Origin of the sequence: Frigoribacterium sp. UYMn621, assembly GCF_040549525.1 — a bacterium.
Lineage (GTDB): Bacteria > Actinomycetota > Actinomycetes > Actinomycetales > Microbacteriaceae > Lacisediminihabitans.
Map to the genome: position 1 here is coordinate 113,834 of NZ_JBEPTM010000004.1, position 115,343 is coordinate 229,176.

The following is a 115,343-nucleotide window of genomic DNA, read 5'->3' on the forward strand; positions in this document are numbered from 1 at the left end:
CACTCCCTTCGAGCTCAATCGAGTCATGCTCGTGCGCATCATCACCACGGTCATCATCATCGTGGTGTTCTCGCTGTTGACGCGATCGCTCAAGGTGGTTCCGACTCGCTGGCAGAGCGTGCTCGAGTTCGGCACCGACTTCGTGCGCGTCGGCATCGCCGAAGACCTGCTCGGCAAGAAGGACGGTCGCAAGTTCCTTCCGCTGCTCATGACCTTCTTCTTCATGATTCTGGCGATGAACTTCACCGGGGTTGTGCCCTTCGTCAATATCGCCGGCACCTCGGTGATCGGCGTGCCGCTGCTGCTCGCTGCCATCGCCTACTTCACCTGGATCATCGCCGGACTCAGGAAGCACCCCGGCAAGTTCCTGCGCAACGCGCTGTTCCCGCCCGGTGTGCCGTGGCCGCTGTACATCATCGTGACTCCGATCGAACTGATCTCGACCTTCATCGTTCGACCGGTCACCCACACGCTGCGACTCCTGATGAACATGATCGTCGGCCATCTGCTGCTCGTTCTGTTCTTCCTCGCCACCTCGTTCTTCTTCTTCGAGGCCAACGGACTGTACAAGCTCTTCGGCATCGGAACGATCGCGTTCGGGCTGGCCTTCACGGTGCTCGAACTCCTGGTCATCGTGCTGCAGGCCTACGTTTTCACCATCCTGACGGCCGTCTATCTCCAGCTCGCGCTGGCCGATGAGCACTGACCCAACCTGACTGACCAGTAACGACCTAGCACGACGCGAGTCGGGCAACCGCCCCTCGCACCATCACGGAAGGAAACACACAACGTGGACACCACTACCGTCGCCGCACTCAGCGGAAACATCGCGACGATCGGCTATGGCCTCGCAGCAATCGGCCCGGCAATCGGAGTCGGAATCGTCGTCGGAAAGACGATCGAGTCCGTCGCGCGCCAGCCTGAGCTCCAGGGCCGCCTGACCGTGCTGATGTACATCGGTATCGCCTTCACCGAGGCACTCGCCTTCATCGGTATTGCAACGTACTTCATCTTCACCACCGGACAGTAGTCATGAAACCCCTTCTTCTCGCGGCGGCTGCGGAGGCGAATCCGAATCCGCTCATCCCGAGTCTTCCGGACATCATCTGGTCGGCACTGTGCTTCATCGTGCTGTTCATCTTCTTCTGGAAGAAGGTCCTGCCGAACGTGCAGAAGACGCTCGACGCGCGTGCGGAGCTCATCGAGGGCGGCATCAAGAAGGCCGAGAACGCCCAGGCGGAGGCCGCTGCAGCTCTCGAGAAGTACAACGAGCAGCTGGCAGAGGCACGCGCCGAGGCCGCGAAGATCCGTGACCAGGCCCGTCAGGACGGCACGAAGATCCTGAACGAGCTCAAGGAGCAGGCATCCGCGGATGCCGCCCGCATCACGGTCAACGCGCAGGCGACGATCGAAGCCGAGCGCCAGTCTGCGCTCGTCTCCCTCCGCTCCGAGGTCGGATCGCTCGCGATCGACCTCGCCTCCGGCGTCATCGGGCAGAGCCTGTCCGACGACAAGAACGCGGCGAACCTGGTCGACCAGTTCCTCGCAGACCTCGAGAAGTCAGAAGCGGCAGCCAAGCCGGAGTCGGTGAACTGAACATGGGATCAGCGACCAGGGAAGCTCTCGCCGCCTCTCGGGCGGAACTTTCGTCCATGGGCTCGGCCGACCTGGCCACTGCCGATGAACTGTTCTCGGCCGGCCGGATCATCGGCGGCTCGGCTCAGCTCATCTCGATGCTCACCGACACGGCGACGGGTGCTGCGGACAAGCAGTCCATCCTCGCCGCGGTCTTCGGCACCAACCTCAGCCCGGTGACCCTCCGGCTGCTCGGCACGGCGGTCTCGCACCGCTGGTCCGACTCGGAGGACCTGCTCGCGGGTATCGAAGAACTCGGGCTACGCGCGGCAGCGGACTCCGCACCGGCGACCGTCAACATCGATGCGGAACTGTTCGCCTTCGGCACGGCGGTGTCGTCGAACTCCGAGCTCGAACTCGCGGTGAGCAGCAAGCTCGGAACCCCGGAGTCGAAGGTGGCGCTCGTCGAAGCACTTCTCGCGAAGAAGGTCTCCGCCCAGACGCTCGCGATCGTCCGCCACCTGATGCAGCAGCCCCGTGGCCGTCGTATCGGCGAGTTGCTGCGCACCGCAGCATCCATCGTGGCTGACCAGTCCGGACTCGCGGTCGCCACCATCACCAGCGCCACCCCGATTCGGGCGGTGCAGCTCGAGCGGCTGCAGAAGGGTCTCGCCGTCAAGTTCGGTCGAGCGCTCAAGTTCAACCTGATCGTCGATCCGGCCCTCATCGGCGGGCTTCGCGTGCAGGTCGGCGACACGGTCATCGACGACAGCGTCGCATCGAAGATCAAGGATCTCCGGCTCCAGCTCGCCGGATAGCGAACCCTCTCCCCACACAGACCCCCCGAAGCCGTTGGGCTTCGCGAAGACAAGGAAACAACGGAAATGGCAGACCTCACGATCAGCCCGGATGAGATCCGCGACGCGCTCAAGGACTTCGTCAAGGCCTATGACCCCGCGTCCGCCTCGACGACCGAGGTCGGTTACGTCATCGACGCAGCCGATGGGATCGCCCACGTGCAGGGTCTTCCCGGCGTCATGGCGAACGAGCTCATCAAGTTCGCCGACGGCACCCTCGGCCTCGCCCAGAACCTGGACGAGAACGAGATCGGTGTCATCGTGCTCGGCGAGTTCGGCGGAATCGTCGAGGGCCTCGAGGTCACCCGCACCGGAGAGGTGCTCTCCGTGCCCGTCGGTGATGCCTACCTCGGTCGCGTCGTCGACCCGCTCGGCGCCCCGATCGACGGTCTCGGCGAGATCACGGGCGAGAGCCGCCGGGCCCTCGAACTCCAGGCTCCCGGCGTCATGCAGCGCAAGAGCGTCCACGAGCCGATGCAGACCGGCATCAAGGCCATCGACGCCATGATCCCGATCGGTCGAGGCCAGCGCCAGCTGATCATCGGCGACCGCCAGACCGGCAAGACGGCCATCGCGATCGACACGATCATCAACCAGAAGGCCAACTGGGAGTCGGGCGACACCACAAAGCAGGTGCGCTGCATCTACGTCGCCATCGGCCAGAAGGGCTCGACCATCGCTTCGGTGAAGGGTGCGCTCGAGGATGCCGGAGCCATGGAGTACACCACCATCGTGGCGTCCCCGGCCTCCGACCCCGCCGGCTTCAAGTACCTCGCTCCCTACACCGGGTCTGCCATCGGCCAGCACTGGATGTACGGCGGCAAGCACGTGCTGATCATTTTCGACGACCTGTCAAAGCAGGCCGAGGCCTACCGCGCCGTCTCGCTGCTGCTGCGTCGCCCCCCGGGGCGCGAGGCATACCCGGGCGACGTGTTCTACCTGCACTCCCGTCTGCTCGAGCGTTGCGCGAAGCTCTCCGACGAGCTCGGTGCCGGATCGATGACCGGTCTCCCGATCATCGAGACCAAGGCGAACGACGTGTCGGCCTACATCCCGACCAACGTGATCTCGATCACCGACGGCCAGATCTTCCTGCAGTCCGACCTCTTCAATGCCAACCAGCGTCCGGCGGTCGACGTGGGAATCTCCGTCTCGCGAGTCGGTGGTGACGCGCAGGTCAAGTCGATCAAGAAGGTCTCCGGCACGCTGAAGCTCGAGCTGGCCCAGTACCGCTCGCTCGAGGCCTTCGCGATGTTCGCGTCCGACCTCGACCCGACCAGCCGCCGCCAGCTCGCCCGCGGCGCCCGCCTCACCGAGCTCCTGCGCCAGCCGCAGTACTCGCCGTACCCCGTCGAGGAGCAGGTCGTCTCGATCTGGGCCGGAACGAACGGCAAGCTCGACGAGGTCGCCGTGGAAGACGTGCTGCGTTTCGAGCGCGAGCTGCTCGACTACCTCGGTCGCAACACCGAGGTGCTGGCGAAGCTGAAGGCCACGAACGTGCTGGATGACGACACGGTGAAGGCACTCGACGAGGGCGTGGACAAGTTCAAGCTCGAGTTCCAGACCGGCGAGGGCAAGCCGCTCGCCTCGGTCGGAACCGAGGAGTTCGAGCCCATCGAGCCCGAGGACATCGCCCAGGAGCAGATCGTCAAGCAGAGGCGCTAGCCGGGTTCGACACGGGCCGGGTTCGACACGGGCAGCTCTCGACACGGGCGCAGGCGGCCTACTCGACCAACATTTCATCGAACTGAAGTACACACGAACAGAAAGTTAGACAGACATGGGAGCGCAACTTCGGGTCTACCGGCAGAAGATCAAGTCTGCCCAGACGACCAAGAAGATCACTCGAGCCATGGAGCTGATCTCCGCCTCACGCATCCAGAAGGCGCAGGCGAGGGTCGCGGCATCCGGACCATACTCGCGTGCTGTCACTCGTGCCGTGTCGGCTGTGGCCACCTTCTCGAACGTCGATCACCTCCTCACCACCGAGCCGGAGAAGGTCGAGCGCGCCGCTGTCGTGCTCTTCACCTCCGATCGCGGGCTCGCCGGTGCGTTCAGCACGAACGTGGTGCGTGAGTCGAGCGAGCTCGTCACCCTGCTGCAGAGCCAGGGCAAGGAGGTCGTCTACTACCTCGTCGGTCGCAAGGCGGCGGCGTATTTCGCCTTCCGCAAACGCGCCGCTGAGCAGATCTGGACGGGCGGCACCGAGAAGCCCGAGTTCGAGACCGCGAAGTCGATCGGCGAGACTCTCGTCGCGAAGTTCATCCAGCCGGCGGGCGAGGGCGGGGTGGACGAGATCCACATCGTCTACAACCGCTTCGTGAGTGTTGTCACGCAGGTTCCCGAGGTCGTCAGGCTGCTGCCCCTCGAGGTCGTCGAGGGCGTGGAGGCCCCCGAGGACAACGACGTGCTGCCGCTCTACTCGTTCGAGCCCGAGGTCGATGATGTGCTGGATGCCCTGCTTCCGGTGTATATCGAGAGCCGCATCTTCAACGCGATGCTGCAGTCCGCGGCATCCGAGCACGCGGCCCGCCAGCGGGCGATGAAGTCGGCGAGCGACAACGCCGACAAGCTCATCACCACCTTCACCCGCCTGGCGAACAACGCGCGCCAGTCCGAGATCACCCAGCAGATTTCCGAGATCGTCGGCGGCGCCGATGCACTCTCGCCCAAGAAGTAAGCGCTGAAGCGCTCAGAAGAAGCCCAGGAGAATCGAGAAGCACATGACTATCACAGCCCCTGCTGACCAGACCACGGCTCAGCCCGCCGGAATCGGACGCATCGCCCGCGTCACCGGTCCCGTCGTCGACATCGAGTTTCCGCACGATGCCATCCCCGGCATCTACAACGCCCTGAAGACCACGGTCACCATCGGCGAGGACTCCACCGAGATCACCCTCGAGGTCGCACAGCACCTCGGCGACGACCTCGTGCGTGCCATCGCACTGAAGCCCACCGACGGCCTCGTCCGTGGCCAGGAGGTGCGCGACACCGGCGGACCGATCACGGTTCCCGTCGGAGACGCCACCAAAGGCAAGGTCTTCAACGTCATCGGCGAGGTGCTCAACGGTGAGCCCGGCGAGACCTACGAGTGGGCAGACCGCTGGTCGATCCACCGCGAGCCCCCGCCCTTCGACCAGCTCGAGTCGAAGACCGAACTCTTCGAGACCGGCATCAAGGTCATCGACCTGCTCACCCCCTATGTGCTCGGCGGAAAGATCGGTCTCTTCGGAGGCGCCGGTGTCGGCAAGACCGTGCTCATCCAGGAGATGATCCAGCGTGTCGCGCAGGACCACGGCGGAGTCTCGGTGTTCGCCGGTGTCGGCGAGCGCACCCGTGAGGGCAACGACCTCATCGCCGAGATGGAGGAGGCGGGTGTCTTCGACAAGACCGCCCTCGTCTTCGGCCAGATGGACGAGCCGCCGGGGACGCGTCTTCGCGTCGCCCTTTCGGCCCTCACCATGGCGGAGTACTTCCGCGATGTGCAGAACCAGGATGTGTTGCTCTTCATCGACAACATCTTCCGGTTCACCCAGGCCGGTTCCGAGGTCTCCACGCTGCTCGGTCGCATGCCGTCCGCGGTGGGATACCAGCCGAACCTCGCCGATGAGATGGGCATCCTGCAGGAGCGCATCACCTCGACGCGGGGACACTCGATCACCTCACTCCAGGCGATCTACGTGCCGGCGGATGACTACACCGACCCCGCTCCGGCGACCACCTTCGCGCACCTCGATGCGACGACCGAGCTCAGCCGCGAGATCGCGTCGCAGGGCCTCTACCCGGCCGTCGACCCGCTCACCTCGACCAGCCGCATCCTCGACCCCCGGTACCTGGGTGCAGACCACTACCGCGTGGCGACCAACGTCAAGGCGATCCTGCAGAAGAACAAGGAACTCCAGGAGATCATCGCGATCCTGGGTGTCGACGAGCTCTCCGAGGAAGACAAGATCACCGTCTCCCGTGCGCGCCGCATTCAGCAGTTCCTCTCGCAGAACACCTACATGGCGAAGAAGTTCACCGGTGTCGAGGGATCGACCGTGCCGCTCAAGGACACCATCGAGTCGTTCGACGCGATCGTGAAGGGTGACTTCGACCACGTGGCCACCCAAGCCTTCTTCAACGTCGGTGGCATCAACGACGTCGAAGAGCAGTGGGCGAAGATCCAGAAGGAGAACGGCTAAGAATGGCCGAGACTGGTGCTCGTCAGCTGCAGGTGAGTGTCGTGTCGGCCGACCACGAGGTCTGGTCCGGCACGGCAACGATGGTGGTCGCGCGAACCACCGAGGGAGAGATCGGAATCCTCCCCGGCCATGAGCCGCTGTTGGCGATTCTCAGCGCCGGAGAAGTCCGGATCACCACGGGCTCCGGATCCGCCGCGGTGCGGGCGAACGCCGAGGATGGTTTCCTCTCGGTGGAGCACGACACCGTCACCATCGTCGCACGCAACGCCGCGCTCGTTCAGGGCTGACTTCTTCCGATGCTGATCGCGATGGCTGGGCTGCCGGCGGCGGGCAAGAGCACTATCGCCGAGATTCTCGGCGGGAGGCTCTCCGCGTCGGTGGTCTCGGTCGATCCGATCGAGTCGGCGATTCTCGAGGCGGGGATCGATAGCGACCAGCCGACGGGACTCGCCGCCTACCTGGTTGCGGAGACCATCGCCGCGCTCGTTCTCGAGTCCGGCCATAGTGTGATCGTCGACGCCGTCAACGGAGTCGATCCTGCCCGGGAGCAGTGGGTGGAGCTGGCCAAGTCCCGCGGCGAGACGCTTCGCTTCATCGAAGTCGTCTGTTCCGATCCCGCACTGCACCGCGAACGCCTCCACGCTCGTGGGCGTCGTTTTCCGCACGTGAACGAGCCGAGCTGGCACGCCGTCGAGCAGAGCCTCGACGAGTATCTGCCCTGGGCCGGTGCCAGTGCCGCGGTGCCGCGGATCACGCTGGATTCGGCGCAACCTCTCGGCGTGAACGTGGATTCCGCGCTCGCGTTCATCACCGGCTAGTGCTGGTACTGCTGCCCCCTTCGGAGACGAAACGCGACGGGGGTGACGACGACGCGCGGCTGGACCTGTCGCGACTGAGTCATCCCTCCCTGACCGCACAGCGGCGCTCCGCCCTCTCCGCGACGCGGGCGCTGTCGAGCAATCGTGCCACCATGGCTGCCGCTCTGAAGCTCGGTGCCAGCCAGCAGTTCGAGGTGACCCGCAATCGGCAGTTGCGATCCTCGCCCACCACTCCCGCTCTCGAGCGCTATACCGGCGTGCTCTATGACGCCCTCGACGCCCGCACGCTTTCGACCGGCGGCCGGGCCTTCGCCCGGGATCACGTGCTCATCCATTCCGCGCTGTTCGGCCTCCTCGGTGCCGACGATCCGATTCCCGCCTACCGGCTGTCCCACGATTCGAGGCTGCCGGACCTTCCGCTTAAGAAGCTGTGGCGTGAGCGCATCTCCGCGGTGCTGGCCGCCACCGACGGAGTGATCCTCGACCTGCGATCGGAGAGCTACGTCGAACTCGGACCGGCTCCGCTGGGGCCCGAGAGCGCCGTCGTGCGTGTCGTCTCCGACTCCGGTTCCGGGCCGCGACGGGCCCTCAACCACTTCAACAAGAAGGGCAAGGGCGAGTTCGTGCGCATCCTCTGCGAGGCGGCCATCGACCACTCGAGTATCGATTCGCTGCTGGAGTGGTCAGTCGGCGCGGGCATCCGCCTCGAGCGGGGCGCGGTGGGCGAGTTGGACCTCGTCGTCTGACAGGGAGCGTCCGACCGGGAGCGGCTGACCGGGAGCGTCCGACCGGGAGCCTCAGATTGGGAGAGGCTGACTGGGAAGCTCCGGCGCGTCAGGCCGCGCGCCAGCATCCCTCGACGTGATCGTCGACCATGCCGGATGACTGCATCAGGGCGTACATGGTGGTTGGCCCTACGAATCGAAGCCCGATCGCCCTCAGCCCCGCGCTCATCGCGGTCGACTCCGCGGTCACCGCGGGGATGTCCCCGAAGCTCGCCGGGCGGGGCCGGGCGCCGCGGGGCGGAGCAAAGCCCCACAGCAGTCGGTCGAAGGCACCGGGGTCATCCTGCACGAGCTGGCGCACGATGACCGCGTTGGAGATCGTGGCCTCGATCTTCGCTCGGTTGCGGATGATGCCGGGGTCGAGCATGAGGTGCTCGACATCCTGCTCGGTGAACTCCGCCACTCGATCAATGTCGAAGTCACGGAACGCGGCTCGGAAGGTCTGCCTCCGGCGCAGGATCGTGATCCAGGACAGACCGGCCTGGAACCCCTCGAGGCTCACTTTCTCGAAGAGGGGCCGATCTCCCCGAAGCTCGACTCCCCATTCCTCGTCGTGATAGCGGCGATACTCCTCGTCGCCGGCACCCCACGCGCAACGGACCAGCCCGTCCTCCCCGAGCAGGACGGCGCTCCTCGGCTCGCTCATCCCCGGTGGCCGATGCCCTCGTGGTCGAGCAACCAGACCTTGGTCGGGATGCCGTTGCCGCCGCTGTAGCCGGTGATGCGGCTGTTGGCGGCGAGCACCCGATGACAGGGGACCAGAATGGGCACCGGATTGGCTCCGACCGCGCCCCCGACCGCCCGGCCGGCCGAGGCGCGCCCGGTGGATAGCCCGAGGTCTCCGTAGGAAATCACCTCGCCGAACCTCAGCTGAGCCAGTCGTGCCCACACCGAGCGCTGAAAATCCGTGCCGCCGAGGGCGATCGGCACGTCGAAGGAGGTGCGTGTACCGGCGAAGTATTCGGAGAGCTGGGTGGCGGCTCGGTCGAGTACCGCGTCGCTGTGCTCCTCCTGCTCGTCATGAGGCAGGACCCCGCCGCGTTCGATGGTCAACGAGATGACGGCGGCACCGTTGCCGACCAGTTCTATGCGGCCGATGGGACTGTCGAGCCGGCGCAGCCGGAGCGAGGGAGGAACAGTCTCAGCAACCGTGTCAGCCGCGGTGGCGATTGTGGGGGAGAGGGTGGTCATGATTCGACTGTAGTTGCGGCATCCGTCAGTTCTCTCGCGGGAATCGGACATCGGTTCGCAACCGCGAAGCGCCCTGGGCTGTGCAGGAGGGGACCGGCCTAGGCTGGTCACATGGCTGCAATCGACTATCGCGCACTCGGCGACTCCGGGCTCATCGTCTCCACCATCGGCCTCGGCTGCAACAACTTCGGTCGGGCGAATACGGCAAGTGAGTCCCAGGAGGGCACCGATGCTGTGATCAACGCGGCAATCGACGCCGGCGTCACCTTCTTCGACACCGCCGACATCTACGGATCGGAACGCGGACTCAGTGAGACCCGCATGGGCCATTCCCTCAAGGCTCGTCGGCACGACATCGTGCTCGCCACGAAGTTCGGGATGGACATGGCCGGCACCAACGGGCCGGACTGGGGAGCACGCGGCTCGCGTCGCTACGTGAGACTGGCGGTCGAAGCATCCCTGCGCCGGCTCCAGACCGACTGGATCGACCTCTACCAGCTGCACGTGCCCGACCCGCAGACTCCGATAGAGGAGACCCTTTCGGTGCTCGACGACCTCATCACGGAGGGAAAGGTGCGCTACATCGGGCACTCGAACCTCACCGGCTGGCAGATCGCGGATGCCGAGTACCGCGCGATCCTCGGCGGTCATCCGAAGTTCATCTCAGCTCAGAATGAGTATTCGCTGCTCGTGAGGGACGTCGAAGACGAGGTGCTGCCCGCTGTCAACCACTACGGGCTCGGCTTCCTGCCGTTCTTCCCGCTCTACAACGGGCTGTTCACCGGCAAGTTCAGCCGGTCCGGCGGGCCGGCGGACAGCCGCATCGTGAACCTGCGGCCGCACCTGCTCGAGACCGCCCCCTGGAACACGATGGAGCGATACGAGGCATTCTGCACGGAGCGGGGCATCACGATGCTGGCCGCCACCCTTGCCTGGCTGCTGGCCCAGCCCGGCCTCAGCAGCGTGATCGCCGGGGCGACGAAGCCAGAGCAGATCATCCAGAACGCGGAGGCCGCCACCGAGTGGACGCCGTCGAGCGACGAGATCGCGGAGATCTCGACCATGTTCACCGACCCGACCTAGAGCCGGGCGGTCGTTCAGGGCAGGGTGAGCACGATCTTGCCGCGGAGGTGGCGGGATTCGAGCTGCTCGTAGGCTCTGCGCACCTCCGCGAGCGGGTAGGTTGCCGCGAGCGGGAGCAGGATGGTGCCATCGGCGACGAGCCGAGCGAGTCGGCCGAGGTCTTCGGACTTCTTGCCGCCCCCACCGATGTTTGAGATTCCGTATTCGGCCGCTCCCTCGAAGTAGACGATCGAGTTGATGCGTTTCGGATCCACCCCGAGCTCGATGGCGACCTCCACGGTCTCTTGGCCCGCGTTGTCGAGCACCGCGTCGATGCCCTGGGGTGCGGCCGCGCGCAGGCGGTCGATCATCCCCGGTCCGTAGGCCACCGGGATGATGCCGAGGCCGCGCAGGTAGTCGTGATTGCCTTCGCCAGCCGTGCCGATGACGATCGCCCCCTCGGCAATCGCGAGCTGCGCGGCGAAGAGCCCCACGCCGCCGGCCGCGGCGCTCACCAGCACGGTCTCCCCGCGCTGTGGCGCGACCGCTCGGGTGGACCGCTCCGCCGTGTTACCCACGAGGCCGAGGCCGCCGGCGATCGCCCAGTCGAGACCGGGGGGTTTCGGCGCGACATGACCGACGGGCACCACCACGAAGTCTGCCTGCGCGGTGAAATTGCTCCAGCCGAGCACCTCGTCGCCCACGGCTGCGGTCGAGACCCCGTCGCCGAGTTCATCGATCACGCCAGCGAACTCGGAGCCCTGGCCGCTCGGCAGCACGCGGTGGGGGAGGAGGTCGGGGGACCGGCGCACCTTGGAGTCGAAGTTGTTGAGACCGGCCGCGCGCACGGCCACACGCACCTCGCCGGCGCCAGCGTGCGGCTCGGCGACCTCGACGACGTCGAGGACTTCCGGTCCGCCGTAGCGGCTGTACTGAACGATTCGCGACATGATCCGATTCTACGATCCGTGTTGTGAGTGAGCACTCACTCCGATAATCTGATCGGATGACGCTACTGAGAAGTCCCCGCGCGAGCCCCTTGTCGGTGGACGACCGCCGAGCGATGATCGTGGATGCCGTCGTCCCACTGCTGCTCGAATACGGACGGGATGTCACGACGAAGCAGATCGCCGAGAGCGCGGGCATCGCCGAGGGCACCCTCTTCCGGGCCTTCGGCGACAAGGAGTCGATCATCGCGGCAGCCGTCGAGAAGTTTCTCGACCCGGAGCCCCTGCGCATGATGCTGCGAGGAATCGATCCGGATGATCCGATCGAGCGCCAGGTGCACGACCTGATCTTCCACCTGCGCACTCGCTTCGAGGGCATCTTCGGCATCATGGCGGCGGTCGGAATGCACGGTCGGCCTCCCGGCTCCGACGGTCGCGCCGAACTCGCCGAGCTCGTGATCGCTGTGCTGTCCGAGCGTCCCGCTGTGCTGCGGGTCGAGGCGAGTCGGGCGGCCGCTCTCATCCGCCTTCTCGCCCTCGCCTCCTCGATCCCCCCGTTCACCGAATCCGCAGCCTTCACCACCGATGAGCTGACCGACCTCGTGCTCCACGGCATCCTCCAGCCCGACCTAGGAAAAGACTGACCATGCTCCTTCGCCTCCTGCGCCAATACCTGCGCCCCCACAGCCGACTGCTCGCCGGGGTCGTCTTCTTCCAGCTCCTCCAGTCGATCGCCTCGCTCTACCTCCCGACTCTCAACGCCGAGATCATCGACAGGGGCGTCGCGACGGGAGACACCGGCTACATCCTCCGCACGGGGGCTGTGATGCTCGGTATCACTGTTCTCCAGGTGGCGTGCGCCATCACGGCCGTCTACTTCGGAGCACGGGTGGCCATGGGGCTCGGGCGCGACCTGCGGGCCGCGGTGTTCCACCAGGTCGGCGGTTTCTCCGAACGCGAGGTGACGACCTTCGGAGCGGCATCCCTGATCACCCGGTCCACCAACGACGTGCAGCAGGTGCAGATGCTGGTGCTGATGACGTGCACGATGCTCGTCTCCGCGCCCATCCTCGCCATCGGCGGCATCGTGCTCGCTCTGCAGCAGGACCTCCAGCTCTCCTGGCTCATGGCCGTGAGCATCCCGGTTCTCGTCATCGCGATCGGTCTCGTGATCTCCCGCATGGTGCCGCAGTTCCGCCTGATGCAGAAGCGCATCGACACGATCAACCGGGTGCTTCGCGAGCAGCTTTCGGGCATCAGGGTCGTTCGCGCGTTCGTGCGGGAGGATGTCGAGACCGAGCGGTTCCGCCGTGCCAACGATGATGTGACCGCCACCGCGTACCGCGTCGGACGCCTCACCTCGTTGATGTTCCCCATCGTCATGCTCGTGCTCAACGTGTCGAGCGTCGCGGTGATCTGGTTCGGAGCGTTCCGCATCGACGACGGATCGATGCAGATCGGCACGCTCACCGCGTTTCTCCAGTACCTCATGCAGATCCTCATGGCGGTCATGATGGCCACCTTCATGGCCATCATGATTCCGCGTGCCTCGGTGAGCGCAGACCGCATCGGCGAGGTGCTCGGCACGGATTCGACGGTCGTGCCTCCATCCGATCCGGTCACGCAGTTGCGTGAACACGGCACCGTCGAGCTGCGGGATGTCGGTTTCGCCTACCCGGGCGCGGAGCAGCCGGTGCTCACCGACATCCGCTTCTCGGTGCCGGTCGGGTGCACGACCGCGATCATCGGCAGCACCGGGGCGGGCAAGACCACGCTCGTCAACCTGCTGCCGCGCCTGTTCGACGCGACCTCTGGCACCGTTCTGGTCGATGGCGTGGATGTCGCGCAGCTCGACCCCGACCTGCTCTGGAGCCGCATCGGGCTGGTGCCGCAGAAGCCATACCTCTTCTCCGGCACCGTGGCGAGCAACCTGCGCTACGGCAAGCCGGATGCCACGGACGAGGAGCTGTGGGCCGCGCTGGCGATCGCGCAGGCCAGTGATTTCGTGCGCGAGATGCCGGAGGGCCTCGACTCGGTGATCGCGCAGGGCGGCACGAATGTCTCCGGCGGACAACGCCAACGGATCGCCATAGCGCGGGCCCTGGTGAAGCGTCCGGAGATCTACATCTTCGACGACTCCTTCTCCGCTCTCGACCAGGCGACGGATGCCCGGCTGCGCCAGGCGCTCGAGCGCTCGCTTCCGGAGGCGACCATGGTGATCGTCGCCCAGCGCATCTCGACCATCATCGATGCCGACCAGATCGTCGTGCTCGACGACGGAAGGGTGGTGGGGCTCGGAACCCATGAGGAGCTGCTCGAGTCCTCGCCGACCTACCTCGAGATAGTGCAATCGCAGTTGACGGTGGAGGCGGCAGCATGAGCGACTCGAAAGACACCCGAACCCCCAACCGGCCCCCGATGGGACGCGGCCCCGGTGGCGGTGGACACTTCGGCGGAGTGGGTATGCCGGTCGAGAAATCGCTGAACTTCGGCCCCTCGGCCAAGCGGCTCGTTGGCAGACTTCGCCCGGAGCTCATGCGTATCGCCGTGGTCACCGTCCTTACCGTCGTCAGCGTGTTCCTCACCGTTCTTGGGCCACGACTGCTCGGAGAGGCGATCAACCTGGTCTTCGACGGCTTCATCTCTGCGAAGCTGCCGGCCGGAGCGACCAAAGCCGACATCATCGCCGGTCTGCGCGCCTCCGGGAACACCGCCCAGGCGGACCTTTTGAGCGGCATGGATCTCACCCCCGGCGTCGGAATCGACTTCAGCGCGATCAGCCGCATCCTCATGATGCTGCTCGCCTTCTACCTGCTGGCGGCGGTGTTCGGCTACCTGCAGGGCCTGGTGCTCAACGGAGTGGTGCAGCGCACGGTCTATCGCCTGCGCTCAGAGGTGGAGGAGAAGATCAACAGCCTGCCGCTCTCCTACTTCGACCGGATGCAGCGGGGTGAGCTTCTCAGTCGGGTGACCAACGACATCGACAACATCTCTCAGAGTCTCCAGCAGACCCTGAGCCAGCTGCTCACCTCGCTGCTCACCGTGGTGGGTGTGCTGGTGATGATGTTCCTGCTCTCGCCGGTGCTCGCCCTGATCGCCCTCGTCACGATCCCCCTCACCCTGCTCATCACCAAGATGATCGCTGGGCGGTCGCAGAAGCTCTTCGTCGCCCAGTGGAAGCACACCGGAGAGCTGAACGGGCAAATCGAGGAGACCTTCACCGGGCACTCCCTCGTGAAGGTGTTCGGCCGCCAGCGCGAGGTCGAGCAGCGCTTCGATACGAAGAACGAGGAGCTGTTCACGGCGAGTTTCGGCGCCCAGTTCGTCAGCGGCATCATCATGCCCGCCATGATGTTCGTCGGCAACCTGGTCTACGTGGCGATCGCCGTGGTCGGCGGACTATTCGTGGCCGCCGGCAGCATGGGGCTCGGTGACGTGACGGCCTTCATCCAATACTCCCGGCAGTTCACCCAGCCGCTCACACAGCTCGGCAGCATGGCGAACCTGTTGCAGTCCGGTGTCGCCTCCGCCGAGCGGGTGTTCGAGCTGCTGGATGCCGAGGAGCAGTCCGCCGATCCCGCCGTCGCTCGGACTCCCGGTCCGGCAACCCCCGGCCGGCTCGTTTTCGAAGACGTGTCCTTCCGGTACACGGCCGACAAACCGCTCATCGAGCACCTCTCGCTCACCGCCGAACCCGGTCAGACGGTCGCCATCGTCGGCCCAACCGGCGCGGGAAAGACCACCCTCGTCAACCTGATGATGCGTTTCTATGAGCTCGACGGCGGTTGCATCACCCTCGACGGGGTCGACACCGCGGCGATGACCCGAGACGACCTTCGGTCGCGCATGGGGATGGTGCTGCAGGACACCTGGCTGTTCGGCGGCACGATTCGCGACAACATCGCCTACGGAAAGCCGGGGGCGAGCGAAGAGGAGATCCTTGCGGCGGCCAGGTCCACCTATGTCGACCGTTTCGTGCACTCCCTTCCCGACGGCTACGACACGGTTCTGGATGATGAGGCCTCGAATGTGAGCGCGGGAGAGAAGCAGCTGCTTACCATCGCCCGTGCCTTCCTCGCCCGGCCGAGCGTGCTCATCCTCGACGAGGCCACGAGCTCGGTCGACACCCGAACGGAAGTGCTGGTGCAACAGGCGATGAGCGCCCTGCGTACCGATCGCACGAGCTTCGTCATCGCCCACCGGCTCTCCACGATCCGGGACGCCGACCTGATCCTGGTGATGGAGGCCGGAAGCATCGTGGAGCAGGGCACACATTCCGAGCTGCTCGCCAGCGAGGGCGCGTACTTCCGGCTCTACAACTCCCAGTTCGCCGAGCCCGCGGTCGAAGAGGTCTAGCCGCCGGAGCCGTTCGCGGGAACGGGCGTCGAGAGGGTGGTGCCCGGACCCTGGTTGAGCGCGCTATTCAGTCCCGCAGTCTGTTGGGAGAGTGCTTTCAGCTCGTCACGGTCGGCGTTGTATTCCGCCGTCTTCGCGAGAACATTCGCGTACTGCGCGTCGAGGGCGACCTGACGCGCACGAAGAGCGGCTTTGGCCAGGTCGATCTGGCGGCTGGAGGTGAAGTCGGTCCGCGCATTGAAACGACGGATATCGGCGTTCAGCTGGGCATAGCCGCTCGTGTACGCGGCGTACTCCGCATCGATCGTCGAGCGGAGGGAGTCGAGCGAGGACGACAGAGCGATGGACCGATTCTCGAGATCGGTGAACACGGCGTCGGTCTTGACCTGGAGGGCGACGATGGCTTGCCGGTTACCGAGCCACGTCGCGTAATGCGCCTCGAGCTCGGGGGAGATCGACGCGATCTCGGTGCCGATGATCGAGTGCAGCTCGTTGTCGCGTTCGCCCGGTTCGTTCTTCGCGTAGTAGTCGAGACGAGCCTGGAAGTCGGCGTTTCCCGCGAGCTTCGCCGCCTCGTGTTCGAGCAGGGGAACGAGCTGCTGCTTCTCGGCGGTGGAGAGGCGATCCCAGACCGCGTGGAGCATTTCGTGGGCGGCGACGACATCGGTGAGGCCGAGGAGACGGGGGTCGGTCACCGCGAAGAGGTGGATCGACCGGTCCCGGGGCAGGTAACAGCCCAGGATGCCGCTTCCCTCCTGGTTGCTCGCGCAACTCGAGGCGAAGGTCGTGGATGATTCGATCACCGGCTTGCTGGCGAGAAACTCAAATCGACCCTCCTCGGTGAAGTGCGATGACCCGATGAGTGCGGTGACTTCTGCCGAGGGGCGGAAGGTCCACACCGTGTATTGATCGAGCAGGCGCTGGAGACCGAGAAAGGCCGACACGCCGGCGGCGACGAGGATCAGGGCCAGCACGGTGGGAAGCACGCGCCTGAGACGCGACCTGCGACGCGGTGTCGAGGGCAGAGCGTAGGTGTCCTGGTCGAACAGCGTCATGATCCCCCGATCGCCTGCCCGGGGGCGGCTGAATTCTCCGGCCGGCTCCGAGAATATTACCAGCGCCGTCGCGCACCGGTCAGTGCCCTGATCGAGGGGTGGCCCTGCCGAGTGCCCGGGTTCAGTGCCCGGTGAGGGGAGCCATCAGACGGGCGGCCAGAGACGCGCGTCCGGTCATCCGCTCTTCGGCATCGGCGATGTTCATCGCGGTGGTTCCGAGGTTCGCGCCGATGAAGCGAAGGGGTTCCGGCTCCCACTGGGGAGAGTGGTGATTCACCCAGGGGAGTCGTGAGATCGGCGTGTCACGTTTCTGGATGAGGTCGGCGAGGGTGCGTCCGGCGAGGTTGGTGGTGCTGAGCCCGTCACCGACGTAGCCGCCCGCCGTGGCGATGCCGGTCGAGGGGTCGAAGCTCGCCCCGGCGTGCCAGTCGCGGGGCACACCGAGCGGCCCGCCCCAGCGGTGCGTGATCGCCGCCTGACGGGCGGCGGGGAAGATGTCGCCGAGCGTCCGCTCGAGGTGGTCGAACACTCCGGGTACCCGGTCGTACTCCGCACGGATGCTGCTGCCCCAGTGGTAGCGGGCACCCCGGCCCCCGAAGGCGAACCGGTTGTCCGCCGTGCGCTGGCCATAGACGAGAAGATGTCGGAAGTCCGCGAAGGTCTGGCCGTGCTCGATACCGATCTCCTCCCACAGCTCGTCGCTGAGCGGCTCGGTGGCGATCATGAGGGAATAGAGCGGCAACACCCGGCGATGGGTTTGCGGCAGGGATGCCGCGTAGCCCTCGAGCGCGATGACGATGGCCGCGGCATCCACGGTCCCCTGTTTCGTGATCACCTGCCCGGACCGCCAGGAGAGCACCTCGGTCTCTTCGTAGATCGTGACCCCGAGCCCCTCGACCGTCCTCGCGAGCCCGCGAACCAGTTTCGCCGGATGAAGTCGGGCACAGGCCGGATCGAAAGTCGAGCCGAGCGCGCCTGTCGCCCCGCGCGGCGAGTGGGCGACATCTCTCAACTCGAGTTCATCCACTCCCCACGCCGCCGCATCGGCGACCTCGTTTCGTGCCGCGACGAGCTGGGCGGGACCGCGCGCGAGGCTCACCGTTCCCCCCTCGACGAAGTCGCAGTCGATGCCTTCGGCCGAGGTCACCCGCCCGACTTCGTCGACCGTGTCTATCATCGCCCGGCGCATGGCCAGGGCCGCCGCGCGACCGTGACGGCGGGCTAGTGACGCGGTCGATGCGGGGAACAGGGCGGAGCACCATCCGCCATTTCGTCCGGATGCTCCGAATCCCGCGATGTGCTTCTCGAGGACCGCGATGCGCAGGCTCGGGTCCGCGGTAGCGAGATAGTAGGCGGTCCAGAGTCCGGTGAGCCCGCCTCCCACGATGGCTACGTCCACCCCGAGATCCCGGGGCAGCGCGGGGCGGGGCCGGAGATCATCCGCTCCAGCCTCGCCGCCAACGGTCGACAGGGAGTCGAACCAGAAACTCAGCGCGCGGAAGTCAGCCATCGCTCATCACCACGTCTTTCTCCGTGCCTCCACCGTTCCCCGTGGGCTGCGCGGAACGGGGCTACAGCCGGGTCCACGCCTCGGTGAGCACACTTCGCAGGATCTGCTCGATCTCGTCGAACTCCGGCTGGCCGATGGTGAGCGGTGGGGCCAGCTGGATCACGGGGTCTCCGCGGTCGTCCGCGCGGCAGTAGAGCCCGGCATCGAAGAGCGCCTTGGACAGGAAGCCGCGAAGCAGGCGCTCCGACTCGTCGTCGTTGAAGGTCTCCTTGGTGGCCTTGTCCTTCACCAGCTCGATGCCGAAGAAGTACCCGGCACCGCGCACGTCGCCGACGATCGGCAGGTCGTTCAGCTTCTCGAGAGTCGCCCGGAATGCGGGGGAGTTGAGCCGCACATTCTCGTTCAGCCTCTCCTCTTCGAAGATATCGAGGTTCGCCAGCGCAACGGCCGCGGACACCGGATGACCGCCGAAGGTGTAGCCGTGATAGAACGACGTGTTGCCGTGCTTGAACGGCTCGTAGATGCGGTCGCTGATGATGGTCGCGCCGATCGGCGAGTACCCGCTGGTCATTCCCTTCGCGCAGGTGATCATGTCGGGAACGTAGTCGTAGGCGTCGCAGGCGAAGAACTCGCCGATGCGGCCGAACGCGCAGATGACCTCATCAGAGACCAGGAGCACGTCGTACTGGTCGCAGATCTCCCGCACGCGCTTGAAGTAGCCGGGAGGCGGGGGGAAGCATCCGCCCGAGTTCTGTACCGGCTCGAGGAAGACGGCGGCCACGGTCTCGGGGCCTTCGAAGAGGATCATCTCCTCGATGCGGTTGGCGGCCCACAGGCCGAAGGTCTCGAGGTCTTCGGTGGGGGCACCCATCTCGGCGGCACGATAGAAGTTGGTGTTCGGCACGCGGAACCCACCGGGAGTCACCGGCTCGAACATCTCCTTCATTGCCGGGATGCCCGTGATCGCGAGAGCCCCCTGCGGAGTGCCGTGGTAGGCGACGTTGCGCGAGATCACCTTGTGCTTCGTGGGGCGACCCTGAAGCTTCCAGTAGTACTTGGCGAGTTTGAAGGCCGTCTCGACGGCCTCGCCGCCACCGGTGGAGAAGAACACTCGGTTGAGGTCGCCCGGAGCGTAGCTCGCGAGGCGGTCGGCGAGCTCGATGGCGCTCGGATGCGCGTAGGACCAGAGCGGGAAGAAGGCGAGTTCCTCTGCCTGCTTCGCTGCGACCTCTGCGAGGCGGCGGCGCCCGTGGCCGGCGTTGACCACGAACAGGCCGCTCAGCCCGTCGAAGTACTTCTTGCCGGTGGAGTCCCAGATGTGGTGACCCTCGCCCTTGACGATGATGGGAACCCCCGGGCCGTCTTCCATGACGGACTGGCGCGAGAAGTGCATCCAGAGATGATCCTTCGCCTTCTGCTGCAGTTCGGCCTCGCTGAATTTCGAGGAGCCGACAGTCGAAGGAATGCTGTGTGTGGTGGTGTCGATTGTCATTTTTCTTATCTCGTTCCCCAGTTGTAGAACTGCTTCTGCAGTCTCAAGTACACGAAAGTCTCGGTGGACTGCACGCCGGGGATCCCGCGGATCTCCTTGTTGAGCAGTTCGATCAGGTCTTCGTCGTTCTCGCAGACGACCTCGGCCAGGAGGTCGAAGCTGCCGGCCGTGAGCACGACGTAGTCGACGGCGGTGATGCGGCCGAGGGTCTCCGCGACCGTTGTGGTGTCTCCGGTCACGCGGATCCCGATCATCGCCTGGCGATAGAAGCCGAGCTGCATCGGGTCGGTGACGGCCACGACCTGCATGACGCCGGAATCGGTGAGCTTCTGCACGCGCTGGCGTACGGCGGCTTCACTGAGCCCGACCGCTTTGCCGATCTCGGCATAGCTGCGTCGGCCGTCGGCCTGCAACTGCTCGATGATCGCCTTCGACACCTCGTCGAGGTGCATGGGCTTGGGTTTGGGGCTCATGCCCTGATTCTGTCAGTGCGATGGTCTTGTTACAAGTGAATCCGCATCCCGAAGGGTGTTTTGCTACGGAATCGGTAGTAGAGGTGCATGGTGCCGGCCACGGTCGCTCGCTATGTTGGGAGTATGACGACCCCCCGGCTTCGAAACTTCATCGACGGCGACTACGTGGAAGCGACCGGTGAGTCGACCTTCGACCTGATCGATCCGGCGACGGAGGAGGTGTACGGCACATCCCCGATCTCCAGCGCAGCGGATGTCGACTCCGCCTACCGCGCCGCATCGGCGGCCTTCGCGGAGTGGGGGGACACGACGCCGAGCGAACGACAACTCGCCCTGTTCCGTATCGCCGACGCGATGGAAGCGAACGCGGAGAAGTTCGCCGACCTCGAGTCGAAAGACACCGGCAAGCCCCGCGCGACTCTCGTGACCGACGAGATCATGCTCTCGGTCGACCAGATCCGCTTCTTCGCCGGGGAGGCCAGACACCTCAGCGGCATGGCCTCCGGGGAGTACCTCAAGGACCATACCTCGCAGATCCGCCGGGAGCCGATCGGCGTGATCGGCCAGGTCACCCCGTGGAACTATCCGCTCAACATGGCGGTGTGGAAGATCGCTCCCGCGCTCGCGGCAGGTAACACCACGGTGCTGAAGCCCTCGGACACGACCCCCTCGGCCACCCTCTTCCTCGCCGAGATCGCAGCGGAGTTCCTGCCCAGAGGGGTGCTCAATGTCATCACCGGCGACCGGACCACCGGGGGAGCGATGATCGACCACAAGACACCGCAGATGGTGTCGATCACCGGATCGGTGCGGGCAGGCATGGAGGTGGCGAGGGCCGCCGCCCTGGATCTCAAGCGCGTGCACCTCGAGCTCGGGGGTAAAGCACCGGTCATCGTGTTCGACGACGCCGACATCGAATCCGCGGTGGAGGGAATCGTCGGCGCGGGGTATTTCAACGCCGGCCAGGACTGCACAGCGGCGACCCGCGTGCTGGTGCAGGCGGGCATCCATGACGAATTCGTCGCCGCTCTGGCCTCCTACGCCTGTCAGAACGCGAAGACGGGGCTGCCCGGCGACCCCGGGTCGTTCTTCGGCCCGGTGAACAACGCCAACCAACTCGCCCAGGTCGAGGGATTCATCGACCGCCTTCCCGACAACGCGACGATCGAGCTCGGCGGGCGTCGGCAGGGCGCCACGGGCTACTTCCATGAGGCCACCATCGTCTCCGGACTGAATCAGACTGACGAAGTGGTGCAGAACGAGATCTTCGGGCCGGTCATCACCGTGCAGAAGTTCACCGACGAGGCCCAGGCCCTCGAGTGGGCGAACGGCGTGCAATACGGCCTGGCCTCGAGTGTGTGGACGCAGAATCACGGTCGTGCGATGCGCTGCGCGAAGCGCCTCGACTTCGGCTGTGTGTGGATCAACACCCACATCCCGATCGTCGCGGAGATGCCCCACGGCGGGTTCAAGCACTCGGGCTACGGCAAGGACCTCTCGAGCTACGGATTCGAGGACTACACCCGGATCAAGCACGTCATGAGCTACATCGGTCGCTGATGCCCCGCGCCGAAACCGCGCACACTTTCCGCCCGCGGGACAGAATGGACAGCATGCAGCCGGAAGACGTCGAGCACACCGTCGTCCGGACGCGCCCGGAAATAGGATCCGAGCGGGGGAGCGGGGGCACCGGAGAGCCGGAGGATATCGAGGCGGACACGGTCGTTCGCGGGCCGGCCGCGGTGCCGAGCGGCCCGTCACCGGGGCGACCCGCGGCGCAAGAGCCGCCCGCGGCCGTTGAGCACGAGGCCGGCGTCGAGCCCCCCGTGCTTGTCGAACTGCCCGCGCTCGTCGAACCGCCCGCGCTCGTCGAACCGCCTGTGCTCGTCAAACCTCCCGCGCGGGCGGAACCTCACGAGCTCGTCGAGCCCCCGCGCGGGCATCCCGTCGTCGTCGAGCGCTCCGTGCGCCCCCGAGAGGGTCTCCCGACCGATCCAGGGGGCCTCACCGTGCCCTGGTACCGCATCCGGGTCAACCGCCACGAGCCGATCCCGCTCGATGCTCCCGCGCTGATCGGCAGGAAGCCGGTGGCCCCGCGTATCGCCATCGGAGGAGTGCCACGCCTGGTGCGTGTGCCGTCGCCGGGACGAGAGGTCTCGAGCACCCACCTGGAGCTGCGGCAGCAGGGGGCATCCGTCATCGTCACCGATCTCCGATCGACCAACGGAACCGTGGTGTCCATTCCCGGAGCCTCGTCACAAAAACTGCGCCAGGGCGAGTCGCTCGTTGTCTCGGCGGGGACAGTAGTGGATATTGGAGACGGCAACACCGTCGAGATCCTCCCCATCGAGCGCCTGGTCTGACGGATGGACCTCCCCCCGATGACCCGCGAAAGGCTCCAGTGACCGAGATCGGCACGAGCAGCGCGAGATTCACCGTGCAGATCCCGGACCATCCGGATGCCCGGCTCGTTCTCGCCTGGGGAGCGGCAACCGACACCGGCCGCCGCCGCGCCCACAACGAAGACAGCTTTCTCGCTCGCGTGCCGATCTTTGCGGTCGCCGATGGCATGGGCGGCCATTCCGCCGGAGACATCGCTAGCGCCGCCGTGGTCTCGAGGCTGTCCGAAGCGGTCATCGAACCATTCGCCGATGCCGACACAATCGAGCGTGGGCTGCGGGCCGCGACCATCGACATCGGACGGGCCGCCGATGAGAAAGAGTTGGGAGTCGGCACCACCGTTACCGGGGTCGCCCTCTCGGTGCAGGACGACGAGCCCTTCTGGACCGTCTTCAATGTGGGGGACTCGCGGGTCTACCTCTACGAACGCGACGCTCTCGTGCAGGTGACCGTCGATCACTCGGTGGTGCAGGAGCTCGTCGATGCTGGCATCATCCGGGCCGAAGACGCAGAGGCGCACCCCGACAGCAACGTGATCACCCGTGCCGTCGGATTCAACGTGGAAGCCGTGCCGGACTACTGGGTCGTACCCGTGCGTGAGGGAGACCGACTACTGCTGTGTTCGGACGGCCTCACGAAGGAACTGGATGCCGAAGCGATCCGCCGTCACCTGGCCGCAGGCGATTCCGCCGAAGCGACGGCGAACGCGCTCGTCGATGCCGCGTTGGAGGCCGGTGGTCGAGACAACATCACCACCATCGTGATCGACGTGCTCGAAAGCTCCGGTCTCGGGGAGTTCGAGAACACCATCCCGCGCACCTCGCCGACTCCGACCCAGTGACCACCCCCAAAGGGGGGACAAAAACAGGCTCTTGATCAGCAGATTTGTCCAACGGGCCCGAATGCGGGCGTGTCTACAATAGGACACCGGGACTCTCCCGGGCGCAGAGCACCGACCGGCCTTCAGCCAGCGTCGTCGAAGGAGGAGAGATGGCACGACGATTGCCCTCCCCGCCTCCCGTTCTGCCCGGATTCTCGACCATCCACGTGCTCGGTTCGGGTGGATTCGCCGATGTCTTCCTCTACGAACAGAACATGCCACGCCGCCAGGTCGCCGTCAAGGTGATGCTGAGTGAGGTCGTGAACGACCAGGTGCGACAGATGTTCCAGGCCGAGGCGAATCTCATGGCACAACTGAGTTCGCACCCCTCCATCCTCACGGTCTACCAGGCGAGCGTCTCCTCCGACGGGCGGCCATACCTCGTGATGGAGCTGTGTTCATCGGCTCTGAGCGAGCGGTACCGGCGCGAGCGGATCCCCGTGCCGGAGGTGCTGCGCATCGCGGTGAAGATCGGTAGCGCGATCGAGACCGCGCACCGGGCTGGCGTGCTTCATCGCGACATCAAGCCGTCCAACATCCTCCTCACCGCCTATGGGCATCCGGTGCTCTCGGACTTCGGAATCGCGTCGACCCTCAGCGAGGCAGACACTCACGAATCCGTCGGGCTCTCGATTCCGTGGTCGGCGCCGGAGGTGCTGATGGACGAGACACCCGGAAGCATCGCCTCAGAGGTCTGGTCCTTCGCCGCGACCGTCTATTCGCTGCTCGCCGGGCGATCGCCATTCGAGGTCCCGGGGGAATCGAACAAGTCCACCGACCTCATCTCCCGAATCAACCGGGCACGGCCCCAGCCGATCGGCCGGTCCGACGTGCCGCCGAGCCTGGAGAGGGTGCTCGCCCAGGCGATGGCCCGCAAGCCGGAGAACCGGCCGGCGAGCGTACTCGAGCTCGTGCGCGAACTGCAGGCGATCGAGACGGAACTGGGGGTTCCCCAGACGCCGATCGAGGTGGCCATGGACGACTGGGCTCTCGCGACGGTCTCCGACCTCGAGGATCGCACGCGCATCCGCGGTGTCGGGGGAGTCGTGCCCTCGGCGCGCGGACGGCGTCGTCGCCGCTCGGCCAGCACGACCTACGCGCCGGTCGGAACAATGATGCGCCAGACCGGTGGCGCCCAGAACAGTCGTCAGAAGGGCGTGGCCCAGAGCAGCGGTACGCGTCCGGTCGAGCGCGCCAGAGGCATGCGCGTGCTCGCGTGGGGACTCATCGTGAGTGCCGTACTCGTGATCGCTCTCGGGGCGACTGCGACATTCGTGCTCATCCGCGCCAACTCGGACAGCATTCCGCAGGTGACGAACATCGCCGCGAAAGCGGGCACGGACTCCATCAAGTTCAGCTGGACCGATCCGGGGCTCAAGACGGACGACTCCTACCAGGTGACCACGAGCGATGGTCGATCGTCGCTGCAGACCTCTTCAGACTATTTCGCGCAGGATGCCAAGGCCGGGGATCGGGTCTGCATCACGGTAGCGGTGAACCGCCAGGGGAAGACGGGGCCTCCGAGTGCGGAGAAGTGCGTCGACTTCGGAAGGTGACGACAGCACAATGACTCTCAGGGATTGGCTCGCGGGCCACCGTTCACTCGTCGCCACCGCGACGAGCGGCACGGTGATCGCCGCGCTGGTCGCGACCGTGGCGATCGTCTCCTCCGGGTACACGGCGCAGCGCCTTGACCTCAATGACGGCTCCGTGTGGGTGGCCAACGGGAGCTCGCAGGTGATCGGACGCGCGAACACCCAGGTGCTCGCGCTCAACACGGTTGTGGCCTCGAGCGGGGCCGACATCCAGACCATCCAGCGCGGGTCAACGGTGCTGCTCTTCGACCGCACCGACAGCAAGGTGGATATCGTCGATCCGGCCACATCGAAGGTGCAGGACAGCGTGCCGCTGCCGCCGCAGGACCCCCAGCTGTCGATTGCGGGAGACAACATCGTGATCGCCGCCGGCGGCACTGGCCAGGTCTGGATCGTGCCGCTCGCCCAGCTCCCCACTTTCGACGCCCAGTCGCCGGCCACTCTCAGCCTCGGCGCGAACGCCGTGACGAGTGTGACGCCCGAGGGGATGCTGTTCGGCTATTCAGCCGACACCCGGCAGGTCTACCAGCTGGACGCCGCACACGCCGACACGGTTGCCGAGTCGACGCGTGCTCGCTTCGGGGGCGCGAGACGGGACGTCTCGGTCACCTCGGTCGGCGGACGGTGGGTGCTGTTCGACTCTGTGAGCCGCACCATCCTCACGGCAGACCGCACCATCGATCTCTCGAGGCTGATCTCTTCCGGAGCGAATGCCGTGCTGCAGGAGGCCTCCACCGGGGGTGACTCTGTGCTGATCGCCTCGTCGACGGGACTTCTGAAGGTGCCGCTCGGCGGGGGGAACACGGTGACCCTCACGACGAGCAATGGGGGGATCCCCGCCGCTCCCCGCGTGATGGGGGGCTGCACCTTCGCCGCGTGGTCGATCGGTTCGGCGTGGCGGCAGTGTGGCAGTTCATCCGCCGTCACCCTGACTCTGGACTCGATGCCGGCATCCGCCTCCCAGCTGGCCTTCGTCTCCAATGCGGACCGGCTGGTGCTGAGCGATCCGCGCGGTGGCGGCGTGTGGGCGGTGCAGCAGGCCGGAGAGCTCATCGACAACTGGGCCGACCTCATCACCGTGCGGAAGGACCAGCAGAAGGTCGAGCAGACCAACGAGGACACCCCGCCCGATTACGAGAAGACCCAGGTGCCGCCGGTCGCCGTGGACGACTCCTTCGGCGCGCGGCCCGGGCGAACGAGCGTGCTGCCCGTGCTTCTCAACGACTACGACGCCAACGGTGATGTGCTGGTGATCTCGGATGTGACGGCGCTCGACGAATCGATCGGTCACCTCGACCTCATCAACGACAGCCAGCAGGTGCAGATCACCCTCGCACCGTCGGCCAGCGGAACAGTGAGCTTCGGCTACTCGATCAGCGACGGCCGGGGTGGCACCGCGAGCGCCACGGTGACGGTGGCCGTGAGGCTTCCCTCGGAGAACTCCCCGCCGTTCCAGGTGAAGCAGTCCAGGGCCCTCGTCGCGGCCGGTGGTCGAGTGACGCAGGACGTGCTCGGAGACTGGGTGGACCCGGACGGTGACGCCTTTTACCTCACATCGGCCGCGACGGCGCCACCGGACACGGTGACCTACAAGCCGGAGGGCACGGTCGTCTTCACCGACGGGGGTTCGGGCCCGGGCTTGAGGTCGGTTCCGCTCGTCGTCTCCGATGGCAAGCTGAGTGGCACCGGTTCGCTCTCGGTCACGGTGAAGGCCATCGGTTCTGTGCCGATCATCGCCGATTCCTACGTGAAGCTGGCCTATGCCGGCCAGGAGATCACCCTCTCTCCACTCGATCATGTGCGAGGGGGCTCCGGAACACTGCGGCTCGCCAGCGTGCCGGCGAAGAGCGGGGTGACCATCACCCCGAGTCTCGAGGCCGGCACCTTCCGGTTCCTGAGCGACCAGGTCGGCACGCACTACATCGACTATGTGGTCAACGACGGTGACCAGACCGCCAACGGCATCGTGCGTGTCGACGTCGCGGCACCGCCGGACGCGAACACCAAACCCATCACGATTCCGAAGAACATCTTCGTGCAGTCGCTGAGCACCCAGACCATCGATGTCGCATCCAGTGACAAGGATCCGGCTGGAGGGGTGCTCCTGGTGACGGGCGTGTACAACCTCGCCCCGAACTCCGGAGTGACGGCGGAAGTGCTCGAGCAGCGCTCCATCCGTGTCACGCTCACCGCGCCGCTGGAGTCCGGGACGGTGACTTTCAACTACCGCATCACGAACGGACTCGCCGAGGCCGAAGGCGTGGTGAACGTCGTGGAAATTCTCCGCCCCACCCGCTCCCAGCCGCCGATCGCCAACGACGACAGCGTGACGGTGCGGGTCGGCGATGCCATCGACATCCCGGTGCTCGACAACGACGTCCAACCGGATGGCGAACAACTCACGCTCAACCCGCTGCTGTCGACGACGCTCGGGGGCAACTCCGGGCTGCTGTTCGCCTCCGGCAACGTGCTCCGGTACCTCGCTCCGCAGAAGACCGGAGATTTCACCGCGGTGTATGCGGTCTCCGATCCGAATGGGCAGAGCGCACAGGCGCAGGTGAAGATCTCGGTGCGTGAGGCGGTCCAGGCGACCAATAATCCCCCGGTTCCGCAGACCGTGACCGCCCGGGTGATCGCGGGCGAGACCGTGCGAATCCCCATCCCGCTCACCGGCATCGACCCGGACGGGGACTCTGTTCAGCTGCTCGGCCAGGCCACGAACCCCACCAAAGGATCGGTCACCGCGGTGGGAACCGACTACGTCGACTTTCTCGCCGGTGACTACTCGGCCGGCACCGACACCTTCACCTACAGTGTCATCGACGCCCTCGGCGCCCGGGCGATCGGCCTCGTGCGGGTGGGAATCAGCCCGAAGTTCCCGGGTGCCCGCAACCCGGTCGCCGTGTCCGACGAGGTGCGCATCCGGCCCGGGGGCACGGTTTCCATTCAGCCGCTCCTGAACGACTCGGACCCGGATGGGGGCACCCTCTCCATCACGAAGGTCGAGCCGAACTCGAAGGACATCGTCGCGCGCATCGAGGGCGACATCGTGAAGGTGACGCCGCCGACCAAGCCGGGCACCTACGGTCTCGTTTACACGATCGAGAACCGCTTCGGTGGCACCAGTGCCGCGTTCATCACGGTGATCGTGAGCACGGATGCGCCCCGCTCCTTCCCCGTGGTGAATGACACCGTGCTCACCCTGTCCGATGTGCTCGGGCGAGACTCACTCGACGTCAACGTGCTGAAGAATGTCTTCTTCGCCGACGGCAACGTCTCGACACTCGGGGTCTCGGTGCTGCCCGGCTACTCGAGCGATGCGACAGTGACGCCGACGAAGCGCATCCAGGTGACCGTGAAGAACAAGAGCCAGATCATCCCCTTCTCCGTCGCGAACCCCGACGACGCGAGCGTGGTGTCCTACGCCTTCGTGTGGGTGCCCGGACTGAATGACGCCCTGCCCCAGCTGAACCGCAAGGCGCCTCCGCTCACGATCGCGAGCGAGTCGACGCTCTCGATCGACCTCAACGACTATGTGCTCGCGATCGGTGGCAAGCAGGTGCGCCTCACCGACTCGACCACCGTGCAGGCCACCCACTCCAACGGGTCGAACCTGGTGGTCAACGATCACACCCTCCAATTCACCTCCGCCGATAAGTACTTCGGGCCGGCATCGATTTCCTTCGAGGTGACCGACGGGAGCTCTGCGACGGATCCGACCGGTCGGAAGGCCACCCTGGTGCTGCCGATCAAGGTCACCCCGCGGCAGAACCAGCCGCCCGTCTTCGTCGGCGGGGTCATCGACTTCGAGCCGGGCACGTCGAAAGAACTCGACCTGCTCAAGCTCACCAACTACCCGTATCCGAAAGCACTGCCGGAGCTCACCTATTCCGTGCTCAACCCGCTGCCGGACAGCTCGTTCACCTACACGCTCACCGGACAGAAGATCGTCATTCGCGCAAGTGAGAGTGCGGTCAAGGGCACTTCGACGGCGATTCTGCTGGGGGTGAAAGACAACACCTCGACCGGGCTGCAGGGCCAGATCGAGCTGAATGTCGTGGCATCCAGTCGCCCGCTCGCGCGACCGGCGCCGGACTCGGTGCTCGCGCCGCGGGGACAGACGACCACGGTGGACGTGCTGGCCAACGACGAGGCCACCAACCCATTCCCGGGCAAACCACTGAAGGTGCTCGCCATTCGTGGGCTCGACGGCGGATCGGTGCCGTCCGGGCTCACCATCTCCCCGAGCGCCGACAATCGAAAGCTGACCATCACTGCGTCGTCCTCCGCGCAGCCGGTCGACACCAACCTGCAGTACGAAGTGGCCGATGCGACCGGGGACCCGGACCGCTACGTCTGGGGCTCCATCACGGTCTCGGTGCAGGACAAGCCCGATCCGGTGACCGCGCTCAAGGTCACCTCATTCGGGGACCGCGTACTCACCGTGCGCTGGAGCCCCGGGGTGTCGAACAACTCTCCCATCACCGGCTATGACATCCTCGTGACCTCGGCGTCGGGGGCAGTGTCCACGACCTCCTGTGCCGTCGCGGTGTGCGACATCACCACGCCGGGCAACGGTCCGGCCAACGGGGTGCGGGTGGCGGTCAGGGCCATCAATGCGATCGGGGCCTCGGATGCGACGGACCTCGGTGCGACCGTCTGGTCGGACATCATCCCTCCCGCTCCGACCGGCCTCGCCGCGAATCCCCTCGATGGCGGTCTGCGGATCATCTGGAATGCTGTGACGACTCCCTCCGCGGGAAGCGCGGTGAACAACTACCGCCTGGTGGTCGGCGGCGCCACGACCGATGTCGATCCCTCCGCCTGCAGTGGAGGATCGTGTTCCGCCGACGTGTCCGGGCTGACCAACGGCCAGAACGTCTCCGTGTCCCTCAGCGCGCGCAACTCGGCTCTCGCTGCCCTGGCGACCTGGAACTCCGCAAGCACGACCGGCACCCCCGCCGGTAAGCCCCTCTCCGTGTCCTCGCCGACGGCCACTGCGACCGACAGCTCGATCGCGCTCGCCTGGGGCGGCGCGTTCAGCAACAACGGGCGGGAGATCACCGGCTATCGGGCCGTCGCCTATACCGGCGCGAGCCCCACCTGCGCGGCGCCCACCCCCTCGGGATCGACCACCCAGTCGGTGGGCACCTCGACGGCCGCCACCTTCTCCGGGCTCTCGCGCGAGTCGAGCTACTCACTCGTGGTGCTCGCAGACAACAGCATCGGCTGCACCGCGAGCCCGGCCGTCTCCGCGCACACCACCCCGGGAGTCGTCACCGCGATCTCCACAAGCGGCCCGAACAAGAGCGGTGCGACCTACGATTACGCTCTCACCGGAGCCTCCATCGGTACGCCGCTCTCGAGCGACTACAGCTTCTATTACCGGCTGCAAGGCGACTCGGTGCCCGCAACCGAGTATGGGCCCGTCTCCTTCGGAGCCCTCCTCACGGCGGAGGGCCAGCAGTACGGCCACGCGATCTCGGTGCAGGTGCGTGCGTGCCGCAACTTCCCGGATGCCGGCGCGGTCTGCCAGCAGAACTGGTCGGCGTCCTTCGCTGTCGGAACTCCCGTCGATCCGCGGATCGGTCCGGTCACCTTCACGCCCGTCGTGAATCCGGCCAACCCGAACGATCCGAGCGGCACTTTCACCTGGCCGAGCTGGACCTCCGCACGCTACGAGGGCATCCAGTATTCCTGTGGCAACGGGGTCGGGGACACGCTCTTGCCAGGAGACACGAGCCAGGGCGGCCAGTGCGTCGCGCTCGTGCAACCCGGACAGGAGCCCGTGCTCACGATCGTGGTGATCGCCAATGGCGGAAGTACCTACACGATCCAGTACGACAGGAACGGTAATGTCCGATAACGTGCGGAGACCCCCGCTGAACCGAGAGGCACCCGCATGACGATGACACCCGAGCAGGCGAACTGGTTCTCCGACATCTTCAATCGGCTCGTCGCCAATGTCGACCAGGTGCTTCTCGGCAAGACCTTCGTCGTCAGGCTGTCATTCACCGCACTTCTGAGCGAGGGACACCTGCTGCTCGAGGACTTTCCCGGAACGGGCAAGACCTCCCTCGCGCGTGCCATGGCGCAGAGCGTGAAGGGCTCGACCAGCCGCATCCAGTTCACCCCTGACCTGCTCCCCGGTGACATCACCGGGGTGAGTATCTACGACCAGGGAGCCGGCGAGTTCGAGTTCCACCGCGGGCCGATCTTTGCGAACATCGTGCTTGCGGATGAGATCAACCGGGCGAGCCCGAAGACCCAGGCCGCACTGCTCGAAGTGATGGAGGAAGGCCGCGTCACGGTAGACGGCATCTCTCACGATGTCGGGGCTCCCTTCATGGTGATCGCCACCCAGAATCCCATCGAGCAGGCCGGCACCTATCGGCTTCCCGAGGCCCAGCTCGACCGGTTCATCATGAAGGCGTCGATCGGCTATCCCGACCATGCCTCGACTGTGCGCATCCTCGAGGGCGCAGGGGTCAAGGCTCACGAGACGATCCTGCCTCCCATCGCGACCGACGAGGTCATCGTGGAGATGGGCGCCCTCGCGCGAACGGTCCATGTGGACGCGACGATCAACGACTATGTCTCGCGGCTCGTCGAAGCGACCCGATCGGCGACCGAGGTGCGGCTCGGAGCGAGCGTTCGCGGAGCACTCGCGCTCATCCGCACCTCCAAGACCCTCGCGGCGGCGAACGGGCGCCACTATGTGATCCCGGATGACGTGAAGGCCCTCGCCGAGCCGGTGCTCGCTCACCGGCTCGTGCTCGACCCCGAAGCGGAATTCGACGGGGTGACCGCATCGAGCATCGTCAGCCAGCTGCTGATCGAGACCCCGCCGCCGAGCGACAGGCAAGCGGTGTGAGCGATCGGGGGCAGGTACGCCAGGCATCGAACAGCCGGACGGTGCGGGGGCAGTCCGGCCACGTTTCGCGATCCTCCCTGTCGTCTTCCCACTTCGACTCTGCCAACGGCACCGCCACGGTCGGGCTCACCAACGCCCGCACTCGCATCGTGGGCAATCGCACCGGGTTCCTCGCCGATGCGATCATCACCCTCGTGCGCTTGTTCCGCGCCATCGGCGAGGTGCTCTCCGCCTGGTTCCGGCGCGTCTCTTCGGTCGTCACACCGCTCGGTTGGTCGATGCTCTTGCTGGTGCCCGCCGCTTTCGTCTTCGGCTACGGGCTGGGCTGGGTTGAACTGGTGGCCGTGGCCTTCGCCGGAACCGTGCTCATCCTCATCGCCGCCGCCTACCTCGTCGGTCGCAATGCCTTCGCCATAGATCTGACGGTCGCCCACAGCCGGGTCGTGGTGGGGGATCGGGCCACCGGCCTGATCACGGTGACGAATCCGACCCGTCGCCGCCTCATCGGGGTGAAGGTCGAGGTGCCCGTCGGGCGCGGCCTCGCGGAGATCGCCATGCCCGGGTTGTCCCGCGGCGCCGCATTCCGCCACGAGTTCCTCGTGCCGACGAGCCATCGCGGTGTCCTCGCCATCGGTCCCGTGCGCACGGTGCGCGCGGATCCCGTTGGCCTGGTTCGCCGGGAACTCGTCTGGACGACGGCCAGAGAGCTCTTCATCCACCCGCGCACCATCGGCATCCCCTCCACCAGCACCGGGTTCGTGCGAGACCTCGAGGGGAATCCCACGAGGGACCTGTCCAACAGCGACGTCTCCTTCCATGCGCTGCGCGAATACGTGCCGGGGGACGAGCGACGCTACATCCACTGGAAGAGCACCGCGAAGACGGGCACCTACATGGTGCGGCAGTTCGAGGAGACCCGCCGAAGTCACCTCGTGATCGCCCTCAGTCTCGCGAGCGCGAACTACGCGACCGATGAGGAGTTCGAGATGGCGGTGAGCGTTGCGGGATCCCTGGGCGCGCGCGCGATCCGGGACGCCCGGAACGTCGCCGTCGTCGTCAGTGAGAAGACCCCGGAGTTCGCCAAGCGCAAAGTGCTCGCGGTGCGGCATCTCAACACGCTCACCCGAACCCGACTGCTCGACGACCTGTCTGTCGTCGATCACGCGGAATCCGCGCTCGGCATCATGGATGTCGCCAGGGTCGCCGCCGATGAGATCACCGGGATCTCCGTCGCCTTCCTGGTCTGCGGATCGCTCGCCACCGCCACAGAGCTTCGTGCGGCGTCCACCAAGTTCCCTCCGGGAGTGGAGGTGGTCGCTGTCGTGTGCGACCCAGAGACGATCCCTGGGCTCCGTCGGGTCGCCGGACTGAGTGTGCTGACCATCGGCTACCTCGAAGACCTGCAGAAGTCCCTCGCCCGGGCGGCGGCCGCGTGAGTACCGGATCCGACAGCATCCGCCGCATCGACAGCAAGCGCCGGTCCCGGGTGGAGAAGCGACGCCCGGGGCGCCGCCGGTCGTCCGGTCGCGCGCGCCTGCCCTTCGCGTTCACGGCGATCACGATCCTGATGCTGTGGTCCACAACGCTCGTGGCCTCCGCGGCCCTCTGGCCGATCTACCAGTCCCGTCAACTGCTCGTCGTCGTCGGAGCGACCATTCTCCTCGGATCGGCCATTGCCGTCTCCGGCGCCCTCTACCGCTGGTCGACGCTGACCGTCACTCTCGTCACGATCGGCGTCTACCTGCTGGTGGGAGTACCTCTCGCCATCCCCGATCGCGCACTCTACGGCGTCCTGCCCACCGCCCAGGGCGAGATCGAATTGCTGCAGGCCACCGCACTGAGTTGGAAGCAACTTCTCACGATCACGCTCCCGGTCGGATCGTACGAGTCGCTTCTGGTGCCGGCGTTCATCCTCGTGCTCGTCACGACCGTCGTCGGGCTCACGGTCGGCCTCCGCGCGCGCTGGGGAGAACTCGGGGTGCTTGCGCCCGTTGCGCTCTTCATCACGGCGATCGTGTTCGGCGCGGCCACCGCCACCTGGCCCCTCGAACTCTCGCTCGGGCTGCTCGCGACATCGCTGGCGTGGCTCGTCTGGCGGCGGTGGTACCGACGCAGGGCCTCGATCCGCCTCCTCGCAGCCCAGGCTCTCGACAGCGATGGCCGACCGCTCGAGACCGCAAGCGACACCACCTTCGCCGGCTTCCGAACCATCATGAGTGCGGGGCTCATCGTGCTGCTCGCGGCCGGGGCCTCGGTCGCTGCCACGCTCTCCCTGCCTCCCACGGTTCAGCGGCACGTGTTGCGCACGGCTATCGTGAAGCCCTTCGATCCTCGGGTCTATGCGAGCCCCCTGAGCGGCTTCCGGCGCTACGAAGAGACCGTCGAGGCCAACACGACGATGCTCACCGTCACCGGCCTGCCGATCGGCAGTCGCATCCGCATCGCCACTCTCGACACCTATGACGGGATCGTCTACTCGGTAGGCAGTTCCCAGGTCTCCAGCGAATCGGGTTCCTTCACGCGGGTGCCCTCCACTTTCGACCAGTCCCGCACCGTCGGCGATCCGGTATCCCTGCGCGTGGTGGTCGGCGGCTACTCCGGCATCTGGCTTCCCACCGTCGGCAAGTTCACGAGTGTGAACTTCGAGGGAGCGGATGCCCCGGAGCTGCGGAATTCCTTCTACTACAACAACAACAGCGGCACCGCCGCGGTCGTCAGGCCCCTCGCGACCGGTGACAGCTATTCGCTGACAGCGGTGCAGCCCCGCCAGCCCTCGGCCGAGCAACTCGCGGCCCTTCGCCCGGGAGCCGCCGCCGTGCCACCGACCGCGCAGATCCCGGACCAGCTCTCGTCGACACTGGATGCCTGGACGCGCACCGAGACCGCTCCGGGAGCGCGCCTCGCGGCGATGATCACCGCAATGAAGCGGACCGGCTACATCAGCCACGGCGTCGACCCCGAGCAACCGGCCAGCCGCTCCGGCCACGCCTCTGACCGGATCACTCAGTTGCTCACCGACCAGCGCATGATCGGCGACCAGGAGCAGTACGCCGTCACCGCAGCGCTGATGGCCCGCCAGCTGGGCTTTCCGGCACGGGTGGTCTTCGGTTTTGTGCCCGAGGTCAACACCCAGGGCCCGACGCAGGTCCTCGGAAAGAACATCTCCGCCTGGATCGAGGTGGACACCGCCCAGTATGGGTGGGTGACGGTGGATCCGACGCCGCCGGTACGTGACATTCCCGCGGAGCTGCCGAAGGATCCGACGACCATCGCCCGCCCCCAGTCGCCCGTGCAGCCTCCCATCGAGGACCCGACCCGCCCCACCGCCCAGCAGCCCCCTGAGAGCACCCAGGACTCCTCGACGAAGGACAATCCGCTGCTCGCCGTGCTTCTCGTCGTGCTCCAGGTGCTCGGCTGGGTTGGGCTCGGCGCGGCGATCATCCTCGCCCCGTTCCTCGCGATCGTGGTCGCGAAGCTGAGGCGGCGCATGCTGCGGCGGCGCGCCCCGACCGCCATCCAGCGCATCAGTGGAGGGTGGCAGGAGTTCGAGGATGCGGTGATCGATCGCGGTCTCGAACCGCCGATTTCCCCCACTCGCACCGAGGTCGCATCGACGGTCGGGGGAGTGCAGTCGCTGGTGCTCGCGGCCGTCGCCGACCGTGCGGTGTTCTCCCCGGACCAGCCGCGGGACGAGGAGGCAGACCAGGTCTGGCGCGCGGTAGAGGACTTGCGGGCATCCATGAATGACGGTCGCACACGTCGGCAGCGCATCCGGGCCGCGATCTCGCTGCGATCGCTCGGTGGATATAGTGTCAAGAGACTGTTCGGACGATAGTCGGATGGTCGCGGCGGGATGGCAACAATGGGGAAGGGTACGGGAACCATGACGTGTACCTTCTGCGGAACCCCGTTGCCTCCGGGGGCCCTCTTCTGTGGCGAATGCGGCCGCGCGGTCGTCGGGGTCCCGCTCGTCTCGGCAACGCTCGCGGCGGCGCCTCCGCCGTCCGTCGAGCATCGACAGACCGTCGACTACCCACAGGCTCCGGCGATGCCGACCGTGCAGAATCCGGTTCCACCGCTGGTCGTGCCGAGGTCGGATGGCGCTGCAACGGTGGTCTGCGAGCAGTGTGGTTCGCCGATGTCGGAAGACGACATCTTCTGCGGTGAGTGCGGCTTCGTCTCGCGGGCCGCGAGCGAGGACTTCGGGCGCTCTCGCGACACCGCCATCATCAATCTCAGCCCACCGATCACCCCGGTCTCGCGCCCACGTCCGGTGCCCGTCGTGGACCACCTGCCCGATTTCGAAAAGGCTCCGGACTCAGCGCTACCGGCGATCTCCGTCGATCCCGCCGTTGCCGAACCCGCGGCGATGCCGAGCCAGGACGCCTTCGTGATGCCGCCGCAGCCGCCTCGAGTCACGCTGCCGACCACGGCGAAGAGCACAGAACGAACAGACGCGCCGTTCGACGAATCGGGCGATCTCGAGGCGACCCGCATCTCGCGTGCCGGCCGGGCGGGCGAGCGTTTCGTGCTGCAGTTCAGCACGGGCGAGAGCTTCACGGTCTACGGCAGCGGGCTCATCGGCCGCAACCCCCGCTCGGAGCCGGGCGAGTATTTCGACCAGCTCGTGCGCGTGCTCGACCCGAGCAGATCCGTGTCGAAGGTCCACCTTGAATTCGGCCAGGATGCCGGACGATTCTGGATCATGGACCGCTACTCCGGAAACGGCACGATCGTGCGCGAACCCGAGTCCGAGGCGGTGCGCTGCCAGCCGGAGAAGCGCTTCCGCATCGCCCGCGGCACTCGTGTGGACATCGGCGAGCAGTTCTTCATCGTGAGCTGACCCTTCCTCTCCTCGGCCGGCCGGTCGAAGTGAGCACCGTCCCGAGATCGTCCGGTCCCGGGTGGAGGAACACCGCGGTGATGCTGGGCTTGCGGGATGACCGTTTCCCCGACTCCGACCCCGCCTCCGACCCCGGCCCCGACCCCGCCTCCGCCTCCACCCTCGGCTCGACCGAGCGAGGTCGCGCGACCGCTGCCCGCTCCCCGAGCGCCTGAAGAGCCGAGGGCGCAGGGTTTCCCCCTCGTCGCCGTTCTCGCGCCGGTCGTCGGCTCTGTGATCATCTGGGCGCTCACCCGGTCTCCGTTCGCCCTGGTCTTCGCCCTCCTCGGCCCGCTCGTGGCGGTGGCCAGCGTCGCGGACGCCCGGCTGCAGTCCCGACGCCTGGCGCGGCGGGAATCGGCGCGGTTCGCCGGGGAGGTCGCGGCCACGCGCACCGCTATCGACAGGCGGCATGCGCGGGAGCGGGAACTATTGCTTCGCGGGGCTCCCGGTGCGGTCGGGATCACCTCTCGGGCATCCCACGACCCCGAACGGTGGCGCGTCTCCGCGAGCGCCGGAGTGCCCGTGCGTCTCGGCCTCGGCAGCGCGCCCAGTTCGGTGCACCTCGACGGGATTGCCGTGGCTGCCGTGCGGGACGACGATCCGGTGCAGACCGCGATCGGCCATCTGCACGATCTCGCCTCGATGGTGGAGGGCGTGCCGATCGTGGTCGACGCACGGCTCGGAATCGGTGTGTGCGGGCCGGTCACGCTGGCGCAGGCCGTCGCTCGCGGCATCCTCGTTCAGCTCGGTGACCGTCTCGCGCCGGACCTCGGTCTGTTCTCGGCCGGACCGGGGGCTCTCGACTGGATGGAGTCGTTGCCGCATCGGGCGGCGATGACACCGGGTCTGTCTGGCGGCGTCATCCGCTGGAGCTGTGAGGGCGAGTCCGGCGTGCTCGCCGTCGCGCCGCGGGTGGAGGAGCTTCCCCGGGAGTGCAGGGTGGTCGTGCGGGTCGTGGCCGGTCGTCGTGCGCGGGTGGTGCGGTCTCCGGATGATGCGAGGCTGGACCCGCCCGTCGATCTGGTCGTCGAGCTCGTCTCGGCGGAGCAGGCCATCCACCTTGGCGCTTTTCTCGCCGACGCGGCCCATCACCTCTCCCGGCGAGCTCCGCAATCGGATCGGAGCATCGAGCAGGACTTCGACTCCCTTCCGCCTCCCGAGGGGTCTTTCCGCTCTCGCGGCACCCTCGCCTGCGTGTTCGCCCGGCGCGCCGACGGGGGAGGGATGACGGTGGACCTCGTGGCTCAGGGTCCCCACGCGATCGTCGGAGGCACGACGGGAAGTGGAAAGAGCGAACTGCTCATCAGCTGGGTGCTGGCGATGGCGCGTAGTCATTCACCCTCGGTCGTCACCTTCCTACTGGTCGACTTCAAGGGTGGCGCGACCTTCGCCGCCCTGGGCGGGCTCCCGCATGTGGTCGGCATCGTTACCGACCTCGACGAGAGGACCGCCCACCGTGCGATGCTGAGCCTGCGGGCGGAGATCAGGTTCCGCGAGCGATTCATCGCAGATGCGGGCGCCCGGTCGGTGGATGACTCCGGCGTCGACCTGCCCCGACTCGTGATCGTGGTCGATGAATTCGCCGCGATGGCCACCGACTACCCCGAGTTGCACGACCTGTTCGCCGACCTGGCAGCGCGGGGGAGGTCCCTCGGACTGCATCTCGTCCTGTGCACCCAGCGACCTGCCGTCGCCATCCGGGATGCGGTGCTCGCCAACGCGACCCTTCGCCTCTCGCTCAGGGTGAATAACCGGGCCGACAGCCTGGCCGTGCTCGGCACGGGGCAGGCCGCGGAGCTCTCGGGCGAGAATCCCGGCTGTGCCTTCGTCTCGAGCGACAACGGATCCGCGCAGGAGGTGCGAGTCGCCCGCGCCACGGACGCCGACATCGCCCGCGTGATCGCCCAGAACCCCCCTGGTGCGACGGAGATCCGGCGACCCTGGTGTGACGACCTCGCCTCGTCCATCCCTCTCGCTGCACTCGAACGCCACGGCGCGGGGATTCCCTTCGCCATGGTCGACCTGCCAGAGCAGCAGCGCCAGGAGACGGCACGGTACGACCCCTCCCGCCACGGCAGCCTTCTCGTGATCGGAGGTCAGGGCTCGGGAAAGAGCGAGTTGTTTGCGACCCTTGCCGCCGCATCCGGCGTAGAGCGGCTGCCATCGAACCCTGACGCGGCCTGGGATGCCGTCGAGGCGGTGAGCGAGCGCGTTCGAACCGCAGCGAAGGGGGCGCGACTGCTGCTCGCCGACGACCTCGACGCGCTCATCGGCAGATTCGGGGAGGAGTATCAGCCCGCCTTCGTCGAGCGCCTGGTCGGGCTCGCGCGCGACGGATCCGCGGTGGGCCTGCAACTCGGCCTTGCGATGCGCCGCATTCCTCCGGCCCTTCAGACTCTCGCGTCACTCTGCGATGAACGGATCGTCCTCCGGCTCGCGTCGCGGCAGGACCACCTGATGGCCGGGGGCACCTCACCCGGGTATGTCGCACATGCCCCGCCCGGAGCGGGCGAGTGGCGTGGGTCCCGCATCCAGGTCGCCCGTACCGAGCCGGCGGCAGGCGACGGCGCGGTCCCGGGGCCGGGGGAGTGCTCGCTCGTCGATTTCGATCTCGCGGGCCTCTCCTCGGTGGCGATCGTGACGACTCGGGTCACCGAATTCGCGCGACGTCTTCGCGGGATCCGGCCGCCGCTCGGCGAGGTGGTGCTTCTCTCCTCCCCGACACGGGCCGGCGCGCTCGATGTGGTCGATCCGCGGGCGCCGTCGATCCTCATCGGTGATCCAGACACCTGGCAGAGCAACTGGGCGCTCCTCGGCGCCGCCCGTTCTCAGGGACTCGTGGTGGTGGACCGCTGCAGCGTCGCCGAATTTCGCGCGATCAGCGGTCGTCGGGCACTGCCGCCGCCGATCGGCCCGGGCAGAGAGCTGTGCTGGGCTCTGCAGCCCGATGGATCGGTGCGGCGGATGCGCGCGCCAGCAGCCTGAGCCTCGGGCGTGCACGCCGATCCGGCGCCAGTTGTCCGGCTAGGCCAGCACGCTCGCGAGGGTGCGGAAGCCGAGTCCGTGGGCCGCAGCGACGGGCTCGCTGATGATCTCGCCGGCGTGGGTGTTGAGCCCGAGGGCGAGGGAGGGATCGGCTCGCAGCGCCTCGATCCAGCCGTTGTTCGCGATGGCGCGAACATAGGGCAGCGTCGCGTTGGTGAGCGCATAGGTCGAGGTGTTCGGCACGGCGCCCGGCATGTTGGCGACGCAGTAGAACAGCGAACCGTGCACCGTGAAGGTGGGATCGGCGTGGGTGGTCGCGTGGGAATCGGCGAAGCATCCGCCCTGGTCGACGGCGATGTCAACGAGCACGCTGCCCGGCTTCATCCGCGACACGAGTTCGTTGCTCACGAGCTTCGGGGCCTTTGCGCCGGGCACGAGCACGGATCCGATCACCATGTCGGCATCAACGCAGGCCCGGTCGATCTCGAACGAATTGGAGGCGATGGTCTTGACGCGTCCGGCGTAGAGGGCATCGAGTTCGCGCAGTCGCTGGAGGTTCGTGTCGAGTACCGTGACCTCCGCACCGAGCCCCACCGCCACGGACAGGGCGTTGGTTCCGGCGACGCCGCCGCCGAGCACGACGATCCGGGCGGGATGGGTGCCGGGAACCCCGGGCACCAGCAGGCCGGGGCCGCCGTTGGGCTTGAGCATCGCGTTGGCGCCGACGATCGGGGCGAGTCGACCGGCGACCTCGCTCATCGGGGCGAGCAGCGGCAGTGCTCGGGAGGGCAGCTGCACGGTCTCGTAGGCGATGCCGGTCACACCGCGCGACACCAGTTCGTCGGTGAGGCGGCGTTCGGCTGCCAGGTGGAGGTAGGTGAACAGCAGCAGGTCATCCCGGAAGTAGCCATATTCGCTCTCGACGGGCTCCTTCACCTTGAGCAGCAGGTCTGCAGCGGCCCAGGTCGATGCCGCATCCGGGCTGATGGAGGCGCCGGCATCGCTGTAGGCCTCGTCCGGAATGGATGACCCGAGGCCCGCTCCGCTCTGCACGAGCACCTCGTGGCCGTGCGCGACGAGATCATGCACTCCCGCGGGGGTGATCGCTACCCGGAACTCGTTGTTCTTGACCTCGGACGGAACGGCGACTCTCATGACACTCCTGGGTGATTGTCGGTGCGATGGTGCCACGACGGTGTGGCGGCGGACGACCGGATCATCGGTCCCGCACCCCTCAGCGTAGCGGCGAGAGACGCGTGATTCCGCAATGAAATTATGCGTCGAGGTACTGATTTCGTGAAGATTGTGTTTCGAGATGGTGGTTTTGCTCCTTTTAGAGTGCGCTCGGGCGGTCAGCTGTGCGAGTATCTAGCAACGCGGCTCGACCACTGTGGTTCGCCTGGTGGTCCGCCGGTGTCCCGTTTGCATATGTCGTGAAGGAGTCGCATCTCAATGACCAGGTCACTACCAACGGATCCGATGGTCCAACGTCTGATCCGCGAGGCACGCACCGCCTCACTCTCCCGTCGCAACGTCCTCACCGGCGCCGGCATCGGCGCTGCAGCGCTCTCACTCGCTGCCTGTTCGACCGGGGGACCGGCCGCGAAGCCCACCGCAGCGGTGGACAAGTCGAGTAGTGACAAGAAGATCAAGTGGGACAACTGGGCGGCGTACCTCGACGAGGATGCGGACGGCAAGACGCACCCGACGCTCGATGCCTTCGAGAAGCAGTCCGGCATTTCCGTGAAATACGACGTCGCGGTCGATGACAACAACACGTACTACGGCAAGGTGAAGGACCAGCTCGCCCTGGGCCAGGACATCGGTGCCGACCTCGTCTGTCTCACCGACTGGATGGTCAGCCGCCTCATCAACTTCGGTTACGTCCAGAACTTCGACCTCTCGAAGATCCCGAACGCCAAGAACCTGACCCCGTCCCTCAAGAACGTGGACTTCGACCCCGGACGCAAGAAATCGCTGCCCTGGCAGGGCGGCTTCGCCGGTATCTGCTGGAACAAGGACAAGGTGCCCGGCGGTCTCAAGTCGGTCGACGACCTCTGGGACCCGTCGCTCAAGGGCCGAATCGGAGTGCTCTCGGAGATGCGCGACACGATCGGCCTCATCATGATGCAGGCAGGGGTGGACATCTCCTCCAAGTGGGCCGACTCGAAGTTCGACGACGCCATCGACGTGTTCCGCAAGCAGGTCAACGATGGCCAGATCCGCAACATCAAGGGCAACGCCTACCTCGAAGACCTCAAGAGTGAGGACACGCTCGCCGCGATCTGCTGGTCCGGTGACATCACGGTGATCAACGCCGAGGCCGGTGACAAGTGGGAGTTCGCCATCCCCGAGGCCGGCGGCACGCTCTGGAACGACAACTTCGTGATCCCGATCGGGTCGCAGAAGAAGTCCGCCTCGGAGGAACTCATCAACTACTACTACCAGCCGGAGGTCGCCGCGGAGGTCGCCGCCTGGGTCAACTACATCACCCCGGTCGTCGGCGCGAAGGAGGCGATGGTTGCCATCGACCCCACCCTCGCCGACAACCAGTTGATCTTCCCCGACGAGAAGACGCTCTCGAACACCAAGGTCTTCCGCACTCTCACCGGGGCAGAGGAAAGCAAATTCGGCGCCGCGTTCCAGGCCGTCCTTCTGGGCTCCTGATGGCGACGGGTGCATTTGCGGAGTCCGGCGCCGACCTCGAGCTCGTCGGCATCCAGAAGCGATTCCCCGGCTTCACCGCCATCGAGGAGATGAATCTGGTCATTCCGGCCGGATCGTTCTTCGCGCTGCTCGGACCGTCCGGCTGTGGCAAGACCACCACTCTCCGTCTCGTCGCGGGGCTCGAGGAGGCCACCTCCGGTCGCATCCTCATCGGCGGCAAGGATGTCACCGAAACCAAACCGTTCCAGCGTCCGGTGAACACGGTCTTCCAGAGCTATGCGCTGTTTCCGCACATGTCGATCATCGACAATGTGGCCTTCGGACTGCGCCGACGCAAGATCGCGGATGCCTCCACTAAGGCGCACGAGGCGCTCAAGCTGGTCGAGCTCGACCATCTCGCGGCACGTCGCCCCGCGCAACTCTCCGGAGGTCAGCAGCAGCGCGTCGCCCTCGCCCGGGCAATCGTCAACCGTCCGGCGCTCCTGTTGCTCGATGAGCCGCTCGGGGCCCTCGACCTCAAGCTCCGTCGCCAGATGCAACTCGAACTCAAGTCCATCCAGGAAGAGGTCGGCCTCACCTTCCTCCACGTCACCCACGACCAGGAGGAGGCCATGACCATGGCCGACACCGTCGCGGTGATGAACAAGGGACGCATCGAGCAACTCGGCTCGCCCGAGGTGCTCTACGAGCTTCCGCGCACGGCCTTCGTCGCCAACTTCCTCGGCCAGTCGAACCTCTTCAGCGGCCCGGTCGCCGGCACGACTGCTGACAGCATCTCTGTCGACATCGAAGGCTGCAAGATCGTCGTGCCGAAGTCACGCGCACAGCGTCACTCCGGAATCGTGACCGTCGGGGTTCGCCCGGAGAAGCTCGGCCTCCATCTCAGCGAGCCGGCAGAGTCGGCCGGCACCAACGTCCTCGGTCCCGGTCGCGTGATCGACGTCTCGTTCAGCGGCGTGAGCACGCAGTACATCATCGCCATTCCCGGTCTCGGATCGGTCGTGGTGTTCGTGCAGAACACCGGAGACGGACCTGTCGTCACCGAGGGTGCGGAGTCCTGGGTCTCGTGGAAGGTCGAGCACGGCTTCGGACTCGAAGACGAAGCCCCGGCGACACCGCGGTTCGCGGCCGACACTGATACCGCATCGATCGCCGTGCAGAAGAAGCGGGCGCTCATGTCGGAGCTCGAGGAAGCCTGAGGTCATGGCATTCTCCGCATTCGCCACCGGCACCGCGCAGGAACAGGCTCCGCGCCGCAAGAGCCGCATCGCCCTGTTCCTGCTGCTCCCGGGCATCCTCTACCTGGTGCTGTTCTTCCTGGTTCCGCTGGTGTCGCTCGTCATCACGTCGTTGCAGGCTCCCTCCGCGCTCGGCGATATCGGGGCCTACCGGACCGCCTTCGAGTGGCAGAACTACGTCACCTCCATCTCGCAGTACGGCGGCCAGATCGTGCGGTCGTTCTTCTACGCGGTGCTCGCCACGGTGTTCGCGCTGCTGTTCAGCTATCCGCTCGCCTACTTCATCGGGGTGAAGGCACGCCGCTGGCCGCTCCTTCAGAACCTGATGCTCGTGCTGGTGATCGCCCCGTTCTTCATCAGCTTCCTCTTGCGCACCCTGGCCTGGAAGTCGCTCCTCTCGGATGAGTCGGCGTTCGTCACCGGGCTCAAGGCTCTCTCTCTCCTTGCCCCGGATGCTCACGTGACCGGCACCCCGGTGGCTGTCGTCTTCGGGCTCACCTACAACTTCATCCCCTTCATGACGCTCCCGCTGTATGCGGCGCTCGAGCGGCTCGACACCCGCTATCTCGAGGCGGGAAGCGATCTCTACGCGCATCCGTTCACCGTCTTCCGCACCGTGACGATTCCGCTGTCGATGCCGGGCATCGTCTCCGGGGTGCTGCTCACCTTCATCCCCGCGGCAGGCGACTATGTGAACGCCAGTCGGGAGTTCCTCGGCGGCACCGGCACTTCGATGATCGGAAACGTGATCGAAAGCAACTTCCTCGTGCTGCTCAATTACCCCGCCGCGGCATCGCTGTCGATCATCCTCATGGTCGTGATCCTGGCGATCGTCACCGTCTATGTGCGCCGGAGTGGAACGGAGGACCTGCTGTGACCCTTCAGGAATCGCGGGCGATCGCGGCGGCAGTGGATGCCCCTCCCGCCCCGCGCGGACCTCGCGTTCGCTTCAGCCTCGGCAGTTGGCTGCTTCCTGTCTACACGACGCTCGCGCTCGTGTTCCTCCTCATCCCCATCGCCTACACCTTCATCTTCTCGTTCAACGACTCCATCAAGTCCAACATCTCCTGGCGAGGGTTCACGCTCAACAACTGGACCCATGTCTGCGATGCGCAGGATGTCTGCGCGGCGTTCAGCAACAGCATCCTGATCGGCGTGACAGCGACGGTGATCGCCACGATCCTCGGCACCATGATCGCGATCGCCCTCGTGCGCTACCGGTTCCGCTTCCGTTCGGCGATCAGCCTGCTGCTGTTCCTGCCGATGGCCACCCCTGAGGTCGTTCTCGGAGCGGGCCTCGCGGCAGAGTTCCTCGGTGCCGGAGTGGAAAAGGGGCTGGTCACGATCATCATCGCCCACACGATGTTCTGCATCAGCTTCGTGGTGGTCACGGTGAAAGCACGTGTGTCCAGTCTCGATCCCGCGCTCGAGGAGGCGGGTCGCGATCTGTACGGATCTCCGGCCCAGGTGTTCTGGCGCATCACGTTCCCGTTGCTGCTTCCCGGGATCGTCGCGGCGGCGCTGCTGTCGTTCGCGCTGAGTTTCGACGACTTCATCATCACCAACTTCAACTCCGGATCGGCGACGACCTTCCCCAAGTTCGTCTACATCGCGGCTGCTCGCGGCATCCCGGCGGAAGCGAACGTGATCGCTTCGGCGGTATTCCTCATCGCGATCGTTCTCGTGGTGGCGCAACAGGTGAGTGCTGCGGCCCGCCGAAAGCGACTGGCCAAGGTCGGTTGATGCCCTACGAGGATCGCGCTCGACTCGCGGGGCTCTGGCAGGCCGAGATCGACCTGTTCCGCGCCCAGCGTCCGCGTTCGGCACAACTCTTCGCCGAGGCCACGCCCCACCTGCCGGACGGCGTGCCGATGCTCTGGATGGCCAAGTGGCCGGGGCCCTGGCCCGTGTACGTGCAGAGCGCTTCCGGTTCGCACTTTCTCGACGTGGACGGCATCGACCACGTCGACCTGTGTCTCGGCGATACGGGCGCGATGTGCGGTCATGCGCCCCCGCCCGCCGTGGCCGCGATCTCCGCGCAGCTCGCCAAGGGCTCGACCTTCATGCTTCCCACTGCGGATGCCGCGGCTGCGGCCGCACTCCTCGCCGAGCGTTTCGGGGTGCCCGCCTGGCAGTTCAGCCTCTCCGCGACCGACGCCAACCGCAGCCTCATCCGCTATGCGCGCCAGGTGACCGGCCGTCCGAAGATCGTGGTGCACGACTACTGCTATCACGGCACCGTCGACGAGGCCTATGCCACCCTCGACGACTCCGGCGCGGTCGTCGAACGCCGGGGCACGATCGGGGCACCGGTGCCCCCGAGCCTCACGACCGCGGTCGTTCCCTTCAACGACATCGAGGCCCTCGAGGTCGTGCTCGCAACCGGTGAGATCGCCGCAATGCTGATGGAGCCCGCTCTCACCAACATCGGGATCGTGCTGCCCGACCCGGGATATCACGCCGCCGTGCGTGAGCTCTGCACCCGCTTCGGCGTGATCCTGATCATCGACGAGACCCACACCCTGTCCGCCGGGCCAGGGGGGATGATCGCCAGGGATGGCCTCGACCCGGACGCCGTGGTCGTGGGCAAGAGCATAGGTGGAGGCATTCCCGCCGGGGCATATGGAATGACCGCATCCTTCTCCGCTCTCGTGCGCGAGTCGTTGGAACTGGAAGACATCGACGTCGGGGGAGTCGGAGGCACCCTCGCGGGCAATGCGCTTTCTCTCGCCGGCATCCGTGCCACCCTGTCGCAGGTGTTGACCGCCGATGCCTTCCCGACAATGATCGATCGCGCCACCGAATGGACGGTCGGCGTGCAGTCGGCGCTCGACGAATTCCACGTTCCGTGGCAGGTCACCCAACTCGGAGCCCGGGCGGAATACAGCTTCCGGCAGACAGCGCCCCACGATGGTGCGGAGGCCGCGCATGCCGACGACTTCGAGCTGCAGCAGTACCTCCACCTGCACGCCCTCAACCGCGGCATCCTCATCACGCCATTCCACAACATGGCGCTGATGGCCCCGAGCACCACTGCGGCCGATGTCGAGCGGCATACCGTGGCTTTTCGCGAGGCGGTAGTGAGCCTGTTCGCCTGAGCGCATCGAGCGCTGGGCGTGCGCTGGGCCACGCGTCGGGCCGAAGTGTGTGCGCTGGGCCACGCGTCGGGCCGAAGCGTGTGCGCTGGGATCGCCGCCGGGCGGTGCCCCTGCCGCCCCTGCCGCCCCTGCCTTCCCCTGCCGTGCCCTCGAGTTGCACTCTTTTGCGGCCTTGCCGGCGCTCTCACCCGCAAAAGAGTGCAACTCGGCTCCGCTGGGTTCAGCGGTGTGCGAGCAGCCGACGGATGCGCACCACGAGCTCGGCCGGGTCCTTCAGGTCGTCGGCATTCAATTCCATCACCCTCCAGCCGTGGGCCTCCAGCTTCGATCGACGGGTCATGTCCGCCCGCCACTGACCCTTCGTCGTGCGGTGGTAGTCCCCCTGGTACTCGAGCACCAGACGAAGCCCTTCGAAGATGAAATCGGTGCGGGCGATGAACTCTCCGAACTGCCCTGTCACTTCACGATTGATCTGCGGTGTAGGGAATCCGGCATCCTCGAGAATCAGTCGCAGCCGTGATTCCGGCGGCGACTCGGCGCGTTCGTTGAGACGCCGAACCGCTCGGTCGAGCGCCCGGGAGCCCCGCCTGCCGCCTCGCAAGCGGATCGCTTCCTCGAGGGCGAGCCTGGTGGTGAACGGCCTTCGCCAGTGGATGAGGAAGTCGCCGGCGGCGACGAGATCCTCGAACTCGAGCTGGTCAGCAAGGTCCGTCCACGTGCGCACGGCGGATGTGACCCGAAGGTCCGACAACACGCTGACATCGGGCGGCGTCACCGCCAGCCGATGCCCAACCACCCCGCGCGCGGAGAGTGCGCGCGACGGTGACGGGACCCCCACGTGAAGCCGATCGTCGTGCTCGAGGGCCCACGGGAGCGGGATGCCGTGAATCAGCGCGGCGGTCGAATGGCTGAAGAATGCGCGTTCGGGCATCCTCAACTGCAGCAGCGCGCACCTCTCGCGGAGGACCGTCGGTGAGCTGGTAGCGCGCACGCCCCAGACGCTGCGATCGAGGTCCCCGGCACGCAGTCGACTCGGCGTGATTCCCAAGTCCCGTGCGGCGCCGACAGTGAATCCGTGCGGAGGAAGCCCAGGCGGAAGGGCAGCGGCTCGGGTCATCCGTCGAGGGTGCCAGTTCGCGATCCTCCGCGCGCGAATCGTCCACAGGGCCCGACCGCGCGGGATTCCGCGCGCGAGTTGCACCCTTTTGCGACCTTTTACCGAAGTGCACCCACAAAAGAGTGCAACTCGCGGGAGAAGGGTCGCGCGAGAAAACTCGCGGGAGGAAGCTCGCGCGCGACGTCAGGTGCCGCGCACGACCTCGGACACGCGGATGGCTCCGACCGGCAGTCCTCCGCCTAGCACCTTCTCGGTGGTCAGCGCGCCAACCCGGTCGGCGTCCTCACGCGAAATGGCGCCGACAGAGGCGAGCATCCCGAGAGCGACGAGAGAGGTCGCGCGAGCGCTGCCGTCCAGCATCTTGAGCGCCACGGCCGTGCCGTCGGGGGCGCCCATCACGATGACGCCCTCTGCGCCGCCCTTGGTGAGCAGGCCGAGCTGTTCGATCACGACGGTGTTGGCGCGACCCGGCCCATCGATGGCCCAGGGCTCGGCCATTACCGCGGCCGTGAGGAGCGCAGCGGAGGGATCGCGCGATGACGAGACTCGCCCGACAGCGGTCGCGAGTCCGCGCAGCGTTGTCGCGAACACCGGTGCGCCGCAGCCGTCGACACCGACGTGCCCGACCGGTTCACCGGTGAATTCCTCCACGGTGGCGCGGATCCGCTGCTGCAACGGATGCTCCGGATCGAGGTAGCTCGTGGTGTCCCAGCCGTTCTGCACACAGGCCAGCAGGAAAGCGGCGTGCTTTCCGGAACAGTTCATCGTGATGCGCGCCGGGGCGGATGCCGCCGACCTCGATGCGCTGTCGAGCGGCCAATCGACCGGACACTGGAGTGCCCCCTCGTCGAGATCGGCACGCTCGAGAATCGACCGCACCACGTCCACGTGTGCCGCGGTGCCGGCATGGCTGGCCGTGGAGAGCACGAGTTGCGCGCCGGCGAGGGAGACCCCCGAGCGCAGCACAGCGATGGCTTGGAAGAACTTGAGCGAGGAGCGGCCGAAGACGAGGGCATCCACGTCTCCGAGGGCGCGCAGCACAGACCCATCCGGCGAGACGACCAGCGCAGCACCGAGGTGGCGCGATTCGTCGAGCCCCGATCGCGAGAGGATCGCCAGTTCGACGACACCGGTGGGGTCGAGAGGGTGGCTCACAGTGCCGAGAGGGCGTCGTCGAGCACCCGGAGGGCCTCGTTCAGCAGCTCAGTCGAGATCGCGAGCGAGGGAAGGAAGCGGATGATGTTGCCGTAGGTTCCGGCACTCAGCAGCAGAACGCCGTTCTGGGCCGCGAACGCGGTGATCGCGGAGACCGCGGCCGCGTTGGGGGTATGGGTGCCCGGCTCGACCAGTTCGATCGCGATCATCGCTCCGATGCCTCGCACGTCTCCGATCACCGGATGGCGCTTCTGCATCTCGAGCAGGGCTGGCATGAGCACGCCCTCGATGCGCGCCCCCTCGGCGAGGAGGTTCTTCGACTCGATCTCGTCGAAGACGGCGATGGCGGCTGCCGCGGCGACCGGGTTGCCAGCGAAGGTGCCGCCGAGTCCACCGGGATGGGAGGCATCCATGATGTCTGCTCTGCCGGTCACCCCGGCGATCGGAAGTCCACCAGCTATGCCTTTAGCGCTCAGGACCATGTCGGGAATCACCCCGAAGTGTTCGATGGCGAAGTACTTGCCCGTGCGCGCCATGCCGCTCTGAATCTCGTCGGCGACGAACACGATGCCGTTGGCAGTGCACCACTCACGAAGGGCACCGAAGTACCCCTCCGCGGCGACGACGAAACCGCCCTCGCCCTGGATCGGCTCGACGACCAGGCAGGCGAGATCGCTCGCACCGACGGACTTCTCGAGGTACGAGATGGTGCGGGCCGCGGCATCCGCTCCGCTCAGTCCGTCGTGGAAGGGGTAGGAGTTCGGGGCGTGGTGCACGTCGCTCGCGAAGGGTCCGAAGCCGAGCTTGTACGGCATGGCCTTGAAGGTCATGGCCATGGTGAGGTTGGTGCGGCCGTGATAGGCGTGGTCGAGCACGGCGACGCCGGTGCGGCCGGTGAACTTGCGGGCGATCTTCACGGCGTTCTCCACGGCCTCCGCGCCCGAGTTAAGCAGCACCGTCTTCTTGGCGAAATCGCCGGGGGTGTGCTCGGCCAGCAGTTCCGCAACGCGCACATAGCCCTCATACGGAGTCACGGTGAACATCACGTGGGTGAAAGCCGCGAGCTGGGCGGATGCCGCTGCAACGACGGCCGCGTCGGTGTGGCCGATCGTCATCACGCCGATGCCGGCCCCGAGGTCGATGAACTGGTTGCCGTCGACATCCACCACTATCGCACCGTGCGCGCGCTCGATGAAGACGGGGATGGCGGATGCGACGCCCACCGGGATCACCGCGAGGCGTCGCGCCTGCAGCGCCTGCGAACGCGGCCCGGGGATCGCCGTGACGATGCGGCGCTCCGGAACGATTTCGGCGGAATCGAGGGTGGGGGAGAGGGTGTCGGTCATCCAAAAATTCTACCGCCGGAGGGCGTAGCGTTCAGAGGGTGAACCACGAACATCACTTCGCCGTTTCCCTCGAATGGACCGGCAATCGCGGCACCGGAACGAGCGGCTACAAGGCGTACGGGCGCGATCACGTCGTACGGGCCGAGGGCAAGCACGAGATCAGCGGGTCATCCGATCGGGTCTTCCACGGTGACGCCGATCGCTGGAATCCCGAGGAGATGCTCATCGCCGCCCTCAGCCAGTGTCACCTGCTCAGCTACCTCCACGTCGCGGCGAGCAACGGCGTGATCGTGACGGACTACACGGATGCCGCCACAGGCATCATGGAGCAGACGGCGGACGGGGGCGGACACTTCACCTCTGTGACACTTCGCCCGGTCGTGACGATCGCGACGGGTGATCGCGAGCTCGCGCTCTCCCTGCACCGCGAGGCGAGACTCAAGTGTTTCATCGCCAGTTCGATGAACTTTCCGGTGGGGCACGAGCCGCGGGTGCTGTTCCGGTCCGAATAGGACGGCGAATCCGCGACATTCAGTGTTTGGTCAGCTTGATCATGGGCTGTGCCCCCACACTTGACCGGTGAAGAAAACACTCTCGGTGAAGAAATCCCTGTCGGTCTTGGCCATCGCCGCGCTCGCCTTCTCTCTGGCGGCCTGCAGTTCGTCCACCTCGGCAGACGGTTGCACCCCGACGGCCTCCGGCTCCAACTCGAGCAAGGTGAAGGTCACCGGCAAGTTCGGCTCCGCGCCGACCGTGAAGTTCACCAAGGGCCTCAGCACCACGAAGACGGAACGCTCGGTCGTGATCGACGGCAAGGGCGCCGTCGCCAAGGCGAACGGCACCGTCGAGGTGGATTACACCGCCTACGACGCCGCGTCCGGCAAGAAGATCGACGCCACGACCTACAAAAAGGGATCGACCACGTCGTTCCAGCTCAAGGACACCAGCATCCTGCCCGGAATGATCAAGGGCCTGCAGTGTTCGCCCGCGGGCAGCCGCGTCGTCGCGGTCATCCCCCCGGCGGATGCCTTCAAGGCGGCCGGCTCGGCTGGGCTCGGCGTCAAGGGCACCGACTCGCTCGTCTTCGTCTTCGACGTCGTCACGGTGGCAGCACCGGTGAAGGTGCTCCCGAAGGCCAACGGTGCCGTCCAGAAGCCGGTGGCCGGACTCCCGACGGTGAAGCTCGCCTCCAACGGTGAGCCGACCATCACCGTGCCGAAGGCCGATGCGCCGACCGACCTGAAGATCGCGGATCTCAAGAAGGGCACCGGCACAACGGTCAAGTCCGGAGACACCGTCACCGTGCACTACACGGGCGTCATCTGGGCGACGGGCAAGGTGTTCGATTCCAGCTGGACCCGCGGCACGCCCGCGAGCTTCGCTACCACGGGCGTCATCCCCGGCTTCGGTAAGGCTCTCGTCGGCCAGAAGGTCGGATCCCAGGTCATCGCGGTCATCCCGCCGGCCGACGGATACGGCACCGGCGGGCAGTCCGCCGCCGGCATCAGCGGCACGGATACCCTCGTGTTCGTCGTGGACATCCTCGCCACCTCCTAACCTCGGGGCACGATTTCGGAACGGCTAGCGTAGCCATATGCGTCGCGTCATCATCCTCGGTTCCACTGGCTCAATCGGAGTGCAGGCGCTCGAGGTGATCGCCGCCAATCGCGACCGCTTCGAGATAGTCGGCCTCGCCGCGGGGTCCCGGCGCGACGCGGTGGAGGCACAGGCGGCGGCATTCGGAGTCGAGCACGTCGCCCTCGGTGAGATCGAGGCCGAACAGCTGGTGCGATCCGTCGAGGCGGATGTCGTGCTGAACGGCATCACCGGATCGGTGGGGCTCGGCGCCACCCTCGCCGCGCTGGAGGTGGGGGCGACCCTCGCGCTCGCCAACAAAGAGAGCCTGATCGTCGGTGGCGAGCTGGTGATGGATGCCGCGGCCCCCGGACAGCTGGTGCCTGTCGACTCCGAGCACTCGGCGATCGCGCAGGCTCTGATGAGCGGAACCGCGGCCGAAGTGCGTCGTCTCGTGCTCACGGCATCCGGTGGGCCGTTCCGTGGTCGCACCCGCGAGTCGTTGCGCGATGTCTCGCCGAGGGAGGCGCTCGCGCACCCGACCTGGGACATGGGGCTCGTGGTCACCACCAACTCGTCGACCCTGGTGAACAAGGGGCTCGAGATCATCGAGGCGCACTACCTCTTCGACGTGCCCTACGACCGCATCGACGTGACCGTGCATCCGCAGTCCATCGTGCACTCGATGGTGGAGTTCGTCGACGGATCGACCATCGCCCAATGCTCGCCGCCGGATATGCGGCTGCCGATCTCCCTCGGCCTCGATTGGCCGAACCGGGTCGCCGGAGTGGGTGCGCCGCTCGACTGGACGACCTCGAGCACGTGGACCTTCGAGCCCCTCGACGCCGAAGCCTTCCCGGCCGTCGAGTTGGCCAAGCGGGTGGGGCGAGAGGGAGGCACCTACCCCGCCGTATTCAACGCGGCCAACGAACAGGCGGTTCTCGCCTTCCACGCGGGACGGATCGGCTACCTCGACATCGTCGACACGGTCGCCGCGGTCGTGGACGCGCACTCGTCATCCGGTTCCCTCACCCGCGAGTCCCTCGCCGAAGCCGAACTCTCGGCCCGTGCGGATGCCGATAGGCTCATCGCTCTTCGCTAATGGTTCTTGCCGCTGTTGCCCTTGCCCGGCTTCTCGGTCTTGCCGGGTTTCTGGTCGGTCTGGGCGGCCACTGCGGCCTCGAGGTCGGCGCGCACGAGCGCAAGGGATTCCGTGATGCTCTCGAAGCGGGCAGCGGTCACCTCGCCCCGGGCGCGAGCATCCGCCAGGATCGCGGCCAGTTCGTCCAGTCGCGCGATCGCGGCGCTCGGGTCGCCGGCGGCGGATGCCGAACTCACCGCCAGTACAGCGGACTGCAGACGCGACGCGACGGCAGCGGGGTAGGCGGAGGCCGTTGGAGTCCGAACCGGTGCGCCGGTGCCGACACACCCGGTGAGCGCGATCACGAGCACAAGAGCGCCGGTCGCCAGCGCCATCGCGCGCCTCACGGTGCCACACTCTGCTGCAGTTGGCGCAGGTGCTCGCCCAGCGTTCCGGGCACGACCGGATACGCGACGCTCGATGCACTCGGCTTCGGAGACGGCGAGGTGCCGGATGCCGCGGGGCCGGTCGAACCGGGGCGAAAGAGCCCAACGGCGAGCACGATCACCACGAGCACGACCGCGGCAGTGCCGCCGATGAGTGCGAAACGCCGCCCGGCGCCGGAGCCGGCCCCACCACGACTCTCGGCCGGCTCACCGAGCACGACCGTGGGGGCGGCCTCTTCCGCCGCGCCGAGGAGCAGTGTCGGAGTGGGTTCCTCCGGGGCGGGCATTCGTTTCGTCGGCTCCCACAGCTCGGTCGAGATCTCGCTCTTCAGGGGCATGGTCACCTCGGGGCCGATCTCGCGATCGGGCGTGGAGTGGCGCAGCAGGGCGGCAGCGACGCTCGCGGCATCCGGTCGGTTCCCGGGCTCGCGCTGAGTCATCGCGGTGAGGAGATCGCGCCAGGAGTCATCGAGTGCCAGCGGGATCTCGGGATCGCGCGAGAGCCGCGCGACGACGGACTCGATCGCGGTGCCGGGGAACGCCCGTTGCCCGGTCAGGCACTCGAGCAGCACCAAGCCGAGGGAATACACGTCGCTGGCGGTTCCGACCGTCGCGCCCTCCGCCTGCTCCGGACTCAGGTAGGTGGCAGTTCCGATCACGGTGCCCGTCGCCGTCATCCGTGAGTCATCGAGCAGTCGGGCGATGCCGAAGTCGGCGAGTTTCGCGAGCGGCGCACCCGGCGCGGCGTGGTCTCGGGGGAGAAGGATGTTGCCGGGCTTCACATCTCGGTGAACGACGCCCCGACCGTGGATGTAGGCGAGGGCACCGGCGACATCGCAGCCGATGCGCGCGATCAATGCCGGATCGGGGGTGCCGTCGAGGAGCCGTGTGCGCAGGTCCACCCCGTCCACGAATTCGAGCACAAGGAAGGCACGCCCGTGGTCACCGACGCCACCCTCCGCGACGGCGTCGAAGAGGGTCACGAGACCCGGGGCATTCAGTGAGGCGAGCAGCTGTACCTCATCGCGTTGGCGGCGCACGTCATCGGCATCCGCCAGTTCGGAGCGGAAGACCTTGAGCGCCACAGTGCGCCCGAGGGACTCGTCCCGGGCGCAATACACGGTGGCCATCCCCCCGACGCCGATCGTCGATTCGATGCGGAACCGGTCTCCGACCAGGTCGCCCGGAGCGAGCCCGGAGGGGGGACTGTTCGAATCGGTGCTCATCACCCCATTGTGCGTCATAGGAAATCCCCGGCAGCCCCACCGACGACCTCCAGCCTGGGGCGGATACGCTGTGCAGCGTGGAAACCGTCCTGCTCTATATCCTCGGCATCGTCGTGGTCGTGATCGGCATCGCCCTGTCGATCGGGCTCCACGAGATCGGCCACCTCGTGCCGGCAAAGCTCTTCGGGGTGAAGGTCGCCCAGTACATGATCGGGTTCGGGCCGACCATCTTCTCCCGCAAGAAGGGGGAGACAGAGTACGGGGTTAAGGCCATCCCGCTCGGCGGTTACATCTCCATGGCGGGAATGTATCCGCCGGCGAAGAAGGGCGGTCGCCCCCGCACCTCCGGAACCGACGCGTCTTTCCTCGAGGAGGAGTACGAGGCCTCCGGCCGCACGTCGAGCACCGGTTTCTTCCAGACTCTCGTGCAGGATGCCCGCACCGCGAGCGCCGACACCATCACCGCGGGCGACGAGGACCGCGTCTTCTACAAGCTCCCGATCTACAAGCGGGTGATCATCATGCTCGGCGGACCGTTCATGAACCTCGTCATCGCCGTCGTGCTGTTCGCCGTGGTGTTGAGCGGCTTCGGCACCCAGCAGCTGGCCGTCGGCAGCGTCTCCGCCTGTGTGCTTCCGGTATCCAGCACCGCGGACACCTGCTCCCCGAGCGATCCGGAGGCACCGGGGTCTGCGGCCGGCCTCAAGCCCGGTGACCAGATCATCAAGATCGCCTCCATCGACTACCCGACCTGGGAGCAGGTGACCGGAGTCATCCGCACCTCAGCGGGCAAGAACGTCGACATCACGGTGAATCGTGCCGGACAGACCCGGGTTCTCACTGCCGTGCCCCTCCTCACCGTGCGAAACGTGCTGACCACACAGGGCGCGGTCGTGAAGGACGCGAACGGCAAGGCCGTCACAGAGAAGGTCGGGTTCCTCGGCATCGGACCGGATGTCGTGCTCGCCCGCCAGCCGCTCAGTCGCGTCCTGCCCACCCTCGGCACCAACATCGGCGCCGACGTGCATCTGATCCTCAACCTCCCGCAGCGCCTGGTCGATGTGGCGAAGGCGGCCTTCGGTACCGAGGCCCGCGACCCGAACGGCCCGGTGAGCGTCGTCGGTGTCGGTCGGATCGCCGGCGAGGTGACCGCAACGCAGACCTCCCCACTCGCCGAGCGCTTCTCATTCCTGCTCGGCCTCATCGCCTCGCTCAATGTGGCGCTGCTGGTCTTCAACCTGGTTCCCCTGCTTCCGCTCGACGGCGGACACGTGGCAGGAGCCCTGTGGGAAGGCATCCGCCGCGCCTTCGCCAAGCTCTTCAAGCGCTCCGACCCGGGGCCTGTCGACATCGCCAAGATGGTTCCGGTGACCTTCGCCGTCGTCCTGGTGCTCGGCGCGATGAGCGTGCTGTTGATCTACGCCGACATCGTCAAACCGATCGCGCTGCAGTAGGAGCATCCAGAAGTCGTTCACGCGGCTCGCGTACAATTCTCGGCGTGCCAGCAATCAACTTGGGTATGCCCCTCGCCCCTCCCGTATTGGCCCCGCGTCGCAAGACCCGCCAGATCTCCGTCGGCAAGGTGAAAGTCGGCGGTGACGCGCAGGTGAGCGTGCAGTCGATGACCACGACGCAGACCACCAACATCAACGCCACCCTGCAGCAGATCGCAGAGCTCACCGCGACCGGCTGCGACATCGTGCGTGTGGCCGTGCCGCACCAGGACGACGCGGATGTGCTGCACATCATCGCCGGCAAGAGCCAGATCCCGGTGATCGCCGACATCCACTTCCAGCCGCGCTACGTCTTCACCGCCATCGACGCCGGTGTCGGCGCCGTCCGGGTCAACCCCGGCAACATCCGCAAGTTCGACGACCAGGTCGGCAAGATCGCTGCGGCCGCACAGGCGGCCGGTGTGAGCATCCGTATCGGAGTGAACGCGGGTTCCCTCGAGCCGAGCATCCTGCAGAAGTACGGCAAGGCTACCGCGGAGGCGCTCGTGGAGAGCGCGGTCTGGGAGGCTTCGCTGTTCGAAGAGCACGACTTCCACGACTTCAAGATCTCCGTCAAGCACAACGACCCCGTCGTCATGGTGAAGGCCTACCGGCTGCTCGCCGAGCGAGGCGACTGGCCACTCCACCTCGGTGTGACCGAGGCTGGCCCGGAATTCCAGGGCACGATCAAGTCGGCGACCGCCTTCGGAATTCTTCTCGGGGAGGGCATCGGCGACACCATCCGCGTCTCGCTCTCGGCTCCTCCGGTCACGGAGATCAAGGTGGGGCTGCAGATCCTGCAGTCACTCAACCTGCGCGAGCGCAAGCTCGAGATCGTCTCCTGCCCGAGCTGTGGACGCGCCCAGGTGGATGTCTACCAGCTCGCCAACGACGTCACAGCCGGCCTCGAGAAGATGACGGTGCCCCTTCGCGTCGCCGTGATGGGCTGTGTCGTGAATGGACCGGGGGAGGCCCGCGAGGCCGACCTCGGTGTCGCGAGCGGCAACGGACGCGGCCAGATCTTCGTCAAGGGCGAGGTCATCAAGACGGTGCCGGAGTCGGAGATCGTGCAGACGCTCATCGAGGAGGCCAATCGCCTCGCGGCCGAGATGCCTCCGGGGGCCGTCGGTTCGCCCGAGGTCGTCACCGTCTAGCTTTCCGGCCTCTCTGGGTCGGCCCCGCAGGGCACGCTCTGGTGGACGTGGACCCCGTTCGGGTCGGGGTCCACCTCCAGAAGAGTCATCCGGAATGGACGCCCATTCGGATTGGTCTTCCCTCGAAGATTTTCGTTGCGGGCGCGGCGGCTAAAGTGTCCACGTGCCCACACGACTCTCCCAACTCTTTGTCCGAACCCTCCGCGAGGACCCCTCCGACGCCGAGGTGACGAGCCACCGCCTGCTCGTGCGCGCCGGCTACATCCGCCGCCAGGGCCCCGGTATCTTCGCCTGGCTTCCGCTCGGACTCCGGGTCAAGCGCCGCATCGAAGCGATCATCCGCGAGGAGATGGACGGGATCGGTGCCCAGGAGGTGCACTTCCCCGGCTTGCTTCCCCGCGAGGCCTATGAGGTCACCGGCCGCTGGACGGAATACGGCGACGGCATCTTCCGGCTGAAGGACCGCAAGGGTTCCGACTACCTGCTTGCGCCGACCCATGAAGAGGTCTTCACCCTTCTCGTGAAGGACCTGTACTCCTCGTACAAGGACCTTCCGCTGTCGATCTACCAGATCCAGGACAAGTACCGCGACGAGGCACGGCCGCGTGCCGGGCTGCTGCGTGGCCGCGAGTTCACCATGAAAGACGCCTACTCCTTCGACTACACCGACGAAGGGCTCGACAAGTCCTACCAGGACCAGCGCGACGCCTATGAGCGCATCTTCGCGCGCCTCGGCCTCGAGTACGTGATCGTGCAGGCGGATGCCGGAGCCATGGGAGGATCCCGCAGCGAGGAGTTCCTCCACCCCACGCCGGTGGGCGAAGACACCTTCGTTCGCTCCGACGGGGGCTATGCCGCCAATGTCGAGGCGTTCCACACCGACGCACCGGCGGCGCGGTCCTTCGACAAGCTGACCCCGGCCGAAGTGCTCGACACCCCGGACACCCCCACGATCCAGACCCTGGTGGATGTCGCGAACGCCAAGCATCCGCGCCCGGATGGTCGCGCCTGGACCGCCGCCGACACCCTCAAGAACATCGTGCTCGCTCTGACCGCGCTCGACGGCACCCGGGAACTCGTGGTCGTCGGCCTTCCCGGCGACCGGGAGGTCGACCTCAAGCGCGCCGAGGTGGCCTTCGCTCCCTCAGCGGTCGAGGCCGCCAACGAGGGCGACTTTGCGCGCCTCGACAAGCAGGAGGGTCGCGCCGGACTGGTGAAGGGCTACATCGGCCCCTGGAGCGCCGCGGGAGCGGTGCTCGGCGAGGAGTCGACCACGGGCATCCGCTTCGTCACGGATCCTCGCGTCTCCAGCGGGTCGGGCTGGATCACCGGGGCCAACGAACACGGAAAGCACGTCTTCGGCCTGGTGGCCGGGCGGGACTTCGTCTCCGACGGCACTGTCGAGGTCGCGGAAGTCGTCGCGGGCGATCCGGCTCCGGATGGTTCGGGGCCGGTCGAACTGGCGCGCGGTATGGAGATCGGTCACGTGTTCCAGCTCGGACGCAAGTACGCGGAAGCCCTCGGCCTCAAGGTGCTCGACCCCAACGGCAAGCTGGTGACGGTGACCATGGGCTCGTACGGCATCGGCGTCACCCGCATCCTCGCGGTCATCGCCGAGGCCAACAACGACGGCCGTGGACTCATCTGGCCGCGGAATGTCGCGCCGTTCGACCTGCACGTGGTCGCCGCGACCAAGGAGGTGGAGGTGCTCGACGCCGCCGTCTCCCTCGCGGAGGACCTCGAGAAGCGCGGCTACGACGTGCTCGTCGACGAGCGCCCGAAGGTCTCGCCCGGGGTCAAGTTCGGCGATGCCGAGCTCATCGGGGTTCCACTCATCGTCATCGTCGGCAAGGGTTTCGCCGAGGGGATGGTCGAGCTGTGGGACCGCCGCACCGGCGTGAAGACCCCGGTTGCGCTGGCCGACGTCGTCGAGGCGGTCGCCGCGCTCGACTGAGGACTGCGGACGGCGGGTGCCCGGGGGCCGGACCGCCACCGGGCTCACCCTGCTAACTTAGAGAAAGACTTCGTGTGCGCGATCGCGGCGCACGAACTGACAATCGAAAATAGTGGAGGCCCTCAGTGGACATCGACCTGAGCGTGCTGCGTCTCATGGAGCGCGAGCGCGAAATTCCCTTCGACGAACTCGTCGTGATCATCGAGCAGGCCATTCTCACGGCGTACCTCAAGCACATCGAGACGCCGGAGACCAAGGACGGCAACGCGCACGCGCGAGTGTCGCTCGACCGCAAGTCCGGGCACGTGAGCATCTTCGTGCCAGAGCTGAACGACGAGGGCGAAGTGATCGGCGAGGCCGAGGATGTGCCGGAGGACTTCGGTCGCATCGGCGCCTTCGCCGCCAAGCAGGTCATCAACCAGCGCCTGCGCGACATCGGTGACGACAAGGTGCTCGGCGAGTTCAAGGGCCGCGAGGGCGACATCATCGCCGGAGTCATCCAGCAGGGTCCCAACCCGCGCATGATCCACGTGGACCTCGGCACGATCGAAGCCATCCTCCCGCCGGAGGAGCAGGTGCCGGGTGAGGTCTACGCGCACGGTTCGCGCATCCGCGTCTATGTCACGAGCGTGAGCCGCGGGCTCAAGGGTCCGCAGATCACGGTCTCGCGCACGCATCCCTCGCTCGTTCGCAAGTTGTTCGCGCTCGAAGTGCCGGAGATCGCCAGCGGGGTCGTGGAGATCGTCTCGCTCGCCCGCGAGGCCGGCCACCGCACCAAGATCGCGGTGAAGGCCAACGAGCCGGGGGTCAACGCCAAGGGCGCGTGCATCGGCGAACTCGGGCAGCGTGTGCGCGCGGTCACGGCGGAGCTCAACAACGAGAAGATCGACATCGTGGACTACAACGAGGACCTGGCGACCTTCGTCGGCAACGCGCTTTCCCCGGCGAAGGTCACCTCCTCGTACGTGATCGACGCGTCCACGAAGGCCGTGCGGGCCCTCGTGCCGGACTACCAGCTCTCCCTCGCCATCGGCAAGGAGGGCCAGAACGCCCGTCTCGCCGCAAAGCTCACCGGTGCCCGCATCGACATCCAGCCCGACTCGATCCTCGACCAGGACTGATCTCGCGACGGTACGGTGGGGCGGATGCCTCGGCACGCCGGTGCAGAAGGGGATAAGATGAATCCCGTTAGAACCTGTCTCGGCTGCCGCGAACGTGCTGACAGATCCCTCCTCGTGAGGGTAGTTGCACGCGATGGCGAAGCCGTTGTGGATGTTTCCGCAACACTTCCCGGTCGAGGCGCCTGGGTGCATCCGACAACCCGCTGTGCTGAAACCGCGGTCGCTCGCAAGGCGATTTCGCGGGGACTGCGAGCGGATGGTGCACTCGGCACAACGGGATTCCTGGCAGAGATTGCCGGTCTCGACATGAATGACACAGTCGGCGTTCCATCCGGAACGCCCTAACGAACAGGCTGATTGACCAATGGACAACTAATGAGCGGCTCGAAATGAGACCCGTCCACAATTAAGGCCTTCTCCTCATCGGGAGTCGGCCCGATAAGGAGAACACTGTGGCTAAACCACGCGTGCACGAGATCGCAGCAGAACTCGGCATTGACAGCAAGAAGGCCCTTGAGAAGCTCAAGGAAATGGGCGAGTTCGTCAAGGGACCGTCCTCCAGCATCGAACCTCCGGTAGCCCGCAAGCTGCGCGCCGCCCTCGAGGCCGATGGCATCAAGGCACCAGAGAAGGCGGCGGCCCCGGCTGCGCCCGCAGCTCCTGCGCGCCCCACCCCCGCACCCGTCGCCGAAGCCCCCGCGGCTCCGGCACCGAGCCCTGCGCCGGCGGCTCCCGCCGCACCGACAGCCGAGACCCCGGCTGCCGCACCGGCCGCCCCCGCCGCTCCCACCGCTCCCGCGGCCGAGGGATCCAGCATCCCGCGCCCCGGAACGGCCCGGCCGGGCAACAACCCCTTCGCGAGCACCCAGGGAATGCAGCGTCCCGGCGCGCCCCGCCCGGGTAACAACCCCTATGCGTCGACGCAGGGCATGAACACCCGTCCGGCGGCCTCGCCGACCGGCATCCCTCGCCCGTCCGCTCCCCGCCCCGGCGCCCCGCGTCCCGGTGGACCGGGCCAGGCGGCTCAGCGTCCCGGCGGGTTTGGACAGCGTCCGGCCGGTGCCGGTGGTTTCCGTCCCGGTGGAGCCGGTGGGGCACGTCCGGCCGGTGCCGGTGGTTTCCGTCCCGGTGGTGCTCCCGCGGGAGCCCCGGGCTCGAACTTCGGCCCGAACCGCCCCGCGGGCGGCGGCGGTCGTGGTCGCGGACCCGGCGGTGGTACCGCTGGTGCCTTCGGTCGCGGTGGCGGCAAGAGCAAGGCGCGCAAGTCGAAGCGCACGAAGAGGGCGGAATTCGAACTTCGCGAAGCCCCGTCGCTCGGTGGCGTCAGCGTTCCCCGTGGCGACGGCAAGACCTCCATCCGCCTTCGTCGTGGCGCCTCGATCACCGACTTCGCCGACAAGATCGACACGAGCCCCGGCAACCTGGTGACCGTGCTGTTCCACCTGGGACAGATGGCCACCGCGACCGAGTCCCTCGACGAGGCGACCTTCGACATCCTCGGTGAGGAGCTCGGTTTCAAGATCGAGATGGTCTCCCCGGAGGACGAGGATCGCGAGCTGCTCAGCGGCTTCGACATCGACCTCGACCAGGAGCTGGATGACGAGACCGACGACGACCTCGAGGCACGTCCTCCCGTGGTCACCGTCATGGGTCACGTCGACCACGGTAAGACGCGCCTTCTCGACGCGATCCGCAATGCCAACGTCGTCGCCGGTGAGGCGGGTGGGATCACCCAGCACATCGGCGCCTATCAGGTCATGACGGAGCACGAGGGCATCGAACGCGCCATCACCTTCATCGACACCCCGGGTCACGAGGCGTTCACCGCCATGCGCGCCCGCGGTGCGCAGGTCACCGACATCGCGATCCTCGTGGTCGCGGCGGACGACGGCATCATGCCGCAGACCATCGAGGCCCTCAACCACGCTCAGGCCGCCAACGTGCCGATCGTGGTCGCGGTCAACAAGATCGACAAGGACGGCGCCAACCCCGCCAAGGTGCGCCAGCAGCTCACCGAGTTCGGCCTGGTCGCCGAGGAGTACGGCGGGGACACGATGTTCATCGACGTCTCTGCCCTCAACAAGATCGGCATCCCCGAGCTTCTCGAGGCAGTGCTGCTCACCGCGGATGCCGGACTCGACATGCGCGCGAACCCCAACAAGGACGCGCGCGGTGTCGCCATCGAGGCCAAGCTCGACAAGGGACGTGGTGCGGTCGCGACCGTGCTCATCCAGTCGGGAACCCTCGAGGTCGGAGACGCGATCGTCGCAGGGACCGCCTACGGTCGCGTTCGCGCGATGTTCGACGAGAACGGTACGGCAGTCGAGTTCGCCACGCCCGCTCGCCCGGTCTCGGTGCTCGGACTCACCTCCGTTCCCCGCGCCGGTGACACCTTCCTCGTCACGGACGATGACCGCACTGCCCGCCAGATCGCCGAGAAGCGCGAGGCGGCAGAGCGCAACGCCCTGCTTGCCCGTAGCCGCAAGCGCATCAGCCTCGAGGACTTCACCAAGGCTCTCGAAGACGGCAAGGTCGAATCGCTCAACCTCATCATCAAGGGTGACGTCTCCGGTGCCGTCGAGGCGCTGGAGGAATCGCTGCTCAAGATCGAGGTGGACGACAGCGTGCAGCTGCGCATCATCCACCGCGGAGTCGGTGCGATCACCGAGAGCGACGTGAACCTGGCGACGATCGACAACGCGATCATCATCGGATTCAACGTGCGACCCGATACCAAGGCGCGCGAGCGCTCTGCTCGTGAGGGTGTCGACGTGCGGTTCTACTCGGTCATCTACGCGGCCCTCGAGGACGTGGAGAACGCCCTCAAGGGAATGCTCAAGCCCGAGTTCGAAGAGGTGCAGTCCGGTGTCGCCGAGATCCGCGAGATCTTCCGTTCCTCCAAGTTCGGAAACGTCGCGGGTGTCATCGTGCGCAGCGGAACCATCACTCGAAACGCGAAGGCTCGCGTCATCCGCGACGGCGTCGTGGTCGGGGACAACCTCGCCATCGAGTCGCTGCGTCGATTCAAGGACGACGTCACCGAGGTGCGCACGGACTTCGAGGCCGGTATCGGTCTCGGCAAGTTCAACGACATCCAGATCGGCGACGAGATCGAGACGATCGAGCTCAAAGAGAAGATCCGCCTCTAGCTCGTTATCAGCCTCCGGAGGAGGCAACCAGGACAGAGGCGGAGCTCCGCAAGCTCCGCAAGCCTCTTTACCTGGTCGCCTCCTCCGGCGGCCTCCAGCTATGACGCTCTAAGAAAAGGGAAGAAGAATGGCTGACCCGGCTCGCGCCGCCAAGATGGCGGACCGCATCAAGGTGATCATCGCGAAGACTCTCGAGCGGGGGCTCAAGGATCCGCGCCTCGGCTTCGTCACGATCACCGACGTCAAGGTGACCGGCGACCTGCAGCACGCCTCGATCTTCTACACGGTCTACGGCACCGACGAGGAGCGTGCGGATTCCGCGATCGCCCTCAAGTCGGCGACGGGGATGCTGCGCAGCGAGGTCGGCAAGAACATCACCGCGAGGCTCACGCCGTCGCTCGAGTTCATCGCCGACGCCGTGCCGGAGAACGCCAAGCACATCGAGGCCCTGCTCGCCGAGGCCGCGAGCCGCGACAGCGAGATCGGCGGCCTTCGCAGCACCGCAAAGTACGCCGGGGACGAGGACCCCTACGTCAAGCCGCGGGTCATCGCCGACGACGAGGACTAGCCTGCGCACTCCCGCGCAATCGCTGTCGCGGGATCACTTCAGCAGGCGCGACAGCACCCGGTCTGCCAGCGGCTTGCCGCCGGTCTGGCACGTCGGGCAGTACTGGAACGTCGAGTCGGCGAAGATCACCTGGCGCACGGTGTCGCCGCAGACCGGGCAGGGCAGCCCGGTGCGCCCGTGCACCTGCAGCCCCGACTTCTTCTCCTTCTTCAGCTCGGATGTCGCGAGCCCATCGGCGCGCACGATCGCCCCGCGCAGGGTGGACTTCAGGGCATCGAACAGCCGCTGCACGTCCTCCGGCGGCATCGAGGCTGGCTTGAATGGCGACATCCGTGCGGTGTGAAGGATCTCGTCGGAGTAGGCGTTGCCGATGCCCGCGATCAGGGACTGGCTGCGCAGCACGCCCTTGATCTGCGCCCGGCCGGCACCGGCGAGGATCCGCGCGAAGCTCTCGAGCGTGAAGGCGGGATCGAGCGGATCGGGTCCCAGTCGCGCGATGCCGGGCACCTCCGCCGGGTCGCGCACGATCCAGATGGCCAGGCTCTTCTTCGTGCCGAACTCAGTGATGTCGAGACCAGAACCGTCATCGAGCACGAGCCTCGCGGCGACGGGCCCCTTGCCGAGTCGGGACGGGGGTGGCGGCGGATCCTCGCGCCAGCGGATCCAGCCGAGCAGAGCGAGATGGATGACGAGGTGGAGGTCACCCACCTTGAGGTCGAGGTACTTGCCGTGCCTGCTGACACCGCGCACGACCCCGCCAGAGAGGGCCGTCGCGGGCGGGTCGAAGGTCTTCATCGCCGAGAACGACAGGGCCTGGAAGCGGTCGACGGTGCGGCCATCCAGGCGGGCGGCCAGGTCCGCGACCATCGCATGGATCTCGGGGAGCTCGGGCACAGCCCAAGTCAACTCCCCAAAAACGACGGCGTCTACTGGGGCAGTTCGTAGCCGTCGAGGGGTGACCCCACCACCAGCCCGTCGGCGAGCAGGCCGGCGAGCGCCCGGGCACGCTGTGCATCGTCCGCCCAGACCGTGTCGATTTCCGCCGCCTGCACCGGCACATCCGAGTCCCGCAGCTCGGCGAGGATGAGACCCCTCACCTGCCGATCGGAACCGTCGAACTTCTTCTGCACCTGCTTTCGCGGACCGCGGTATTCCGGATAGCCGGCCGCACGCCAGGCACAGACCGCGACAAGGGGGCACTCCTCGCACCGCGGCGCGCGAGCGGTGCAGACGATCGCGCCGAGTTCCATCGCCCCGGCATTGAAGGTTCGTGCGCCCTCGTCGTCGGCCGGCAGCAGCGCGTCCATGGCGGCGAGGTCCCGTTTCGCCGAGGGGGGACCGGCATCGGCATTGCCGTCGATCGCCCGGGCGATCACCCGGCGCACGTTGGTGTCGACCACGGGATGCCGGTCTCCGAAGGCGAAGACCGCGACCGCTCGCGCCGTGTAGTCGCCGATTCCGGGCAACGCGAGGAGCTCCGCGACATCCCGAGGCACGATGCCGCCGTGACGTTCGGTGATGGCCACCGCCGCGGCGTGCAGATACAGGGCTCGGCGAGGATAGCCGAGCCGGTTCCAGGCCCGCACAGCCTCGCCGGAAGGCACAGCCGAGAGCGATGCGGGGTCGGGCCAGCGTCGCAACCACTCCTCCAATCGGGGGATCACCCGCGCCACCGGGGTCTGCTGCAGCATGATCTCGCTCACCAGGGTGCCCCAGGCGCTGAACCCCGCGCGGCGCCAGGGAAGATCCCGCTGGTTGGCGACGAACCACTCGTTGACGGCCGGCGCGATGCTCACCCCTCCACTCTACGAAGCAAAGCTCGTGATGAGCGCCGCAGCGTAGGCTAGCGGCCATGGCCAGATGGCAGCCCGAAAAAAAGGATGTTCTCGACGCACTCGCCGCCGAGATCGTCTCCCTCTACGCGGGTGGACGCGTCGTCGTCGCTGTCGATGGGATGGATGGCGCGGGCACAGCCCCCTTCGCCGACGACCTCGGCGTCGCACTCACCGCCACGGGACGCTCGGTATTCCGGGCATCCATCGACGACTTCCACCGCTCGCAGGCCGAACGCCATGCACGCGGCGCCGACTCGCCCGAGGGCTATTACCGGGACTCGTTCGACTATTCGACCTTCCGGCGCGTGCTGCTCGAGCCGTTCCGCATGGGGGGCAGCACGGCCTTCGTGACGGCGGCCTTCGATCGGGTGCGGGACCTCGCCGTGCAGTCGAAGTGGCGCACCGGCCCGAAGGACGCCATCCTCGTGGTCGACGGCGTCTTCCTCAACCGACCGGAGCTCGCCGGGCTCTGGAACTACTCGATCTGGCTCGACGTCCCCCGCGAGCTCGCGGAGGAGCGCATGCTCGGCCGTGACGGTCCCACCGAGAACGTCGAACGGTATCGCGGGGGCCAGGAGCTCTATCTCTCCGAGACCAGCCCGCGGACGGCGGCGTCGAGCATCATCGACAACCGCGACTTCGAGCATCCGAGACGGGTCTTCGCCGACTCCTGTTAGAGCCGCCCGGACGATTCCGGGAACCCCCGCTACCGTGCGAGCGGCCCCTTCATCCTTTCGATGACGCTCGCCACCGGGAGGAACTCCTCGGCACGCTCCACTTCGTGCACCATGGACACGAGCTCCGCGCTCACCGGGGCCGGCACTCCCAGGGCTTCGCCGCGACGCACAACGGCTCCGTTCAGATAGTCGATCTCCGTTGGCTGTCCGCGACGGATGCTCTGCAGCGTCGATCCCGGGTTCGGTCGCGATCCCATCCGCCGCTTCATCAGCAGGGGAAGCAGTTGCGCGATGACCGTCGGAACCCGAGCGAATGCCGTGAGCCGTGACTGGGAGAGTCCCTGAAGGGGAGCGAATTCGATGTCTGCCGCCCGCGCGACCCGCACGGCTTCGCGCATCGTCTCGGTCATGATCGCGCGCAGCTGACGGTCACCGATGACCTCCTGCACGCTCAGACCGGTGGCGGCTGACAACCCGTTGACATGGTTGACGACGAGCTTCGTCCACTGCGCGCCCTCGAAATTGTCGGTGAGCTCGACCGGCATCACAGCGCCGAGGATCTTCGACGCGTAGAGCGCGGGCAGCACGGGGCCGCCGAGGAACGTCGGACCGGTCGTGGTGATGGTGATCGTGCCCGGAGAGAGGTAGGACGCGGCGTAGAGCGCCAGCCCGCCGACGATGTCCGATCGGGGAGCCGCTCGCTTCGCGGTCGTGATCGCCTCGAGGCCGTTCTGCACGACGACAACGGGGATGCCGGTGAGCAGTTCGGAATTCGCACGCAGGGCGACCGCGGCATCCTGCGCCTTGGTGGTGAGGAATGCGATGTCCGGGGAGATCGTGAGGGCCTCTACGGCGTCCACGCGCACCGTGAAGTCGCCCCAGCCGCCGGTGAGCCGAAGTCCTGTGTCCGAGAGCGCGGCGAGTTGTTCGCCGCGTGCGACGACCTGGACCTCGTGCCCTGCCCGCGCGAGAAGACCGGCGATGGTGCCTCCGATTGCGCCGGCCCCGATCACCCCTACCCTCATGCCCCGATCCTAGCGAGCGACGCGGCTGCACCGACGACGACGGCGGGAATCGCGGCATCCACCGGGCCGGCGGGGGTGAGCTGCCCACCCGCGCCGGTGTCGTGAGCCCTTCGGATCGAGGCATGGACCGATCACTCAAGACGACCTAGTTATCGGCTGATAACATGTCGAGAGTGAGCGTGCCAGAGACCGACACGGATGTGCCCGTGACCAGAATGCGCGCGGGGGAGCGTCGCGAACTGATCCTCGACGCGGCGATGCGGGTGTTCGGTGACCATGGGTATGTCGGCACGACTACGGCCGAGATCGCGCGAGCGGGCGCCGTCAGCCAGCCCTACGTGGTGAGGATGTTCGGAACCAAGGAGAAGCTGTTCGTCGAGGTGGTGCATCGCGCGCTCGACACACTGCTTGCCGCCTTTCGGGCGGCGCTCGCCGAGGACTCCGAGGTGCCGGTGTCGCGCCGAATCGGCCTCGCCTATGTGGGACTCGCGGCACATCGTGGGCTCCTGCTCTCGCTCATGCATGCTTTCGTGCTCGGCGGGGATTCCGGGGTCGGCCCGGTGGCCCGCGAGGGCTTTCTCCGGGTCTACCGGTTTCTGCGCGACGAAGCGGGCTTCACGGTCGACGAATCGCAGAACTTCCTCTCGGGTGGCATGCTGATCAATACGATGATCGGATTGCGGATGACTGACGAATTCGATCGCGACCCGAGCGCGCGAGAGCTCCTTACGGCAGCCTTCCCCGAGAAGCTCGACCTGATGCGGAGCCTCACGATGCCCACTGCCGATTTCGCTGCCGCTTCCGGTTCCGGCGGGGAGTCTCTCGCGTGACCGAGGCACTCGGTCGCAGCGGCATCCTGCTCATCGACAAGCCCGCGGGAATCACCAGTCATGACGTCGTGGCGCGCACCCGTAAGCGGGCGGGTACCCGCAAGGTGGGTCATGCCGGCACCCTCGACCCGATGGCCACCGGTCTGCTCATTCTCGGCATCAACAACTCGACCCGACTGCTCACCTACCTGGTCGGCCTTGACAAGGAGTACTTCGCCACCATCCGTCTCGGGGCGGCAACCACCACCGACGACGCGGAGGGGGAGCAGACCGAGGTGGCAGAGCCCGGGACGATCGCCAGCCTCACCGAGGAGGCGATCTCCGCCGCGCTCATGCCGCTCACGGGTGCGATCAGCCAGGTGCCGAGCAGTGTGAGCGCCATCCGGGTGGACGGCAAACGGGCATACACCCTCGTGCGTGAGGGGGAGACTGTGGAGCTGGCGCCGCGCTCCGTGACGGTCTCCGCCCTCGAGGTGCTCGACTCGCGCCGGCACGAGGGCTTCTACGACCTCGACGTGAGGGTGCGCTGCAGTTCGGGCACCTACATCCGCGCGATAGCCCGAGACCTCGGTGTCGCGCTCGGGGTCGGTGGTCACCTGACGGCGCTGCGGCGAAGCATGATCGGCCCATTCGCCGTCACGGATGCCGCGGAGCTCGAGTCGCTCGATGTGGCCGCCGCGCTGCTCTCGCCGGCCACCATCGCGACCGCACTGTTCCCGGTTCTCGCGCTCGACTCCGACCAGGCTGTGGACCTCGCCCACGGCAAGCGACTCGTCGCCGATCGTCCGGAGGGTCCGCACGGGCCCATCGCGGCGATCGCCCCTGACGGACGGCTGGTGGGTCTCCTGGAGTTCGCCAACGGCGTGGGCAAGCCGATCGTGAACTTCCCGCCCGATATCCTCACCGCGCCGGTCGTGACGCCATGATCGAGTGGTTCACCTGGGTGCAGGTCTGGGTCGCCATAGCCGCCGGGCTGTTCTGCCTCGTGCTCGGACTGCTCGGCCGACAGCCCAACGACTACTCGCTCGGCGCGACAGCGCTCGTGGAGCTGCTTCTCATCGCCCAGCTTGTCGTGGCGATCGTGGCCCCGTTCGTCGGGAATCCGCCGCGCGGCAGCCTTCCGGAGTTCTACATCTACCTCGTGTCGGCCCTGCTGCTGCCGCCCCTCGCCGCATTCTGGGCGCTGTTGGAGCGCAATCGCTGGGCGACGGTCGTGCTCGGCGTGGTCTGCCTCGCCGTCGCGGTGATGGTCTATCGCATGTATCAAATCTGGGTCTTCCAGGTGGCCTAATCTTGAGGTGATGTCTGCCAACTCCTCTCCCCGCCCGGCGCGAACCAGAACACTCGGAATCGGACGGGTGCTCGTGGCCGTCTACGGCATCCTCGCCCTCGCCGCGACGGGTCGCTCGGTGTTCCAGATCATCGACCGCTTCGCCGAGGCACCGCTCGCCTTCTCGCTCTCGGCGCTCTCGGCGCTCGTGTACATCGTCGCGACGATCGCGCTCGTCGCCCCGGGAGCCGCGTGGTACCGCGTCGCGCGCTTCACCATCGGGTTCGAGCTCATCGGGGTGCTCGTGGTCGGCACCATCAGCCTCGTCGCTCCCGGCCTGCTCGGACTTCACAGCATCAATCCCTTCGGGCGAGAGGCGACGGTCTGGTCTGCCTACGGGCTCGGCTACCTGCTCATCCCGCTCGTGCTCCCGGTGCTCGGCCTGCTCTATCTGCGCGGCCGGCGCCCCACGGCCGTCGAGGCGGATGTGCGGGCATGAAGTTCTTCCCCTCCCTCGCTGAGGTTCCCCCCGACTTCGGGCCCTCCGCCGTCACCATCGGAAAGTTCGACGGGGTCCACTCCGGGCACCGAAGTGTGATCGCACGGCTGCGCCTGGAAGCCGCAAGGGAGGGACTCGTGTCGACGGTGCTCACCTTCGACCGGCATCCGCTCGCCCTGCTGAGCCCGGATGCCCGCCCCGAGTCTCTCACGAGCAACGACCAGAAGCGTGAGGTCCTGGAGACCACGGGCATCGACGCCCTCGTCGTGATCGAATTCACCCACGACTTCAGCCTCAAGGAGCCCCAGGACTTCGTGACGGATGTGCTCGTCGACACCCTTCACGCGAAGCTGGTGTTCATCGGCCCGGACTTCAAGTTCGGACATCGCGGACTCGGCAGCATCGAGTTGCTCGAACGGCTCGGTCTCGAGCACGGGTTCGAGGTGCGGATGATCGACGCGGTACGTCCTCTCGGTGACCGGGTGATCTCCTCCACCTGGATTCGCGACCTGCTTGCCGAAGGCCGGGTTGCCGAGGCGGCGTCACTGCTCGAGCGGCTGCCGACGGTGCGCGGGATCGTGGTGCCGGGGGAGCGTCGGGGTCGCGAGCTGGGGTATCCGACCGCCAATCTCGCCCGATCCGTCGAGGGCTACGTGCCGGCGGACGGGGTCTATGCCGCCTACGCGACCGTCGATGGCCGAACCATGCCGGCAGCCGTATCCATCGGCAACAATCCCACCTTCGTCGGGGTGCCCGATAAACAGATCGAGGCGCACCTGCTCGACGAGGACCTCGATCTCTACGGCAAGACCGTGGAGATCGCCTTCGTCGAATACATCCGTGGCATGGAGAAGTTCGCGAGCGTGGGGGAGCTTGTCACCCAGATGACCCACGACGAGGCGCGCGTGCGCCAGTTGCTCGGGATGCCGGAGCGCACCACTCCGATCGGCCCGAGAACGTAGCCGTCCGTCCCGCTCTCGCGGGAGTCGGTCAGCCCACGACCTCTGAGCGGTGCACGAGCGCTGCGGCCCCGATGAGCGGACCGTCGCTCGAGAGCCCGGAGGGCACGACCTTCACCTTGGTCACGAAGCCGAACTGCCAGCGTGTCGCTATGGCGGTGCGCATGTGATCGAACAGCACCGGCGTCACCTGCGAGAAGCCTCCGCCGATCGCCACGATCTCGAGGTCGACGAGGGAGGTCGCGGAGGCGATGACCTGCCCGATGGCGCGGCCCGAGCGTTCGATGGCGGCCGCGGCGATCGGATCGCCCGCCCGGAAGCTCGCGCCGAGTTCCTCGCCTGTCGTGCCCGTCCAGCCCTGGCGGCGCGCCCACGCGACCGTCTTCGGGCCAGAGGCGATGGCTTCGACGCATCCGATCCCGCCGCAGAGGCAGGGGTCGTCGAAGCCGGCGACCTCGACGTGGCCGATGTGACCGGCGTTGCCGGTGGGGCCGGAGACGGTGTTGCCGTGCAGGATGAGGCCGCCGCCGATGCCGGTCGAGACGATCATCCCCATCACGTTGTCGTAGCCGCGGCCGGCGCCGACCCAGTGTTCCGCGAGCGCGATGCAGATGCCGTCCATGCGCAGCAGCACGGGGATGTCGGGGAGGGCGGCAGCGACCTGGTCGCGCAAAGGGTAATCGCGCCACACTCCGAGGTTGAGGGGGGAGACCCGCCCCTCGAGTTCATTCACCGGCCCCGCGGATCCGATTCCCGCGCCAACGAGAGTGGCACCGACGGGCAGGGCCGCGGCCGCGAGACCGACGACCTCATCGACGGAGAGAGCGAGCCCCGCGGAATCCCGCTCCGGACCGGTCGGCGCGCGAAAGCGGCTTCCGGGCAGCACGACGCCGTCGGGATCGACGAGGGCGGCTTCGACCTTGGTGCCCCCGACATCCACGGCGAGGGCGAAGATCGCGCTCACGCGGCGACCCGTGACGCGATGAAGAGCACGAGGTAGTAGAACGCGAACATCGCGACTATGCCGACCAGCGGCCAGTAGAACGCCCAGCGCCCGCGCACCTCGAAGAAGATGAACAGGGCGGTGCCGGCGAACCAGGACCCCACGGCGAGGATCTTCGTGAAGATGCCGAACACCGGGAGCAGAAACTGGTCCGCATAGTAACTCGCCAGCGCCAGCATGAAGATGAGGCCGACAAGGCTGAAGACGATGGCGATCGCGATGTCGAGGATCACGATGGCTCGCGGCCGGGATCTGCCCGTCGCGGGCGCAGGGATATTCGGCGTCTTCGTCGTCATGGCACCAGCTTATGGGACGGCTCCCGGCGTACAGCTGTCGGCGTGCCCGCCGCCGAACTGATCTTTCAGCGCATGATCGACCTGCCGCCGGTCGTCGTCTGGGATGCCCTGGTCGACCCGGATCTGCTTGCCGGTTGGCTCGGTGACGTGCGGATGCTCCCCTCGGCTCGCTCCGAAGGGACGGACGGGGGAGCCATCGCCTTCGAGCTCCTCTGGCCGGGCTCCGGTGCGGGCAAGTCGACCACGGCCACAGTGTCAGCTCTCGAGGCACCCCGGAGGCTGCGGGTCGATACCGATAACCGCGGACGGATCGAATTCCTCCTCGACAGCATTCCCGGCGGCTTGCGGGGCTCGAGCACCCGACTCGAACTCCGGGTCGACTCCGGCATCGAACCCGCGTTCGCCACCGCGGTGCGCGCCGAATGGCAGACCAGCCTCGACCGCCTCGAGAAACTGCTGCACGGGCATCCGGTCGACTGGGCGAAGGTCGCATCGCACTCCGATGGCACAACAGGGGTCGGCGGCACGACGGCCCGTTCGGTGAATTCCCCGGGCTGACGCGCTGCTCGGGTGAGCACTCATCTCGGGAGGCGTGCTCACATGAGCAATTCCTGCGCAGATGTTGAAGGAGGTCACTCCAGGGCATAGCGTTGGGGGAGCGAGACTGACGGGAGCGCGGCATGACGACATCGACAGAGATGCTCTCCGTTCGCGCCGCCGAGCTCTACTACGAGGAGAGCAAGACCCAGGACGAGATCGGCTCCCTTCTCGGACTCACCCGCTGGAAGGTGGGCAGGCTGCTCACCCAGGCCAGGGAACTGGGAATCGTGCGAATCGAGATCGTTCATCCCCGGGCGCGAAAACTGTCGATGGAGCGCGAGCTGCGCGAACACTTCTCCCTGGCGGATGCGGTGGTCGTGCCGTCGCCCTCCGACGGGTCGAGCGTGGCCGATCGCGTCGCGGAAGCGGCGGCGGACTACCTGCGGGCCCTCCGGCCGGTGCCGGGAACGCTCGGAGTGAGCTGGGGGCGCACGGTCGACTCGATTGCCGATCATCTCCCGCAGGGATGGGCCCGCGGCGTCGATGTCGTGCAGATCAACGGGGGCGTCAGTCTCAATCGCCGTTCCGGCACCGCCGCCTCGACCGCCGTCTCGATCGCGCGTTCCGGGGGCGGGCAGGCCACCCTGTTGCCGAGCCCGGCGATCCTCGAGCATCGCGACACCCGAGTCGCTATCGAAGCCGACCGCACTGTCGCGGGAGTGCTCGAGCGCGCCGCCGGGGCATCCGCCTATCTCTACAGCGCCGGTGTCGCCGACGCGAGCTCTGTGCTCGTCGACAGCGGGTACCTCAGCCGCGAAGACATCGCGATGCTGGTGGCCAGGGGCGCGGTCGGCGACGTCGTCGGACGATACATCGACGGGGATGGCAACATCGTCGACCACGAACTCGACGGGCGCACTGTGGGCGTCTCGCTCGAACAGTTGCGGGCCGCGGCCGTCGCGATCGCGGTGATCTCGGGTGAATCGAAGCACGCTATCGCCCGCGCCGTCGTCTCGAGCTCGCTGTGCTCCGTTCTCATCACCGACGAGGCGACGGCGAGAGCCGTGCTCGATCAGGCAGATTTCGGCACCACGATCCAGGAAAGAAGCTGAACCATGACGATCCACCAGGCGGCACCCCTCGTCGCCGTGCCTCTCGCGCCGGCCGAACGAGCGATCCAGCTCATCGGTGGTGATCTCACCGAGAAGAGCCTCCGACTTCATCTCGAAGGACTCACCGGGGTGGATGCCGTCGGCCTCGAAGCCCGCGCAGCCTCGCTCGGTACCCGCTCGATCAAGACCACCTCGAAGGCCTGGGCGCTCGACCGCATCATCGAGCTCATCGACCTCACGACGCTCGAAGGATCGGACACCCCGGGCAAGGTGCAGTCGCTCGTCGCCAAGGCGATGATCCCGGACCCCTCCGATGCGACGACGCCGCGGGTGGCCGCGGTCTGCGTCTACGGCGACATGGTGCCCTACGCGGTCGAGGCGCTCGGGTCCGCCGGGGGAGAGGCTGGCATCCACGTCGCCGCCGTTGCCACGGCCTTCCCGAGCGGGCGCGCCTCGCTTGCGGTGAAGATCGCCGACACGAGGGATGCCGTGCGCTCCGGTGCCGACGAGATCGACATGGTGATCGACCGTGGGGCGTTCCTCTCCGGCCGCTACGGACTGGTCTTCGACCAGATCGTGGCGGTGAAGGAAGCCTGCCGCCGCGAGGACGGTTCCTCCGCGCACCTCAAGGTGATCCTCGAGACCGGCGAACTCACCACCTACGACAATGTGCGCCGGGCATCCTGGCTCGCGATCCTGGCCGGAGGGGACTTCATCAAGACCTCCACCGGCAAGGTGAGTCCCGCCGCGACTCTTCCCGTCACCCTTCTCATGCTGCAGGTGGTGAACGACTGGTACCGGCTCACCGGCGAGAGGATCGGCGTCAAACCGGCCGGAGGCATCCGCACCTCGAAGGACGCGATCAAGTATCTGGTGACCGTTGCCGAGACCGTCGGTGAGGAGTGGCTGCAACCGCACCTCTTCCGGTTTGGGGCGTCGAGCCTGCTCAACGACGTGCTGCTCCAGCGCCAGAAACTCCATTCCGGCCACTACAGCGGCCCCGACTACGTAACGGTGGACTAGACCATGACCTTTCTCGACTATGCCCCGGCGCCCGAATCGACGGCGATCCTCAACCTCCGCGAGAGCTACGGCCTCTTCATCGACGGCGAATTCTCCGACGGGCACGGGGAGTCCTTCCACACGATCTCCCCGGCGACCGAGCAGGAGATCGCCCGGATCGCCAGCGCGGATGTCTCGGACGTCGACCGCGCCGTCGCGGCCGCCCGTCGCGCCTACAGCCGCACCTGGTCGAAGCTCTCGGGCGCCGACCGCGGCAAGTACCTGTTCCGGATCGCCCGTCTCGTGCAGGAGCGGGCGCGCGAACTCGCCGTCGCGGAGAGCCTCGACAACGGCAAGCCGATCCGGGAGTCTCGCGATGTGGACGTGCCTCTCGTCGCCGCGTGGTTCTTCTACTACGCCGGCTGGGCCGACAAGCTCGACTACGCCGGCCTCGGCCCGAATCCCCGCTCGCTCGGCGTTGCCGCACAGGTGATCCCCTGGAACTTTCCGCTGCTGATGCTGGCGTGGAAGATCGCCCCGGCGCTCGCTGCGGGCAACACCGTCGTGATCAAGCCAGCCGAAACCACGCCGCTCACCGCGCTCATCTTCGCGGAGATCCTGCAGCAGGCCGATCTGCCGGCCGGCGTCGTGAACATCATCACGGGCGCGGGAGACACCGGGTCCCTCCTGGTGAACCATCCGGATGTCAACAAGGTCGCCTTCACCGGATCCACCGCGGTCGGTCGCGCCATCGCCCGCTCCACCGCCGGCTCCGGCAAGAAGCTGACCCTGGAGCTCGGCGGCAAGGCGGCGAACATCGTGTTCGACGACGCGCCGATGGATCAGGCGATCGAGGGCATCGTCAACGGGATCTTCTTCAACCAGGGCCACGTCTGCTGCGCCGGATCGCGCCTCCTGGTGCAGGAGAACGTGAAGGACGAGGTGGTCGATCGTCTCAAGGCTCGGCTCTCCACCCTGCGGCTCGGCGATCCGCTCGACAAGAACACCGACATCGGCGCGATCAATTCGCGCGCGCAGCTCGACCGCATCCGCGAACTCTCCGACATCGGGGAGCAGGAGGGCGCCGAGCGGTGGAGCGCGGACTGCGAGATTCCGAAGAACGGATTCTGGTTCGCGCCGACCATCTTCACCAACGTGTCCACCAGCCACCGCATCGCCAGGGAAGAGGTCTTCGGACCGGTGCTCAGCGTTCTGAGCTTCCGCACCCCGGCAGAGGCGATCTCGAAGGCGAACAACACGCCCTATGGCCTCTCGGCCGGCATCTGGAGCTCGAACGGCAGCCGGGTGCTCGGTGTCGCCGACAGGCTGCGGGCCGGAGTGGTCTGGGCGAACACCTTCAACCAGTTCGATCCGGCCAGCCCCTTCGGCGGCTACAAGGAGTCGGGCTACGGCCGGGAGGGCGGTCGCCACGGTCTCGCCGCGTACCTGGAGTCGACCGGTTGGGATTCCCCCGGTGGTCGAGCAGCGAGCGCCATCGAGCGTATCGAGACCTCCTCGAGCAAGAAAGCAGCACGCAAATGACCCGCCTCGCCGTACCCAAGACCTACAAGCTGTACATCGGCGGCACGTTCCCGCGCAGCGAGTCCGGGCGGGTCTACGAGATCGACACCGCCACGGGCGAGTTCCTCGCCAATGCGGCCCGGGCATCCAGGAAGGATGCCAGGGATGCCGTGGTCGCGGCCCGCGCCGCGCATTCCGGCTGGGCCGGCGCAACCGGCTACAACCGCGGTCAGGTGCTCTACCGCATCGCCGAATTGCTCGAGGGTCGTCGAGCCCAGTTCGTGGACGAGCTGCGCCAGAGCGAAGGCCTCTCCGAAGCGGCAGCCCAGAAGCAGGTGGACACCGCCATCGATGTGTGGGTCTGGTACGCCGGCTGGGCGGACAAGTACGTTCAGGTGGCCGGCAACGGCAACCCGGTGAGCGGACCGTATTTCAACATATCCACCCCGGAGCCGACGGGGGTGGTGGCGATCATCGCCCCGCAGGCCTCGAGCCTGCTCGGGCTGGTCAGTGTCATCGCGCCTGCCCTCGTCAGTGGCAACACGGTGGTGGTGGTGGCGAGCGAGCGAGCTCCTCTCTCCGCGATCAGCCTGAGTGAGGTGCTCGCGACGAGCGATGTTCCCGGGGGAGTGGTCAATGTGCTGACCGGGTCGGCCGCCGAGATCGCTCCCTGGCTCGCGAGTCACGCCGACGTCAATGCGATCGACCTCGCCGGTGCCGGCGACCTCGCCGGAGAGCTCAGTTGGATCGACCTCCAGATCGCCGGTGCCGAAACGCTGAAGCGGGTGCTCCCGCCCGAGAGCGGGGTGCCAGCGCCATCCGTCGAGCGGATCACCTTCTTCACGGAGACGAAGACGGTGTGGCACACGAAGGGGATCATCTAGCGGCGATCCTCCAGAGGTGACGGGGGCTGTCTGCCCCCGGGTTGGGGGCGCTTCCGGCAGGGGGCCGCGTCTAGGCTGGGCTGATGGTGCATCGGGGGATAGCGGTTGTTCGGCGCGTAGGGGCGACCCTCGCCGTCGCCATTCTCGCGGGATTCTCTCTCACCTCGATGGGTGTGGGCAGCGCCTCGGCCTCCGAAGCCGACACGATCGCCTCCCTGGTCAACCAGGCCAGAGCGAGCGCGGGACTTCCCGGCCTCATCCATAATCCGGCGATGGATGCCGTGGCGCAGCAGTGGGCGAACCAGATGGGTGCCGCCAATTCGATGACCCACAACCCCGACTACAGCACCCAGATTCCGTCCGGCTGGAGTCGCGCCGGCGAGAATGTGGCGACGGGCCAACCCACTCCCTCTGCCATGCACACGGCCTGGATGAACTCACCGGGTCACCGGGCCAACATCCTGGGTGACTTCACCGACATCGGAATCGCCTTCGTGACCGTGAATGGCACCACCTGGGGTGTGGAGGACTTCGGCAAGTACGCCGGGCACGCGGGTGCGCCTGCCCCCGCGCCGGCTCCGGCCCCGGCGGCCCCGGCCCCGCCGGCCCCGCCGGCTCCGAAGGCTCCGGCGCCCGTGGCACGCGCGGCAGCAGCGCCGGCTCCCGCGCCGGTGGCGACACCCGGGGGGACAGCTCCGGTTGCCGGCGCAGCCGCCACCCCGACCACTGCGTCGACACCCGTTCCGGCGACGACTCCCTCGGTCGCCTCCACTCCGCAGCCCGCCGCGAGTTCGAAAGCGACCGAGCGACGCGTGCAGCCTTCGCCGTCGGGCAGCTCCGAGTCGTTCCTGCTCAGCGCGTCCGACTCCGCGATCCAGAAGCCGTTCCCGATCGGTTATGTCATCGGGGGCATCCTCGTGGTCCTCGGGATCGGCGGCGGCATCTACGGGCAGCGGATGCGAATCCGCGGCCGCAAACCGCCGGACACCTAGCGCGCGCCGACGGGCCAGTCAACCCGCCAGTGTTTTCTGCGGTTTTCCAGCCAGTCTCCCTAGGGTTGTCCCATGGCTGAAGCAGCGCAGACCGGCAAGAGAGTACTCGTCACCGGTGCGACCGGATACATCGGGGGTCGCCTCGTGCCGCGACTTCTCGAGGCGGGATATCGCGTGCGGGTGTTTGTGCGCAGTCCCCTGAAACTCACCGACGTGCCGTGGATCGACGATGTCGAGATCGCGACCGGTGACCTCTCCGATCCGCGCAGTGTCGCCAAGGGCCTCGAGGGTATCGACGTGCTCTACTACCTCGTCCATTCGATGGGGGCGAAGGGGGAGTTCGAGCAGATCGAGCGCTCCGCAGCGACCACCGTCGCAACGGCGGCTAAGGCGGCTGGCGTCTCGCGCATCGTCTACCTCGGCGGCTTGCATCCCGATGGCGAACTCTCCCCTCACCTGCGCTCGCGCGCGGAGGTCGGCCGCATCCTGCTCGACTCGGGAGTGCCGACGGCGGCGCTCCAGGCCGGCGTGGTGATCGGCTCCGGCTCGACCTCCTTCGAGATGGTTCGCCATCTCACCGACGTTCTTCCGTACATGCCGGCGCCCAAATGGGTGCGCAACTTCATCCAGCCGATCGCGATCCGCGACGTGCTCTACTACCTCGTCGAGTGCGCCGAACTGCCGGACGACGTCAACCGCAGCTTCGACATCGGCGGGCCGAATGTGCTGCGGTACGGCCAGATGATGAACGGCTATGCGCTCGAGGCCGGACTGAAGCAGCGCCCGATCGCCTCCCTGCCGGTGCTCACCCCGTGGTTGGCTTCGCAGTGGGTCAACCTTGTCACCCCGATCCCGCGGGCTCTCGCGGTGCCGATCATCGCCTCGCTGCAGTACGACTGCGTGGTGCACGAACACGACATCGAGAACTTCATCCCCGATCCCGAGGGAGGCCTCACGCCCTATCGGCGATCGGTGCGGCTCGCGCTCGGCAAGATGAGGGATGGCGCGGTCGAGACGAGTTGGCAGGATTCCGCCGTGCGGGGCGCGCCGAGCGACCGCCTTCCGAGCGACCCGGAGTGGACCGGTCACACGGTCTACACCGACCTGCGCGAACTCCACTCGACCGCGCCGTCCGACCAGGTCTGGCGGGTGATCGAGGGCATCGGTGGCGACAACGGCTGGTACTCCTTCCCCCTGGCGTGGGCCGTTCGCGGCTGGATGGACAAGGTGGTCGGGGGAGTGGGTCTGCGACGGGGGCGACGCAACGCGGCGCATCTCAACGCGGGCGACGCCCTCGACTTCTGGCGGGTCGAAGAGTTGGACCGCGGCCGATTCCTGAGGTTGCGTGCCGAGATGAAGGTGCCCGGCGGCGCCTGGCTGGAACTGAGCGTTAAACCCAACGCCGAGAGCGGCGGATCCAACTATCGCCAGCGTGCGGTGTTCTTTCCGCAGGGCCTCGGTGGGCGGCTCTACTGGTTCAGCATCCTGCCCTTCCACGGCGTGATCTTCGCCGGAATGGCGAGCAAGATCACCCAGACCGCCGAAGCGCAAGTGCTCGCCGATTCGCGTGTCGTTCGGTGACGGGACACGCCGAACAGGCCGCTTCCCTAGCGTTTCTCAGCACTGGCAGGGATGATGGAAGCGCACCCGCCGGTGATCCGGCGCGACCTTGGGAGGTCACACAATGACTGCAGACACGGTAGTTTTCCTCGGCGACAGCCTCACGCAGGGCGGTGATTGGGCCGAATGGTTTCCCGATCTGACCGCGATAAACCTCGGGATCGGTGGCAACACGACCGATGATGTGCTCGGTCGGCTGGACTCCGTGGTGGAGCTCGACCCCGACGAAATAGTGCTGCTGATCGGCACAAACGACCTGGGGATGCGACGCAACGTCGAGAGCCTCGTTCGTAACATCCAGACCATTCTCGTGCAGCTGCGCCGCGACCTTCCCGGGTCGAGGATGCTCGTGCAGTCGATCATGCCGCGCGGGCGCGAGTTCTCCGATCGCATCCGCGACGCGAACATCCATCTGCGCCAGTTCTCGGCCACCGTGCACGCGCAGTTCCTCGACCTCTGGCCGGCGATGGCCCTCGACGACGGCGAACTCAATCCTGCGTTCTCGGACGACCGGCTTCACCTCAACGACGCGGGATACGAGGCCTGGCTGTCCGAGCTGCGCCCCGCGCTCGTGCGGCTGCGCGACCTTCCGCCCATGACCAGCCCGATTCGAGCCATCATGCTCGACGACTACGCGCGTCCCACACCGCAGTCCTGAGTACGAGCCGCCCGGGCGGCCGGCGCGGGGGACCGGCGCCGGAGAGTCAGAGTCGGCCGATGAGTCGAGTGTAGAAGTCGACGCCGCGCAGCAGCGTCGACACGTGCATCCGCTCGTCGATCGCATGCAGCGTGCCGCGTTCCTCCGTCGACATCTCGAAGGGGCTGAAGCGATAGACGAATTCGCTGATGCGGGCGAAGTAGCGACTGTCGCTCGCGGCCATCATGACGTACGGGGTGACGATCGTGCCCGGATAGGCCTGTTCGATGGTCGATCGCACGAGCTCCCAGGCGGGACCGCTGGTCGGTGACACCGGGGAGGGCTCGTTGGGGTGCAGCACGTCGAGGCGCACCAGCGGGTCGTCGATCGACCGCCGCACGTGCTCGACGGCATCCGCCACCGAAGAGTCGATGGCCACCCGGATGTTCACGGTGGCCACCGCGCGTTCGGCGAGCGCATTGGCTGCCTGGCTCGCCTGCAACATCGTCACGGCCTGCGTGGTGCGGATCATCGCGCTCGTCTCCGGCCCGAGACGTCCGAACAGCACGAGCAGCAGCGGTTTGGTCAGCCAGAGATTGGTGAAGATCCAGCGGAGGGGCGAGGAGGCGTGGGCGCCGAGCGTGCGGATCATCTCGATGGTGGTCGGCGTGAATCCGGCCCGGAATGGCCGGTTGTTGAGGCGGACGATGGCCGCGGCGAGACGCGCGGTCGCGGAGATCCGCGGCGGGGTCGAGGCATGGCCGCCGTGCTGCTCAACGGTGAGGGTGAGGCTGAGGATGCCCTTCTCGCTCACGCCGACCACCGCGATCGGTCCGGACACACCGGGGAAGATGTCCTCGACGACGGCACCGCCTTCGTCGATCACGAGGGAGGGATGGATGCCGCGGGACTCGAGAAGCTCCACGATCGCGCGAGCTCCGCTGCCCTCGGTCTCCTCGTCGTGGCCGAAACTCAGGTAGATGTCGGCTTCCGGCCGGTGTCCGGCAGTGAGCTGAGCCTCGACAGCCTCCAGGATGCAGGCAAGCGAGCCCTTGTCGTCGAGGGTGCCCCGCCCCCAGATCAGCTGATCGGTGCCCGATCCGACCAGTTCCGCGGCGAAGGGCGGATGGGTCCAGCCTTCGTCCGTCGCCGAGACGACGTCGTAGTGCGCCATGAGCACCGTCGGTGGAGCGTCGGTGCGCCCCTCCCAGCGGTACAGCATCGAGTGTCCGTTGACCAGTTCCCGGCTGAGCGCGGAATGGGTTGCCGGGTAGAGCTCGGGGAGAAGGGCGATGAGGGCGTCGAACGGTGCCCAGTCGGTGTCAGCCGGGTCGAGCCTCGAGATCGTCGGGAGTCGCACGAGGGCCTGGAGGTTGGCGACGGGATCTGACATGGGTCCATCCTGCAACACGGGGCACGTTCGCGCGGGCCGCCTGCGAGAGAATGGACCAATGACCTCGTACCCGACACCCGAATTCCGGCGTCCGGCCCTGGCCCCTGGCATCCTCGGCGCGATCGTGCTGATCGCGGGGCTCGCGCTCCTCGACAACCCCGGCGGGTATCTCTTCATCAAGTTCGGGGTCGCGATTCTCGCGCTCATCATGTGTGTCTTCGCCTGGCAGTCCGGGCAGTGGTGGTGGATCATCGGGCTCGCCGCCATTGCTGTGGCCTGGAATCCGATCTGGCCATTCGCCCTCAGCGGGCAGATCTGGGTGGCGTCGCAGTTCGTGGCGGCGCTGCTCTTCGTCGCCACCGGTCTCCAGGTGAAGGTGGTCAATCCAGAGAATCGCAACCGGTCGAAGACCGGAGCGCGACGCTGAGTCGTTCGCCTCGGGCAACGGGGGCTCTCAGACGACCCATAGCTCCCTGGTGGCTTCCTGGAGGGTGACATCGTGGAGACGCATAGTCGTGGCGTCCACAGTGAAGCTCCGGGTGAAAAGTATCCTTCACCCCAGAACCCGTCAGGAGAACGTCATGGTCGACATGAGCCCGCAGAACCAGAACCCCGAGCGCGAGACTCCGAAGGATGGCGCGCCGGAGACCGAGAGCACCACCCCTCCGATTGATCACCCCGGGGCCGAGACGGTCCCGCCGTCCGCCGCTCCCGCGCCGGCTGAGGCTGCCGCGCCCGCGGCGCCAGTGCCTCCGGCCGCACCCCGGTCGAAACGAGGACTCATTCTCGCCGGCACCATCGTCGCGGCGGTCATCGTGGTCGGCGGACTCTTCGGTGGCGGCGTGCTCGTCGGAACCTCCGTCGGCGCGAACCACGGGATCACCGACGCCCGGCAGGGTCCCGGGGGCTTCGACCGCCCGGGAGACCGGGGTGCTGGCCCGGCAACCGGGGTCCCGCCCCGCACCGGCCCGAATGCGACACCGCCCTCGGGCACCCGCCCTGACGGCGGGCAGCCTGGAGGACCCGACGGGACTCGGGGCCCATTGAACGGCTAGGGGCCGCACGCGCTAAAATGGGCGAGGCTGGAGATCCGCGCCTCACGACGGCAGCGGATCGGGCTCGAACGATTGGGCTCACAGTGACCGAAAAGACGACGAACCAAGGTCTTCCGCACGTTCCGGCGCACCTCGCGGCGCAGGCAAGGGCAGAGACATCCGGGCTTCCGATGGGCGAATCGGTGCTGCCCCCGCTCACTCTCCGTTCCGACCTGGTGCTCGCCAAGGGGCGACTCGCGCTGCTCAACACGGGCGCGACGCCGCACGAGGCGATGGTCGAAGACCTGCTCTTCGTGCGCTCCGTGTTGGATGTCGCCGGTATCGACTTCTTGCTGGTGCGCGGCAACGACAGCCGCCCGGTGCTCGCGGTCGACTGGCGGGACCGAAAGGTGCTGTGCACCGCGCTCGCCCGAGCCTGTGTCGACGAACCCTTCTACTCCAAGCCGGCCGACGGTTCACGCGGCCCGACCGTGTTGCTCGCCGATGGCCGGCTCGCCAAGGACCCGAAGACGCGGGCCGTCGTCCTGTTCCGTCCGCGTATCACCGCCGAGGGGGCCCTGCGCTACGGAGCGGGCACCGGGGTGCGTCTCGAGCTGTGGAAGTCCACGGCGGATGCCTACCTCGCGCCGGACGAGAACGCCCTGATGCGCGTGACACTGCCGCGCGAGGAAGCCGTGCGCGGCACGGTCGCCCTCTACGGACAGGACTGGCCGACCCTCGAGGGGATGTTCTCCCCCCAGGCGCAGGACATCGACTTCGACATCGACCTGGTCTTCTCCTGGGTGGACGGCGCCGCGATCGAGTGGCAGCGAGCCCGTGCCCGCCGGATGAAGGCCTATGTGGTCGGCGAGGGGGACGACTCTCACGCGCGTTTCCGCCAGCTCGACGAACTGAAGTACGCCCTGCGCTCCGTCTACCTCTTCGCGCCGTGGGTGCGAAACATCTACATCGTCACGGATTCGTCGCGACCGGAATGGCTCGCCGAGCATCCCCGGGTCACGATCGTGCCGAGTGAGGAATTCTTCGCCGACCCCTCGGTGCTTCCCACCCACAACTCCCAGGCTGTCGAGAGCCAGTTGCACAACATCCCGGGCCTCAGCGAGCATTTCCTCTATTCCAACGACGACATGTTCTTCGGCCGCGCGGTCTCGCCCGACATGTTCTTCTCACCGGGTGGAGTGACCAAGTTCATCGAGGCGACCACTCGCATCGGCATGGGCGAGTCCAATCTGGCTCGCAGCGGCTTCGAGAACGCCGCGAGGGTCAATCGGCGTCTCATCCAGGAGCGTTTCGGGCGCACGATCACCCGTCATCTCGAACACACCCCGACTCCTCTGCGCAAATCCGTCATGCAGCAGCTGGAGGCCGAATTCCCCGAAGACTTCCGGCGTACCGCGGCGAGCACCTTCCGCTCGGCGACGGACATCTCTGTCACCAACTCGCTCTACCACTACTACGCCTGGGTCACCGGTCGGGCCGTCGCCCAGACGGATGCAACGGTGAGGTACGTCGACACGACGATGCGTGCGGGGCTCGCCGAGATGACGACACTGCTCAAGAAGCGCAACATCGACATGTTCTGTCTCAATGACGGCAGTTTTCCCGAGCTGACGGCCGAGGAGCGTGCGGCGGCCGTTCGCTCGTTCCTCGACTCGTATTACCCGATCGCGGCGCCGTGGGAGCGGCCGGTCGTCGACGCGGACGGACCGGCGGTCGAGCCGCAGTCCTAGCTCGGCCCTCCGCACGTTCGGGTCAGACGATGGCCAACTCGCGCGTCGGTGGGTGAAGCTCTTCGTCGGTGATCGGCGCCTCAACCGGTGCCGGACGGGTGCCGCTGGCGGGAAACTCCACACAGTGGCGGGCGAGGATCAGGGCGGTCTCCGCCGCATCGACATAGGACACCGCGGCGTCCTGGCCGAGGGGAACCACAGAGTGGAGCACGGTGTTCTCGTAGACGTGCACGAGGTTGAAGGCCTGCGCGCCGTCGCGGCCGCGGGTGCCTCCCACCGGCACATTGAGGTCCTGGGTGTAGCAGGTCGCAGAGGCGACCGAGACGGGTATGCCCGCGAAAGTCGAGTTGGTGGAGTAGTGGAGGTGACCGGCGATGATGCTGCGCACGTCCGATCCCTGAAGCACCTCGGCCAAACCGGCCTGGTCGCGCAACTCGACCAGCACGGCGAGATCCAGCACGCTCGGGATGGGCGGGTGGTGCATCGCAAGGATGGTGCCGTGAGGCGCGGGGGAGGCGAGCTCCTCGGCGAGCCAGTCGAGCTGGGAGTCCGTCACCTCACCATGGTGGTGGCCGGGAACGGTCGAGTCGAGGGCGATGATGCGCAGTCCGCCGACCCAGTGCACGCGGTCCACCGGAGCCGAGGACGGATGCTGGCCGAGAAGGGTCTCACGGAAGGCGCCGCGGTCGTCGTGATTGCCCATCACCCACACCACCTGTGCGCCATAGCGGAGGGCGGCCGGCTCGACGATCGCCTTCAGCTCCTCGTAGGCCACCGGATCGCCGACATCCGCGAGGTCCCCGGTGATGATGATCGCCTCGGGGGTGGCTCCGGAGGCATCGAGTTCGCAGAAGAGCTGGCGCAGGTAGGTCTCGCTGTCGACCGAGCCTCCGTAGAGCCCCGCACCGCCGGCCACGAAATGGGTATCGCTCAGGTGGACGATGAAGTGGTCGGGCCGTGGATATTGGGCCGTGTAACCGGACATGTGCCAATCCCATCACTCCAAGCTGGCCGGGGGGTGAACAAACTGCGGCGATCCCTACCCCAAATCGGGGGAGAGTCGTGCACGGAAGGGACTGGGGACGGCCTAAACTGAGTGCAGCACCCGTTCATCCCGCGTGTGGCCTCGGCCACGGGTACCTGAGACTTCTCGGCACCCGGTGGTCCGATTCACCACTGTCTGACTCTTCACCGGTCCGACTGAGTTGCCCGCTTCGGGCGGCTCCACTCGGGATTGCTCGGTCACCATTGGCACGTTCGCGTGCGGCCAGCCGGTCCCTGAATTCGAGGGACACCTCCCCAGGGGGAGATCGGTCGACGCGCAGACGGCGCTCAGAGACGCAGGAGAAGCATGGCTCGGTCCGGCCAGGGAAAGTCCGCCCAGAACCAGAGCGCCCAGAATACGGGTGGTTCCGGCAAGTCGACTCGCCGATCCTCGGCGAAGAAGCCGGCGCAGCAGAAGTCGCAGCAGCGCCGCTCGCGGGGGACCGACGACGCCGGCGTCATCCCGGTGCTGGCCCGCGCGGTGCGAGAGGTCGAGGGGGCCGCCGAGCGCGGCAAGGTCGGGCCATCCAACCGCACCAAGTTCCAGGTGATCGCCCTGCTGATGCGCGAAGAGCGTGCGCGGGCCAAGGCCGACCGCGAGGTGACCGATGCCGAGCGTACCGAGGTGCTCAAGCGTCTCGACGGTGTCGCCACGATTCTCGCCAAGACCGCCGCACGGGATACCTCCCTCATCCAGCTGCTCGCCGAAGAGACCGCCGTCACGGATGCCGCGCGCACGCTGCGTCGGGACATGCTGATCGCGGCGGGAACCGAACTCTCGCCCGACGAACTGATCATCGTGAAAGAGCCGGACCCCGTGGTGCCGGCGGCCGAACGGCAGGTTGTGCCGCAATCGGTGATCGCACGACAGCTCTCCAACCCCTTCCTCGCCCCCGACTTCAGCCAGAGCGTGAAGGTCGCGCCGGTCACGCACCGACTGGCCAACTGGGAGCTGCTCGAGCCCCTTTTCCGGGCCTTCGAATACGGCTCCGGTGGACAGGTCGCGAGCATGGACCTCCCCGACCCGACTGCCGCCGACCTCAGGGTGCCAGTGGGTCTCGAGCTCTTCCACCACCAGGCAGAGTTCATCGCGAGCGCCCGCGAGGGTCACCGCAGCTACCTTCTCGCCGACGAGCCCGGACTCGGCAAGACCGCCCAGGCGCTGCTCGCCGCGCAGGTCTCGGGTTCCTATCCGCTGCTCGTGGTCGTGCCCAACGTCGTCAAGATGAACTGGGCGCGCGAGGTCGAACTCTGGACGCCGCAACGCTCCGCGACGGTCATCCACGGTTCGGGGGAGAATCTCGACGCCTTCGCCGACGTGGTGATCGTGAACTACGACGTGCTCGACCGGCACATGGGCTGGCTCGGCACCCTCGGATTCAAGGGCATGGTGGTGGACGAGGCCCACTTCATCAAGAATCGCGAATCGCAGCGCTCGAAGAACGTGCTCGCTCTCGCCAAGAGCGTCCGCGCCCGCTCGCCGCGCGCGCTGATGATCGCCCTCACCGGGACCCCGCTCATCAACACGATCGAGGACTTCCGGGCGATCTGGCAGTTCCTCGGCTGGATCGACGGAGAGAAACCGACGGCACGGCTGATGCAGGAGCTCGAGGAGAACGGCCTCACCCCGGCTGACTTCGGCTTCTTCGCCGAGGCCCGCCAGACGGTGATCGACATGGGGATCGTGCGCCGCAAGAAGATCGATGTGGCCGCGGACCTGCCTTCCAAGCGCATCGCCGACCTCCCGGTGGAACTCGACGACGACCTCGGCCGGTCGATCCGCCAGGCCGAGCGCGAACTCGGGCTCCGGCTCCTGTCGCGCTACCGTGCCCTGCTCAAGGCACGCACCGAGACTGCCGACATCCCCTATCCGGAGCTCGTGCGGATGGTCGCGAAGGCCGAGCTCGAGGAATCGAAGGCCGCGAAGACCGGCGAGAACGTCTTCACCATGGTGCGAAAGATCGGACAGGCGAAGGCCGTGCTCGCCGCGGACTACACCGCGCAGCTCGCGCGCTCCGTCGGCAAGGTCGTGTTCTTCGCGAAGCACATCGACGTGATGGACATCGCCGAAGAGACCCTGGCAAAGCGCGGGCTCACCACGGTTTCGATCCGTGGAGACCAGACTGCCGCCTTCCGCCAGAAACAGGTGGATGCCTTCAACAACGATCCAGAGGTCTCGGTCGTCGTCGCCTCCCTCACCGCCGCGGGCGTCGGCCTGAACCTGCAGGCCGCGTCGAACGTCGTGCTGGCGGAACTGAGCTGGACGAGCGCCGAGCAGACCCAGGCGATCGACCGGGTGCACCGAATCGGCCAGGCCGAGCCGGTGACGGCCTGGCGGATCATCGCCTCTCAGACCATCGACGCCAAGATCGCCGAGCTGATCGACAGCAAGGCCGGCCTCGCCGCCCGTGCTCTCGACGGAGACGACTCCGACGTCGCGGGGGAGTCCAGTGTGCAGCTCGACGCCCTCGTCGCACTGTTGGAGGATGCGATCGCCGCGGCGGACCGCAGCTGACCCGAGTCACGCACGTGTGCGGGTTCTGAGCCGGGATTCGCGCACCGTTACGGCGTTGCCGAGCGTTCGATGAGGCGTGTGATCGCGAGGGTGGGGATGGCGAGCCAGCCCGGGCGGTTTCTGGCTTCGTAGACGGCTTCGTAGAGCGCCTTGTCGATCTCGAAGGCGTCGAGCACGGCCCGGTGTTCGCGCAGGTCCCGGCCGGAGCGTTCGATGTAGCCGTCGACGAAGGCCCGTCGGCAGGCGGATGCCCAGGCCGCCGCGGATTCGCCCGGATGCGACAGGGCGAAGGATCCGGCGACATAGTCGAAGGATCGCAGCATGCCCGCGACATCCCTCAGCGGGATGTCCGGGAGCGAACGCTCGCTCATCGGGCGCATCGGTTCGCCCTCGAAGTCCAGCACGACCCAGCCGCGACCGGGTACCGCGAGCACCTGACCGAGGTGGAAGTCGCCGTGGATGCGCTGAAGGGCCGGCCACGGGCTGGCTGCGGCCTCGTGATACACCCGCTCGAGGGCGGGGTGGTATTCCGACAGACCGGGCACCTCCGCGGCCGCGAGCTCGAAGCGATAGCGCATGCTCGCGACCGTCGTGGCGATATCCGAGGGGGTAGTGGCCCGGGAGGGCAGCGCCGAACGCAGGGTCTCATGCATCTCCGCCGTCGTCACGCCGAGGGCACGGGCACGCTCGGTGAAGTCTTCGCCGACCTCGGCCGCGTGCACGGCCACTCTCCAGGCGTCTTCGACCCCGGGCAGGAACTCCTGCGCGAACGCGAGGTGGCCGGTCGCGATTCCCTCGGCCATCCCGCTGTCGGTCCAGAGGCCGGTGACGTGCCCGATAGATCGTGGAGCGACGGTGCTGCCCGCGGCGCCGAGAGCTTCGGTGAGCGTCACATCCGGATTCTCGCCGTGATGAATTGCTCGAAAGAGTTTGCAGATGATCGGGGTTGACGGCGTGCCGTCGGGGCTCGCCACCTGGAAGATGATGGAGCTGTTCGACTGCTCGCCGCCCAACACGCGGGACGAGACGAACTGCACCGGGGCGGAGTCGGGCGTGTGATGCCCACGGGCGACGAGCGGGCCGCCGCTGTTGGCCGCCGCCGGGCCATCGGTCTCGTGAGCCTCACCGTCATCGAGGATCATGCGCAGCAGCGCCTCCGCGAAGGCCGGGTCGTGAGGGCCGTCGTAGATGTAGCGTCGACCGTTCTCCACGTCGAAGGAGGCCACCAGCGCGTTCTCGGCGCCGTCGAGCGGTTCGCTGCGTTCTGTGAGCGGCACTTGGTACAGCAGGGGATGCTCGGCGTCATCGAGCACGAGGTAGACGCGGATCACCGCTGCACTGTTCGGGGCGGCGAGCCCGAATCCGCCGATGACCTGGAGCTGTGGTGCGCGCGACTTGCCGGCGTACCAGCGCTGCTTCGTCATCCAGGATTCGAGATAGTCGGGAACGCCGGCCACGGGCACCTCCAGCGTTTGGGGGCGCTGAGCGCCGAGGATAGGACTCTCCTTACCCTACGCAGCGCACAGCGGATCGGGCACCCCTTGACATGCGGCGGCTTCGAAGTGCCCCCTGTTCGGGTGAACCCCGCTCTGGGGGCAGACACGCGTCTCATCAGCCCATATTGTTCTAGGTAGCACCACCGGGGGACACCTGGGTGGCGGCGACTTCGCGAGAGTCGCAAGGCGGGATACGGGGGTATGCCCGATCTTCGGCCCTCGCAGAAACGAAGTCGTCGCCCCCATGGACCCGTCCTGGGGAGCAGGCTGAGGACCCGCCGTTCGCCCAACTCACTGCCTCATAATGAGCAGATGATCTCCGTATCCCTCGCTCATGATCTCCGCTCCGCCGGGGTGCGCTGGCGCCCCGTCTCGGGTGACTCCTTCGTGATCACCCGTGAAGGGTTCGAGAGTGATGTCTTCGTCGTGAGCGATATGACCATCGAGTCCCACGAGTTCGAGACCGGCACGATTCTCGGCTTCAACGGCACAACGGAGTGGGCCCTTGACTCGGTCGCCATCGAGGATGCCCTCTGGTTGCCGCGCGAAGACCAGTTGCGCGAGCTTCTCGGCGGCACCTTCGAGTCGCTCTCGCGCTCAGCCACGGGATACACCGTTGCCCTGGTCGTCACCGGGGAACGCACCGAGTGGGAAGCCGCCGAGCCGGCCGACGCCTATGCCGCTGCCCTCCTGCGGCTGGTGCGCGCCGCGGCCTGAGACCTGAACCCGGGTGGGCTGGCCGTGGAGAGGGTTATTCGCGCACCGCGAGCAGGAAGGCGTTCATTCCCGCGGTCAACTCGCGGTCGACGGGAAAGTCGAGCCCGTCGAGACGATTCACCGGCGCGGCCAGGCGAACGCTCGATGCCAGCCACACGGCATCCGCCGTTCCGAGGTCGGCGGGTGAGGGCTGGGCGAGACCCGTCTGCAGCCCCTGACTCGCGGCGTACCGGAACATGTTCGACTGGGTCGTGCCGTCGAGGATGCCGAGCCTCGGCCCCGGGGTGAGGATGCGGTCGCCCACCCGGTAGACCACTGTCGACGTCGGCCCCTCGAGCACGTAGCCGTCGCTCGACACGAAGATGACGTCGTCCGCGTCGCGCCGGGCGGCCTCCCGCATCACCGCGCGGTTCACCGCGTAGCTGAGCGTCTTCGCCCCGGCCAGAAGCCACGGGGAGGTGGTCTCCACGTCGTGCCGGTATCCGCGATCGAGCGTGACAACGGAGATCCCGTCGCCGCGAGCGGCGCTGTGGTCCGGAGAGGCGCTCGCGAACGCCCAGCCGGTGGGGCGGTCGTCGCCCTCGACGCCTCGGCTCAGCACGATCTTCACGGAAGCCTCTTCCACCGGGTCGATCGCGGCGATCGCGGCGAAGATCGCCGCACGCCAGGCCGCGACATCGGGTGCCGGCAGCTCGAGCAGTCGCGCGGATTCACCGAACCGCCGGAGGTGGTGTTCGAGCGCCTGCGGTGCCCCCTGGCCGAGGCCGATCGTCTCGAATATGCCATCTCCCCGGGTCGCGGCGAGGTCCAGAGCACTGAGCACCGGATCGAGCGGGTCGAACTCCGTGAGATCCGGTGCGCCGACACGGTGCGGAGGGGCCGAAGCCGATGGCCGGTTGAGCAGGATCAGGGCAGAGGAGGGCACTGTGCCATTCTGCCGCTCAGCGCTCGGGGAGGGTGATAGGCATGCTGGCGGTGTCGCCGTATTCGCGGCCACGGCGGGGGATGAAGAATGCCACGATCGCACCGACGAGGGCGACGCTGCTTCCGATCGTGAAGATGATGCGGAAGGCCTCGCTCGTCGGGATGGCCGCACCGCCGGAGATGACGAGGTGCGAGGAGATGATAAGGCCGACCACGGTCGCGGCGATCGTCGATCCGAGGGTGCGCATCACCGAATTGAGACCGTTGGCCGCTGCCGTCTCGGTGGGGGGCACGACCCGCATGATGAGCGTCGGCATCGCCGAATAGGCGAAACCGACGCCGAAGCCGACGATCGTGGAAACGAGGATGACGTGCCAGATCTCGCTGTGCAGCCAGATGGCGATGGCGAAGGCCACGGTGATGATCAGGCCGCCGAGGATGAGACTGGTGCGAGGACCGCGGGCAGCGGACAGCCGAGCGGCCACGGGTGACATCGCGAACATCACGAGTCCGAGAGGCATCAGGCAGAGGCTCGACACGATGAGCGTCTGGCCGAGCCCCACCCCGGTGCTGGTCGGAGCCTCGAGCAGCACGGGCAGCGCCGCTGTCGTGATGAAGAAGGCGAAGCCAACAGAGATCGAGGCGAGGTTGGTGAGCAACACCGGTCGTCGGGCCGCCACCCGCAGGTCCACGAGCGCATCGGTGGTGCGCAGTTCGACCACTCCCCACACCACCAGCACGACGACGCCTCCGATCAGCAGGCCGAGCGTCGTCGGGCTGGTCCATCCCCATTCGCTGCCCTTGGAGATGGCGAGCAGGATACCGACGAGACCGATGCCGAATCCGACCGCGCCGAGGAAGTCGAACCGTCCGCCGGCCCGCAGCGTCGATACCGGCACGATGGAGCCGACAAGCACGATCGCGACGATCGCGAGGGCGGTGGCCAGCCAGAACAGGTAGTGGTAGTCGAAGTTCTGGGCGATCAGGGCGGCGACCGGAAGTCCGACGGCCCCACCGACGCCGAGCGTCGCGCTGACCAGGGCGACGGCGCCGCCGAGGTTCCGGGGGTGGATGACGTCGCGCAGGATGCTGATCCCCAGGGCGATCACCCCCAGCCCGACGCCCTGGAACACCCGCCCGACGATCATCGGGATCAGGGTGTTGGAGAGCGCGGAGATGATGGATCCGCCGGCCATGAGCATCAGGAGCACCATGACGACGCGCCGCTTGCCGTACATGTCGCCGAGGCGGCCGCTGATCGGCGTGGAGATCGCGGCGGCGAGGAGCGTTGAGGTCAGGACCCACGTGGCATCCGCCGTCGTCGTGTCGAGGAAGTCGGGCAGGCGCGGGATGATCGGCGTGACGAGAGTCTGCATGAACGCCGCGATGAGGCCGGTGAGAGCCAGCGTGGTGGTGATCGCCCGGTCGCTCGGCCGCTTGCTCAGGCGGGCACGCTCGGCGGTCGTGAGGGAACGGTCCGGGGAAGGGGGCATCGTTTCACCCTAATCCTCACCGGGCGATCCTCCCGCCTCGCTGAGCGGGGAGGAGGACCCGCGGAGCGTCAGCGCGAGAGCGTGTAGATGCCCCAGTCGTCCACGTGCCAGTCGATCCACCCGTTGGTGCGCTGCAGCGAGACCGAAATCGTGAATGGATCGCTCTTCGCGTTCGTTGCGGAACAGCTGAAGCTCTGGCCGATGATGACCGGCAGGTTCTTCGCGCAGTCCACGGTGATGTCCGCGCCGATGATGGAGGCGTCGGAGGCGATGGATTGTTCGGCTTGGGTGGCGAAGACGTGGGGCAGTGCGGAGATGATGAGGCCGGGTACGACGAGGACGGATCCGATTTGGAGGATGCCGAGGGCGGCCCAGACGAGGACGGGGGCGAATCCGAGGGGGCCGACTTTGGAGAGGCTCATGGAGCGGGCGAGGAGGTAGACGGGGGCGGTGAGAAGGGCCCAGGCCCAGCTGGCGCGGTGTTCGTATCCGGCGCGTCCGAGGGCGGCGCGGTCGGCGATGGCGAGGATGACGACGGCGAGGTAGGAGGTGCCCCAGATTGCGGGGGTGACCCACATGTTGAGGCTGGAGCCGAGGCCGAGGAGCAGCAGGAGGCTGAAGACGAGGAGGAGCAGGGGGACGAGGGCGATGATCCAGACCGGCGCGGTGTAGATCGGCAACCTCGCCGCAGAGCGACCACGATCATCGCTGTAGCGAACCTCACGACGGTCGGCCCCGTCGTCGAGTCGGATGGGCCCTTCCGGTGCGCTCTCGGCGGTCACCGGCGTGCCGAAGACAGAGCCCTCGGTCGCGCCGAATGCGGTGCGGGGCACGAACACTTCCCGGGCGCCGGCCCAATCATCGACCGGTTCATCGTCCACCGGTTCATCGTCCACAGGGTCGTGCAGCGGGGCGTCGGAGATCGGGGCGCGCTGCGGGGCGGCGGGGATCGGTGCGGTCGCGGGCTCGGTGCTCGTCGCTGCGGAGGGTGGGGCGGCGAGGGCCTCCGCGGTCACGGTGCTCTCGGAGATGGGTTCCTCGACGGGCGAGTCGGAAACCGGGGCATCGATCTCCCGCAGGGTCACGCTGGCGGGTGCCCGGCGATCCGCGCCATCCCGCGCGTCGTCTTCGTCGGTGCGGAGTGCCGACTGTTGCTCGTCCCGCTCCCGCTGCTCGCGCTGCTGCCGGCGGGTGGGGAGTTCCTCGTCGGCGTAGGCGAGACGGGTGGGAACCTGCATCACCAGCGGGGGGCGGGCCTCCGTGGTGAGTTCGGTCCAGGCGTGATTGTTCCACCAGCGGAGCTGGGGCAGACCCATGGGGTCCGGGTACCAGCCGGCCGGCACTGTCACGTCGTCCTCGAACATCTGCCCTCTCGCAGTCGGCTTCATGGCCAGATTAGTGGGAATTCGGTCTTCGCGGCATCCCGCAGTATTTTCTCGATTGACGCGGGGTCGGGAACCGGTGCTCTATCCCCGCGCGGGAGTTCAGGTCGTCGGTGCTCCATGCAGGTAGCCCCAGTCGCTCACGTGCCAGTCGATCCACCCGTTGGTGCGCTGCAGCACCACGGTGAGGTTGTAGTGATCCTTGCCGCTGGTCGCCACGCAGTCGAAGGTCTGGCCCACGAGCACCGGCAGGTTCTTCGCGCAGTCCACGGTGATGTCCGCGCCGATGATGGAGGCGTCGGAGGCGATGGATTGTTCGGCTTGGATGGCGAAGACGTGGGGCAGTGCGGAGATGATGAGGCCGGGTACGACGAGGACGGATTCGATTTGGAGGATGCCGAGGGCGGCCCAGACGAGGACGGGGGCGAATCCCAGGGGGCCGACTTTGGAGAGGCTCATGGAGCGGGCGAGGAGGTAGACGGGGGCGGTGAGAAGGGCCCAGGCCCAGCTGGCGCGGTGTTCGTATCCGGCGCGTCCGAGGGCGGCGCGGTCGGCGATGGCGAGGATGACGACGGCGAGGTAGGAGGTGCCCCAGATTGCGGGGGTGACCCACATGTTGAGGCTGGAGCCGAGGCCGAGGAGCAGCAGGAGGCTGAAGACGAGGAGGAGCAGGGGGACGAGGGAGATGATCCAGACCGGCGCGGTGTAGATCGGCAACCTCGCCGCAGAGCGACCACGATCATCGCCGTACGCCTCCCGGGGGTCATCCAGTGGAGAGTCGGGGGTTGCCCGCTCTCGCTGGGCGGCGGACTCCTCGCGGGCGGGTTCGGCCGAACGAGGCCGGAACAACGCTTCGAAGGACTCGGAATTGCCGGGTGCGGAGGGCTTCGGTGTGAGGTCCAGAGGGGAGGCATCGATCGAGTCGTAGTCGATGGTGTCGACGTTCTCTATCGGCCCGGTCGGACCCCCGGAGGCGGCTCGTGTGGCTGCAGAGGGGGTCGGAAGCGAGGCGGAAGCGCGATCGCCCGGGTCGACAGCGTCGTCATCGTCTTCTGTGTGGTCGAAGGCCGCCGGTGCGGAGCGGGGGTCGTCATCGAAATCGAGATCGAGATCGCGATCGCGATCGACGTCAGCATCGGCGGATGCCGGGGGATCGATCTCCCGCAGGGTCACGGTGAGCGGAGAGTGGGCCGCCGCCGCATCCCTCGCGTCGCCTTCGTCGGTGGCGAGGGTGGCGTATTCTTCGTCGCGTTCGCGCTGCTCACGCTGCTGGCGGCGGGTCGGCAGCTCGTCATCCGCATAGGCGAGGCGAGTCGCGGTCTGCACCACCAATGGCGGGCCGGCCTCCGTGGTGAGTTCGGTCCAGGCGTGATTGTTCCACCAGCGGAGCTGGGGCAGACCCATGGGGTCCGGGTACCAGCCGGCCGGCACTGTCACGTCGTCCTCGAACATCTGCCCTCCTGAAGTCGGCTCTTTTACCTGGGAACTATGGATACCCAGTACGGGCTCTCCGGGGTAACGCTAAACATTCGGGTGTGCTAAACCTATCGCCCGGAACAGCATCTGACCGGGGGTTTCTGGCCCTCTGCTGGCCCCAGTTGGGGGCGCAGTCCACGCCGTTTTCCGGGTCGTGCCACAGACCATCCATCCCTTTCACGAATCGCTAAGCTCGTCTCGGCGGTATTGCCACAATCGAGCCGCCAGCGCGATATCCAGCGCGGTGCTGGACCGCGGACCGCATCGGACAACGGCGCGGTGAAAAGCCACGAGGCAATGGAGCCACAGTGAATGCAGGGAATGTGTTGAGCGACCAATTCGTCGAACAGGGTGCGGAGAAGACGAGGCGAGACGATTCCGTCGCCGATCTGCCGGCCATCCCGGGAATGGACGGACCGCCCGGTACCCGCATTCGCACCCGGATCGAAAGCGACTCCCTCGGCAGCATGGAGATTCCCGCAGATGCCTATTGGGGCATCCACACCGCCCGGGCGCTCGAGAACTTCCCCATCACGCGTCGGCCGATCTCGGTCTACCGCGACCTGATCCGCGCCCTCGCCCAGGTGAAGCAGGCGGCAGCCCGCGCCAACAAGGAACTGGGCGTGCTGGATGCCGAGAAGGCCGATCTGATCGAGCGCGTCTGCGAGGAGATCGTCGGCGGTGCGCTCCACGACGAGTTCGCCGTGGGAGTGATCCAGGGAGGTGCAGGAACCTCCACGAACATGAACACCAACGAGGTGATCGCCAACCGCGGCCTCGAGATCCTCGGCTACGAGTTCGGCGACTACTCGCATTTCCACCCGATCGATGATGTGAACCGCAGCCAGTCGACCAACGACGTGTATCCGACCGCGATCAAACTCGCGATGGTCTTCGGGGTGAAGCGGCTGCTCGAGGAGCACCGACTGCTCACCCAGTCGTTCGCTCGGAAGGGCGTGGAGTTCGCCGACGTGCTCAAGGTGGGACGCACCCAGATGCAGGATGCCGTGCCGATGACCCTCGGCCAGGAGTTCAGCGGTTTTGCCCACACACTCGCCGAAGACTACGACCGTCTCGGCGAGATCATCCCGTGGCTCAACGAGATCAACATGGGGGCGACCGCCATCGGCACCGGGATCACCGCCGATCCGCGCTATGCGGAAGCGGTCTGCCGCCACCTGGTGGAGATCACCGGAATCCCCATGGAGACCGCGGCGGACCTGATCGAAGCGACCTCGGACGCCGGCATCTTCATGACTTTGAGCGGCACCCTCAAGCGCGCGGCCGTGAAGCTGTCGAAGATCTGCAACGACCTCCGACTGCTCTCGAGCGGACCGCAGGCCGGGCTCGGCGAGATCAACCTGCCGCCGCGGCAGGCCGGATCGTCGATCATGCCCGGCAAGGTCAACCCGGTGATTCCGGAGGTGGTGAACCAGGTCGCGTTCAGTGTGATCGGAGCGGATGCCACGGTCACCGCTGCGGCGGAAGGCGGTCAACTGCAACTGAACGCCTTCGAACCGGTGATCGCCCACAGCATCCTGCAGTCCCTGGCCTGGATGACGAATGCCTGCTACACGCTGCGAGTGAACTGCGTCGATGGCATCAGCGCCAACATCTCCCGGCTTGCGGCGCAGGTGGAGTCTTCCGTTGGCGTGGTGACCGCACTCACTCCTTACATCGGTTACGCGGCATCCGCCTCCCTCGCCCACACCGCACTCACCACGAACGCCTCGATCGCGGATCTCGTGGTCTCGGCCGGGCTCATGTCGGCGGAGCAGGTGGCGCATGTGCTCTCGCCGGGACGCCTCAGCGGCCTCGTGCCGATGACCGGCGTGATCACCGTGGTGCCCCACGTGGAGACCGACACCGAGTAGCTCGAGGTGGTCGAGTCGCGCCCGCACGGGCGCGTATCGAGAACCCCTCCTCGACCACCGCTAGCGCCCTGCGGCACCCCAGAGGTGCATTCCCGCATAGCTGCGCCACGGAGCCCACCGCTTGCCGTGCACGGCAAGCGCGCGGGCCGTTGCGGGCAGGCCGAGGTGCGCGGCACTGGCGAGCATCACGAGATCGCTCGACAGCAGCACATCCGGATTTCCGAGCACGCGCATGGCGAGGTATCTGGCCGTCCACGGACCGATGCCCGGCAGCGCGGTGAGACGGGCGGTGAACTCGTCGACGGGTGTCCCGAGGTCGAGCTCGAGCGAGCCGTCCGCGATCGCCCGCGCGGCGCCGAGGATGCTCGCCACTCTCGTGGCGGGGCCCCGCAGGAATTCGGCACCGTGCTCCGCGATCTCCTGGGCGGTCGGAAACAGTCCGGGAGTCGCGGACAGCTCCCGGGAGAGCCGTCCCAATACCGTGCGGGCAGCAGCGACGGAGATCTGTTGCCCGATCATGGTGCGGAACAGCGTCTCGTCGCCGTCGAGACTGCCGGGAAGTCGGAGCCCCGGACGCATCTGCACCAGCGGCGCGAAAGCGGGATCCGCGGAGAGTGATTCGTCGATCGCGATGGAATCGGCATCCAGGTCGAGCAGGCGTCGAACCCGGGAGACCAGGGTCGACAGGTCGGCGATGTTCTCGAGCCGCGCCATGCACAGCACCGCGTCGGCGCCGTCGAGACGCAGCTCGAGGTGGGCGACGCCGCGCGGAAGTCGAACGGCACGAGCGAAGGAGTGCCCATCCGCCGTCTCGATGCCGGGGATGGCGTGCGCATCGAGGAAGGCCAGGAGCCCCGCACCGTCGAACGGTGCCCGTGCGGGGAGGCGCAGCGAGATCTGGGTGGCTGTCTCGTCGGAGGCCCGTGCGGGCGCAGCGGTCTGGGGCGCACCGAGCCGCAGCGCGGTCGGCGTGAGCTCATAGACGGCCTGCACGGTCTCATTGAATTGGCGGATGCTCGAGAAGCCGGCCGCGAAGGCCACGTCGGCGATCGGCAGGTCGGTGCTGACGAGGAGGGTGCGGGCGGTCTGGGCGCGATGAGCCCGCGCGAGGGCCAGCGGCCCAGCCCCGAGCTCGGTGACGAGCAGGCGACCGAGATGGCGGGGGGTGTACCCGAGCCGCTGGGCCAGTCCGGGCACGCCGTGACGCTCCACGATGCCGTCGGAGATGAGGCGCATGGCTCGCGAGGCGACGTCATCGCGGAGATTCCACTCCGGGGAGCCGGGCACCGCGTCGGGAAGGCACCGCTTGCAGGCACGCAGGCCTGCCTCGTGCGCGGCGGCGGCCGTGCGGTAGAAGCTGACATGGGACGGTTTCGGTGTCATCGCCGGGCAACTCGGGCGACAGTAGATTCCCGTGGAGTGCACTCCGGTGATGAACTGCCCGTCGAAGCGGGCATCCCTCGACGACATGGCGCGATACCGTTCCGCGAAGCGCGGATCGGAGCTGGTCACGCGGGCGGGGGTAGGGATTGTCACGGGTCAACTCTCGCACCGGGTGCCGACCTCGGCTAGCGGGAATCGGACATCGCCCGAAACGTCTACGCTGGCCAGATGAGCGGCATGGCTTCATGAACGAATCGACGACCACCCGCAGTGACGTCACGGTCCTCGGAAGCGCGAATCTCGACATTGTGTTCGGTGTGGATCGCATTCCGTCCCCGGGGGAGACGCTGCTCGCCGAATCGGCGGAGCGGTATCCGGGGGGCAAGGGACTCAACCAGGCGGTGGCCGCGGCGCGGTCCGGAGCATCCACGAGCTTCATCGGAGCGCTCGGCACCGATGACGCGGGTGAATTGCTCGCCGCCACGATGGCGGACGCGGCGATCGACGGTGCCCGGGTGCGGCGGGACAGTGCGCCGACCGGACAGGCCTTCATCGTCGTGGATCAGTCCGGAGAGAACACGATCATCGTGGCCTCAGGCGCGAACTCGAGTGTCACCGCGCTCGAGCCCCAAGACATCGAACTGCTGTCGAGAACTGACGTGTTGCTCATGCAGCTGGAGCTCCCCTTCTCGGTCGTCACCGAAGCGGCGGTGACCGCCCGCGAGCTCGGCTGCGTCGTGATGCTCAATGCCGCGCCCGCCCACCACCTCTCGGAGGCGGTGTTCGGCTCCCTCGATGTGCTCATCGTCAATGAGCACGAGGCCTGTCTCGTCGGGGGCTCGGATGATCTCGCCGAAGCATCTGCTCGGCTCGCGGCACGCGTGCCGCGGCTCATCGTGACCCTCGGTTCGGCGGGGTCAGCGCTCTACCAGCACGGCACCGAAGTCGCGCGAATCGCCGCCCCCCGGGTCACCGCGGTGGATGCGACCGGAGCGGGCGATACCTTCTGCGGGGCATTCGCCGCCGCGATCGCGGAGGGGCAGGACTTCGAAGCGGCAGCCCGCTTCGCCACGGCAGCCGCCGCGCTCTCGGTGCAGAGGATCGGCGCGGTGCCCTCCGTGCCGATGAGGGCGCGGATCGACGAAGCGATGATCGCGAGTGCATCATGACCTTCCTCGGCGAACTCCGTGCGGACCTCGGGGACGCGGTGTCGACGGATGCCGCGGTGCTGGGGTCCCTCACCGCCGACAAGTCCGGCCACGATTCCCGGAGCACGCCGCTCGCGCTCGTCACGGCGCGGTCCATCGACGACGTGCAGGCCACCCTCCGTCTCGCGACAGAGCACGGCGTCGCGGTGGTGCCGCGCGGCGCCGGCACCGGACTCGCCGGTGGCGCGATCGCGTCCGCGGGCGAAGTGGTGCTCTCCACCCTCGCGATGAATCGCATCCTCGAGGTCTCGGTGGCCGACGAACTGGCCGTGGTGCAGCCGGGCATCCTCAACGGTGACCTGAACGCCGCGCTCGCGGAATACGGCCTCTGGTTCACCCCCGATCCGGCGAGCCGCGCCATCTCAACGGTCGGCGGAAACATCGCCACGAATGCCGGCGGCCTGCTCTGTGCCAAGTACGGCGTCACGCGCGAGTCCGTCCTCGCCCTGAAGGTGGTGCTCGCCGATGGACGGCTGCTGAGCCTCGGGCACCGCAGCGTCAAGGGGGTCACGGGCCTCGATCTCACCGCCCTGATGATCGGCTCTGAGGGCACGCTCGGCGTGATCGTCGAGGCGACCGTCCGGCTGCGGCCGCTGCCGACAGCCCCGGTGGCGACGATTGGCGCTTGGTTCGGGGATGTGGTCACCGCCGCCGCCGCGTGCGCCGCGATCACCGCCGCCGGCATCCGTCCCGCCGCCCTCGAGCTGATGGATGCTGCAGCCCTCCGTGCCATCGATGCCCACCTCGGCGTGCACCTGTCTGAGCGCGGCAACAGCTTCCTGATCCTTCAGACGGATGGCGCGGGCAGCGCCGCCGAGGCCGCGGATGCCCTCGAGATCATCAGTCGCGGCGGTGGGGATGCCGAACTCACGGTCGATCCTGCGGACGGGGAGGAGTTGTTCGCGATCCGACGCGCCTTCCATCCCGCCCTCGAGGCCCAGGGCACCGTACTGATCGAGGATGTCGCGGTGCCGCGCAGCGCCCTGCCCCAGATCTTCGCCGAGATCGCCGCGATCGGCGAGCGGTTCGGAATCAGCATCCCGACCGTCGCCCATGCCGGTGATGGCAACCTGCATCCCAATTTCGTCTACGAACCCGCCGCCGACGGATCGGTGCCGGAGGCCATCTGGGCGGCCGCCGGTGAGCTCTTCGCCGCGGCGATCCGACTCGGAGGCACCCTCACCGGAGAGCACGGGATCGGCCTGCTCAAACGGGCCTGGTTGCGCGACGAGCTCGGAGACGACCAGTTCGAGCTCCAGCGGCAGGTGAAGGCCGTCTTCGATCCCCAGGGTCTGATGAACCCGGGAAAGGTCTACTGAGCTCGGCCGCTCTGGGCCGAGGCTTTGCGAGCCGCCGTGCACCGGCGCCTCCGGCAGCGCCGCCCGCGGTCTTCTAGGCTGTGCGCATGGATTTCCTTCCTCTCACCCGCGCCGACGACCTCGGTTGGCACGAACTCCGCGACGAGATCGCGCCGTGGATCGGGGAGCGGGCTGTCACGCTCTACTCCTACGCCATCTCGCACGCCTACGGCTCGGCGGTGACGACGCGCTATTTCCGAGACATCCTGACCGCCGCGGGGGATGATCCGGATCACCCCCAGGTCACAGAGACGGAGCAGCTGATCATCGACTGGGGGCGGCTCATCGTGCAGAGCCCGCGCGACATCCCGGATGCCTTCTACGCCCGGCTCGAAGCGGCATTCACTCCCCAGCGAAGACTCGCCCTGTTGTCGTTCGCCGCCCGCGTTGTGGCGATCAACCTCGTCAACACCGTGGGGCGCGTTGCCGGCGATGAGTGACCCGGTTTTCGGAGCGGCGCCGGCGATCGCCCGGAACGCCGACCCGGTCGTCGCAAGGGACGGTGACCGCGCGGTCACCGTGCCGGTGCGCCGGAAAGGGGGCATCATCGCTCTTGCGGCCCTGGGTTTCGTGGTGCTCACACTCGTCATCCTGCTCGTGGCCTGGTATCTGCTTGCCGTGCTGGGCCCCACTGCTCTTCTGGTGGCCCTGGGGCTCGCGGCCATCCCGCTCGTGGGGGTCCTGTTCTTCATCCGCTGGATCGACCGGTGGGAACCGGAACCGCGGGGGGCGCTGCTGTTCGCGCTGCTGTGGGGCGCCGGCGCATCCGTGCTGATCGCCCTCGCCTTCTCCGGCGTCACCCAGTACTACGAGGCACTCGCGGGCCTCTCCGGATCCGGAGTCGCCACCCTCTTCGCGTCCGTCGTGCAGGCTCCCATCATCGAGGAATCCGCCAAGGGGCTGGGCATCCTGTTGATCCTGTGGGTGATGCGCCGCACCTTCGACGGGCCGGTGGATGGGGTCGTCTACGCGGCGACCATCGCCATCGGCTTCGCGTTCACCGAGAACCTGCAGTATTTCGGTCTCGCCATCAACCGGGACGGCGGACTGGGCACCGATGTCGCCCAGACCTTCCTGCTTCGCGCCATCCTCTCGCCGTTCGCACACGTGATGTTCACCGCGTGCACGGGGGTGCTGCTCGGTATGGCCGCCCGGCGCACCGGTCGTCTGGGAGCGATCGGATACTTTCTGCTCGGACTCGTTCCGGCGGTGCTGCTTCACGCGTTCTGGAACAGCGCGAGCTATTGGGCCACCGACTGGTTCCGCTACTACTTCGTCGTGCAGGTGCCTCTCTTCGTGCTGGCGATCGCCGGCGTCACCCGACTGCGTCGTCACGAGCAGCGTCTCACTCACGTGCGTCTGGCCGAGTACGCGGCGGTCGGATGGTTCACCGAGTCAGAAGTCAACTTGCTGACAACCGGGGCCGGGCGTCAGCGCGCGATCACCTGGGCGACGCGGCATGGGCTCGGTCACGCGTACCGCCGTTTCGTTCGGGACGCCACCCGGCTGGCCTTCGCGCGGGAGCGGCTGGTCAACGCTCGTCAGGGGATCGGAGCGAGCCTCGACGAGGCGGCGCTCCTCGCGGCCATCGTGGAAGACCGTCGTGCACTTGGCGCACTGCCGCCGCTGCGGTAGCACCGCCCCGGTAAGTTGTGCTCGCGCGGACGCGTAAACTTGACTGCCGCATTTCAGCGCGGCGTTCGAGGGGAATTTTCCAGTGGTCGACCGTGAACTCCAGCATGAGCAGCAGTACGTAGCACGCCTGTACGCGCGTCTCGACGCGCTCCAGCGGGAAGCGGAGCAGCAGCTCGATGCGGTGCGCCTTCTCGACGTCGGCGGCAATCATCAGGGGCGCTCCGAGCGTGACACTTTCGCGCGCATCTACGAAGACCGCATCCTGCAGCTCCGTGAGGTCGACGAGCGCCTGGCCTTCGGGCGGCTCGAGTTCGAACCCGAGGCCGCCGGGGGAGCGGACGACGGCACGGATGGCTCGGTGTTCCGCTACATCGGCCGCATCGGCCTGCGCGACGAAGACCTCCAACCCCTCCTGCTCGACTGGCGGGTGCCGCAGGCGAGTGCGTTCTACCAGGCCACCGCCGCGACGCCGCTCGGTGCTCGAGCCCGCCGGCACCTGCTCTCCCAGGGGCGGAACATCATCCGGATCGAAGACGAGATCTTCGACTCCGAGCTGCTCGAGAGCGCGAACTCCGAGCTTCAGGGTGAGGGTGCCCTCCTCGCCGCCCTCACCGCGCAGCGCACCGGACGCATGTCTGACATCGTCGCCACGATCCAGGGCGAACAGGACCGCATCATCCGCTCCGAGCTCAAGGGGGTGCTCGTGGTGCAGGGCGGGCCGGGCACGGGAAAGACCGCGGTCGCCCTTCATCGCGCCGCCTACCTGCTGTATTCGCACCGCGAGCGCCTGCGCAATTCCGGTGTGCTGATCGTGGGACCGTCCCGGTCTTTCCTGCAGTACATCGAGGCCGTGCTGCCCTCGCTCGGCGAGACCGGTGTGGTGCTCGCGAGCGTCGGCCAGCTCTACCCCGATGTCGAGGCGACTCGGGAGGATGCCCCCGCCACCGCCGCGATCAAGGGAAGGGCGGCGATGGCCGGGGTGATCGCGCGCGCGGTGCGCTCACGACAGCGGGTGCCCTCCGCCCCGCAGGATCTCGAGGTGAACGGCGATCGGGTGACCCTGGATCCCCGCCTCATCGCCAGCGCGATCGCACGGGCCCGCGAGAGCAACAAGTCCCACAACGAGGCGCGGGTGGTCTTCGTGAAGAACGCCCTCGGTGCGCTCTCCCGCCAGTGGCTCACCCAGTTGCAGGATGCCGGCAACTCCATGGATGACACCGACCTGCCGATGCTTCGGGAAGACCTGCGATCGGCCGAAGATGTGCGCGTCGCGCTGAATACCGCCTGGTTGCCGTTGACCCCGCAGAAACTCCTGCAGGACCTCTACGCCCGACCGCAGTGGCTCGCCGAGCTGACCCCGGGATGGAGCGAGTCCGAGCGTGCGCTGCTCCGCCGCGATCGGGATGCCGAGTTCACGATCGCCGACATTCCGCTGCTCGACGAGGCAGCGGAGCACCTGGGCGAATACAGCGTGGCCGACGCCGCTCAGAAGCGCGAAGCCAAACAGCAGCGCAAGCGCGACATCGAGAACGCCGAACACGCGATAGAGAACATGCAGGTCGGTGGACTCGTCAACGCCAAGTCCCTCGCCGACAACTTCGCCGAGCTCGGGGATCGGGCGACCACCGCCGAGAGGGCTGCCGCGGATCGCACCTGGACCTACGGTCACGTGGTTGTGGACGAAGCCCAGGAGCTGTCGCCGATGCAGTGGCGTTTGCTGCTGCGAAGGGGTCCCCAGCGCTCGTTCACCATCGTCGGCGACATCGCGCAGGCCGCTGCCGCCGCCGCGGCATCCACCTGGAAGGATGCCCTCGAGCCCCTCCTCGCGGATTCTCCGGAGTCCGATCGGTGGCGGCTCGAAGAGCTCACGGTCAACTACCGCACGCCGAGCCAGATCGCCGCTGCCGCGGAGTCGATGGCCATCGCCAACGGTCTGCACGTGACCGAGTCGCGCGCGGTCCGCTCGAGCGAATGGCCGATCACCGTCGTCGCGGATGCCGTGGAAGCGGTGCGGATCGATCGCGCCGCCGACGGGGCCGGCGGAACTCTCGCCGTGATCGTGCTCGAGCCGGAGATCCGTCAGCTGACGGATCGCCTGGTGGCCGAGTTCGGGGACGCGGTGGGGCTCGGTTCGATCGGACTGGTCCGCGATATCGCCGTGATCACCCCGCAGGAGGCGAAGGGACTCGAATTCGACTCGGTCGTCGTCGTGGATCCGGTCGCGATCCTCGCGGCATCAGAGCGCGGGGCAGGAGCGCTCTACGTGGCCATGACCCGAGCGACCCAACGGCTCACGCTGGTCGCCCAGGGGGAGCTGCCCGCCGGCATCGTGCCGTCGCTCGAGTAGCGATCGCCAGCGAGCGTATCGAGACCCGGCGGCATCCGCCACCAGCGCTCAGGCAGACGGCGCCAGCGCGTCATACCGCAGGAAACCCTGCTGGAGCCGCGTGAGAAATGCGATGAGCACGATGATCGCGATCCCGCCCAGAAGCGGAGGGAGCCAGATCGCTCCGATGGCCGCGACGATACCGACGTAGATGTCGCCGACCCGTGGCCCTCCGGTGACGACGACGGTGAAGACCCCCTGAAGTCGTCCCCGCATGTTGTCCGGCACGGCAACCTGCAGCATGGTCTGGCGGAAGATGCTGCTCACATTGTCGGCCGCGCCCGCCCCGGCGAGCATCACGCTCGCGATGGCGATCGCCGCCACGTTCGCCCGGGTGGGCGAGACCGGTCCGAAGCCGCCGAGGGACATGGCGAGCAGCACCGCTCCGAACCCCGCGATGAAAGCCCCGTAGACGACTATCGAGGTGCGGATGGCACGACCGTGCCAGCGCGCCCCGCCGATGCGCCCGGAGAGGAGGCTGCAGAGCAGGGCGCCGACCGCCCCGGCGGCCGTGAGCACTCCCACCGTCACCGCTCCACCACCGAGCACCAGCGCGCCGACCGCGGGGAACAGCACGCGGGGCTGCCCGAAGGTCATCGCGACGATGTCGACGATGAACGTCATCCGGATGTTCGGCGCCGACCGCAGAAAGTCGATTCCGTACTTCAGGGATGCCAGTCCCGGCCGCTGCACCGCCCCCTCGGGAGCGAGCTTCGGCAGTGAGACGATTCCGGCGAACGCGCTGAGAAACAGCACGACGTCGGTGGTGTACGTCCACCCGAACCCGACCGTCGCCACGAGCACTCCCGCGAGGGCCGGACCCAGAGTCACCATGACGCCGATGCTCATTCCGGTGAGAGCGGATGCCGCGGGCATCAGTCGCGCGGGAAGCAGCCGGGGCAACACGGCAGACCGCACAGTGTTCATCACCGTCGCAGCGACGGCATTGAGGGTCGTGAGCAGGTAGAACGGCCAGACGATCTCCACACCGGTCCAGGCGATCATCGCAAGGGCGATGGTCGATCCCCACGCGACGATCGCGGCGAGCAGCAGGATGAGCCGACGATCGAAGGCGTCGGCGAGCATCCCGCCGTAGAGCCCGGCGAAGATCATGGGAACCAGGGCGAACGCGCCGACCAGCGAGACCGCGAAGGTGGACTGCGTCAGCTGGTAGATGTGCAGGCCGACGGCGACGATGGTCATCTGGCTTCCGATGCCCGAGATCGCGTTGCCCGCCCAGAGCTTTCGGAAGGCTGCGCTCTCCCGCAGCGGGGACAGGTCGATGAGGTGCGAGCGTCTCGTGACGTGCTCGGTGGGGGCCTCGGGATCAGTGCTCACTCACACCATTCTCACCCGGCGACGGTGGGATGCTTGACGGGTGACGCTTCCGATCGATTCCGTGCTCACCGCCGAGCTGCTCGCCCGCATCCATGACCGGGCACCCGGGTACGACCGTCACAACGCCTTCTTCACCGAGGACCTCGCCGAACTCGCCCATGCCGGCTATCTTCGTTCACTGGTGCCGCGGGATCTCGGCGGCCTCGGCCTGAGCCTGCAGCAGATGGCCCACGAACAGGCGAGGCTCGCGAAGGCCGCTCCGGCCACGGCGCTCGCCGTGAACATGCACCTGGTCTGGACCGGTGTCGCGAAGGCCCTTCACGACCGCGGGGACGACAGCCTCGACTTCGTGCTGCGGGACGCCGCGGCGGGCGAGATCTACGCCTTTGCGATCAGCGAAGCGGGCAACGATCTCGTATTGTTCGACAGCACCACGGATGCCCGCCCGCTGCCCGACGGCGGCTACGCGTTCACCGGCACCAAGATCTTCACGAGCCTGTCACCGGCGTGGACCCGCCTCGGCCTCTTCGGGCTGGATACGGTCTCGGCGGATGCCCCGAAACTGGTCCACGCGGTGGTCACAAGGCAGACGCCGGGCATCACCATCGCCGAGGACTGGAACACCCTGGGAATGCGGGCGAGCCAGAGCAACACCACCCACCTCGATTCGGTGGCCGCGACATCCGACCGTGTCTTCCGCCGCCTCGATCCGGGGCCGAGTCGGGACGCGCTGATTTTCGCGATCTTCGCCAACTTCGAGATCCTCATCTCCGCCGTCTACGTGGGCATCGGCGAGCGCGCCCTGGAGCTCGCCGTCGAGTCCGCGCACGCCAGGGGGTCACGGCGCACCGGGCTCAGTCGGGACCAGGATCCGAACGTGCGCTGGAAGATCGCGGACGCCGCCCTCGCCCAGGACGCGCTGCGTCCGCAGCTCGACGCGCTGGCCTCAGACTTCGATGACGGCGTCGATCGCGGCGCACGGTGGTTCCGCGACCTCGTCGGACTCAAGTCCCGGTCGACCCGGTCGGCCCGCTACGTTGTCGACCAAGCCGTCGCGGTGGCGGGCGGCGCCGCATTCTCGGCGACAAGTGAACTCTCCCGGCTGTACCGGGATGTGCTCGCGGGAGGGTTCCACCCGAGCAACGAAGACTCGGTGCACTCCACGGTCGCGACCGCACTGCTCGGCCCGATCGACGAGTGAGCGCACCGAGAACTGCCCACGTGCGCCGGCTCGGAAGCGCCACAGCCTTTCCCCTCACGCTGTCCCCTCACGATTCGGCCCGGTCGTGGCAGTGGGTCGGATGAGGCGGTGTCGCCTACCCTGAATTCATGACGTCTTCGATCGCTCTCGACCCCTCCGTGGTGGTCTGGTCTGTTCCCGAGTCCTCGCTTGCCGAGGAGCTCGCGACGCGTCCGCTGCTTGTGCTGTTGCACGGCCGCGGCTCGCACGAACAGGATCTCGTCGCCCTTGCGCCGCTGCTGCCGCCGCGGTTCGTTCTCGCGTCCCTCCGCGCGCCTCTCGAGCTCGCGCCAGGGTCGTATTCGTGGTTTCCCGTTGGCGAACCCGGACTGCCGAGCATCGTCGCTGCGGATTCGGCGGTCGCCGCGCTTCTGGACTGGCTCGATTCGGTGCCGGTTGCGACATCCGTCTCGGTGCTGGGCTTCTCCCAGGGCGGCGCAATGGCCATTCACGCTCTGAGGCACGAGCCCCGACGATTCGCGGCAATCGTGAACCTCGCCGGGTTCGCCATCGCGGGAGATGCGCCGGCTGACCGGTCCCTCGAGACGCTGCGGCCCCCGGTGTTCTGGGGAAGCGACCCGGCGGATCCCGTGATCCCTGCCGCGGCTATCGCCCGCACCGCCCAGTGGCTGCCTTCCCATTCGACGCTGACGGTGCGCCACTATGACGGGATCGGACACTCGATCTCGCGCGAAGAGTTGACCGACGTGAATGAGTTCCTGCTGGCCTCCAGCCCCACAGAGATGCCCCACACAGACTCGTCGCCCGGTGCGGCACTTGGTGCGGCTCTTCCGGGCGACGGGTTGTTCTGATAACAGGATGCTCCCGACGGGGGCGTGAGCGCAATACCCCCGTTTGACAACTGTGCCGCGATGGGCCGGATTCTCAGATCGCCTTGGCGGTACGCGCCACTCGCAACGCACTGTCCAGCTCGGTGAGAAACCTGTCGGCGTCGGCGGTGCTGAAGCACAGCGGAGGCCGCACCTTGAGTGTGTTTCTGGCCGCTCCGGATGCCCCGATCAAGACACCGCGACGACGGAGCTCATTGACCACCACCAGGGTGCTGTGCTCGTCGGGCACTCCGTCGCGAACGAGATCTACGCCCAGGAAGAGGCCGACGCCCCGCACGGCTCCGACGGCTTCGTGGAATTCGGCGAGCATCCCGAGGCCGGTGGTGAGGTATTCGCCGACCATCCGCGCATTCTCGATGAGACCTTCCTCGCGGATGATGTGGAGCACTGCGTCTGCGGCGGCGATGGAAACCGGTGTTCCGCCGAAGGTGGAGAAATACCGTCCGCGCGCGGCGAACTCATCCACCAGCTCGCGGCGGGCGATGACGGCACCGATCGGCATACCGTTTCCCATCGGCTTGCCCACGGTGACGAGGTCGGGAACGACCGCGCCGAGGGCCGAATCGTGACGGGTGAAGCCCCACAGGTCGTGACCGAGCCGACCGAAGCCGGATTGCACCTCGTCGGCGATATAGAGGCCGTCCGCGTCGTGCACGATGTCGCTGACGCGGCCGAGGAAGGGTGCGCCCCCCGGGTGAACGCCATCCGAAGCGAAGATCGAATCCGCCACCAGTGCGGCGAAGCCGTGCTCGGAAGCCGCGAGCTCTGCGGCCGCTGCGGTCACGGCATCCGCGAACGCTGATCCATCGCCGGTGGGCGGGTCGACCAGACGGACCCAGGGGGCGATGCTCGCCTCGCCGCCGAGTGACGGTGAGATCAGCGCCGTCTCCGAGGTGACGCCGTGATAGGCGTTGCGGGTGACGATCACGCCCTGCTTTCCGGTCACGGTCTTGGCGATCCGCAGCGCGAGGTCGTTCGCCTCCGACCCGGTGCAGGTATAGAGCACGTTGGCGAGCGCCCGGGGGAGCGTGCCGAGCAACTCTTCGGAGTACTCGACGAGGCGGCGATCGAGGTAGCGGGTGTTCGTGTTGACGAGAGCTGCCTGGGCCGCGATGGCTTCGACCACGCGCGGATGGGAGTGGCCAACCGAGGGCACGTTGTTGTACACGTCGAGGTACTCGGTGCCCGCGGCATCCCAGAGTCTCGTTCCGAGGCCGCGCACGATCTCGACGGGGTCGTCGTAGAACAGTCGGTAGGCCGCCCCGAGGCTGCGATTACGGCGCTCCACCAGCAGGCGGGTCGGTTCGCTGAGTTCATCGAGACGGTCATTGCTGAAGTAGGTGCTCGGACCAGGCATGGTCCGACCCTAGTGGCCGAGAGCTCCACGGGGCGGGGAAGAGTCGCTCAGCCGCAGGAATTGGCGCCAGGTCGTCTCGAGATTCCGCGCCGTGTACGCGGCGTTTTCGGATCGGGTCGCCGACATCCACGACCCCAGCAGCAGTCGCTGGGCGAGTCGACCGCGCACGAGCTGCGGGAGGAGGGATACCTCGTCGACGGAGAGCTCTGACACGTCTCGATAGCCCGCCGCGAGAGCCACGGCGGAAGTCCAGGGGTTATCACTTCGCACCGATGGCGGAATCGCGTACGACATCGCTATGGCGAGATCGGCACAGCGGTGGGTGCGCACCACATCGCCGAAATCGAGGATGCCGGTGACGAAGCCTCGCGTGTCCGGGTCCACGATGAGGTTGCCTCCGTGGAAGTCGTTGTGAACGGCCTGCCGTGGCGTGAGACGAAGGCTCGGAAGCGTGTTCGCCGTGAAGTCGACGAGGAGCTTGCCGACCGCAGAGCGTTGTTCGTCGTTCGGCAGCATCGGCACCAGTTCCGCCATGTCGTCGAGGTTGGCGAGATCCCAGGCCAGCCAGCGACCGGCCGCCGGGTGGTCGAAGTCGGCGAGCGCGAGGGCGACGCGAGCGAGCATCCGTCCCACCGCTCGCCACTGGTGCGTGGATGTCGGGGTGTCACTCAGCATCCGACCGGGAAGGTAACGGATCAACCGTGTCGCGCGATCGTCGAGCGCAGCCCCGCCCCGAGTACTCGTGCCGGGCAGCGGCGCGATGAAGCGCTGGAGGGGGAGCGTGGCGTCTCGCCCCGCGGCATGTGAGATGGCCGCACCCGGGAGCTCGAGCTCGGCGGGGTCGTCACCGGGAGGCGCGATCTTCAGTACGAAACCGTTCGGTTCGCCTGCCACCCAGAGTCGAAATGTTTCGTCCCGCTCGGTCGCAAGACGGAGCACTCGGGCGGGGGTCATCCCATACTGGCGCTGTATGAGTGCGATGACTCGTTCGTCCGTGCTGCGTTCGAAGGGGCGGGCCAGCCCGGAAGAGAGTCGCTCGACCAGGGGCGTCGGGCGATCGTGATCGGGCATGAGCAGAGTCTGCCCGAGAAGGGGCTCGGGGATGAAGCGGCAATCCCACCGTGTCCCGTTCGGGGATGACCCCTTCTGGGGAGTTCGCCCGGCCCGGCTCGTCGTTAGCCTCGACACAGTGGCACCACGATCTGAGCGTCCAGCAGTCTCGATGCGAGTGCCACGCGCGACCCGCGCCCGGCGGTCGACCCGAAATCTACAGTTGGAGCACGGCATCATAAGCACAGGGGACCCCTTACAGCGGATGCCCCCACTCTCTGCCCTTCGCGAGTGCCTGACCATCCAGGCCGATGAAGCACCACAGTCTTTCCTCGCCCGCCTCTTCGGGGTGCACCCGATCGCTCGTGAGGCGCGACGCAGTTTCAGCGGCGCGCTGGCGGAACTGGCCGTGACGGAATCCCTCTCGGCCCTCGGCAGCGAGTGGACAGTTGTGCATTCCGTTCCGGTTGCCGGGCCAAGGCAGGACGATCACCGCCTGGTCGATCACCGCCTGGTCGAGCACCGCCTGGTCGAGCACCGGGTGATCGACCACCTGGTCATCGGTCCTGCCGGGATCTTCACACTCTCCGTCGAAAGCCATGCGGGACAGGCGCTCTGGGTCGGGGAGCGCACGTTCATCGCGGACGGCGAACGTCTCGATCACCTCGCCAGAGCCGACGAGACCGGCCGCGCGGTGACTCGACTGCTGGGCAGCGCGCTCGCCGCCGCCGGCGTCGCGCTGGAGCTCGTCGTGACCCCCTGTGTCATCGTCGATGCGCCCGCGACGCTCGAGGTCCGCCAGCGACCCGGCCGCATTCAGGTGGTGACCGCACGTTCGTTTGCCGTGTGGCTCACCGGTCTGCCACGACTGATCTCTCCGGCAGTCGTCGATGAGGTGGTGGCCGTCGCGGTGGCGGCCTCCAGCTGGCCGAGCAGTCCGCTCGACGACCCCGACACCACCGGGGCCGACGCTCACGAGCGGAGAGCCGAGTTCGAGAGACTTCGCCGTCGCGTCTCGTCGGCTCGTTTTCGACGGCTCCTCTGGACGGGCCTCGGCGTGGTCGTGAGCTATGGCACGGTGATCGTCACCCTCGGGAGTGCTACGGCGCTCGAATTGACGAGCGCGCTCGGGGGGTAGGCCGGCGCCGGGCGTCCCGGCCGAGCGGCGCACGGAAGCTCGGCGATTCCGCGACATCCGCGTCCCGCAAGCACCGGAGCGAGGGGCCGAATCAGCGTCCCCTGAGCGCCCCGGCCGCCACGATCCGCTTCGGCAGCAGGCCGGAGAGCAGCACCACGATCTTGTAACGGATGGTCGGGATCGACACCGCCTTGCCCCGAGCGACATCCCGCAGCGCGAGCCGCACGAGTGTCGGAGCGTCGAGCCAGAGGAATGCCGGTACCCCGTCCTTCACCACGTTCATGCGGTCGTGGAACTCGGTGTGCACGAACCCGGGGGCGACAGCGGTGACGTGTACTCCCCGGCGCCGATACGTGAGGTTGGCCCAGCGGCTGAAGCTCAGAATCCACGCCTTCGACGCGCCGTAGGTGCCCCGCGGCGTGTAGCCGGCCACGCTGGCGATGTTCACGATCGTGCCGGAGCCCGATCCGAGCATCTGGCCGAGCGCGGCGTGGGAGAGGCGCATCGGAGCGGTCACCAGCAGGTCGAGAAGTCGCTGTTCATCATCCGCGGGGTTTTCGTCGAAGGGCTTCAGCAAGCCGAAACCCGCGTTGTTCACCAGCATCGTCACGCGATCGTCCCCGGATGCTGTGAGCCGGGCTTCCACGGTGGCCAGTTCGACGCGATCCACCAGATCCGCCTGCAGTACCTCGACCGACACCCCGTAGGCGGCACGCAGTTCGACGGCACGCTCCTGCAGGCGGGCCTCGTCTCTGGCGACGATCACGAGGTCGTGCCCGGAAGCCGCGAGCTGCCGGGCGAACTCGGCGCCGATTCCGGCCGTCGCCCCCGTGATGAGTGCGCGAGCGGTGGGCTTGTGCGGTGTAGACATCCGTCAACGCTAGCCGCTGCGCTGGCGCGGGGTCGGCAACCAGAAGACTCTCGATCAGGGGTGGCAAAATCACAGCATGAATTCCGAAACCATCACCCTGCCCATCCCCGCCGCTACCATCGTGGCCCAGGCCTCCGCCGGCGAGCGGGGAGTCACCGCCACCGAGTTCTCCGCCTACGTCGTGCGCCCCGAGGGTGCTCCGAAGGGTGCCCTCGTGGTCATCCATGAGGTCTGGGGGCTCGTCGAGCACATCACCGGCATCGCTGACCGATTCGCGGCAGAGGGCTATCTCGTGATCGCACCGGACCTCATGTCGTCGATCGGCATCGAAGCGCAGGTGGGCCTCGAGCTGAATGCGATCATGAAGAGCACCGATGAGAAGGTGCGCTCCGAGGGCCAGCCGCGACTGCGCGCTGCCTTCGCCGGCATGAACGCTCCGGAGTTCGGCGCCTGGGCGTTGGCCGCGCTCGGCGAGTCTGTGGACTACCTCGAACAGCAGCCGGGGGTCGATGGGCGCATCGCGGTCACCGGATTCTGCTTCGGCGGCAGCTACAGTTTCGCCCTCGCGGCGGCGGACAGTCGCATCCGTGCCGCGGTGCCGTTCTACGGCGCTCCGCCGGAGATCGCCGCGGTCGCGCACATCGCCGGACCGGTACTCGCGTTCTACGGGGTCACCGACACGAACCTCATCGACTCGCTTCCCGAGGTCACCGCGGCGATGCAATCGGCAGGCATCGACTTCACCTCGCACGTCTACGAGAACGCCGGGCACGCGTTCTTCAACGACACGAACGCCTTCATGTACCGGGCGGATGCCGCGGCGGATTCCTGGCAGCGCACCCTGGCGTTCCTGGACGGGGCCCTCGCCGGCTGACCGCCTCGCGGACTAACCGCGCGTGCAGGTGCCGGATGACACGGCGGCGCTCAGGCCCTGCGCCTGAGCGACCACCGGGGCCAACCTATTCGTCGTCATGGCGAATCCGAGGTGACTGGTTGTCGCCGAACGCGCGAAGATCACTCCGGTGACGCTTCCGGCGGCATCGAGCACAGGTCCTCCGGAATTGCCTTCCTGCACGTCGGCGGCGAGATAGTAGACCTCACGCGGGCTCGGGTTGGCGCCGTAGATGTCGGGCGATTCGATGGTGGCGACGTTCTGCACCGCCGCAGGACTGGAGAGGAACGGGCCACCGAGCGGATAGCCGTCGAACACCGCGGTGGCGCCCGTCGTGAGGTCCGCACCGAGACGAAGGGGCGGGGTCGGGAGACCGTTGACCGCGATGACGGCCAGGTCTTGCACCGCATCGAAGTACACCACCCGACCGGTGTAGGTTCCCCCGGCAGGCGTGAGCACGACTGGTTCGGTGACGCCGGCAACGACGTGGGCATTGGTGACGACGCGACCGGTAGAGGAGACG

The 115,343-nt window shown here is 67.2% G+C and carries 99 protein-coding genes (2 of these 99 running past the window's edge); 68 read left to right on the top strand and 31 right to left on the bottom strand.

The window, feature by feature from the left end:
* The 10 genes from atpB to ABIB54_RS08920 form a co-directional block, all read left to right on the top strand.
* On the top strand, positions 1-706 hold the 3' portion of the coding sequence (gene atpB / locus ABIB54_RS08875; protein ID WP_502917111.1) for a F0F1 ATP synthase subunit A. 128 nt of this gene lie to the left of the window's left edge; only the last 706 of its 834 coding nucleotides appear in the window; its start codon lies off the left edge, out of view; it ends in the stop codon at positions 704-706.
* An 84-nt stretch (positions 707-790) separates the two neighbouring features.
* On the top strand, positions 791-1,030 hold the full coding sequence (gene atpE / locus ABIB54_RS08880) for an ATP synthase F0 subunit C (protein ID WP_147784898.1): 240 nt from the start codon (positions 791-793) through the stop codon (positions 1,028-1,030).
* 2 nt (positions 1,031-1,032) lie between these two features.
* Positions 1,033-1,596 (top strand): F0F1 ATP synthase subunit B, encoded by a 564-nt coding sequence (locus ABIB54_RS08885; RefSeq protein WP_354575166.1) that lies wholly within the window; start codon positions 1,033-1,035, stop codon positions 1,594-1,596.
* Positions 1,597-1,598: 2 nt separating this feature from the next.
* Positions 1,599-2,393, top strand: coding sequence for a F0F1 ATP synthase subunit delta (locus tag ABIB54_RS08890; RefSeq protein ID WP_354575167.1), 795 nt, complete (start codon positions 1,599-1,601; stop codon positions 2,391-2,393).
* A gap of 66 nt (positions 2,394-2,459) precedes the next feature.
* Entirely contained in the window at positions 2,460-4,097 is a 1,638-nt protein-coding gene (gene atpA / locus ABIB54_RS08895; RefSeq protein ID WP_354575168.1) for a F0F1 ATP synthase subunit alpha, read from the top strand.
* A 115-nt stretch (positions 4,098-4,212) separates the two neighbouring features.
* Positions 4,213-5,112: a F0F1 ATP synthase subunit gamma gene (locus ABIB54_RS08900; RefSeq protein WP_354575170.1), complete on the top strand. Its 900-nt coding sequence runs from the start codon at positions 4,213-4,215 to the stop codon at positions 5,110-5,112.
* 43 nt (positions 5,113-5,155) lie between these two features.
* Positions 5,156-6,616: a F0F1 ATP synthase subunit beta gene (gene atpD / locus ABIB54_RS08905; protein WP_354575171.1), complete on the top strand. Its 1,461-nt coding sequence runs from the start codon at positions 5,156-5,158 to the stop codon at positions 6,614-6,616.
* A gap of 2 nt (positions 6,617-6,618) precedes the next feature.
* The gene (locus ABIB54_RS08910; protein WP_354575172.1) at positions 6,619-6,903 is read left to right on the top strand and encodes a F0F1 ATP synthase subunit epsilon; all 285 of its coding nucleotides are present in this window, start codon (positions 6,619-6,621) and stop codon (positions 6,901-6,903) included.
* 21 nt (positions 6,904-6,924) lie between these two features.
* On the top strand, positions 6,925-7,434 hold the full coding sequence (locus tag ABIB54_RS08915) for a P-loop nucleotide/nucleoside kinase family protein (protein ID WP_354575173.1): 510 nt from the start codon (positions 6,925-6,927) through the stop codon (positions 7,432-7,434).
* Positions 7,434-8,180, top strand: coding sequence for a YaaA family protein (locus tag ABIB54_RS08920; RefSeq protein WP_354575174.1), 747 nt, complete (start codon positions 7,434-7,436; stop codon positions 8,178-8,180). Before ABIB54_RS08915 ends, ABIB54_RS08920 begins: the two co-directional genes overlap by 1 nt.
* Positions 8,181-8,268: 88 nt before the next feature.
* Here ABIB54_RS08920 and ABIB54_RS08925 read toward each other — a convergent pair whose 3' ends face one another.
* Positions 8,269-8,865 (bottom strand): DNA-3-methyladenine glycosylase I, encoded by a 597-nt coding sequence (locus ABIB54_RS08925; protein WP_354575175.1) that lies wholly within the window; start codon positions 8,863-8,865, stop codon positions 8,269-8,271.
* Complete coding sequence (locus ABIB54_RS08930) at positions 8,862-9,410, bottom strand: methylated-DNA--[protein]-cysteine S-methyltransferase (protein ID WP_354575176.1); 549 nt, start codon at positions 9,408-9,410, stop codon at positions 8,862-8,864. The genes ABIB54_RS08925 and ABIB54_RS08930 overlap by 4 nt, the downstream gene beginning before the upstream one ends.
* Before the next feature lie 111 nt (positions 9,411-9,521).
* On the opposite strand from ABIB54_RS08930, the gene ABIB54_RS08935 reads away from it, so the two are divergent.
* Positions 9,522-10,493 (top strand): aldo/keto reductase, encoded by a 972-nt coding sequence (locus ABIB54_RS08935; protein WP_354575177.1) that lies wholly within the window; start codon positions 9,522-9,524, stop codon positions 10,491-10,493.
* Positions 10,494-10,507: 14 nt separating this feature from the next.
* Here the strand turns inward: ABIB54_RS08935 and ABIB54_RS08940 are convergent, their stop codons facing one another.
* Positions 10,508-11,422 (bottom strand): NADP-dependent oxidoreductase, encoded by a 915-nt coding sequence (locus ABIB54_RS08940; protein ID WP_354575178.1) that lies wholly within the window; start codon positions 11,420-11,422, stop codon positions 10,508-10,510.
* Positions 11,423-11,478: 56 nt separating this feature from the next.
* On the opposite strand from ABIB54_RS08940, the gene ABIB54_RS08945 reads away from it, so the two are divergent.
* Genes ABIB54_RS08945 through ABIB54_RS08955 form a run of 3 tightly spaced genes read left to right on the top strand, consistent with a single transcriptional unit; the run spans position 11,479 to position 15,775 of the window.
* Entirely contained in the window at positions 11,479-12,063 is a 585-nt protein-coding gene (locus tag ABIB54_RS08945; RefSeq protein WP_354575179.1) for a TetR/AcrR family transcriptional regulator, read from the top strand.
* A gap of 2 nt (positions 12,064-12,065) precedes the next feature.
* Entirely contained in the window at positions 12,066-13,799 is a 1,734-nt protein-coding gene (locus ABIB54_RS08950; protein WP_354575180.1) for an ABC transporter ATP-binding protein, read from the top strand.
* A complete protein-coding gene (locus ABIB54_RS08955; protein ID WP_354575181.1) occupies positions 13,796-15,775 on the top strand; it encodes an ABC transporter ATP-binding protein in 1,980 nt (659 codons plus the stop codon). Before ABIB54_RS08950 ends, ABIB54_RS08955 begins: the two co-directional genes overlap by 4 nt.
* Here ABIB54_RS08955 and ABIB54_RS08960 read toward each other — a convergent pair.
* From ABIB54_RS08960 to ABIB54_RS08975, 4 genes are all read right to left on the bottom strand, one after another.
* Complete coding sequence (locus tag ABIB54_RS08960; protein ID WP_354575182.1) at positions 15,772-16,830, bottom strand: hypothetical protein; 1,059 nt, start codon at positions 16,828-16,830, stop codon at positions 15,772-15,774. The genes ABIB54_RS08955 and ABIB54_RS08960 overlap by 4 nt on opposite strands.
* A gap of 121 nt (positions 16,831-16,951) precedes the next feature.
* Positions 16,952-18,340 (bottom strand): NAD(P)/FAD-dependent oxidoreductase, encoded by a 1,389-nt coding sequence (locus ABIB54_RS08965; RefSeq protein WP_354575183.1) that lies wholly within the window; start codon positions 18,338-18,340, stop codon positions 16,952-16,954.
* Positions 18,341-18,401: 61 nt separating this feature from the next.
* Positions 18,402-19,832, bottom strand: a complete 1,431-nt coding sequence (locus ABIB54_RS08970) for an aspartate aminotransferase family protein (protein WP_354575184.1) — start codon at positions 19,830-19,832, stop codon at positions 18,402-18,404.
* A gap of 5 nt (positions 19,833-19,837) precedes the next feature.
* The gene (locus ABIB54_RS08975; RefSeq protein WP_185203306.1) at positions 19,838-20,305 is read right to left on the bottom strand and encodes an Lrp/AsnC family transcriptional regulator; all 468 of its coding nucleotides are present in this window, start codon (positions 20,303-20,305) and stop codon (positions 19,838-19,840) included.
* Positions 20,306-20,428: 123 nt separating this feature from the next.
* Between ABIB54_RS08975 and ABIB54_RS08980 the strand changes: the two genes are divergently transcribed.
* The 10 genes from ABIB54_RS08980 (at position 20,429) to ABIB54_RS09025 (ending at position 39,924) form a co-directional block, all read left to right on the top strand.
* Positions 20,429-21,865 carry a gamma-aminobutyraldehyde dehydrogenase gene (locus ABIB54_RS08980; RefSeq protein WP_354575185.1) on the top strand — a complete coding sequence of 479 codons (1,437 nt, stop codon included), beginning with the start codon at positions 20,429-20,431 and terminating at the stop codon, positions 21,863-21,865.
* A 53-nt stretch (positions 21,866-21,918) separates the two neighbouring features.
* The gene (locus ABIB54_RS08985; RefSeq protein WP_354575186.1) at positions 21,919-22,668 is read left to right on the top strand and encodes an FHA domain-containing protein; all 750 of its coding nucleotides are present in this window, start codon (positions 21,919-21,921) and stop codon (positions 22,666-22,668) included.
* A 38-nt stretch (positions 22,669-22,706) separates the two neighbouring features.
* Complete coding sequence (locus ABIB54_RS08990; RefSeq protein ID WP_354575187.1) at positions 22,707-23,546, top strand: PP2C family protein-serine/threonine phosphatase; 840 nt, start codon at positions 22,707-22,709, stop codon at positions 23,544-23,546.
* A gap of 149 nt (positions 23,547-23,695) precedes the next feature.
* On the top strand, positions 23,696-25,141 hold the full coding sequence (locus ABIB54_RS08995) for a serine/threonine-protein kinase (protein WP_354575188.1): 1,446 nt from the start codon (positions 23,696-23,698) through the stop codon (positions 25,139-25,141).
* A gap of 10 nt (positions 25,142-25,151) precedes the next feature.
* Entirely contained in the window at positions 25,152-31,046 is a 5,895-nt protein-coding gene (locus ABIB54_RS09000; protein WP_354575189.1) for an Ig-like domain-containing protein, read from the top strand.
* Between the two features lie 36 nt (positions 31,047-31,082).
* A complete protein-coding gene (locus tag ABIB54_RS09005) occupies positions 31,083-32,054 on the top strand; it encodes an AAA family ATPase (RefSeq protein ID WP_354575190.1) in 972 nt (323 codons plus the stop codon).
* Entirely contained in the window at positions 32,051-33,490 is a 1,440-nt protein-coding gene (locus ABIB54_RS09010) for a DUF58 domain-containing protein (RefSeq protein WP_354575191.1), read from the top strand. The genes ABIB54_RS09005 and ABIB54_RS09010 overlap by 4 nt, the downstream gene beginning before the upstream one ends.
* The gene (locus ABIB54_RS09015; RefSeq protein WP_354575192.1) at positions 33,487-35,889 is read left to right on the top strand and encodes a transglutaminase TgpA family protein; all 2,403 of its coding nucleotides are present in this window, start codon (positions 33,487-33,489) and stop codon (positions 35,887-35,889) included. Before ABIB54_RS09010 ends, ABIB54_RS09015 begins: the two co-directional genes overlap by 4 nt.
* Positions 35,890-35,937: 48 nt before the next feature.
* Entirely contained in the window at positions 35,938-36,897 is a 960-nt protein-coding gene (locus ABIB54_RS09020) for a double zinc ribbon and FHA domain-containing protein (protein ID WP_354575193.1), read from the top strand.
* Between the two features lie 96 nt (positions 36,898-36,993).
* Positions 36,994-39,924 carry an FtsK/SpoIIIE domain-containing protein gene (locus ABIB54_RS09025; RefSeq protein WP_354575194.1) on the top strand — a complete coding sequence of 977 codons (2,931 nt, stop codon included), beginning with the start codon at positions 36,994-36,996 and terminating at the stop codon, positions 39,922-39,924.
* Between the two features lie 39 nt (positions 39,925-39,963).
* Here the strand turns inward: ABIB54_RS09025 and ald are convergent, their stop codons facing one another.
* Complete coding sequence (gene ald, locus ABIB54_RS09030) at positions 39,964-41,079, bottom strand: alanine dehydrogenase (RefSeq protein ID WP_354575195.1); 1,116 nt, start codon at positions 41,077-41,079, stop codon at positions 39,964-39,966.
* Positions 41,080-41,403: 324 nt separating this feature from the next.
* Between ald and ABIB54_RS09035 the strand changes: the two genes are divergently transcribed.
* From ABIB54_RS09035 to ABIB54_RS09055, 5 genes are read left to right on the top strand one after another with little or no spacing between them, the layout of a single operon-like run.
* Positions 41,404-42,591, top strand: a complete 1,188-nt coding sequence (locus ABIB54_RS09035) for an ABC transporter substrate-binding protein (RefSeq protein WP_354575196.1) — start codon at positions 41,404-41,406, stop codon at positions 42,589-42,591.
* The gene (locus tag ABIB54_RS09040; protein ID WP_354575197.1) at positions 42,591-43,790 is read left to right on the top strand and encodes an ABC transporter ATP-binding protein; all 1,200 of its coding nucleotides are present in this window, start codon (positions 42,591-42,593) and stop codon (positions 43,788-43,790) included. The genes ABIB54_RS09035 and ABIB54_RS09040 overlap by 1 nt, the downstream gene beginning before the upstream one ends.
* 4 nt (positions 43,791-43,794) lie before the next feature.
* A complete protein-coding gene (locus ABIB54_RS09045) occupies positions 43,795-44,706 on the top strand; it encodes an ABC transporter permease (RefSeq protein WP_354575198.1) in 912 nt (303 codons plus the stop codon).
* A 32-nt stretch (positions 44,707-44,738) separates the two neighbouring features.
* A complete protein-coding gene (locus tag ABIB54_RS09050) occupies positions 44,739-45,572 on the top strand; it encodes an ABC transporter permease (RefSeq protein ID WP_354575357.1) in 834 nt (277 codons plus the stop codon).
* Positions 45,572-46,927 carry a transaminase gene (locus ABIB54_RS09055; RefSeq protein WP_354575199.1) on the top strand — a complete coding sequence of 452 codons (1,356 nt, stop codon included), beginning with the start codon at positions 45,572-45,574 and terminating at the stop codon, positions 46,925-46,927. The genes ABIB54_RS09050 and ABIB54_RS09055 overlap by 1 nt, the downstream gene beginning before the upstream one ends.
* Before the next feature lie 220 nt (positions 46,928-47,147).
* On the opposite strand, the gene ABIB54_RS09060 is transcribed toward ABIB54_RS09055, so the two are convergent.
* The 3 genes from ABIB54_RS09060 to gabT all read right to left on the bottom strand — a co-directional run bounded on the left by ABIB54_RS09060 (position 47,148) and on the right by gabT (position 50,545).
* Entirely contained in the window at positions 47,148-48,044 is an 897-nt protein-coding gene (locus ABIB54_RS09060; protein WP_354575200.1) for an endonuclease domain-containing protein, read from the bottom strand.
* A 183-nt stretch (positions 48,045-48,227) separates the two neighbouring features.
* On the bottom strand, positions 48,228-49,199 hold the full coding sequence (locus tag ABIB54_RS09065) for an asparaginase (RefSeq protein ID WP_354575201.1): 972 nt from the start codon (positions 49,197-49,199) through the stop codon (positions 48,228-48,230).
* Positions 49,196-50,545 (bottom strand): 4-aminobutyrate--2-oxoglutarate transaminase, encoded by a 1,350-nt coding sequence (gene gabT, locus ABIB54_RS09070; RefSeq protein ID WP_354575202.1) that lies wholly within the window; start codon positions 50,543-50,545, stop codon positions 49,196-49,198. The genes ABIB54_RS09065 and gabT overlap by 4 nt, the downstream gene beginning before the upstream one ends.
* A gap of 38 nt (positions 50,546-50,583) precedes the next feature.
* Between gabT and ABIB54_RS09075 the strand changes: the two genes are divergently transcribed.
* The 3 genes from ABIB54_RS09075 (at position 50,584) to ABIB54_RS09085 (ending at position 53,222) form a co-directional block, all read left to right on the top strand.
* Positions 50,584-51,057: an OsmC family protein gene (locus ABIB54_RS09075; protein ID WP_354575203.1), complete on the top strand. Its 474-nt coding sequence runs from the start codon at positions 50,584-50,586 to the stop codon at positions 51,055-51,057.
* A gap of 67 nt (positions 51,058-51,124) precedes the next feature.
* Complete coding sequence (locus tag ABIB54_RS09080; RefSeq protein ID WP_354575204.1) at positions 51,125-52,102, top strand: FKBP-type peptidyl-prolyl cis-trans isomerase; 978 nt, start codon at positions 51,125-51,127, stop codon at positions 52,100-52,102.
* Positions 52,103-52,139: 37 nt separating this feature from the next.
* Positions 52,140-53,222, top strand: coding sequence for a 1-deoxy-D-xylulose-5-phosphate reductoisomerase (locus tag ABIB54_RS09085; RefSeq protein WP_354575205.1), 1,083 nt, complete (start codon positions 52,140-52,142; stop codon positions 53,220-53,222).
* Here ABIB54_RS09085 and ABIB54_RS09090 read toward each other — a convergent pair.
* Both ABIB54_RS09090 and ABIB54_RS09095 read right to left on the bottom strand, forming a co-directional pair.
* A complete protein-coding gene (locus ABIB54_RS09090; RefSeq protein WP_354575206.1) occupies positions 53,219-53,608 on the bottom strand; it encodes a hypothetical protein in 390 nt (129 codons plus the stop codon). The two genes, ABIB54_RS09085 and ABIB54_RS09090, sit on opposite strands and share 4 nt — an antisense overlap.
* Positions 53,605-54,873, bottom strand: a complete 1,269-nt coding sequence (locus tag ABIB54_RS09095; protein WP_354575207.1) for a serine/threonine-protein kinase — start codon at positions 54,871-54,873, stop codon at positions 53,605-53,607. Before ABIB54_RS09095 ends, ABIB54_RS09090 begins: the two co-directional genes overlap by 4 nt.
* Before the next feature lie 77 nt (positions 54,874-54,950).
* Between ABIB54_RS09095 and ABIB54_RS09100 the strand changes: the two genes are divergently transcribed.
* The 7 genes from ABIB54_RS09100 (at position 54,951) to rbfA (ending at position 64,312) form a co-directional block, all read left to right on the top strand.
* Positions 54,951-56,327, top strand: a complete 1,377-nt coding sequence (locus ABIB54_RS09100) for a M50 family metallopeptidase (protein WP_354575208.1) — start codon at positions 54,951-54,953, stop codon at positions 56,325-56,327.
* 44 nt (positions 56,328-56,371) lie between these two features.
* The gene (gene ispG / locus ABIB54_RS09105) at positions 56,372-57,520 is read left to right on the top strand and encodes a flavodoxin-dependent (E)-4-hydroxy-3-methylbut-2-enyl-diphosphate synthase (RefSeq protein WP_354575209.1); all 1,149 of its coding nucleotides are present in this window, start codon (positions 56,372-56,374) and stop codon (positions 57,518-57,520) included.
* A 163-nt stretch (positions 57,521-57,683) separates the two neighbouring features.
* Positions 57,684-59,474, top strand: a complete 1,791-nt coding sequence (locus tag ABIB54_RS09110; protein ID WP_354575210.1) for a proline--tRNA ligase — start codon at positions 57,684-57,686, stop codon at positions 59,472-59,474.
* Positions 59,475-59,599: 125 nt separating this feature from the next.
* A complete protein-coding gene (gene nusA, locus ABIB54_RS09115) occupies positions 59,600-60,595 on the top strand; it encodes a transcription termination factor NusA (RefSeq protein WP_354575211.1) in 996 nt (331 codons plus the stop codon).
* 57 nt (positions 60,596-60,652) lie between these two features.
* The gene (locus ABIB54_RS09120; RefSeq protein ID WP_354575358.1) at positions 60,653-60,940 is read left to right on the top strand and encodes a YlxR family protein; all 288 of its coding nucleotides are present in this window, start codon (positions 60,653-60,655) and stop codon (positions 60,938-60,940) included.
* 107 nt (positions 60,941-61,047) lie between these two features.
* Positions 61,048-63,744 (top strand): translation initiation factor IF-2, encoded by a 2,697-nt coding sequence (gene infB, locus ABIB54_RS09125; RefSeq protein WP_354575212.1) that lies wholly within the window; start codon positions 61,048-61,050, stop codon positions 63,742-63,744.
* Positions 63,745-63,871: 127 nt separating this feature from the next.
* The gene (gene rbfA, locus ABIB54_RS09130) at positions 63,872-64,312 is read left to right on the top strand and encodes a 30S ribosome-binding factor RbfA (RefSeq protein ID WP_354575213.1); all 441 of its coding nucleotides are present in this window, start codon (positions 63,872-63,874) and stop codon (positions 64,310-64,312) included.
* Between the two features lie 33 nt (positions 64,313-64,345).
* Here the strand turns inward: rbfA and ABIB54_RS09135 are convergent, their stop codons facing one another.
* Both ABIB54_RS09135 and ABIB54_RS09140 read right to left on the bottom strand, forming a co-directional pair.
* Positions 64,346-65,206, bottom strand: a complete 861-nt coding sequence (locus ABIB54_RS09135; protein WP_354575214.1) for an Fpg/Nei family DNA glycosylase — start codon at positions 65,204-65,206, stop codon at positions 64,346-64,348.
* A gap of 32 nt (positions 65,207-65,238) precedes the next feature.
* On the bottom strand, positions 65,239-66,108 hold the full coding sequence (locus tag ABIB54_RS09140; RefSeq protein ID WP_354575215.1) for an iron-sulfur binding domain-containing protein: 870 nt from the start codon (positions 66,106-66,108) through the stop codon (positions 65,239-65,241).
* A 56-nt stretch (positions 66,109-66,164) separates the two neighbouring features.
* Here ABIB54_RS09140 and ABIB54_RS09145 point away from each other — a divergent pair, with 56 nt between their 5' ends.
* The gene (locus ABIB54_RS09145) at positions 66,165-66,824 is read left to right on the top strand and encodes a nucleoside/nucleotide kinase family protein (RefSeq protein WP_354575216.1); all 660 of its coding nucleotides are present in this window, start codon (positions 66,165-66,167) and stop codon (positions 66,822-66,824) included.
* A 29-nt stretch (positions 66,825-66,853) separates the two neighbouring features.
* Here the strand turns inward: ABIB54_RS09145 and ABIB54_RS09150 are convergent, their stop codons facing one another.
* Entirely contained in the window at positions 66,854-67,849 is a 996-nt protein-coding gene (locus ABIB54_RS09150) for a ketopantoate reductase family protein (RefSeq protein ID WP_354575217.1), read from the bottom strand.
* A 173-nt stretch (positions 67,850-68,022) separates the two neighbouring features.
* Between ABIB54_RS09150 and ABIB54_RS09155 the strand changes: the two genes are divergently transcribed.
* Genes ABIB54_RS09155 through ABIB54_RS09175 form a run of 5 tightly spaced genes read left to right on the top strand, consistent with a single transcriptional unit; the run spans position 68,023 to position 71,410 of the window.
* Positions 68,023-68,679, top strand: coding sequence for a TetR/AcrR family transcriptional regulator (locus ABIB54_RS09155; protein ID WP_354575218.1), 657 nt, complete (start codon positions 68,023-68,025; stop codon positions 68,677-68,679).
* Complete coding sequence (truB, locus tag ABIB54_RS09160) at positions 68,676-69,605, top strand: tRNA pseudouridine(55) synthase TruB (protein ID WP_354575219.1); 930 nt, start codon at positions 68,676-68,678, stop codon at positions 69,603-69,605. The genes ABIB54_RS09155 and truB overlap by 4 nt, the downstream gene beginning before the upstream one ends.
* Positions 69,602-69,970 carry a hypothetical protein gene (locus tag ABIB54_RS09165; RefSeq protein ID WP_354575220.1) on the top strand — a complete coding sequence of 123 codons (369 nt, stop codon included), beginning with the start codon at positions 69,602-69,604 and terminating at the stop codon, positions 69,968-69,970. The genes truB and ABIB54_RS09165 overlap by 4 nt, the downstream gene beginning before the upstream one ends.
* A 10-nt stretch (positions 69,971-69,980) precedes the next feature.
* Positions 69,981-70,448, top strand: a complete 468-nt coding sequence (locus tag ABIB54_RS09170; RefSeq protein ID WP_354575221.1) for a hypothetical protein — start codon at positions 69,981-69,983, stop codon at positions 70,446-70,448.
* Positions 70,445-71,410, top strand: a complete 966-nt coding sequence (locus tag ABIB54_RS09175; RefSeq protein WP_354575222.1) for a bifunctional riboflavin kinase/FAD synthetase — start codon at positions 70,445-70,447, stop codon at positions 71,408-71,410. The genes ABIB54_RS09170 and ABIB54_RS09175 overlap by 4 nt, the downstream gene beginning before the upstream one ends.
* A gap of 28 nt (positions 71,411-71,438) precedes the next feature.
* Here the strand turns inward: ABIB54_RS09175 and ABIB54_RS09180 are convergent, their stop codons facing one another.
* Together ABIB54_RS09180 and ABIB54_RS09185 are read right to left on the bottom strand one after the other, a co-directional pair.
* Positions 71,439-72,371, bottom strand: coding sequence for an ROK family protein (locus ABIB54_RS09180; protein WP_354575223.1), 933 nt, complete (start codon positions 72,369-72,371; stop codon positions 71,439-71,441).
* The gene (locus ABIB54_RS09185; RefSeq protein ID WP_354575224.1) at positions 72,368-72,706 is read right to left on the bottom strand and encodes a hypothetical protein; all 339 of its coding nucleotides are present in this window, start codon (positions 72,704-72,706) and stop codon (positions 72,368-72,370) included. Before ABIB54_RS09185 ends, ABIB54_RS09180 begins: the two co-directional genes overlap by 4 nt.
* Before the next feature lie 42 nt (positions 72,707-72,748).
* On the opposite strand from ABIB54_RS09185, the gene ABIB54_RS09190 reads away from it, so the two are divergent.
* The 8 genes from ABIB54_RS09190 (at position 72,749) to ABIB54_RS09225 (ending at position 81,035) form a co-directional block, all read left to right on the top strand.
* Positions 72,749-73,264 carry an SRPBCC family protein gene (locus ABIB54_RS09190; protein ID WP_354575225.1) on the top strand — a complete coding sequence of 172 codons (516 nt, stop codon included), beginning with the start codon at positions 72,749-72,751 and terminating at the stop codon, positions 73,262-73,264.
* Positions 73,265-73,386: 122 nt separating this feature from the next.
* Positions 73,387-74,358 carry a sugar-binding transcriptional regulator gene (locus ABIB54_RS09195; protein ID WP_354575226.1) on the top strand — a complete coding sequence of 324 codons (972 nt, stop codon included), beginning with the start codon at positions 73,387-73,389 and terminating at the stop codon, positions 74,356-74,358.
* Positions 74,359-74,361: 3 nt separating this feature from the next.
* Positions 74,362-75,381, top strand: a complete 1,020-nt coding sequence (gene deoC / locus ABIB54_RS09200; protein ID WP_354575227.1) for a deoxyribose-phosphate aldolase — start codon at positions 74,362-74,364, stop codon at positions 75,379-75,381.
* 3 nt (positions 75,382-75,384) lie between these two features.
* Positions 75,385-76,902, top strand: coding sequence for an aldehyde dehydrogenase family protein (locus ABIB54_RS09205; protein WP_354575228.1), 1,518 nt, complete (start codon positions 75,385-75,387; stop codon positions 76,900-76,902).
* Complete coding sequence (locus ABIB54_RS09210) at positions 76,899-77,765, top strand: aldehyde dehydrogenase family protein (RefSeq protein WP_354575229.1); 867 nt, start codon at positions 76,899-76,901, stop codon at positions 77,763-77,765. The genes ABIB54_RS09205 and ABIB54_RS09210 overlap by 4 nt, the downstream gene beginning before the upstream one ends.
* 83 nt (positions 77,766-77,848) lie before the next feature.
* The gene (locus ABIB54_RS09215) at positions 77,849-78,757 is read left to right on the top strand and encodes a CAP domain-containing protein (RefSeq protein WP_354575230.1); all 909 of its coding nucleotides are present in this window, start codon (positions 77,849-77,851) and stop codon (positions 78,755-78,757) included.
* A 72-nt stretch (positions 78,758-78,829) separates the two neighbouring features.
* Positions 78,830-80,338, top strand: coding sequence for an SDR family oxidoreductase (locus ABIB54_RS09220; protein ID WP_354575231.1), 1,509 nt, complete (start codon positions 78,830-78,832; stop codon positions 80,336-80,338).
* A 103-nt stretch (positions 80,339-80,441) separates the two neighbouring features.
* Positions 80,442-81,035: a GDSL-type esterase/lipase family protein gene (locus ABIB54_RS09225; RefSeq protein WP_354575232.1), complete on the top strand. Its 594-nt coding sequence runs from the start codon at positions 80,442-80,444 to the stop codon at positions 81,033-81,035.
* Positions 81,036-81,081: 46 nt separating this feature from the next.
* Here ABIB54_RS09225 and ABIB54_RS09230 read toward each other — a convergent pair whose 3' ends face one another.
* On the bottom strand, positions 81,082-82,407 hold the full coding sequence (locus ABIB54_RS09230; protein WP_354575233.1) for a M20/M25/M40 family metallo-hydrolase: 1,326 nt from the start codon (positions 82,405-82,407) through the stop codon (positions 81,082-81,084).
* Positions 82,408-82,465: 58 nt separating this feature from the next.
* On the opposite strand from ABIB54_RS09230, the gene ABIB54_RS09235 reads away from it, so the two are divergent.
* From ABIB54_RS09235 to ABIB54_RS09245, 3 genes are all read left to right on the top strand, one after another.
* Positions 82,466-82,834 (top strand): DUF6804 family protein, encoded by a 369-nt coding sequence (locus ABIB54_RS09235; RefSeq protein ID WP_354575234.1) that lies wholly within the window; start codon positions 82,466-82,468, stop codon positions 82,832-82,834.
* 154 nt (positions 82,835-82,988) lie between these two features.
* Complete coding sequence (locus tag ABIB54_RS09240; RefSeq protein ID WP_354575235.1) at positions 82,989-83,462, top strand: hypothetical protein; 474 nt, start codon at positions 82,989-82,991, stop codon at positions 83,460-83,462.
* A 170-nt stretch (positions 83,463-83,632) separates the two neighbouring features.
* A complete protein-coding gene (locus ABIB54_RS09245) occupies positions 83,633-85,192 on the top strand; it encodes a stealth family protein (protein ID WP_354575359.1) in 1,560 nt (519 codons plus the stop codon).
* Between the two features lie 22 nt (positions 85,193-85,214).
* Here the strand turns inward: ABIB54_RS09245 and ABIB54_RS09250 are convergent, their stop codons facing one another.
* A complete protein-coding gene (locus ABIB54_RS09250; protein ID WP_354575236.1) occupies positions 85,215-86,177 on the bottom strand; it encodes a phosphodiesterase in 963 nt (320 codons plus the stop codon).
* 366 nt (positions 86,178-86,543) lie between these two features.
* Here ABIB54_RS09250 and ABIB54_RS09255 point away from each other — a divergent pair, with 366 nt between their 5' ends.
* Positions 86,544-88,751: a DEAD/DEAH box helicase gene (locus tag ABIB54_RS09255; protein WP_354575237.1), complete on the top strand. Its 2,208-nt coding sequence runs from the start codon at positions 86,544-86,546 to the stop codon at positions 88,749-88,751.
* 47 nt (positions 88,752-88,798) lie between these two features.
* Here the strand turns inward: ABIB54_RS09255 and ABIB54_RS09260 are convergent, their stop codons facing one another.
* Complete coding sequence (locus ABIB54_RS09260; protein ID WP_354575238.1) at positions 88,799-90,208, bottom strand: maltokinase N-terminal cap-like domain-containing protein; 1,410 nt, start codon at positions 90,206-90,208, stop codon at positions 88,799-88,801.
* A gap of 351 nt (positions 90,209-90,559) precedes the next feature.
* Here ABIB54_RS09260 and ABIB54_RS09265 point away from each other — a divergent pair, with 351 nt between their 5' ends.
* Positions 90,560-90,964, top strand: coding sequence for a hypothetical protein (locus ABIB54_RS09265; protein ID WP_354575239.1), 405 nt, complete (start codon positions 90,560-90,562; stop codon positions 90,962-90,964).
* A gap of 34 nt (positions 90,965-90,998) precedes the next feature.
* Here the strand turns inward: ABIB54_RS09265 and ABIB54_RS09270 are convergent, their stop codons facing one another.
* From ABIB54_RS09270 to ABIB54_RS09285, 4 genes are all read right to left on the bottom strand, one after another.
* Entirely contained in the window at positions 90,999-91,889 is an 891-nt protein-coding gene (locus ABIB54_RS09270; protein ID WP_354575240.1) for an aminodeoxychorismate lyase, read from the bottom strand.
* 16 nt (positions 91,890-91,905) lie between these two features.
* Entirely contained in the window at positions 91,906-93,381 is a 1,476-nt protein-coding gene (locus ABIB54_RS09275; protein ID WP_354575241.1) for an MFS transporter, read from the bottom strand.
* 68 nt (positions 93,382-93,449) lie between these two features.
* Positions 93,450-94,769 carry a DUF2510 domain-containing protein gene (locus ABIB54_RS09280; protein ID WP_354575242.1) on the bottom strand — a complete coding sequence of 440 codons (1,320 nt, stop codon included), beginning with the start codon at positions 94,767-94,769 and terminating at the stop codon, positions 93,450-93,452.
* Positions 94,770-94,865: 96 nt separating this feature from the next.
* A complete protein-coding gene (locus ABIB54_RS09285) occupies positions 94,866-96,215 on the bottom strand; it encodes a DUF2510 domain-containing protein (protein ID WP_354575243.1) in 1,350 nt (449 codons plus the stop codon).
* A 431-nt stretch (positions 96,216-96,646) separates the two neighbouring features.
* On the opposite strand from ABIB54_RS09285, the gene ABIB54_RS09290 reads away from it, so the two are divergent.
* Entirely contained in the window at positions 96,647-98,113 is a 1,467-nt protein-coding gene (locus tag ABIB54_RS09290) for an aspartate ammonia-lyase (RefSeq protein WP_354575360.1), read from the top strand.
* Positions 98,114-98,173: 60 nt separating this feature from the next.
* Here ABIB54_RS09290 and ABIB54_RS09295 read toward each other — a convergent pair whose 3' ends face one another.
* Complete coding sequence (locus ABIB54_RS09295) at positions 98,174-99,649, bottom strand: AlkA N-terminal domain-containing protein (RefSeq protein ID WP_354575244.1); 1,476 nt, start codon at positions 99,647-99,649, stop codon at positions 98,174-98,176.
* A gap of 92 nt (positions 99,650-99,741) precedes the next feature.
* Between ABIB54_RS09295 and ABIB54_RS09300 the strand changes: the two genes are divergently transcribed.
* The 5 genes from ABIB54_RS09300 to ABIB54_RS09320 all read left to right on the top strand — a co-directional run bounded on the left by ABIB54_RS09300 (position 99,742) and on the right by ABIB54_RS09320 (position 106,044).
* The gene (locus tag ABIB54_RS09300) at positions 99,742-100,665 is read left to right on the top strand and encodes a ribokinase (protein ID WP_354575245.1); all 924 of its coding nucleotides are present in this window, start codon (positions 99,742-99,744) and stop codon (positions 100,663-100,665) included.
* Complete coding sequence (locus tag ABIB54_RS09305) at positions 100,662-102,023, top strand: FAD-binding oxidoreductase (protein ID WP_354575246.1); 1,362 nt, start codon at positions 100,662-100,664, stop codon at positions 102,021-102,023. Before ABIB54_RS09300 ends, ABIB54_RS09305 begins: the two co-directional genes overlap by 4 nt.
* A gap of 86 nt (positions 102,024-102,109) precedes the next feature.
* Positions 102,110-102,502: a hypothetical protein gene (locus ABIB54_RS09310; RefSeq protein ID WP_354575247.1), complete on the top strand. Its 393-nt coding sequence runs from the start codon at positions 102,110-102,112 to the stop codon at positions 102,500-102,502.
* The gene (locus tag ABIB54_RS09315; protein WP_354575248.1) at positions 102,495-103,697 is read left to right on the top strand and encodes a PrsW family intramembrane metalloprotease; all 1,203 of its coding nucleotides are present in this window, start codon (positions 102,495-102,497) and stop codon (positions 103,695-103,697) included. The genes ABIB54_RS09310 and ABIB54_RS09315 overlap by 8 nt, the downstream gene beginning before the upstream one ends.
* Before the next feature lie 82 nt (positions 103,698-103,779).
* Positions 103,780-106,044 (top strand): HelD family protein, encoded by a 2,265-nt coding sequence (locus tag ABIB54_RS09320; protein WP_354575249.1) that lies wholly within the window; start codon positions 103,780-103,782, stop codon positions 106,042-106,044.
* Positions 106,045-106,092: 48 nt separating this feature from the next.
* Here ABIB54_RS09320 and ABIB54_RS09325 read toward each other — a convergent pair whose 3' ends face one another.
* A complete protein-coding gene (locus ABIB54_RS09325) occupies positions 106,093-107,421 on the bottom strand; it encodes an MFS transporter (protein WP_354575250.1) in 1,329 nt (442 codons plus the stop codon).
* 40 nt (positions 107,422-107,461) lie between these two features.
* Here ABIB54_RS09325 and ABIB54_RS09330 point away from each other — a divergent pair, with 40 nt between their 5' ends.
* Together ABIB54_RS09330 and ABIB54_RS09335 are read left to right on the top strand one after the other, a co-directional pair.
* Positions 107,462-108,622 (top strand): acyl-CoA dehydrogenase family protein, encoded by a 1,161-nt coding sequence (locus tag ABIB54_RS09330; RefSeq protein ID WP_354575251.1) that lies wholly within the window; start codon positions 107,462-107,464, stop codon positions 108,620-108,622.
* Between the two features lie 128 nt (positions 108,623-108,750).
* Positions 108,751-109,473 carry an alpha/beta hydrolase gene (locus ABIB54_RS09335; RefSeq protein ID WP_354575252.1) on the top strand — a complete coding sequence of 241 codons (723 nt, stop codon included), beginning with the start codon at positions 108,751-108,753 and terminating at the stop codon, positions 109,471-109,473.
* Positions 109,474-109,546: 73 nt separating this feature from the next.
* Here the strand turns inward: ABIB54_RS09335 and ABIB54_RS09340 are convergent, their stop codons facing one another.
* Complete coding sequence (locus ABIB54_RS09340) at positions 109,547-110,869, bottom strand: aspartate aminotransferase family protein (RefSeq protein WP_354575253.1); 1,323 nt, start codon at positions 110,867-110,869, stop codon at positions 109,547-109,549.
* A 9-nt stretch (positions 110,870-110,878) separates the two neighbouring features.
* Entirely contained in the window at positions 110,879-111,940 is a 1,062-nt protein-coding gene (locus ABIB54_RS09345) for a phosphotransferase (protein WP_354575254.1), read from the bottom strand.
* Between the two features lie 244 nt (positions 111,941-112,184).
* Here ABIB54_RS09345 and ABIB54_RS09350 point away from each other — a divergent pair, with 244 nt between their 5' ends.
* Positions 112,185-113,057 carry a nuclease-related domain-containing protein gene (locus ABIB54_RS09350; protein WP_354575255.1) on the top strand — a complete coding sequence of 291 codons (873 nt, stop codon included), beginning with the start codon at positions 112,185-112,187 and terminating at the stop codon, positions 113,055-113,057.
* 91 nt (positions 113,058-113,148) lie between these two features.
* On the opposite strand, the gene ABIB54_RS09355 is transcribed toward ABIB54_RS09350, so the two are convergent.
* Entirely contained in the window at positions 113,149-113,928 is a 780-nt protein-coding gene (locus tag ABIB54_RS09355) for an SDR family NAD(P)-dependent oxidoreductase (RefSeq protein WP_354575256.1), read from the bottom strand.
* 76 nt (positions 113,929-114,004) lie between these two features.
* Here ABIB54_RS09355 and ABIB54_RS09360 point away from each other — a divergent pair, with 76 nt between their 5' ends.
* Positions 114,005-114,802 (top strand): dienelactone hydrolase family protein, encoded by a 798-nt coding sequence (locus tag ABIB54_RS09360; protein WP_354575257.1) that lies wholly within the window; start codon positions 114,005-114,007, stop codon positions 114,800-114,802.
* A 12-nt stretch (positions 114,803-114,814) separates the two neighbouring features.
* Here ABIB54_RS09360 and ABIB54_RS09365 read toward each other — a convergent pair whose 3' ends face one another.
* Positions 114,815-115,343, bottom strand: the 3' end of a protein-coding gene (locus ABIB54_RS09365) for a MarP family serine protease (protein ID WP_354575258.1). Its footprint extends 653 nt past the window's final position; the window shows 529 of its 1,182 coding nt (coding positions 654-1,182); its start codon lies beyond the right edge, outside the window; the stop codon is at positions 114,815-114,817.

Coding starts and splice junctions, on each gene's coding strand:
- ABIB54_RS08885 (WP_354575166.1), top strand. CDS start 1,033: ATGAAACCCCTTCTTCTCGCGGCGGCTGCGGAGGCGAATCCGAATCCG.
- ABIB54_RS08890 (WP_354575167.1), top strand. CDS start 1,599: ATGGGATCAGCGACCAGGGAAGCTCTCGCCGCCTCTCGGGCGGAACTT.
- atpA (WP_354575168.1), top strand. CDS start 2,460: ATGGCAGACCTCACGATCAGCCCGGATGAGATCCGCGACGCGCTCAAG.
- ABIB54_RS08900 (WP_354575170.1), top strand. CDS start 4,213: ATGGGAGCGCAACTTCGGGTCTACCGGCAGAAGATCAAGTCTGCCCAG.
- atpD (WP_354575171.1), top strand. CDS start 5,156: ATGACTATCACAGCCCCTGCTGACCAGACCACGGCTCAGCCCGCCGGA.
- ABIB54_RS08910 (WP_354575172.1), top strand. CDS start 6,619: ATGGCCGAGACTGGTGCTCGTCAGCTGCAGGTGAGTGTCGTGTCGGCC.
- ABIB54_RS08915 (WP_354575173.1), top strand. CDS start 6,925: ATGGCTGGGCTGCCGGCGGCGGGCAAGAGCACTATCGCCGAGATTCTC.
- ABIB54_RS08925 (WP_354575175.1), bottom strand. CDS start 8,865: ATGAGCGAGCCGAGGAGCGCCGTCCTGCTCGGGGAGGACGGGCTGGTC.
- ABIB54_RS08930 (WP_354575176.1), bottom strand. CDS start 9,410: ATGACCACCCTCTCCCCCACAATCGCCACCGCGGCTGACACGGTTGCT.
- ABIB54_RS08935 (WP_354575177.1), top strand. CDS start 9,522: ATGGCTGCAATCGACTATCGCGCACTCGGCGACTCCGGGCTCATCGTC.
- ABIB54_RS08940 (WP_354575178.1), bottom strand. CDS start 11,422: ATGTCGCGAATCGTTCAGTACAGCCGCTACGGCGGACCGGAAGTCCTC.
- ABIB54_RS08945 (WP_354575179.1), top strand. CDS start 11,479: ATGACGCTACTGAGAAGTCCCCGCGCGAGCCCCTTGTCGGTGGACGAC.
- ABIB54_RS08950 (WP_354575180.1), top strand. CDS start 12,066: ATGCTCCTTCGCCTCCTGCGCCAATACCTGCGCCCCCACAGCCGACTG.
- ABIB54_RS08955 (WP_354575181.1), top strand. CDS start 13,796: ATGAGCGACTCGAAAGACACCCGAACCCCCAACCGGCCCCCGATGGGA.
- ABIB54_RS08960 (WP_354575182.1), bottom strand. CDS start 16,830: ATGACGCTGTTCGACCAGGACACCTACGCTCTGCCCTCGACACCGCGT.
- ABIB54_RS08965 (WP_354575183.1), bottom strand. CDS start 18,340: ATGGCTGACTTCCGCGCGCTGAGTTTCTGGTTCGACTCCCTGTCGACC.
- ABIB54_RS08970 (WP_354575184.1), bottom strand. CDS start 19,832: ATGACAATCGACACCACCACACACAGCATTCCTTCGACTGTCGGCTCC.
- ABIB54_RS08975 (WP_185203306.1), bottom strand. CDS start 20,305: ATGAGCCCCAAACCCAAGCCCATGCACCTCGACGAGGTGTCGAAGGCG.
- ABIB54_RS08980 (WP_354575185.1), top strand. CDS start 20,429: ATGACGACCCCCCGGCTTCGAAACTTCATCGACGGCGACTACGTGGAA.
- ABIB54_RS08985 (WP_354575186.1), top strand. CDS start 21,919: ATGCAGCCGGAAGACGTCGAGCACACCGTCGTCCGGACGCGCCCGGAA.
- ABIB54_RS08995 (WP_354575188.1), top strand. CDS start 23,696: ATGGCACGACGATTGCCCTCCCCGCCTCCCGTTCTGCCCGGATTCTCG.
- ABIB54_RS09000 (WP_354575189.1), top strand. CDS start 25,152: ATGACTCTCAGGGATTGGCTCGCGGGCCACCGTTCACTCGTCGCCACC.
- ABIB54_RS09005 (WP_354575190.1), top strand. CDS start 31,083: ATGACGATGACACCCGAGCAGGCGAACTGGTTCTCCGACATCTTCAAT.
- ABIB54_RS09020 (WP_354575193.1), top strand. CDS start 35,938: ATGACGTGTACCTTCTGCGGAACCCCGTTGCCTCCGGGGGCCCTCTTC.
- ABIB54_RS09025 (WP_354575194.1), top strand. CDS start 36,994: ATGACCGTTTCCCCGACTCCGACCCCGCCTCCGACCCCGGCCCCGACC.
- ald (WP_354575195.1), bottom strand. CDS start 41,079: ATGAGAGTCGCCGTTCCGTCCGAGGTCAAGAACAACGAGTTCCGGGTA.
- ABIB54_RS09035 (WP_354575196.1), top strand. CDS start 41,404: ATGGTCCAACGTCTGATCCGCGAGGCACGCACCGCCTCACTCTCCCGT.
- ABIB54_RS09040 (WP_354575197.1), top strand. CDS start 42,591: ATGGCGACGGGTGCATTTGCGGAGTCCGGCGCCGACCTCGAGCTCGTC.
- ABIB54_RS09045 (WP_354575198.1), top strand. CDS start 43,795: ATGGCATTCTCCGCATTCGCCACCGGCACCGCGCAGGAACAGGCTCCG.
- ABIB54_RS09055 (WP_354575199.1), top strand. CDS start 45,572: ATGCCCTACGAGGATCGCGCTCGACTCGCGGGGCTCTGGCAGGCCGAG.
- ABIB54_RS09060 (WP_354575200.1), bottom strand. CDS start 48,044: ATGACCCGAGCCGCTGCCCTTCCGCCTGGGCTTCCTCCGCACGGATTC.
- gabT (WP_354575202.1), bottom strand. CDS start 50,545: ATGACCGACACCCTCTCCCCCACCCTCGATTCCGCCGAAATCGTTCCG.
- ABIB54_RS09085 (WP_354575205.1), top strand. CDS start 52,140: ATGCGTCGCGTCATCATCCTCGGTTCCACTGGCTCAATCGGAGTGCAG.
- ABIB54_RS09095 (WP_354575207.1), bottom strand. CDS start 54,873: ATGAGCACCGATTCGAACAGTCCCCCCTCCGGGCTCGCTCCGGGCGAC.
- ABIB54_RS09120 (WP_354575358.1), top strand. CDS start 60,653: ATGAATCCCGTTAGAACCTGTCTCGGCTGCCGCGAACGTGCTGACAGA.
- rbfA (WP_354575213.1), top strand. CDS start 63,872: ATGGCTGACCCGGCTCGCGCCGCCAAGATGGCGGACCGCATCAAGGTG.
- ABIB54_RS09145 (WP_354575216.1), top strand. CDS start 66,165: ATGGCCAGATGGCAGCCCGAAAAAAAGGATGTTCTCGACGCACTCGCC.
- ABIB54_RS09150 (WP_354575217.1), bottom strand. CDS start 67,849: ATGAGGGTAGGGGTGATCGGGGCCGGCGCAATCGGAGGCACCATCGCC.
- ABIB54_RS09165 (WP_354575220.1), top strand. CDS start 69,602: ATGATCGAGTGGTTCACCTGGGTGCAGGTCTGGGTCGCCATAGCCGCC.
- ABIB54_RS09170 (WP_354575221.1), top strand. CDS start 69,981: ATGTCTGCCAACTCCTCTCCCCGCCCGGCGCGAACCAGAACACTCGGA.
- ABIB54_RS09175 (WP_354575222.1), top strand. CDS start 70,445: ATGAAGTTCTTCCCCTCCCTCGCTGAGGTTCCCCCCGACTTCGGGCCC.
- ABIB54_RS09185 (WP_354575224.1), bottom strand. CDS start 72,706: ATGACGACGAAGACGCCGAATATCCCTGCGCCCGCGACGGGCAGATCC.
- ABIB54_RS09195 (WP_354575226.1), top strand. CDS start 73,387: ATGACGACATCGACAGAGATGCTCTCCGTTCGCGCCGCCGAGCTCTAC.
- deoC (WP_354575227.1), top strand. CDS start 74,362: ATGACGATCCACCAGGCGGCACCCCTCGTCGCCGTGCCTCTCGCGCCG.
- ABIB54_RS09205 (WP_354575228.1), top strand. CDS start 75,385: ATGACCTTTCTCGACTATGCCCCGGCGCCCGAATCGACGGCGATCCTC.
- ABIB54_RS09210 (WP_354575229.1), top strand. CDS start 76,899: ATGACCCGCCTCGCCGTACCCAAGACCTACAAGCTGTACATCGGCGGC.
- ABIB54_RS09215 (WP_354575230.1), top strand. CDS start 77,849: ATGGTGCATCGGGGGATAGCGGTTGTTCGGCGCGTAGGGGCGACCCTC.
- ABIB54_RS09220 (WP_354575231.1), top strand. CDS start 78,830: ATGGCTGAAGCAGCGCAGACCGGCAAGAGAGTACTCGTCACCGGTGCG.
- ABIB54_RS09225 (WP_354575232.1), top strand. CDS start 80,442: ATGACTGCAGACACGGTAGTTTTCCTCGGCGACAGCCTCACGCAGGGC.
- ABIB54_RS09230 (WP_354575233.1), bottom strand. CDS start 82,407: ATGTCAGATCCCGTCGCCAACCTCCAGGCCCTCGTGCGACTCCCGACG.
- ABIB54_RS09235 (WP_354575234.1), top strand. CDS start 82,466: ATGACCTCGTACCCGACACCCGAATTCCGGCGTCCGGCCCTGGCCCCT.
- ABIB54_RS09240 (WP_354575235.1), top strand. CDS start 82,989: ATGGTCGACATGAGCCCGCAGAACCAGAACCCCGAGCGCGAGACTCCG.
- ABIB54_RS09245 (WP_354575359.1), top strand. CDS start 83,633: ATGGGCGAATCGGTGCTGCCCCCGCTCACTCTCCGTTCCGACCTGGTG.
- ABIB54_RS09250 (WP_354575236.1), bottom strand. CDS start 86,177: ATGTCCGGTTACACGGCCCAATATCCACGGCCCGACCACTTCATCGTC.
- ABIB54_RS09255 (WP_354575237.1), top strand. CDS start 86,544: ATGGCTCGGTCCGGCCAGGGAAAGTCCGCCCAGAACCAGAGCGCCCAG.
- ABIB54_RS09265 (WP_354575239.1), top strand. CDS start 90,560: ATGATCTCCGTATCCCTCGCTCATGATCTCCGCTCCGCCGGGGTGCGC.
- ABIB54_RS09275 (WP_354575241.1), bottom strand. CDS start 93,381: ATGCCCCCTTCCCCGGACCGTTCCCTCACGACCGCCGAGCGTGCCCGC.
- ABIB54_RS09280 (WP_354575242.1), bottom strand. CDS start 94,769: ATGAAGCCGACTGCGAGAGGGCAGATGTTCGAGGACGACGTGACAGTG.
- ABIB54_RS09285 (WP_354575243.1), bottom strand. CDS start 96,215: ATGTTCGAGGACGACGTGACAGTGCCGGCCGGCTGGTACCCGGACCCC.
- ABIB54_RS09290 (WP_354575360.1), top strand. CDS start 96,647: ATGGACGGACCGCCCGGTACCCGCATTCGCACCCGGATCGAAAGCGAC.
- ABIB54_RS09300 (WP_354575245.1), top strand. CDS start 99,742: ATGAACGAATCGACGACCACCCGCAGTGACGTCACGGTCCTCGGAAGC.
- ABIB54_RS09305 (WP_354575246.1), top strand. CDS start 100,662: ATGACCTTCCTCGGCGAACTCCGTGCGGACCTCGGGGACGCGGTGTCG.
- ABIB54_RS09310 (WP_354575247.1), top strand. CDS start 102,110: ATGGATTTCCTTCCTCTCACCCGCGCCGACGACCTCGGTTGGCACGAA.
- ABIB54_RS09315 (WP_354575248.1), top strand. CDS start 102,495: ATGAGTGACCCGGTTTTCGGAGCGGCGCCGGCGATCGCCCGGAACGCC.
- ABIB54_RS09335 (WP_354575252.1), top strand. CDS start 108,751: ATGACGTCTTCGATCGCTCTCGACCCCTCCGTGGTGGTCTGGTCTGTT.
- ABIB54_RS09340 (WP_354575253.1), bottom strand. CDS start 110,869: ATGCCTGGTCCGAGCACCTACTTCAGCAATGACCGTCTCGATGAACTC.
- ABIB54_RS09345 (WP_354575254.1), bottom strand. CDS start 111,940: ATGCCCGATCACGATCGCCCGACGCCCCTGGTCGAGCGACTCTCTTCC.
- ABIB54_RS09350 (WP_354575255.1), top strand. CDS start 112,185: ATGCCCCCACTCTCTGCCCTTCGCGAGTGCCTGACCATCCAGGCCGAT.
- ABIB54_RS09355 (WP_354575256.1), bottom strand. CDS start 113,928: ATGTCTACACCGCACAAGCCCACCGCTCGCGCACTCATCACGGGGGCG.
- ABIB54_RS09360 (WP_354575257.1), top strand. CDS start 114,005: ATGAATTCCGAAACCATCACCCTGCCCATCCCCGCCGCTACCATCGTG.